This window comes from Flavobacterium sp. B114r (assembly GCF_056824125.1).
In genome coordinates, this window is the sequence record NZ_CP124858.1 from 634,385 (window position 1) to 749,727 (window position 115,343).

General features: G+C 32.9%; 101 protein-coding genes, 2 tRNA genes and 1 pseudogene (2 of these 104 running past the window's edge). 53 read left to right on the top strand and 51 right to left on the bottom strand.

Annotated features, from left to right (window positions below):
* Nucleotides 1–149: the end of a LuxE/PaaK family acyltransferase gene (locus QLQ94_RS02955; RefSeq protein ID WP_427402640.1), read on the top strand. It extends 832 nt beyond the left edge of the window; 149 of the gene's 981 nt are visible here — the last part of the coding sequence; its start codon lies beyond the left edge, outside the window; it ends in the stop codon at nt 147–149.
* 54 nt (nt 150–203) lie between these two features.
* Here QLQ94_RS02955 and QLQ94_RS02960 read toward each other — a convergent pair whose 3' ends face one another.
* Together QLQ94_RS02960 and tyrS are read right to left on the bottom strand one after the other, a co-directional pair.
* A complete protein-coding gene (locus QLQ94_RS02960) occupies nt 204–548 on the bottom strand; it encodes a hypothetical protein (protein ID WP_427402638.1) in 345 nt (114 codons plus the stop codon).
* 196 nt (nt 549–744) lie between these two features.
* Complete coding sequence (gene tyrS / locus QLQ94_RS02965; protein WP_271337253.1) at nt 745–2,040, bottom strand: tyrosine--tRNA ligase; 1,296 nt, start codon at nt 2,038–2,040, stop codon at nt 745–747.
* Between the two features lie 220 nt (nt 2,041–2,260).
* Between tyrS and QLQ94_RS02970 the strand changes: the two genes are divergently transcribed.
* Complete coding sequence (locus QLQ94_RS02970; RefSeq protein WP_271337252.1) at nt 2,261–3,262, top strand: NAD-dependent epimerase/dehydratase family protein; 1,002 nt, start codon at nt 2,261–2,263, stop codon at nt 3,260–3,262.
* Nucleotides 3,263–3,264: 2 nt separating this feature from the next.
* On the opposite strand, the gene QLQ94_RS02975 is transcribed toward QLQ94_RS02970, so the two are convergent.
* The 3 genes from QLQ94_RS02975 to QLQ94_RS02985 are packed head-to-tail and all read right to left on the bottom strand — an operon-like array spanning nt 3,265 to nt 5,833.
* Nucleotides 3,265–3,744, bottom strand: coding sequence for a DUF4296 domain-containing protein (locus QLQ94_RS02975; RefSeq protein WP_271337251.1), 480 nt, complete (start codon nt 3,742–3,744; stop codon nt 3,265–3,267).
* Between the two features lie 9 nt (nt 3,745–3,753).
* Entirely contained in the window at nt 3,754–5,094 is a 1,341-nt protein-coding gene (locus QLQ94_RS02980) for a dihydroorotase (protein WP_271337250.1), read from the bottom strand.
* Nucleotides 5,095–5,107: 13 nt separating this feature from the next.
* Nucleotides 5,108–5,833, bottom strand: coding sequence for a polyprenol monophosphomannose synthase (locus QLQ94_RS02985; protein ID WP_271337249.1), 726 nt, complete (start codon nt 5,831–5,833; stop codon nt 5,108–5,110).
* A gap of 106 nt (nt 5,834–5,939) precedes the next feature.
* On the opposite strand from QLQ94_RS02985, the gene QLQ94_RS02990 reads away from it, so the two are divergent.
* The 3 genes from QLQ94_RS02990 to QLQ94_RS03000 all read left to right on the top strand — a co-directional run bounded on the left by QLQ94_RS02990 (nt 5,940) and on the right by QLQ94_RS03000 (nt 8,261).
* Entirely contained in the window at nt 5,940–6,632 is a 693-nt protein-coding gene (locus QLQ94_RS02990; RefSeq protein WP_271337248.1) for a DUF4271 domain-containing protein, read from the top strand.
* Nucleotides 6,633–6,646: 14 nt separating this feature from the next.
* On the top strand, nt 6,647–7,396 hold the full coding sequence (locus QLQ94_RS02995; RefSeq protein WP_072964327.1) for a uroporphyrinogen-III synthase: 750 nt from the start codon (nt 6,647–6,649) through the stop codon (nt 7,394–7,396).
* Between the two features lie 394 nt (nt 7,397–7,790).
* Entirely contained in the window at nt 7,791–8,261 is a 471-nt protein-coding gene (locus QLQ94_RS03000) for an Lrp/AsnC family transcriptional regulator (protein WP_017496220.1), read from the top strand.
* Nucleotides 8,262–9,314: 1,053 nt separating this feature from the next.
* Here QLQ94_RS03000 and QLQ94_RS03005 read toward each other — a convergent pair.
* From QLQ94_RS03005 to QLQ94_RS03015, 3 genes are all read right to left on the bottom strand, one after another.
* Nucleotides 9,315–10,001 carry a zinc metallopeptidase gene (locus tag QLQ94_RS03005; RefSeq protein WP_271338401.1) on the bottom strand — a complete coding sequence of 229 codons (687 nt, stop codon included), beginning with the start codon at nt 9,999–10,001 and terminating at the stop codon, nt 9,315–9,317.
* 95 nt (nt 10,002–10,096) lie between these two features.
* Nucleotides 10,097–10,732, bottom strand: a complete 636-nt coding sequence (locus QLQ94_RS03010; protein ID WP_271338400.1) for a response regulator transcription factor — start codon at nt 10,730–10,732, stop codon at nt 10,097–10,099.
* Nucleotides 10,725–12,728, bottom strand: a complete 2,004-nt coding sequence (locus QLQ94_RS03015; protein WP_271338399.1) for an ATP-binding protein — start codon at nt 12,726–12,728, stop codon at nt 10,725–10,727. The genes QLQ94_RS03010 and QLQ94_RS03015 overlap by 8 nt, the downstream gene beginning before the upstream one ends.
* Nucleotides 12,729–12,891: 163 nt before the next feature.
* Here QLQ94_RS03015 and QLQ94_RS03020 point away from each other — a divergent pair, with 163 nt between their 5' ends.
* Nucleotides 12,892–13,290 carry a hypothetical protein gene (locus QLQ94_RS03020; RefSeq protein WP_271338398.1) on the top strand — a complete coding sequence of 133 codons (399 nt, stop codon included), beginning with the start codon at nt 12,892–12,894 and terminating at the stop codon, nt 13,288–13,290.
* A 71-nt stretch (nt 13,291–13,361) separates the two neighbouring features.
* Here QLQ94_RS03020 and QLQ94_RS03025 read toward each other — a convergent pair.
* A pseudogene (locus QLQ94_RS03025) lies at nt 13,362–14,995 on the bottom strand (IS1182 family transposase).
* 364 nt (nt 14,996–15,359) lie between these two features.
* The gene (leuS, locus tag QLQ94_RS03030) at nt 15,360–18,227 is read right to left on the bottom strand and encodes a leucine--tRNA ligase (protein WP_271338397.1); all 2,868 of its coding nucleotides are present in this window, start codon (nt 18,225–18,227) and stop codon (nt 15,360–15,362) included.
* A 596-nt stretch (nt 18,228–18,823) separates the two neighbouring features.
* Between leuS and QLQ94_RS03035 the strand changes: the two genes are divergently transcribed.
* The 5 genes from QLQ94_RS03035 (at nt 18,824) to QLQ94_RS03055 (ending at nt 22,340) form a co-directional block, all read left to right on the top strand.
* Nucleotides 18,824–19,699 (top strand): cell division protein FtsX, encoded by an 876-nt coding sequence (locus tag QLQ94_RS03035; RefSeq protein ID WP_271338396.1) that lies wholly within the window; start codon nt 18,824–18,826, stop codon nt 19,697–19,699.
* A 116-nt stretch (nt 19,700–19,815) separates the two neighbouring features.
* Nucleotides 19,816–20,070, top strand: a complete 255-nt coding sequence (locus QLQ94_RS03040) for a DUF3098 domain-containing protein (RefSeq protein WP_271338395.1) — start codon at nt 19,816–19,818, stop codon at nt 20,068–20,070.
* 105 nt (nt 20,071–20,175) lie between these two features.
* A complete protein-coding gene (locus tag QLQ94_RS03045) occupies nt 20,176–20,973 on the top strand; it encodes an undecaprenyl-diphosphate phosphatase (protein WP_271338394.1) in 798 nt (265 codons plus the stop codon).
* Nucleotides 20,973–21,662, top strand: a complete 690-nt coding sequence (gene truB, locus QLQ94_RS03050; protein WP_271338393.1) for a tRNA pseudouridine(55) synthase TruB — start codon at nt 20,973–20,975, stop codon at nt 21,660–21,662. The genes QLQ94_RS03045 and truB overlap by 1 nt, the downstream gene beginning before the upstream one ends.
* A gap of 147 nt (nt 21,663–21,809) precedes the next feature.
* Nucleotides 21,810–22,340 carry a hypothetical protein gene (locus QLQ94_RS03055; protein WP_271338392.1) on the top strand — a complete coding sequence of 177 codons (531 nt, stop codon included), beginning with the start codon at nt 21,810–21,812 and terminating at the stop codon, nt 22,338–22,340.
* A 425-nt stretch (nt 22,341–22,765) separates the two neighbouring features.
* Here the strand turns inward: QLQ94_RS03055 and QLQ94_RS03060 are convergent, their stop codons facing one another.
* Nucleotides 22,766–23,383, bottom strand: coding sequence for a thioredoxin family protein (locus QLQ94_RS03060; protein WP_271338391.1), 618 nt, complete (start codon nt 23,381–23,383; stop codon nt 22,766–22,768).
* A gap of 190 nt (nt 23,384–23,573) precedes the next feature.
* Here QLQ94_RS03060 and pyrH point away from each other — a divergent pair, with 190 nt between their 5' ends.
* The 3 genes from pyrH (at nt 23,574) to QLQ94_RS03075 (ending at nt 27,531) form a co-directional block, all read left to right on the top strand.
* The gene (gene pyrH, locus QLQ94_RS03065) at nt 23,574–24,281 is read left to right on the top strand and encodes a UMP kinase (RefSeq protein WP_072964316.1); all 708 of its coding nucleotides are present in this window, start codon (nt 23,574–23,576) and stop codon (nt 24,279–24,281) included.
* A 76-nt stretch (nt 24,282–24,357) separates the two neighbouring features.
* Nucleotides 24,358–24,921 carry a ribosome recycling factor gene (gene frr / locus QLQ94_RS03070; RefSeq protein ID WP_271338390.1) on the top strand — a complete coding sequence of 188 codons (564 nt, stop codon included), beginning with the start codon at nt 24,358–24,360 and terminating at the stop codon, nt 24,919–24,921.
* A 117-nt stretch (nt 24,922–25,038) separates the two neighbouring features.
* Complete coding sequence (locus QLQ94_RS03075; protein ID WP_271338389.1) at nt 25,039–27,531, top strand: DUF5686 family protein; 2,493 nt, start codon at nt 25,039–25,041, stop codon at nt 27,529–27,531.
* A gap of 443 nt (nt 27,532–27,974) precedes the next feature.
* On the opposite strand, the gene QLQ94_RS03080 is transcribed toward QLQ94_RS03075, so the two are convergent.
* The 4 genes from QLQ94_RS03080 to QLQ94_RS03095 form a co-directional block, all read right to left on the bottom strand.
* On the bottom strand, nt 27,975–30,245 hold the full coding sequence (locus tag QLQ94_RS03080) for a cation:proton antiporter (protein WP_271338388.1): 2,271 nt from the start codon (nt 30,243–30,245) through the stop codon (nt 27,975–27,977).
* 238 nt (nt 30,246–30,483) lie between these two features.
* Nucleotides 30,484–31,203, bottom strand: coding sequence for a LytR/AlgR family response regulator transcription factor (locus tag QLQ94_RS03085; RefSeq protein WP_271338387.1), 720 nt, complete (start codon nt 31,201–31,203; stop codon nt 30,484–30,486).
* Nucleotides 31,166–31,927, bottom strand: coding sequence for a histidine kinase (locus tag QLQ94_RS03090; protein ID WP_271338386.1), 762 nt, complete (start codon nt 31,925–31,927; stop codon nt 31,166–31,168). Before QLQ94_RS03090 ends, QLQ94_RS03085 begins: the two co-directional genes overlap by 38 nt.
* 294 nt (nt 31,928–32,221) lie before the next feature.
* Nucleotides 32,222–32,551: a DMT family transporter gene (locus QLQ94_RS03095; RefSeq protein ID WP_271338385.1), complete on the bottom strand. Its 330-nt coding sequence runs from the start codon at nt 32,549–32,551 to the stop codon at nt 32,222–32,224.
* 178 nt (nt 32,552–32,729) lie between these two features.
* On the opposite strand from QLQ94_RS03095, the gene QLQ94_RS03100 reads away from it, so the two are divergent.
* From QLQ94_RS03100 to rpoN, 3 genes are all read left to right on the top strand, one after another.
* Nucleotides 32,730–35,096, top strand: coding sequence for an efflux RND transporter permease subunit (locus QLQ94_RS03100; RefSeq protein ID WP_271338384.1), 2,367 nt, complete (start codon nt 32,730–32,732; stop codon nt 35,094–35,096).
* A 387-nt stretch (nt 35,097–35,483) separates the two neighbouring features.
* A complete protein-coding gene (asnS, locus tag QLQ94_RS03105) occupies nt 35,484–36,932 on the top strand; it encodes an asparagine--tRNA ligase (RefSeq protein WP_271338383.1) in 1,449 nt (482 codons plus the stop codon).
* 92 nt (nt 36,933–37,024) lie between these two features.
* On the top strand, nt 37,025–38,485 hold the full coding sequence (rpoN, locus tag QLQ94_RS03110; RefSeq protein WP_427403115.1) for an RNA polymerase factor sigma-54: 1,461 nt from the start codon (nt 37,025–37,027) through the stop codon (nt 38,483–38,485).
* A gap of 970 nt (nt 38,486–39,455) precedes the next feature.
* On the opposite strand, the gene QLQ94_RS03115 is transcribed toward rpoN, so the two are convergent.
* Entirely contained in the window at nt 39,456–39,884 is a 429-nt protein-coding gene (locus tag QLQ94_RS03115) for a hypothetical protein (RefSeq protein WP_271338663.1), read from the bottom strand.
* 26 nt (nt 39,885–39,910) lie between these two features.
* Nucleotides 39,911–40,501 carry a thymidine kinase gene (locus tag QLQ94_RS03120; RefSeq protein ID WP_089478978.1) on the bottom strand — a complete coding sequence of 197 codons (591 nt, stop codon included), beginning with the start codon at nt 40,499–40,501 and terminating at the stop codon, nt 39,911–39,913.
* A gap of 237 nt (nt 40,502–40,738) precedes the next feature.
* Here QLQ94_RS03120 and QLQ94_RS03125 point away from each other — a divergent pair, with 237 nt between their 5' ends.
* The 8 genes from QLQ94_RS03125 (at nt 40,739) to QLQ94_RS03160 (ending at nt 49,161) form a co-directional block, all read left to right on the top strand.
* Entirely contained in the window at nt 40,739–41,812 is a 1,074-nt protein-coding gene (locus tag QLQ94_RS03125; protein ID WP_482499170.1) for a hypothetical protein, read from the top strand.
* A 122-nt stretch (nt 41,813–41,934) separates the two neighbouring features.
* Nucleotides 41,935–42,669 carry a 16S rRNA (cytidine(1402)-2'-O)-methyltransferase gene (gene rsmI, locus QLQ94_RS03130; protein WP_427403041.1) on the top strand — a complete coding sequence of 245 codons (735 nt, stop codon included), beginning with the start codon at nt 41,935–41,937 and terminating at the stop codon, nt 42,667–42,669.
* A gap of 196 nt (nt 42,670–42,865) precedes the next feature.
* Nucleotides 42,866–43,210 (top strand): HopJ type III effector protein, encoded by a 345-nt coding sequence (locus tag QLQ94_RS03135; RefSeq protein ID WP_482499172.1) that lies wholly within the window; start codon nt 42,866–42,868, stop codon nt 43,208–43,210.
* Between the two features lie 248 nt (nt 43,211–43,458).
* Nucleotides 43,459–45,159 carry a single-stranded-DNA-specific exonuclease RecJ gene (recJ, locus tag QLQ94_RS03140; RefSeq protein WP_482499174.1) on the top strand — a complete coding sequence of 567 codons (1,701 nt, stop codon included), beginning with the start codon at nt 43,459–43,461 and terminating at the stop codon, nt 45,157–45,159.
* Entirely contained in the window at nt 45,149–46,429 is a 1,281-nt protein-coding gene (locus tag QLQ94_RS03145) for an MFS transporter (protein ID WP_271338658.1), read from the top strand. Before recJ ends, QLQ94_RS03145 begins: the two co-directional genes overlap by 11 nt.
* 4 nt (nt 46,430–46,433) lie before the next feature.
* Nucleotides 46,434–47,357, top strand: coding sequence for an alpha/beta fold hydrolase (locus tag QLQ94_RS03150; protein WP_271338657.1), 924 nt, complete (start codon nt 46,434–46,436; stop codon nt 47,355–47,357).
* Nucleotides 47,358–47,512: 155 nt separating this feature from the next.
* Nucleotides 47,513–47,869 carry a hypothetical protein gene (locus tag QLQ94_RS03155; RefSeq protein ID WP_271338656.1) on the top strand — a complete coding sequence of 119 codons (357 nt, stop codon included), beginning with the start codon at nt 47,513–47,515 and terminating at the stop codon, nt 47,867–47,869.
* Between the two features lie 83 nt (nt 47,870–47,952).
* Nucleotides 47,953–49,161, top strand: a complete 1,209-nt coding sequence (locus QLQ94_RS03160; protein ID WP_482499176.1) for a cytochrome c3 family protein — start codon at nt 47,953–47,955, stop codon at nt 49,159–49,161.
* Between the two features lie 3 nt (nt 49,162–49,164).
* Here the strand turns inward: QLQ94_RS03160 and QLQ94_RS03165 are convergent, their stop codons facing one another.
* The 4 genes from QLQ94_RS03165 to QLQ94_RS03180 form a co-directional block, all read right to left on the bottom strand.
* Nucleotides 49,165–49,908, bottom strand: coding sequence for a UDP-2,3-diacylglucosamine diphosphatase (locus QLQ94_RS03165; RefSeq protein WP_271338654.1), 744 nt, complete (start codon nt 49,906–49,908; stop codon nt 49,165–49,167).
* A 107-nt stretch (nt 49,909–50,015) separates the two neighbouring features.
* The gene (locus QLQ94_RS03170) at nt 50,016–50,468 is read right to left on the bottom strand and encodes a 6-pyruvoyl trahydropterin synthase family protein (RefSeq protein WP_065448647.1); all 453 of its coding nucleotides are present in this window, start codon (nt 50,466–50,468) and stop codon (nt 50,016–50,018) included.
* 31 nt (nt 50,469–50,499) lie between these two features.
* On the bottom strand, nt 50,500–50,676 hold the full coding sequence (locus tag QLQ94_RS03175; RefSeq protein WP_271338653.1) for a hypothetical protein: 177 nt from the start codon (nt 50,674–50,676) through the stop codon (nt 50,500–50,502).
* Nucleotides 50,677–50,788: 112 nt separating this feature from the next.
* Nucleotides 50,789–51,553, bottom strand: a complete 765-nt coding sequence (locus tag QLQ94_RS03180) for an enoyl-CoA hydratase/isomerase family protein (protein ID WP_271338652.1) — start codon at nt 51,551–51,553, stop codon at nt 50,789–50,791.
* 107 nt (nt 51,554–51,660) lie between these two features.
* Here QLQ94_RS03180 and QLQ94_RS03185 point away from each other — a divergent pair.
* Nucleotides 51,661–51,737: transfer RNA gene (locus tag QLQ94_RS03185), tRNA-Ala, on the top strand.
* Between the two features lie 141 nt (nt 51,738–51,878).
* Here the strand turns inward: QLQ94_RS03185 and QLQ94_RS03190 are convergent.
* Genes QLQ94_RS03190 through QLQ94_RS03200 form a run of 3 tightly spaced genes read right to left on the bottom strand, consistent with a single transcriptional unit; the run spans nt 51,879 to nt 54,803 of the window.
* Nucleotides 51,879–52,763 (bottom strand): PriCT-2 domain-containing protein, encoded by an 885-nt coding sequence (locus tag QLQ94_RS03190; protein WP_482499179.1) that lies wholly within the window; start codon nt 52,761–52,763, stop codon nt 51,879–51,881.
* Between the two features lie 19 nt (nt 52,764–52,782).
* Entirely contained in the window at nt 52,783–54,432 is a 1,650-nt protein-coding gene (locus QLQ94_RS03195; RefSeq protein ID WP_482499181.1) for a DNA primase family protein, read from the bottom strand.
* A gap of 2 nt (nt 54,433–54,434) precedes the next feature.
* On the bottom strand, nt 54,435–54,803 hold the full coding sequence (locus QLQ94_RS03200) for a helix-turn-helix domain-containing protein (RefSeq protein ID WP_482499183.1): 369 nt from the start codon (nt 54,801–54,803) through the stop codon (nt 54,435–54,437).
* 224 nt (nt 54,804–55,027) lie between these two features.
* Here QLQ94_RS03200 and QLQ94_RS03205 point away from each other — a divergent pair, with 224 nt between their 5' ends.
* Nucleotides 55,028–55,558, top strand: a complete 531-nt coding sequence (locus QLQ94_RS03205) for a COG3415 family protein (RefSeq protein WP_482499185.1) — start codon at nt 55,028–55,030, stop codon at nt 55,556–55,558.
* Between the two features lie 329 nt (nt 55,559–55,887).
* Here QLQ94_RS03205 and QLQ94_RS03210 read toward each other — a convergent pair whose 3' ends face one another.
* On the bottom strand, nt 55,888–57,042 hold the full coding sequence (locus QLQ94_RS03210) for a DUF3800 domain-containing protein (RefSeq protein WP_482499187.1): 1,155 nt from the start codon (nt 57,040–57,042) through the stop codon (nt 55,888–55,890).
* Nucleotides 57,043–57,122: 80 nt separating this feature from the next.
* Between QLQ94_RS03210 and QLQ94_RS03215 the strand changes: the two genes are divergently transcribed.
* Nucleotides 57,123–57,440 (top strand): hypothetical protein, encoded by a 318-nt coding sequence (locus QLQ94_RS03215; protein ID WP_482499189.1) that lies wholly within the window; start codon nt 57,123–57,125, stop codon nt 57,438–57,440.
* A 27-nt stretch (nt 57,441–57,467) separates the two neighbouring features.
* Here the strand turns inward: QLQ94_RS03215 and QLQ94_RS03220 are convergent, their stop codons facing one another.
* Entirely contained in the window at nt 57,468–58,526 is a 1,059-nt protein-coding gene (locus QLQ94_RS03220) for a BT4734/BF3469 family protein (protein ID WP_482499191.1), read from the bottom strand.
* 173 nt (nt 58,527–58,699) lie between these two features.
* Here QLQ94_RS03220 and QLQ94_RS03225 point away from each other — a divergent pair, with 173 nt between their 5' ends.
* The 8 genes from QLQ94_RS03225 to QLQ94_RS03260 all read left to right on the top strand — a co-directional run bounded on the left by QLQ94_RS03225 (nt 58,700) and on the right by QLQ94_RS03260 (nt 73,218).
* Nucleotides 58,700–60,466 (top strand): reverse transcriptase domain-containing protein, encoded by a 1,767-nt coding sequence (locus QLQ94_RS03225; RefSeq protein WP_482499193.1) that lies wholly within the window; start codon nt 58,700–58,702, stop codon nt 60,464–60,466.
* 324 nt (nt 60,467–60,790) lie between these two features.
* Complete coding sequence (locus QLQ94_RS03230) at nt 60,791–62,644, top strand: ATP-dependent nuclease (protein ID WP_482499195.1); 1,854 nt, start codon at nt 60,791–60,793, stop codon at nt 62,642–62,644.
* Between the two features lie 585 nt (nt 62,645–63,229).
* A complete protein-coding gene (gene hsdR, locus QLQ94_RS03235) occupies nt 63,230–65,671 on the top strand; it encodes an EcoAI/FtnUII family type I restriction enzme subunit R (protein WP_482499196.1) in 2,442 nt (813 codons plus the stop codon).
* Nucleotides 65,671–66,840 carry a PDDEXK-like family protein gene (locus QLQ94_RS03240; protein WP_482499198.1) on the top strand — a complete coding sequence of 390 codons (1,170 nt, stop codon included), beginning with the start codon at nt 65,671–65,673 and terminating at the stop codon, nt 66,838–66,840. The genes hsdR and QLQ94_RS03240 overlap by 1 nt, the downstream gene beginning before the upstream one ends.
* Nucleotides 66,833–68,269, top strand: coding sequence for a class I SAM-dependent DNA methyltransferase (locus QLQ94_RS03245; RefSeq protein WP_482499200.1), 1,437 nt, complete (start codon nt 66,833–66,835; stop codon nt 68,267–68,269). The genes QLQ94_RS03240 and QLQ94_RS03245 overlap by 8 nt, the downstream gene beginning before the upstream one ends.
* Nucleotides 68,266–70,215 (top strand): restriction endonuclease subunit S, encoded by a 1,950-nt coding sequence (locus QLQ94_RS03250; protein WP_482499202.1) that lies wholly within the window; start codon nt 68,266–68,268, stop codon nt 70,213–70,215. The genes QLQ94_RS03245 and QLQ94_RS03250 overlap by 4 nt, the downstream gene beginning before the upstream one ends.
* 50 nt (nt 70,216–70,265) lie before the next feature.
* A complete protein-coding gene (locus tag QLQ94_RS03255) occupies nt 70,266–72,233 on the top strand; it encodes an AAA family ATPase (protein WP_482499204.1) in 1,968 nt (655 codons plus the stop codon).
* A complete protein-coding gene (locus QLQ94_RS03260; protein WP_482499205.1) occupies nt 72,211–73,218 on the top strand; it encodes a hypothetical protein in 1,008 nt (335 codons plus the stop codon). Before QLQ94_RS03255 ends, QLQ94_RS03260 begins: the two co-directional genes overlap by 23 nt.
* A gap of 6 nt (nt 73,219–73,224) precedes the next feature.
* Here the strand turns inward: QLQ94_RS03260 and QLQ94_RS03265 are convergent, their stop codons facing one another.
* Nucleotides 73,225–73,554, bottom strand: coding sequence for a hypothetical protein (locus QLQ94_RS03265; RefSeq protein ID WP_482499206.1), 330 nt, complete (start codon nt 73,552–73,554; stop codon nt 73,225–73,227).
* A 162-nt stretch (nt 73,555–73,716) separates the two neighbouring features.
* Between QLQ94_RS03265 and QLQ94_RS03270 the strand changes: the two genes are divergently transcribed.
* Nucleotides 73,717–74,490 (top strand): hypothetical protein, encoded by a 774-nt coding sequence (locus QLQ94_RS03270; protein WP_482499207.1) that lies wholly within the window; start codon nt 73,717–73,719, stop codon nt 74,488–74,490.
* A gap of 299 nt (nt 74,491–74,789) precedes the next feature.
* Here the strand turns inward: QLQ94_RS03270 and QLQ94_RS03275 are convergent, their stop codons facing one another.
* Nucleotides 74,790–76,016 carry a tyrosine-type recombinase/integrase gene (locus QLQ94_RS03275; RefSeq protein WP_482499208.1) on the bottom strand — a complete coding sequence of 409 codons (1,227 nt, stop codon included), beginning with the start codon at nt 76,014–76,016 and terminating at the stop codon, nt 74,790–74,792.
* A 296-nt stretch (nt 76,017–76,312) separates the two neighbouring features.
* Between QLQ94_RS03275 and QLQ94_RS03280 the strand changes: the two genes are divergently transcribed.
* On the top strand, nt 76,313–77,110 hold the full coding sequence (locus QLQ94_RS03280) for a hypothetical protein (protein ID WP_271338650.1): 798 nt from the start codon (nt 76,313–76,315) through the stop codon (nt 77,108–77,110).
* Nucleotides 77,111–77,349: 239 nt separating this feature from the next.
* The gene (locus tag QLQ94_RS03285; protein ID WP_271338626.1) at nt 77,350–77,757 is read left to right on the top strand and encodes a hypothetical protein; all 408 of its coding nucleotides are present in this window, start codon (nt 77,350–77,352) and stop codon (nt 77,755–77,757) included.
* 70 nt (nt 77,758–77,827) lie between these two features.
* Here the strand turns inward: QLQ94_RS03285 and QLQ94_RS03290 are convergent, their stop codons facing one another.
* The gene (locus QLQ94_RS03290; protein WP_271338625.1) at nt 77,828–78,004 is read right to left on the bottom strand and encodes a hypothetical protein; all 177 of its coding nucleotides are present in this window, start codon (nt 78,002–78,004) and stop codon (nt 77,828–77,830) included.
* Nucleotides 78,005–78,195: 191 nt separating this feature from the next.
* Between QLQ94_RS03290 and QLQ94_RS03295 the strand changes: the two genes are divergently transcribed.
* The 3 genes from QLQ94_RS03295 (at nt 78,196) to QLQ94_RS03305 (ending at nt 79,575) form a co-directional block, all read left to right on the top strand.
* Nucleotides 78,196–78,624: a hypothetical protein gene (locus QLQ94_RS03295; RefSeq protein ID WP_271338624.1), complete on the top strand. Its 429-nt coding sequence runs from the start codon at nt 78,196–78,198 to the stop codon at nt 78,622–78,624.
* A gap of 172 nt (nt 78,625–78,796) precedes the next feature.
* A complete protein-coding gene (locus QLQ94_RS03300; RefSeq protein ID WP_271338623.1) occupies nt 78,797–79,204 on the top strand; it encodes a hypothetical protein in 408 nt (135 codons plus the stop codon).
* A gap of 17 nt (nt 79,205–79,221) precedes the next feature.
* Nucleotides 79,222–79,575, top strand: coding sequence for a hypothetical protein (locus QLQ94_RS03305; RefSeq protein WP_271338622.1), 354 nt, complete (start codon nt 79,222–79,224; stop codon nt 79,573–79,575).
* A 500-nt stretch (nt 79,576–80,075) separates the two neighbouring features.
* Here QLQ94_RS03305 and QLQ94_RS03310 read toward each other — a convergent pair whose 3' ends face one another.
* From QLQ94_RS03310 to mtgA, 4 genes are all read right to left on the bottom strand, one after another.
* Entirely contained in the window at nt 80,076–80,621 is a 546-nt protein-coding gene (locus tag QLQ94_RS03310) for a hypothetical protein (protein WP_482499209.1), read from the bottom strand.
* A gap of 93 nt (nt 80,622–80,714) precedes the next feature.
* Nucleotides 80,715–81,281: a hypothetical protein gene (locus QLQ94_RS03315; protein ID WP_482499210.1), complete on the bottom strand. Its 567-nt coding sequence runs from the start codon at nt 81,279–81,281 to the stop codon at nt 80,715–80,717.
* 630 nt (nt 81,282–81,911) lie between these two features.
* On the bottom strand, nt 81,912–82,868 hold the full coding sequence (locus QLQ94_RS03320; RefSeq protein WP_271338619.1) for a lipid A deacylase LpxR family protein: 957 nt from the start codon (nt 82,866–82,868) through the stop codon (nt 81,912–81,914).
* Nucleotides 82,858–83,655, bottom strand: coding sequence for a monofunctional biosynthetic peptidoglycan transglycosylase (gene mtgA / locus QLQ94_RS03325; protein ID WP_271338618.1), 798 nt, complete (start codon nt 83,653–83,655; stop codon nt 82,858–82,860). Before mtgA ends, QLQ94_RS03320 begins: the two co-directional genes overlap by 11 nt.
* 529 nt (nt 83,656–84,184) lie before the next feature.
* Between mtgA and QLQ94_RS03330 the strand changes: the two genes are divergently transcribed.
* Both QLQ94_RS03330 and QLQ94_RS03335 read left to right on the top strand, forming a co-directional pair.
* Nucleotides 84,185–86,086: a S9 family peptidase gene (locus QLQ94_RS03330; protein ID WP_271338617.1), complete on the top strand. Its 1,902-nt coding sequence runs from the start codon at nt 84,185–84,187 to the stop codon at nt 86,084–86,086.
* Nucleotides 86,087–86,262: 176 nt separating this feature from the next.
* The gene (locus tag QLQ94_RS03335) at nt 86,263–88,704 is read left to right on the top strand and encodes an ATP-binding protein (RefSeq protein ID WP_482499211.1); all 2,442 of its coding nucleotides are present in this window, start codon (nt 86,263–86,265) and stop codon (nt 88,702–88,704) included.
* Here the strand turns inward: QLQ94_RS03335 and QLQ94_RS03340 are convergent.
* The 12 genes from QLQ94_RS03340 to pdxA form a co-directional block, all read right to left on the bottom strand.
* A complete protein-coding gene (locus tag QLQ94_RS03340) occupies nt 88,701–90,044 on the bottom strand; it encodes a sigma-54-dependent transcriptional regulator (protein ID WP_271338615.1) in 1,344 nt (447 codons plus the stop codon). The genes QLQ94_RS03335 and QLQ94_RS03340 overlap by 4 nt on opposite strands.
* Before the next feature lie 129 nt (nt 90,045–90,173).
* Nucleotides 90,174–90,470 (bottom strand): PepSY-like domain-containing protein, encoded by a 297-nt coding sequence (locus tag QLQ94_RS03345; RefSeq protein ID WP_271338614.1) that lies wholly within the window; start codon nt 90,468–90,470, stop codon nt 90,174–90,176.
* Between the two features lie 15 nt (nt 90,471–90,485).
* Nucleotides 90,486–90,782, bottom strand: a complete 297-nt coding sequence (locus QLQ94_RS03350) for a PepSY-like domain-containing protein (RefSeq protein ID WP_271338613.1) — start codon at nt 90,780–90,782, stop codon at nt 90,486–90,488.
* A gap of 28 nt (nt 90,783–90,810) precedes the next feature.
* Nucleotides 90,811–91,104 carry a hypothetical protein gene (locus tag QLQ94_RS03355; RefSeq protein ID WP_271338612.1) on the bottom strand — a complete coding sequence of 98 codons (294 nt, stop codon included), beginning with the start codon at nt 91,102–91,104 and terminating at the stop codon, nt 90,811–90,813.
* Between the two features lie 30 nt (nt 91,105–91,134).
* The gene (locus QLQ94_RS03360) at nt 91,135–91,431 is read right to left on the bottom strand and encodes a hypothetical protein (RefSeq protein ID WP_482499212.1); all 297 of its coding nucleotides are present in this window, start codon (nt 91,429–91,431) and stop codon (nt 91,135–91,137) included.
* A 50-nt stretch (nt 91,432–91,481) separates the two neighbouring features.
* Nucleotides 91,482–91,778, bottom strand: a complete 297-nt coding sequence (locus QLQ94_RS03365; protein WP_271338610.1) for a hypothetical protein — start codon at nt 91,776–91,778, stop codon at nt 91,482–91,484.
* A gap of 1,108 nt (nt 91,779–92,886) precedes the next feature.
* Nucleotides 92,887–94,236: an acetyl-CoA carboxylase biotin carboxylase subunit gene (gene accC, locus QLQ94_RS03370; RefSeq protein ID WP_271338186.1), complete on the bottom strand. Its 1,350-nt coding sequence runs from the start codon at nt 94,234–94,236 to the stop codon at nt 92,887–92,889.
* Between the two features lie 99 nt (nt 94,237–94,335).
* Nucleotides 94,336–94,821 (bottom strand): acetyl-CoA carboxylase biotin carboxyl carrier protein, encoded by a 486-nt coding sequence (accB, locus tag QLQ94_RS03375; RefSeq protein WP_271338188.1) that lies wholly within the window; start codon nt 94,819–94,821, stop codon nt 94,336–94,338.
* Nucleotides 94,822–94,844: 23 nt separating this feature from the next.
* Complete coding sequence (locus QLQ94_RS03380) at nt 94,845–95,843, bottom strand: beta-ketoacyl-ACP synthase III (RefSeq protein WP_271338189.1); 999 nt, start codon at nt 95,841–95,843, stop codon at nt 94,845–94,847.
* Between the two features lie 172 nt (nt 95,844–96,015).
* Nucleotides 96,016–96,210: a 50S ribosomal protein L32 gene (rpmF, locus tag QLQ94_RS03385; RefSeq protein ID WP_007137315.1), complete on the bottom strand. Its 195-nt coding sequence runs from the start codon at nt 96,208–96,210 to the stop codon at nt 96,016–96,018.
* Between the two features lie 9 nt (nt 96,211–96,219).
* The gene (locus QLQ94_RS03390) at nt 96,220–96,762 is read right to left on the bottom strand and encodes a YceD family protein (protein WP_271338196.1); all 543 of its coding nucleotides are present in this window, start codon (nt 96,760–96,762) and stop codon (nt 96,220–96,222) included.
* A 106-nt stretch (nt 96,763–96,868) separates the two neighbouring features.
* A complete protein-coding gene (gene pdxA / locus QLQ94_RS03395; RefSeq protein ID WP_271338197.1) occupies nt 96,869–97,918 on the bottom strand; it encodes a 4-hydroxythreonine-4-phosphate dehydrogenase PdxA in 1,050 nt (349 codons plus the stop codon).
* A 57-nt stretch (nt 97,919–97,975) separates the two neighbouring features.
* Between pdxA and QLQ94_RS03400 the strand changes: the two genes are divergently transcribed.
* Nucleotides 97,976–98,566 (top strand): riboflavin synthase, encoded by a 591-nt coding sequence (locus tag QLQ94_RS03400; protein WP_482499213.1) that lies wholly within the window; start codon nt 97,976–97,978, stop codon nt 98,564–98,566.
* 125 nt (nt 98,567–98,691) lie between these two features.
* Here QLQ94_RS03400 and QLQ94_RS03405 read toward each other — a convergent pair whose 3' ends face one another.
* The 5 genes from QLQ94_RS03405 to QLQ94_RS03425 form a co-directional block, all read right to left on the bottom strand.
* Nucleotides 98,692–98,943 carry a hypothetical protein gene (locus QLQ94_RS03405; RefSeq protein WP_271338199.1) on the bottom strand — a complete coding sequence of 84 codons (252 nt, stop codon included), beginning with the start codon at nt 98,941–98,943 and terminating at the stop codon, nt 98,692–98,694.
* Between the two features lie 638 nt (nt 98,944–99,581).
* A tRNA-Ile gene (locus QLQ94_RS03410) sits at nt 99,582–99,655 on the bottom strand.
* A gap of 146 nt (nt 99,656–99,801) precedes the next feature.
* Nucleotides 99,802–100,206 carry a methylmalonyl-CoA epimerase gene (gene mce / locus QLQ94_RS03415; RefSeq protein WP_271338200.1) on the bottom strand — a complete coding sequence of 135 codons (405 nt, stop codon included), beginning with the start codon at nt 100,204–100,206 and terminating at the stop codon, nt 99,802–99,804.
* 12 nt (nt 100,207–100,218) lie between these two features.
* A complete protein-coding gene (locus tag QLQ94_RS03420; RefSeq protein ID WP_271338201.1) occupies nt 100,219–102,591 on the bottom strand; it encodes a hypothetical protein in 2,373 nt (790 codons plus the stop codon).
* On the bottom strand, nt 102,551–103,450 hold the full coding sequence (locus tag QLQ94_RS03425; protein ID WP_276598392.1) for a hypothetical protein: 900 nt from the start codon (nt 103,448–103,450) through the stop codon (nt 102,551–102,553). Before QLQ94_RS03425 ends, QLQ94_RS03420 begins: the two co-directional genes overlap by 41 nt.
* 276 nt (nt 103,451–103,726) lie before the next feature.
* Here QLQ94_RS03425 and QLQ94_RS03430 point away from each other — a divergent pair, with 276 nt between their 5' ends.
* Complete coding sequence (locus QLQ94_RS03430; RefSeq protein WP_271338218.1) at nt 103,727–105,424, top strand: Ig-like domain-containing domain; 1,698 nt, start codon at nt 103,727–103,729, stop codon at nt 105,422–105,424.
* On the opposite strand, the gene QLQ94_RS03435 is transcribed toward QLQ94_RS03430, so the two are convergent.
* Nucleotides 105,421–106,188: an amidohydrolase gene (locus QLQ94_RS03435; RefSeq protein WP_271338203.1), complete on the bottom strand. Its 768-nt coding sequence runs from the start codon at nt 106,186–106,188 to the stop codon at nt 105,421–105,423. The genes QLQ94_RS03430 and QLQ94_RS03435 overlap by 4 nt on opposite strands.
* A 233-nt stretch (nt 106,189–106,421) precedes the next feature.
* Between QLQ94_RS03435 and QLQ94_RS03440 the strand changes: the two genes are divergently transcribed.
* The 7 genes from QLQ94_RS03440 to QLQ94_RS03470 all read left to right on the top strand — a co-directional run.
* Nucleotides 106,422–109,577 carry a SusC/RagA family TonB-linked outer membrane protein gene (locus QLQ94_RS03440; protein WP_427402937.1) on the top strand — a complete coding sequence of 1,052 codons (3,156 nt, stop codon included), beginning with the start codon at nt 106,422–106,424 and terminating at the stop codon, nt 109,575–109,577.
* A 34-nt stretch (nt 109,578–109,611) separates the two neighbouring features.
* Complete coding sequence (locus QLQ94_RS03445) at nt 109,612–111,141, top strand: SusD/RagB family nutrient-binding outer membrane lipoprotein (protein ID WP_271338205.1); 1,530 nt, start codon at nt 109,612–109,614, stop codon at nt 111,139–111,141.
* 220 nt (nt 111,142–111,361) lie between these two features.
* Nucleotides 111,362–112,681, top strand: coding sequence for a GntP family permease (locus QLQ94_RS03450; RefSeq protein WP_271338206.1), 1,320 nt, complete (start codon nt 111,362–111,364; stop codon nt 112,679–112,681).
* Nucleotides 112,682–112,685: 4 nt separating this feature from the next.
* Entirely contained in the window at nt 112,686–113,153 is a 468-nt protein-coding gene (locus QLQ94_RS03455) for a RidA family protein (RefSeq protein WP_271338207.1), read from the top strand.
* A 332-nt stretch (nt 113,154–113,485) separates the two neighbouring features.
* A complete protein-coding gene (locus tag QLQ94_RS03460; RefSeq protein WP_271338208.1) occupies nt 113,486–114,514 on the top strand; it encodes a sugar kinase in 1,029 nt (342 codons plus the stop codon).
* A 9-nt stretch (nt 114,515–114,523) separates the two neighbouring features.
* Nucleotides 114,524–115,171 carry a beta/alpha barrel domain-containing protein gene (locus tag QLQ94_RS03465; RefSeq protein ID WP_271338209.1) on the top strand — a complete coding sequence of 216 codons (648 nt, stop codon included), beginning with the start codon at nt 114,524–114,526 and terminating at the stop codon, nt 115,169–115,171.
* A 4-nt stretch (nt 115,172–115,175) separates the two neighbouring features.
* Nucleotides 115,176–115,343: the 5' portion of a D-TA family PLP-dependent enzyme gene (locus tag QLQ94_RS03470; RefSeq protein WP_482499214.1), read on the top strand. Its footprint extends 948 nt past the window's final position; only the first 168 of its 1,116 coding nucleotides appear in the window; it begins with the start codon at nt 115,176–115,178; its stop codon lies off the right edge, out of view.

Below are 115,343 nucleotides of genomic sequence, written 5' to 3' on the forward strand. Positions count from 1 at the left end.
GAGTAAACGTTATTGATTTAGCCAATATCAACTCCTGCTCTTTTATTGCCACGCAGGATCTGGGCAAAAAATATCCCAACAACTCTTTCGAGGTATTGGGACGTTTTGATAATTCTGATATTCGTGGTTGTAATTTGATGGTTCTCTAATGTTGCATCGTTGATTTGTTTAATCGGTAAACCGAATTAACACTAAATCAAAAATTAATCTTCACTGTATACACCTATATTTTCAATGCCCTCCTTTTTATTTAATTCTCTTTCCTTTTCTGCTTTATTTTCCAGAAACTTATAAATGCCGTAACAACTTAATCCTCCAAAAAGTATATAAAATAGATTCCAAATTGGATCTACAAAATCTTCATTACCAAGAGAATCAAAACCATTGACAAGCGCTAATCCAATAGCAACAATAAATCCAGCAACAATAGTTCCCCCATAATAAGACACTAATCCAAAAAAGAAATAAGCCCACTTATTTTTACCATATTCAAGCGCCAAATTAGCGAATGCTTTCCAAATCCAATATAAAAATAAAAGTCCAATCATAAATTAGGTTTTAAGTAACAAGCAACTAATATAGGTTTTTATACGATTCTACGCACAAATAATTACTCTGTCACTAAAAAAAAGATAAAACAAAAAAAATCCCAACAACTCTTTCGAGGTATTGGGACGTTTTTATAAAAAAGGTTAATCGTCAATTTGTTTATTCGTTAAATCGCTTTTGACCTTCAACAAACGACTAAACTACTCTAATCACAAAATAATTTTTCTTTCCACTTTGCAACAACACAAACTGATTATTGATTAAATCATTTGCTGTTAATACAAAATCTTCTTTAATTTTTTCTCTGTTTACAGAAATTGAGTTTGCTGTCAAAGCTCTTCTCGCCTCTCCGTTTGATTTAAAGAAACCTGTTTTTTCGTTTAAAACAGTAACAATATCCAATCCATTTTCTAAATCAGCTTTGGTGATTTCAGCTTGTGGAACTCCATCAAAAACTTCTAAAAAAGTAGTTTCATCTAATTTTTTCAAATCATCTGCAGTAGAGTTTCCAAACAAGATATTCGAAGCCTGTATTGCTTTCTCTAATTCTTCTTCAGAATGAACAAAAATGGTGATTTCCTCAGCCAGTTTCTTTTGTAAAACTCTTAAATGTGGCGCTGCTTTATGCTCTTCGATTAAAACATCAATCGTTTCCTTATCCAAAAAAGTAAAGATTTTAATGTATTTCTCAGCATCAACATCTGTTGCATTTACCCAAAACTGGTAAAATTTATATACCGAAGTTTTATCAGCATCCAACCAAACATTTCCACCTTCAGATTTCCCAAATTTAGAACCGTCTGCTTTTGTGATTAATGGCGTTGTCAATGCAAAAGCTTTCGCACCTTCTCCACCCATTCTGCGAACTAATTCTGTTCCGGTAGTAATATTACCCCATTGATCAGAACCACCCATTTGCAAAACGCAATTGTTGTTTTTATATAAATGATAAAAATCGTAACCCTGAATCAATTGATAAGTAAACTCTGTAAAAGACATTCCTTCGCCTTCTCCGGCCAATCTCTTTTTTACTGAATCCTTCGCCATCATATAATTTACCGTGATACGTTTTCCAACTTCACGTGCAAAATCAATAAACGAGAATTCTTTCATCCAGTCATAGTTATTCACCATAACGGGAGCATTTGCTTCTTTTGAATTAAAGTCTAAGAAACGGGATAAAACACTTTTTATTCCTGCAACGTTTTTAGCCAAAGTCTCTTCGTTCAACAAATTTCTTTCGTCAGATTTCCCAGACGGATCACCAATCATTCCGGTCGCACCTCCAACCAAAGCGATTGCTTTATGCCCCGTTCTGTTTAAGTGAACCAATAAAATAATCTGAACCATACTACCAATATGTAGTGAATCTGCCGTTGGATCAAAGCCTATATATGCCGTTGTTACTTCTTTAAGCAATTGTTCTTCCGTTCCTGGCATGCTATCATGATATAACCCTCGCCACTTTAATTCTTCAACTAGATTCTTCATTTTTAAAATAATTTGTGCAAATGTAATCAATGTCAATATCAAAATCAAAAAGCAATGCTACAAAGACACTAAGACTCAAAGGAAATAAATAAGAAAACTGATCGCACTGCCTTTCTATTAAAACAAATAACAATTATGACCTTTTTGTCTTTGCAGCAAAAAAACGAACAAAAAACTTTGTGTCTTTGTGCCTTTGTGGCAAAATCGGTATATTTACAAAATGGTATTAGTAACTGGAGGAACAGGTTTAGTTGGTGCGCATTTATTACTTCATTTAATTGAAAATGGAGAAAGTGTTCGGGCTACATACCGAAACCAAAAAAACATTCAAAAGACAAAAGCCGTTTTTGACTTATATAAAAAAGGGGATTTGTTCGAAAAAATCAATTGGCTTGAAGCCGATATTTTAGATGTTCCTTCTTTAGAAATTGCTTTTATCGATATTGATTACGTCTACCATTGTGCTGCTTTTATCTCTTTCGATCCCAAAGATGAAGAACTACTTCGAAAAACTAATATTGAGGGAACTGCCAATATGGTTAATTTTTCTATTGCTAAAGGAATAAAGAAATTCTGTTTTATAAGTTCTATTGCAGCTTTAGGCGATATTGCTCCTCACGAAACTTATATTACCGAAGAAACAGACTGGAATCCGGAGAAACCCCATAGTGATTATGCTATTTCTAAATATGGTGCAGAAATGGAAGTCTGGCGCGGACTTCAGGAAGGACTTGATGTGATGATCATAAATCCAGGCGTGATTTTAGGACCAATATCCACAACAAAAATTTTCGATGAGGGAAGCAGCGAATTGTACCGAAAAGTGGCTAATGGACTTTCTTTTTACACGCTGGGAAACACCGGTTTTATAGCAATTGATGACGTAGTAAGAATTTCGCACGAACTAATGAAAAGCGACATCAAAAACGAACGCTTTACTTTAATTGCCGACAATATTGTTTTTCGCGATATCCTCAATACAATTGCTGATACTCTAAAAGTAAAAAAACCAAGTACTCATGCTAAACCATTGCTTATGAATTTTCTTTGGATGGCAGATTTGGGATTTTCAACTTTATTTCTTCAAAAAAGACGTCTCACTAAAGCAACTGCAAAAGCTTCTTATTCTAAAAATTTGTATTCGAATGAAAAAATAAAAACCGCTCTGAGAACGGTTTTTTTAGATGTACATCAATATATAAAGGATACTTCGAAATTATAAAATTATCTCTTCTTTCTTGATTGTATTAATTGTTTTATAGAATCTATATTGACTTGTTCTTTCATAGGTTTCTTAACAAGATCTTTAATCGTATCCTTGGCTTTGTTTTTCTTTTCTTTCGCTGCCTTTTTATCTTCAATTTTCACTATTGAATCTGTAGCTCTTTGATCAACAGCAAGTCTTTTGCCAATTTCATCAAACATTTCCTTGTAAGTCTCATAATCTGTCGCGTAGTACATATTACTCTGAGCAAACTGCAAACTGTCTACTTTATATTTTTGCAAAATAAACTTAACCGGATTAGTATCAATAGAATCTAATGACAATGGATTTTGATATCTCATAGCATCCAGAAGAGACAGATCATACATAATATCAATCATCTTTTCTTTCTCAATAAGTTTTGCAGGTTGTTTGACCAACTCTTTTTTACAACTTACAGAAAGAAACACAACCAATATTATTACTATACAATTCTTCATCTCAGCTTTTTATCTATCAAACAATAATCTTTTTCCAGCGCGGATATCTTTTACTTTAAAGTTATTATACACCATCTGACCATTTACAAAAGTGTGTGTAATCCTTGATTTAAAAGTATAATTCTCAAAAGGCGACCAACCGCATTTTGCCAGGATATTTTCCGGTTTTACGCTCCATGGCAAACTTGGGTTTACAATTACCAAATCAGCAAAATAACCTTCTTTAACAAATCCTCTTTTTTCTATTTTGAAAATTTTAGCCGGATTGTGGCACATTTTCTCCACGATTTTCTCCACGCTAATTTTTCCCTGATGATGCGCTTCAAACATTGCCACTACAGCATGTTGCACAAGCGGACCTCCTGACGGCGCATTAAGATAAGATTGCATTTTTTCTTCTTTTGTATGAGGCGCATGGTCTGTAGCAATTACATCAATACGTCCGTCATTCAAAGCTTTCCAAAGTTCTGCTCTGTCTTCAGCCGTTTTAACAGCAGGGTTCCATTTAATAAAGTTTCCTTTTGTTTTATAATCTTCATCAGTGAACCAAAGGTGATGTACGCAAACCTCAGCAGTAATCTTTTTATCTTCTAACGGAATTTTATTCGTAAACAATTCCATTTCTTTCGCAGTCGAAAGATGAAAGATATGCAAACGCGCTCCTGTTTTTTTCGCCAGAGCAACAGCTTTTGATGACGAAATATAACAAGCCTCTGCACTACGAATCAAATGGTGCGCCGTAACCGGAACATCATCACCATATTGCTCTTTGAATGCAGCAAGATTATTTTGAATTGTAGTTTCATCTTCACAATGTACAGCAATTAACATTGGTGTACTTGAGAATATTTTTTCTAAAGTCGCTTCATTATCGACCAACATATTTCCTGTCGAAGATCCTAGAAAAATCTTGATTCCTGCAACATTTTTAGGGTTTGTTTTTAAAACTTCTTCAAGATTATCATTGGTTGCCCCCATCATAAACGAATAATTCGCAAATGATTTTACGGCTGCAATTTGATATTTATCTTCTAAGATTTCCTGAGTAACAGCGTTGGGAACTGTATTGGGCTGTTCGATAAAAGAAGTAATTCCCCCAGCAACTGCCGCTCTTGATTCTGATTCGATATCGCCTTTATGTGTTAATCCAGGCTCTCTAAAATGTACCTGGTCATCGATTGCACCCGGCATTAAGTAACTTCCTTCAGCATCGATCACTTTACAATCTGATGTTTTTAAGCTAATGCTGTCTGCAACCTCAACGATCAAATCGTTTTCGATCAAAACATCACCTTCAAAAATAGATCCTTCGTTTACAATTTTAGCATTCTTTATTAAAATCCTGTTCATCGCCATAGTGGTATTATAAGGTATTGACTAATTTTTTTAATCTTAATGAAATTACACCCAGAATAGCTTCTTTGATAATGGCATTGCTCATTTTTGAAACTCCCTTGGTTCTGTCCGTAAAAATAATTGGCACCTCGGTAATTTCAAATTTAGCACAGTAAGTCCTGTATTTCATTTCGATCTGAAAGGCATAGCCCACAAATTTAATTTTATTAAGATTGATTTTTTCCAGAACTTCTCTTTTGTAACAAACAAATCCGGCTGTAGCATCATGAATTTTCATTCCGGTAATAAACTTCACGTAAACAGATGCAAAATAAGACATTAAAACACGGCTCAAGGGCCAGTTTACAACGTTTACACCGGTTACATAACGAGAACCAATAGCTAAGTCTGCTCCGCCAAAATGACAAGCATCAAACAATTTTTCAAGATCATTGGGGTTGTGAGAAAAATCAGCGTCCATTTCAAAAATGAAATCATATTGGCGTTCAAGAGCCCATTTAAAACCGTGAACATAAGCGGTTCCTAAACCTGCTTTTTTAGCTCTTTTCTCTAAAAATAACCTGTCCGGAAATTCTTCCTGCAACGCAATAACCTTATCAGCCGTATGATCCGGCGAATTATCATCGATAATTAAAAGATGAAAAGGCTTATGTTGTGAAAGAACAGCTCTAACTATACTTTCAATATTTTCGATTTCGTTGTAAGTGGGAATTATGACAATACAATCATTCATTTTTCTGCGTAAATTTCATCGCAAAAGTAAACTTTTTATAGCATTTGATTCATAATAAATATATAATAAAAGTATTGAGACAAAAAATTACTAATTTTGTGGCGTTATGATTGAACAACTTCACCCTCGAATTATCGAAAACAAAGACTGGGCAACACTTTTATTTGTGTTGACCTTTGCTGTAGTTGCTATGACTAAATCTGCATATGAAACCAGATTTAGTGAATTTAGCAGGCTTATTTTTTCAGACAAATACGCAAAAATATATCGTGATAACAACCATTTAAAAAGCAGCTTTACGGTAGGCTTGTTTTTCGTGCAAGTTGTTTCGTATGCTTTTTTCATTCAGTTAACGATGCACATCTTTTCACAGGATGATAAAACCGGAACTTACAGCATCTTAAAAACAGATTGGATTTTATTCATTCAGATCGCAACTTTTTTGCTTTATTTTATTCTGGCAAAGTTTTTAATCGAGAAAATTGTTGCAACTTCATTCAACATCGATGAGTTTGCTGATCTTTTTAACTTACAAAAAGTTACCTATAGAACTTATATTGGCGTTTTAATCCTTCCTATTAATGCTATTTTGTTTTATTATGACAATATTCCTAAAATTATACCGCTTGCAATCATAGGTATTTCGCTATGTATCAGCCTATACTCATATTTTATTTCAATAAAAACATATCAAAACGTAATAATCAGCAAGTTATTTTATTTTATTTTATATCTTTGCGCTCTTGAAATAGCACCTTATTATTTTCTCTATTATTGGATTACAAAAGGGAGTGCTTAGAAAATGTTTATAATATGAAAGTGAAAACAATTTTGGTGTCACAGCCTGAACCTAAAGTGGAAAATTCTCCTTACTTTGAGCTCCAACAAAAACACAAAATAAAAATTGATTTCAGACCATTTATTCATGTGGAAGGGGTTAATGCTAAAGAGATTCGATTGCAAAAAATCGATCTTAATCACTATACTGCGATAATTTTGACAAGCCGTAATGCGGTGGATCATTTTTTTAGAGTAGCAGATGAAATGCGTTATAAAGTTCCTGAAGGATTGAAATATTTCTGCCAATCTGAAGCTGTTGCATTTTACCTGCAAAAGTATGTTGTGTATAGAAAACGTAAGATTTACGTTGGTGCAAAAGATTTTGCAGATTTATCACCTCTTATCAAAAAGTACAAAGACGAAAAATTTCTGCTTCCGGCATCTGATCAATTGAATGCGGATGCTCCTATAACATTAAACAATCTCAAAGTAGACTGGACACAAGCTGTTTTTTACAAAACTGTAATGAGCGACTTATCTGATCTTGCTGATGTTTATTATGATGTTTTAGCATTTTTTAGTCCAACCGGAATAAAATCTTTGTTTAAAAACTTTCCTGATTTTAAACAAAACGAAACACGAATTGCTGTCTTTGGAAGCACAACTCAAAAAGAAGCTTTAGACTACGGACTAAGAATCGATATTCTTGCTCCAACTCCTGAAACTCCTTCTATGACAATGGCTCTGGAAAAATATATAAGCGAAGCAAACAAAGGGAAATAATCCCTTCAAAATATTCAATTTTTAAAATTCCAAATTCCAACTTTAATGCTGGGATTTGGAATTTTTCTTTTTTAATCAAATTCCATGTTTATTTTTATTTAAAAATTTAAACATTGTACATATTGACATGGCCAACGTTTTTTAACCGTGGAGTGTAATTTATCATTTTTCATTCATTATCCCAATCCGTCTCCCAAGGCTAAAACCTTGGGCTATGTTTTAAATACGTTGAAAATTTTACAAATAAGAAAATTGGAATTTATTTCTTTGAACTTAAAGTGAAGAAAATTGGAATTTGGAATTTGAATATTGGAATTTTCTATTTCACAGCATTTTCATTACATTTGATTTCTATTCTAAAGCAAATCATCTAAATAAGTTTCAAACTACAACTATGAAAATCAACTCCCTTATAATTGAAATTGACGGCATCGACAAGGAAATCCTGCGCTACTTAATGGATGATGCCCGAAAACCAATTTTGCAAATCGCCAATAAAATAGGTATTTCCGGAGCTGCAATTCATCAGCGTTTGAAAAAACTGGAACAATCAGGTGTTATTTCAGGCTCTAAATTTACTGTAAACCCAAAAGTTTTAGGATATAATACAATGGCATTTGTTGGTGTTTATCTTGACAAAGCTTCAAGAAACTCGGAAGCTGTAAAGGATTTAAAAAAGATTCCCGAAGTTTTGGAATGCCATTACACAACAGGAAACTGGTCTGTTTTAATCAAAATCATTTGTCGCGACAATGAACACCTAATGCAACTTTTAAATACTAAAATCCAAGCCATAGAAGGGGTTTCAAGAACAGAAACGTTTATTTCCCTGGATCAGCAGATTGACAGACAGATTCAGTTGTAATTAGAAAATGAGATAATGTGTCAATTAGATAATATTTTAAAACCTTTATGGCAAAAATTAGACCCGAGATTAAAACCATATTATTTTTTATCTTTTACTTTACAATCGCATTAATAGGAGAGAAAAGAAGTCTAAGTGGAGTCTGCGCTCCAGGCCCAGGGTTTTTATTATTTCTACTTTCAATTCCGGTGAGTATAATTTATTCTCTAATTCTTTATTTCAGATATCATAAATCAGAAAACAAACAATACCTAAACTCTATTTATATTATATCAGGAATTTGGGTTTTGCTTTTTATCTTTTTAAGCTTCAGCAATAAATAAAATCGGATAGGAGCCTAGGGATTAATTCCCTAGGCGACCTTCCACACCACCCGGCATACGGATCCGTACCAAGGCGGTTCTTAATTTACGATACATTTTAAGATAGATACCTAACCTAAAGTACTTCCGTGAGGTTATTTTCAGTTATCCCAATAAAGGTCTGCACTCCTTGGTAGCTGTCGGATTCCGTCCTATCCTTCCCAAGGTAGTTATCAAATTACTTGATATTTTCTGCATTCGTGCTTTCATAGGTAACATTCATTTACTACTCACTTAATTAAGTTCAGTCCTTCGGTACTCATTTACAGTACCTACTATGACCTCTGCTGACTTCTTATAGCAATTGTTATCCATAAGTGCTTTTCTTAAAAAAAAACTCCCCCTATGTCTATAAGACCTCCCCAGGTAAGAACGACAACTTTCCTCTCATATACCTGCTATATTTACCATCACGTTTCCGTACAGTTTTGGACTTCAGTTTGTGTTGCAACCTTATCCAACATCTTTGGCCTTTTATATAGTTTCTGTTCGTCAGGTCAAGAGTTTGCCTACTGCTTCCGTCAGATTCCACTAACGCAATGGACACCCTTGCATTCAGCTAACACTTCCCACTGTAAAGGCGTTTTCGGGACTTACACCCTAGAGTTACCGCCCATGCTGGGCACACAACAATAAACCCAACAGGTTTTTCAACCTGTCGGGTTTGCTTATAAATTATCTAATTAAAAAATTAATTCCTTCTGCTTCCTGAATAAATCGAGATATAGTACAACAACGTTGCAATCGATCCTATAGCAGCTACCAAATAGGTTCTTGCTGCCCATTTTAGCGCATCTTTTGCTCCTGCCTGCTCTTCTTGTGTCAGCATATGTTTGTTCTCTAACCAGGCCAGCGCTCTGTTACTCGCATCATATTCTACAGGCAAAGTCACTATCGAGAATAATGTCGTCACTGCAAAAATGATAATTCCTATTAGTAACAAACCCGGAAAAACTCTAATCATAAGAATCCCTGCCAATAAAATCCACTGCATATAATTTGATGCAATATCTACGATTGGCACTAATTTAGAACGCATTGTCAGCCATTCATATCCTATCGCGTGCTGCACAGCATGACCACATTCGTGCGCTGCAACAGCTGCCGCTGCAGCATTACGATGATTATAAACTGCTTCGCTTAAATTGACTGTTTTATCTGTAGGGTTATAATGATCTGTTAGCTGCCCCGGAGTCGAGATAACACGAACATCAGTAATCCCGTTATCAGCCAACATTTTCTTAGCGATTTCAGCACCACTCATTCCGTTTCTTAATTGTATTCTCGAGTATAATTCAAATTTACTTTTGAGCTTTGAACTCACCATCCAGCTGAAAAGCATAATTGCTCCGGCCAGAATTAAATATCCACTTCCCATATTTTTATTTTTATTTGATTGATTATTAAAGTTACAAAACAAATTGCAAATTCTGAACCAATTTCAAAAAATGTCATTTTGGCACACCCTTCTTCTCAACTTAACAGATTGTTCTTCAATAGAAAAGCCATCAATTCAGCTACATTTTTGGTTTTATACTTTTGCAGGATGTTGCGCCTGTGTGTTTGAACAGTTAGAAAACTCAAAAACAATTCATCGGCTATTTCCTGGGTCGATTTACCTTTTGACAGCAATAAAGTAATATCTTTTTCTCTCCTACTAAGACTCGGGATATGATCTAAACCATCAGATGAGGGCTGGCTAATGATAGTTTTGACTTCATCGCTAAATACAATTTCCCCCTCAATGGCTTTATTAATACATCTTTTAAACTCATCAAACGAAGCGCTCTTTAGAACATATCCATTTCCGCCATTTTGAATAAATTGCATCACCAGACTCCGTTCAGACTGACTACTCATTCCGATAATAATTATTCGGGGATATTTCTGCTTAACTGTCTTGCAAAGATCAACCCCATTTATCACAGGTAAAAAGATATCCATCAAAATCAAGTCAACCTGATTCTCCTCGATATAATCAACTAGTTTAACCCCGGATTCTAATTTACCGACAATTTCAACTGTCTCCAGATCCGACAATAATCCTGAAATTCCTGAAATCACAATTGGGTGATCATCTACAATTACTGTTTTATATACCTTATCCATTTAATGTTTCATTTTTTACTTTTAATTCAATGTATGTAGACGTTCCTTTATGCAGAACACTTTCTATTTCTAATTTTCCTTTAAGAATCTCAACACGGTTCTTAATATTTCTTAAACCCATTCCGTTACTTTTTACAAAAACATCAAACCCAATTCCATTATCTTCAACTGTAATAAAAAAAGTATCTTTATTTTGAGAACAAGAAACTAAAATTTGTGATGCATCGGCATATTTCAAAGCATTAATCAATAATTCCTGAATAATTCTATAAATCACAATTTCATAATTTTTGGGTAAATTTGGTTTTTGCACCAAATATTGAAATTCAATTTCTGTTTTTGCATTTGAATTTGCCATACACAAATCTCTCAATGCATGTTCTAAACTTAATTTCAACAAACTCTCCGGCATTAAATTTTGCGAAATATTTCTCAATTCCTTAATCGAATTATCCAACAAAGTATTAATTTCTGCAGGACTGAGCGCATTTTCTTTCTCCGCGAGTTTTAAATGAATTTTTAAACCGGAAAGCATACTCCCAAGTCCGTCATGTAAATCTCTGGCGATTCTTTTCCTTTCCACCTCTTCTCCTTCAATCAGAGCATTAGAAACCGATAATTTTTGCTGGTTCTCCAGTGCACTCAATTCCTGCTCATGATTAATTTCTTTCTGAATACTTAGTTTTTTCTGATTTTTATTTAATATCCATAAAAACAAAACAATAAGAAACAAGAGTACCGATAACACCGCAAAAAGAATAGAATTCAACCGATTATTATTGACCAGCAGTGCTGTTTTTTCGTTTTGTGATTGTAGCAATGTTATTTTTTTTTCATTTTCAGCCTTTTTATACTTTGCTTCGAGTTCTACAATTTCACTTTTAAATTTCGTATCATTTAAACTGTCATTGATTACATTGTATTTATGAGAATAAAAATAAGCTTTATCATAATTTTTAGTAGCATTATAAACTTTCGACAACTCATTATAATAATTTTTTTGATCTACAATAAAAGGAGTTTTCTCAAGAAGATATTCCAGATTAGCTTTGGCTTTATCAAAGTTTTTTAATTTAAAAAGCACTTCGTATTCCGCAAATTTCAATCTGTTTAAAGCAATTTGATTCTGATGCTTTACTGCTGACTTTATACCTTTTTCAAAACTCTCTAAAGCTTTATCGTTTTTATTTTGTTTTCCATAATACAAACCTTCAGAATAAAAATAAGAATCATTTAAATTCGACTCCGGATGATTTTGTAATTTATCATATGCTTTATCCAGAACCTTTTTCGCATCATAGAATCTTTTTAACTCTACTAAATTTTCAGCATTAATAATGTACGTTTCCATCTTAGACTCAATAAGAGTGGGTGACTTTTTAGTAGTAACTTCGATATAATATTGAGCATCACGCAAATATTCACTTGCTTTTTCGCGATCGTTATTATTCATAAAAATTATAGCAACCGCTTTGTACAAACCACTTATTAACTCAGAATCACCACTTTTTTTAGCAGCAGGAATTGCTTCATGAACTAATATTTTCATATAGCCTTTTTCATTATTCTTTCTTTGCTGCATGACACCGTAATTTTGAAGCGCAACAGCACGTATTTTGTAAGCTTCGGTATGAGTGTATTTCTTTAGTTTATTATTTGCTTCAAGCAAAGCATTCTCGAATCCGTCAACATCACCTTTTTCTAAAAAACTATATGAATTATAGAAAATTGCTACATCATTTAAAAAAGGAAATTTAGTTTTTAACCTATTCCCTTGCTGTAAATATTCTTTTGATTTCTGAACATCCTGTATCATCAAATACAATTTTGACAATTTAAAGCTATAAATACTTTTTACACTATCAGAATGAGCATTTTTAGTAATCGCAGCAATACTATCTATATAAGTTCTATCATCATCTAACGAAAGGATCACTTGTGAATATGAAGTGGCAGAAAAAAGCAGAAAAATCAGAAAGAGGTAAATTTTCTTCATAAAGTGGTATTTTCTCAAATTTATTAAAATTTAAAATATTCCAAAAAAAACCACCTCTTTTTACCTGATATCAGGTAATACAAAATACACTTTATCAGGTATTGCCCTTTCATTTTCAAGCATCTAATTTTGTTAGACACTATTATTAATATTAAAAAAAATTATGAAATCTATTTTAAAAACTTTAGCGATTGTACTGACTCTTGCTTTTACAGTAGCTTCTTGCAGCAGCGATAACGATAACAATTCAGGATCAGGCTCAAGAGACATTAAATATGAAGTAACCGGAAATTATACCGGAAAACTTAGTACAGTTTATACCGAATCTGGTAATGGCGGACAAAACGCTGATATCAATTCATTACCATGGACTAAGGAATTTACAGCTGGCGCAGACACTTATGGAGCGGGAATAACAGTAAGTGGTTTTGGCGGTGTTGTTGACCAAACAATAACTGTAAAAATCATTGTTGGCGGAAAAGTAGAAAAAGAAACAACTGCAAAGGCAACAAGCGACGGGATTATTGTAGCAGCTCCGGGTTCTTTTGTATTTGTGAAATAATACTCAATAAGAATAAAAAAAAGGGAGGTTGTCTGAAAAGACGACCTCTTTCTTTTATTATACTAGTAGATTTACAGAGTGTTTCTTGAAAAATGTAAATTTGGGCTAAAATGGTCTTCTATAAACTTTTCTAAAGCTTCTACGAGATCAAAAATGAGGTTAAAATTGCCCAAACGGATTTTAGCGATCCATTTAGAAAAGTTGTGAGCAATAGCAATCAGGCCAAATTCAGTATTTACTTTGGCTGTTTTGGTAAGTGTAAATCTTTTAAATCCTTTGTTTTGCTTGATGTTACCAAAACCGGCTCTGGTTCAATACATCTTTTACTATAAATTTCCCTGCCCAATTCACTTTCTAAATTCTCTCTTGCCTTGAATTTCAGTCTTTGAAGATTGTGATTAATTTCTATCCGTCTGTTCCCCTTAGCTTTAAAGCATTGCCCCCGCAGAGGACATCCTGCGCAATTTAAAGCCTCATATACCGAATGATACTGTTCAAAACCAGTTGTAGTTTTTGATTTCTTAGTAAAGATACGAGGCATTTGCTGCCCCATTGGACAAACCAAAAAGTCTTGCTCATTATTATGAAACAGGTTTTGTGCGTGGAATAAATTGTTTTTATGCTTACGGGTCTCTTCGATACGGTACATGTTGTAGGGAACAAAAAAATCAATTTCTTTGTCTTCAAGGAGTTGATAATTTTCCTCACTTCCATAGCCCGCATCGGCTATAACTTTTGCAGATTGTTTGCCGTAGTTGCTTTTGAATCCTTCTAAGTGAGTCTTTAATGTGGTAAAATCAGTAGAAGTCTGGTGGGTGGAGTAATGTGTAATAATTTGATTTTCTGTAGAAATCTGAATATTATAACCCGCTTTTAATTGTCCGTTGCCCATATGATCTTCTTTCATGCGCATAAAAGTAGCATCGGTATCGGTTTTCGAATAACTGTTTCTATCCCCCAGAATTTCGAGATGTTTCTCATATTCTTTAAGTTTTACAAGCTGTTCTTTCTCGAGTTTTTGAAGTGATTTGTTCTGCTGTTTACTCAGCTTCTGCTTTTTTTCACTTTGGTTGATCTCGTGTATTTTTTCTTCTAATTTCTTACTGTCTACCTTGGTATCAGTTTGGTTATCAGTATGCATAATGTCTGACTCGATAGCCTGACCAATATCTGCCAGAACAGCATCGATTTTTCCCTGAAGCCTGTCTTTATGTTTTTCAACTGCTTTCTTCCACACAAAGCTGTATTTATGTGCGTTGGCTTCTATTTTAGTACCATCAATAAATTGTCTCTCCAGGCTAATGAGCTCTAAATCTACCATCATCAGAACGACCTGGCTGAAAAGTTTTTCGATATTCCCTTTTAATTTTTTTCCTCTAAAGTCATTGATAGTTCTAAAATCCGGCTGAAGTCCTCCCGAGAGCCACATAAAATATATATTCTCCTTCACGGCTCTAGCCAGCTTTCGGCTGGAATAGGTATTATTGAGATATCCGTAAAACAATATTTTCAATAACATCTTAGGATGGTAGCTGGATCTTCCACCGCCTTTAAACTGTGATATAATCTCGGAAATTTCCAACTGTTCAACAACACTGTCTATTAATCGGGCAGAATGATTCTCTGGGATCAGATCATTTAAATTCAATGGAAAAAGATCTTGCTGGTGAACCGAATGAGGCTTAAAAACTGGCTGCATAATCATTGATTTTAGTACTTAAATATAAGAAAAATCAATGTGTAAAACAAAAAAAAACTGCCCGAAATTACTTTTCGGACAGCCTCTTTTACATCTAATTATCACTACAAATTAACACGAATCTTATTTGTGTTAACTTCGGGTAATTTGCGGCAAAAAAGCCAACGAAGTTTCACAATATTATCTTCCTGAATAACGAAGGATTGCACGCTTAGTTCAACAAAGACTTTCGATTTTACTTGTTGAATTTCTTATGTGATCCTTCGTTCCTCATGATGACAAAATAGACGCAAAAAAAAATCCCAAACCCCAACAAAGTTGGAATTTGGAATTTTAATCCCGATAGCTATCGGGATGGAATTTATTTTGGTTAACCAACCAAATTAATAATTTTCCCCGGAACAATAATTACTTTATTTGGTGTTTTACCATCTAGCTGTTTCAATGTTCTTTCGTCTTTCATGATGATTTCTTCGATTTGTTCTTTGGTTAAATCCAAAGGCAATTCGATTGTGAAACGCATTTTTCCGTTAAAAGAAACCGGATATTCTTTGTTTGTCTCCACTAAATATTTTGCTTCAAAAACAGGAAAAGCAACTTCAGAAATTGAAGTTGTATGACCCAATTGCGACCATAATTCCTCAGCAATATGTGGCGCATAAGGCGAAACTAAAATCGCTAACGGTTCTAAGATTGCTCTTGAATGACAATTTTGTGTCGACAATTCGTTCACACAAATCATAAACTGAGAAACTGAAGTATTAAAAGAGAAACTCTCAATATCTTCTGCTACTTTTTTGATCGTTTTATGCAACGATTTTAAATTGTCTTTTGTTGGTTCGTCGTTATTTACAACCAAACCATTATGCTCATCAAAATACAATTTCCATAATTTTTTCAGGAAACCAAAAACTCCTGAGATTCCGGCAGTATTCCACGGTTTAGCTTGCTCTAAAGGACCTAAAAACATTTCGTACAAACGCAATGTATCAGCACCATATTCATTACAAATATCATCCGGAGTCACTACATTATAATATGATTTCGACATTTTTTCGACTTCACGACCAACAATGTATTTTCCGTTTTCATCAAAAATAAATTCGGCAGTTTTAAAATCCTCTCTCCAATTTTTGAACTTTTCGATATTTAATTCATCAGAAGAATTTACGAAATTCACGTCGACACGAATTGGCTGAACATTTTGATCTGTAATTTTATTTTTAGACACAAAAGTATTTGTTCCTTCCAATCTGTAAACATATGCAGTGGTTCCTAAAATCATTCCCTGATTGATCAGTTTTTTGAATGGTTCTTCGGTTGGAGCAAAACCTTTGTCTTTTAAGAATTTGTTCCAGAAACGAGAATATAGTAAATGTCCGGTTGCATGCTCGCTTCCTCCAATATATAAATCTACACTTTCCCAATATGCCAATGCTTCTTTGCTGGCAAATTCAGTTTCGTTATGAGCATCCATATAACGCATCCAATACCATGAACTTCCTGCCCAACCTGGCATAGTATTCAATTCTAATGGAAAAATCGTTGCATGATCTACTAAATCTGTATTGACAACTTTATTATTTTTAGTATCCCAAGCCCAAACAGCTGCATTTCCTAACGGAGGCAAACCATCTTCGGTTGGCAAATATTTTTCTACTTCCGGCAAGATAATTGGCAAATGCTGCGCATCGATCATCTTTGGTAAACCATTTACATAATACACCGGGAAAGGTTCTCCCCAATAACGCTGACGAGAGAAAACAGCATCACGCAAACGGTAATTTGTTTTTCCTGTTCCTTGTCCTATTTTTTCTAATTCAGCAATTGCTTTTTGAGTTGCTGCTTTATAATTTAATCCGTTTAAGAAATCAGAATTGGCAATTTCAACATTGTCTTTAGAACCGTAAGCCTCTTTAGAGATATCAACATTCGCAAAGATATTCTTGATTTCCTGCATACCGTTTTGACCTTTAAAGAAATTAGCAAAAGCATAATCTCTTTCGTCTCCACAAGGAACCGCCATTACAGCACCAGTTCCGTAACCTGCCAATACATAATCTCCTATCCAAACCGGAATTGCTTCTTTTGTAAAAGGATGCTCTGCATAAGCTCCTGTAAATACACCTGAAATTGTTTTTACATCGGCCATACGCTCACGCTCTGAACGTTTAGCTGTTTTTTCGATATAAGCCTCAATTTCTCCTCTTTGTTCTTCAGTAACTATTTTAGAAACTAAAGGATGTTCTGGCGCCAAAGTCATAAAAGTAACCCCGAAAATTGTATCAGGTCTTGTAGTGAATACATCAATAACTTCGTCATGATTTTTTACATGGAACGAAACCATCGCACCTACAGATTTCCCTATCCAGTTTCTTTGTGATTCTTTGATAGATTCACTCCAGTCAATATCATTTAAACCTTGCAACAAACGTTCTGCATAAGCCGAAATTCGCATGCTCCATTGTGTCATTTTTTTACGAATAACAGGATATCCCCCACGTTCCGAAACTCCGTTTATAATTTCATCATTTGCTAAAACAGTTCCTAAACCAGGACACCAGTTTACTTCGGTTTCAGCTAAATAAGTCATTCTGTATTGCAACAAGATTTTTTCTTTCTGATCATCAGAATACGAATTCCATTCTGTTGCTGTAAAAATTGCAACATTATCATCGCAAACTGCCTCAACCAAAACATTACCCTCCTCTTCAAAAACTTTTACAAGCTCTGAAATATCAAATGCCTTACCTTGTTTTTTGCAATACCATGAATTAAACAACTGGATAAAAATCCATTGTGTATGTTTATAGTAATCAGGATTCGAAGTACGCACTTCACGACTCCAGTCAAACGAAAATCCTATTTTATCTAATTGTTTTCTATATCCGGCAATTTGTTTTCCTTCTTTATCTACTCCACCGTCAATATTTACGCGTGTTGTATCTTCCGGACGTTGTCCCGTTTGTATTGCATATTGTTCTGCAGGCAATCCAAAACTATCGTATCCCATTGGGTGCAAAACATTGAAACCCTGATGTCTTTTAAAACGAGAATAAACATCTGAAGCGATATAACCCAGCGGATGCCCAACGTGTAATCCCGCTCCTGAAGGATAAGGAAACATGTCCAAAACATAATGCTTCGGTTTGTCAGAATTGTTTTTTGCTGCAAAAGTTTGGTTTTCTGCCCAAAATTTTTGCCATTTAGCGTCTATTTCGATCGGATTGTATTTCATCTTAAAAGGTTCAAAGGTTCAGAATGATAAAGATTAAAGCTTTATCACTTTAATGAATTAAGGCGCAAATTTACATTTATTACAGATTGTACCAAAGCTATTTCACTGACAAACAAATAAAATAATAAAATACTTATTTTTAATTAAGTAAAAACACCTGTGTTTGTGTTTTTACTACGTAGTTATTATTCTTTTTTTACTTTAATTTTAAACTATTAAGAGAATCGACTTACGTAAAACAGTCCCTTTTACAAATAACTAAGAACCAGATGAGCACCGATAAAAAACATTCAGTTGAAGTCCTGCTTTGGATTGAGGAAACTGATGAACCTTTTTAGGAATGGGCAAAATCCGGCTTTTAGAAAATATTCGAAAAACAAGTTCAATTACAAATGCTGCTAAATGAGTTCTTAAGAAAAGAAAAAAACTAAAAACTAAAGGTTATTATTGTAAATTGAAGAAGTCTTACGGTTTTCCTGCAATTAATTAATAAGTTGGTATATTTACATTTATTGTACGAAAGTTAAAACTTTGGTCGTTATTAACTTCAAATAAAGAAATACTTTATTATTTTTACCACATAATTTAAGCAAACTATGAGTTCTAACTTTGATAAATTTCAAAAGCGCAGGTTAATTTCCTCTTATTTTTCGGTTGTACTAAGTGTATTTCTGGTTTTATTCCTTTTAGGAGTACTGGGATTATTCATTATCAATTCTAAAAAACTGGCTAATGATTTTAAAGAAAAAATCGCCATGACGGTTTTCTTTAAAAATGAAGCTAATGATAGTGTAATAAAAGCATTCGATACTGAATTAAAAAGGGCTCCTTTCGCAAGATCATATGTTTATGTTACTAAAGATAAAGCGGCAAAAGAACATACCGATATTATTGGAGAAGATTTCCTTACATTTTTGGGCGAAAATCCTTTATTGAATTCATACGACATTCACCTGAAAGCAGACTATGTAGAAAGAGACAGTATCTTAAAAATCGAAAGTAAATTGCGTAAAAACGCAATGATCGAAGATATAGTTTACGACAAACAATTGGTAAACCTGGTTAATGACAACATCAAAAAAGTGAGTATGTGGATTTTGATTATCAGTGGTTTCCTTGCGATTATCGCTGTTTTATTAATCAATAGTTCACTACGTTTATCCATACATTCAAACCGTTTTATCATTAAGACCATGCAAATGGTTGGTGCAACAAAATCGTTTATCCGTAAACCATTTGTAATGCGTAGTGTAAAACTAGGAATGCTTGGTGCAGGATTGGCTATTATTGCATTGATTGGGGTTTTATTGTATGTAGAAACTAATTTCCCGGGATTAGGGATTTTAGAAGACAAAGTATTAATTGGATTCGTATTATTGGCCGTTTTCGGATTAGGTGTTTTAATTACTTGGGTAAGTACACATTTTGCAACACAACGATTCTTAAACTTAAGAACTGACGATCTGTACTAAGAAAGTATTCGGTCACGGTTTTTAGTTTACAAAAAAACAAACAGTCTTCGACTTGACTCAGGTTGACAAATAAATAAAATACTCTAAACTTTGATTAGGGTTACAAAAAAACAAAAATGAAAAATATAAACAATACAGAACAACAGCCACAAAAACAAGAATTCCTTTTTGATGGTATTAACTATAAAATTTTATTAATAGGAATTGGTGTTATTGCATTAGGTTTTATCTTAATGTCAGGCGGAGGAAGCAAGGATCCAAATATCTTTAATGAAGATGTTTTTAACTTTAGACGTATTCGTTTAGCTCCAACAACTGTTTTAATTGGTTTTGGTATCACGATTTATTCTATTTTCAAAAAATCTAAGTAGACTTTTTTTAGACCGCTTAGACAACTTAGATCTTTAGGTTATTAGATTAATCTTTTAAAAAAATCTGACATCTGAGAAGTCTGACAATCTAACAATTAAAATTCAATGAATACATTACAAGCTATTGTTCTTGCCATAATTGAAGGAATTACAGAATTTTTACCTGTTTCTTCAACTGGCCACATGATTATTGCCTCTTCTTTTTTTGGAATTGCTCACGAAGATTTTACCAAACTTTTTACAATTGTTATTCAGCTTGGAGCTATACTTTCTGTAGTAGTTTTATATTTCAAACGTTTCTTTCAGACACTTGATTTTTATTTTAAACTTTTAGTTGCGTTTATTCCTGCCGTTGTTTTAGGATTATTATTAAGTGATTTTATCGACGGATTATTAGAAAACCCAATTACGGTTGCCGTTTCACTTTTGATAGGAGGAATCATCTTACTGAAAGTCGACGACTGGTTCAACAATCCAAATACTGCCGAAACATCTCAGGAAATAACCTATCTGCAAGCTTTTAAAATTGGAATGTTTCAATGTTTGGCAATGATTCCGGGAGTTTCACGAAGCGGAGCGAGTATTGTGGGAGGTATGTCCCAAAAACTGTCCAGAACAACAGCTGCTGAGTTTTCATTCTTTTTAGCGGTGCCCACTATGTTAGGTGCAACTGCAAAAAAATGTTACGATTACTACAAAGCCGGATTCGAATTATCTCATGATCAAATCAATTTATTAGTTATTGGTAATGTTGTCGCATTTATTGTAGCACTTTTGGCTATTAAAACTTTCATTGGATTTTTGACTAAAAATGGCTTTAAAGTTTTTGGTTATTACCGCATCATCGCAGGAATCACTTTACTATTGATTCACTTTTTATTTCATCCTCTTACCATACTATAATGACGCCTGAAGATTATTTAAACGGACAAATTTTATTGATAGACAAACCTTTAAAATGGAGTTCGTTTCAAGCTGTCAATAAACTAAAATACCTATTGATCAATAAAGTTGGACTTCCTAAAAAGTTCAAAATTGGTCATGCCGGAACATTAGATCCTCTGGCAACCGGATTATTATTGATTTGTACAGGAAAATTCACCAAAAGAATTACTGAATTACAAGGTCAGGCTAAAGAATATACAGGGACTTTTTATATTGGGGCCACTACTCCATCGTATGATCTGGAAACAGAAATTGACGAAACTTTTCCAACTTCACATATTGACGAAGCTTTGATTCATGAAACAGTAAAACAGTTTTTGGGCGAAATCGATCAAAAACCACCTATTTTCTCTGCGATCAAAAAAGATGGTGTTCGCTTATACGAACACGCACGTGCCGGAGAAACTGTAGAAATTGCAAGTAGAAAAACTACCATTCACGAATTTGAGATTATACGAATTGCTTTGCCGAAAATCGATTTTAGAGTCGTTTGCAGTAAAGGAACTTATATCCGTTCACTGGCTTTTGATTTTGGGAAAGCAATGAATTCAGGTTCTCATTTAACTGCTTTACGCCGAACAAAAATTGGCGATTACGATGTTACAAATGCCATCGATGTTACATTATTCGAGGAAAGTTTACAGTAAAAAAAACTTTTTATCTATCAAAATTTATCTTTTATACCCTATACTAATTATCTCGATTTTTTAAATATCTTTCACAAAATAATTTTGCTAATTCTAAGCTTTTTGAAATAAAATATTTCAGAGCAAAGACAGGCCTAAATCAATTTTATGAAATATTGTTTATTAACGATTTTTACTTTTTTCTACATCACCACGACGATTTACGCACAGGAAAGAAAATTTACTTACATTCAATTTGAAGTTAATGCTTCAATAACAGGAAATCCTGATTACGGTGACGCTCCTAAATATGAAGGCGACAAACAACCTTGGCTCATGCCAGATGGCTTGGGTTCAAAACTAGGTTACGGCATTCATTATAATCAATGGGTAACTCTGGGGATTCATAGTGGCCTTGACTGGAAATGGAATGAAAAGTTAGTAGCTGTTCCGGTTTATCTTAATTTTGGATTAAGCCCTAAAATTGCAGAAAGCACCAGAATTACCATGCAAGTAGGTTACGGGAAAAGTTTTGCTCTGGGCCGGGGTGATCTGAGCGGCACATACAAAAAAGCCAGAATTGGCCTTACAGGAGATGATAAAACATTATTTATAGAACTAGCCGATTTTGGTTACCCTCTTTATGACTATAAAACTGTAGGCAGTTTCAGTTTTGGTATTTCTGTAATTAGCTTTTAAGATTCCCTGAGCGGTTTTTAAAGAGCAACTATTCAAGTCTGATAATAAAAAAAGCACATTACAATTAAACAATAGTAATGTGCCAACTTCTAAAATAAAGTAGTTTTATTGCATAACGTGTCTTTTTTTTTCGGAGCAGTTAATAATGAGATACATTTTTCCCTCCAAACAACAAACCTGAAATAAAATCATAAAACCTTTCGAATAACTTTTTCATAATAGTGTGTTTTAAATTGTTAGACATTCAATAAACACCAATAAAAAGAGCAAATCGGAAAGTAAATAATAGAAGTGGGATTATATTACTAAGTTACAAAAATATTTAAGGTAAAAAAAATATTCAATACATTTTTAGAACATACCATATTTACAACCAACACATTACCACAAAACAAACAGATCGTATTATTTTTTTATTACAAAAACTATAATCGACCGTATTGAATGTTTTCGACTATTTCCGTGAGTTCTTCCTGAACTGATATTCCTTTATCTGCTAAATACCACAATTGCAAATCAGTTTTGATTTTTTCATCAAGTACACCAAATTCTTTTTTATAATTTGCGATTAATTCAGATGCTCCTCTTGGTCTTGGTCCCCAATCTGCACGAACAATCCCGGCCTCTTTACAAATAATTATCACCTTAGGGATTGCTCTTGCACCGTTTGTTAGATATTCATTCATTAACCCTTCATTTTCATCTCGCAGTACAATTCGAAGATCTATTTTTTTATGCGATGCCAAAGCCATTTTATTAATAACCGGAAGGATCTGAGCCGCATCTCCGCACCAGCCTTCAGAAATTACAAGCCAAATATATTTGTGCTCCAGTTTTTCTATTCTCGAAATAATAGCATCGGTAATTTTTACCGTTTTGTCCAGCCTATTCATTCTGGCGTCATTTAACTTACTATAATTGGTTAAACTTTCAGATTGTTCGTTCCCGGTTGATTTTCCATCCAATAATAAATCAGCTACTAATTTTCGATATTCCGGATACGTATGACTCCTAAATAATGCTTTGGCGATACTACTTTTCATATTTGTTTGATTTTTGAATTGCATAAAAATACGAATTTCAAGGAGACTCAAAGAATGACTTTTATCACATTCAAAAAATCCTTTAAAAAATCACTATAAATTTATAACTAAAAGAACAATTAATTTTTTGAAAACATTATTTTTAAAAATCAGAATATGTCTATATTTGCACAAATTAACGCAACAACACATGAAATATAAAAGAATTCTTCTTAAACTGAGTGGAGAAGCCTTGATGGGTGATTTACAATACGGAATTGACCCTAAAAGATTAGCCGAATATGCTGAAGAAATTAAGCAAATTCACAGCAAAGGAGTCGAAATTGCTATTGTTATTGGAGGAGGAAATATTTTTAGAGGCGTTGCTGGTGCAAGTGCCGGTATGGATAGAGTACAAGGTGATTATATGGGAATGCTTGCTACGGTTATAAACGGAATGGCATTGCAAGGGGCTCTTGAAGAAAACGGAATGAAAACCCGTTTGCAGACTGCCTTAAAAATGGAATCTATTGCAGAGCCTTATATTAAAAGAAGAGCAGATCGTCATCTTGAGAAAGGAAGAATTGTAATTTTTGGTGCAGGAACAGGAAATCCATATTTTACAACTGATACTGCTGCCGTTTTAAGAGGTATTGAGATTAATGCAGATGTAATTTTAAAAGGAACCCGCGTTGATGGTGTTTACGATTCTGATCCTGAAAAAAATGCATCAGCAGTAAAATTCGATTTTATTTCGTTTGAAGATGTCCTTAAAAAAGGATTAAACGTAATGGATACAACCGCGTTTACATTAAGTCAGGAAAACAAATTGCCAATCGTTGTTTTTGATATGAACAAAATTGGAAATTTATTGAAAATTTGTGAAGGCGATAACATAGGAACCGTAGTTAATATATAGTCATCAGTAACTGTTTACTGTCGCAATTGCCGACATGAAATGAAAACTGAGAATGAAAACTGAAAACTTAAAGATAATGACTGAAGAAATAGAATTTATATTAGATAGTACTGAAGAATCAATGAATGGTTCGATTGCGCATTTAGAGAAAGAATTTCTTAACATTCGTGCAGGAAAAGCTTCTCCGGCAATGCTGGGAAGTGTTTTTGTAGATTATTACGGATCAGCAACACCGCTTTCGCAAGTAGCAAAAATAAGTGTTCCGGATGCCCGAACAATTACTTTGCAGCCTTTCGAGAAAAACATGCTGCAAACTATCGAAAAAGCAATTATGGTGGCTAATATTGGTTTTAACCCAATGAATAATGGTGACCTAATTATCATCAGCGTTCCGCCTTTGACAGAGGAGCGTCGTAGAGATTTAGCAAAACAAGCAAAAACAGAGGCCGAAGATGCAAAAATTGGTGTGCGTAATGTACGTAAAGATGCTAATTCAGACATTAAAAAATTAGAAAAAGAGGGAACTTCTGAAGACATTTGTAAATCTGCAGAAGAGCAGGTACAGACCCTAACGAATACTTATATCAAAAAAATAGATGAATTATTGGCAACAAAAGAAGCCGAAATCATGAAAGTGTAATCGTTCGAACACAAAACAAAATCCGTTTAGTTAAATTATTACTAAGCGGATTTTTTTATTCCTATTTTTGCATACCAAAATCATATTCTTTTCGTTTTCGAAACTATAACATTCTGTATGAAGCTATTTTGTTTATTGTCTTTGTTTTTCACGCTATCTATTCAAGCGCAATTTCAAATAAACGGAATTGTAACTGATTCCAACAATAAACCGCTTCCTTTTGCTACGATCACAACATCAGACAACATCAATACAATTACAGATGTCGACGGAAAATTTATTTTTAAACCTTCTGCTAACGCAAGTAGTTTTTCTGTATCTTATATTGGTTTTCAAACAAAAAATATTGCCATTACCAACAAAAGGTATTATTCGATTCTGCTTTCTCAAAAAACAGATGATCTAAAAGAAGTCGTTATTTCTAATGAAAATCCTGCCTTAACGATTATAAAAAAAGTAATCGAAAATAAAAACAAAAACAATCCACAAAAAAGGCTCAGCAGTTTTGAATACAAAAGCTACAACAAACTTATCGTAACGGCTAATCCGGATTCTATCGATGGCAGAATTGATTCTACAGCAGCTTATAAAGATTTCGATAAAAAACGTGTTAATGTAGACTCTTCAGATTATAAATTTAAAGAGATCATTATCAAGCAGCATTTGTTTCAAACCGAAAAAGTATCCCAATATCAGTTTGGAAACAACAAGCTTAAGGAAACCATCCTGGGAACAAAAATGGCCGGATTCAAAAATCCCATCTATGAGGTTATTGCTTTCAATCTGCAGTCAATATCTATTTATGATAATAAATACGAACTGTTTGAAACCAAATATGAAAATCCCATTTCGAACGGTGCCCCAACAAATTACAACTATAAAATACTTGACACTGTAAACATAAAAGGCCGCGAAACTTATATGATTTACTTTAAAAACAAGCAAAAAAGGAAATCATCCGGCTTAGAAGGTGTCTTATATATAGATCAGGAAAATTTTGCTGTAGCGAAAGCCGTAATGCGCATAAAAGGGGTTCTGGACATTAGCGGAATTCACGAATTTGAATATGTACCAAGCGAAAAAGTATGGTTTCAGAGCAATACGACATTCAAAATTGTAAAAGGAAAGAATGACGATGATATTAAAATTCTGGGCGGAACAATTCAGTTTGATGGTGATGTCGAAGACAATTTTGAGCCTAGAAAAAAATCAGCATCAGATTTTACCTATCTGCTATCAGAAAGTAATAATTTCGACATTCACTACAACACAAATACACCTATAAAGAATCCGGCACTTTATATGGAAATTAAGGACGATGCCAATAAAAAACCGGAAGAATTCTGGAATCAATACCGAAAAGAAAGCCTGGACTTAAAAAGCCAGAAAACATATCAATTGATCGATAGTCTTTCGATGAAGAAAAGAATCGAAAGCCGTTTAGGATTTGGACGAAAAATAATCAATGGTTATATCCCGATTGGCCCTATTGATCTTGATCTGAAAAAAATTGTAAGTTACAATAACTACGAAGGTTTTAGACTGGGACTTGGCGGCATCACAAATGATCGTTTTTCTAAAAATTTCAGAATCGAAGGATATTCTGCTTACGGAACAAAAGATGGCGAAGTCAAATACAGTTTAGGAACGGGAGTTTTACTGGATAAAAGCAGCAATACCTGGGTAAACGGATATTACACAGATGATGTCAGGGAAATTGCAAGTACTGTTTTTGCAGTTGATAAACGTGTTTTCAAAATTTATGATCCGCGCCCAATCAACATTAGTACTTTTTATAAATATGTCGCATGGAAAGCAAATGTTCAGTCTAAAATTATTCCAAAAACCGAAGCTGTTTTCGAATTAGCCAGAACTTATGTCGAACCTCAATTTGACTATCTTTTTAATTACGACGGAAAATTGTATTCTGATTACGTAATGACAACGGCAATGGTTTCGATTGTATGGGCGCCATTTAGCGATTTTATGCAAACTCCAACCGGAAGAACCGAGTCAGACAAAAGATTTCCAAGATTTACCTTTCAGTACACACAATCCTTACCTAATGTTTTAGGAAATGATTTTACATTTGGCAAAGTGGATTTTAAAACCGAATATGAAAAGAAATACTTAAACGGTCAAAAAACAAGTTTGCTGTTGCAAGGAGGATATGCAATGGGCGACGTACCACTTACCCATTTATACAACACGATGCCAAATAACCTAACAAAAGAAACCGTGGTTCAGCGTATTACTTTTGCAGGCAGAAACAGTTTTGAAACCATGTATTTTAATGAGTTTTTCTCGAGTCAATATATCTTTTTCCAGATCAAACATGGATTTGACCGAATCAGAATCCTCAAAAAAGTCCGCCCTTCATTAGTATTAGTAACCAGAATGGCCTGGGGAAATATGAAAAATCCTGAGCAGCATGTTGGACCAACTTACAAAACTCTTGACAGGGGCTTCTTTGAATCCGGAATCGAACTAAACAAAATCTACAAAGGTTTTGGTTTAGGAGGTTTCTATCGATACGGACCAAATCAGCTATTGAAATTGGAAGACAATATTGCCGTTAAGATTTCTTATGTATTAGATTTGGGACTTTAGGTTTGAAATTTCAATATTTTAAGTTTATTTAGAATCTTCAGGAGCTATTCCTGCTATACACTTGTATCTTTTCCTTTAAAGAAGCAAGTAAAAGAATACCGCTTCTATCAGGGCCAGGATATTCTTTTTCAGAATATCGGCAATCTTTGTCGATCTGCGAGTGTGATCTCTCCCTCCGGTCGAGATGACAAAAAACACGAATAACACAACAGAAGAAATCCGCGTAAATCCGTGCTTTCGTATTAGCAAATCCGTATCATCCGCGTGCCATCTCGCAATCCAAATGACAATATTTAATATCAAACAACCTTGTCAAAGTTTTGAACTTTGACAAGGTTTCTACAATATCACGTTATACCAGCAAAAAACCGCAACAAAAAAAATCCCAAACCCCAATCATAAAATTGGAATTTGGAATTTTAAAATATTGTAATTTAAAACCTTTATGGTTTCAAAATCAAAACCGAAGGTGTATTATTCAACCATGTACTTTGAGATTCTATTAGTTTTTTCCAACTGTCTAAACTAATAATCATCAAATTCTGATTTTCCAAAAACTCTTTCTTAATTGTTCTGTCGTGCATAATCATGATATGATTGGGTGCAATTTGCTCGATCGAACGAATCGTTTCCTGAATATCCCTGGTGTTTTTTACTTCGCCACTTGCATCCAGAACCGTAATCTGAGAACCATTATTATTGATTAGTTTTTTAGCATATTCAATAAGAAAAGAATCTTCTTTACTAAAAATCGGCATAAAAACCTGATTCACTTCTTCTAAATCCTTATCGATAAAAATACCAACCGGCATTTTGCTTTTTGCAATGATATGACGTGTTCTTTCATCAAAAGGAGAATTCTCGAACAAACCTTCTTTTCCGGTAAACTTATCGATCAAACGGTCCGGATTTACGATTCGGGTTGTAAAACCAAGAATCTTTCCAAGCAACGTTCCGTCAAAAATAGATTGTCCCAGACTCACTAACAATAAATCATATTCGCCTTGGTTCGCAGTATCTATAATATCAGTATCAATATCATTTGTCACCTTAAAAACACTCACCATGTTTTGATTTAAACGCTCTGATTCTTCTATTATAGGAACTAACATTTTACGTTCATGATCTTTTATATCAAATGAATGTATCTCTGTACTTAATGACAAATGCATTGCTGTTATAATCGAATTATCACCTTGTTTCTTAACCAGACTATTAGCGATTTTCAATAATACTTTACCTTTTTCAGGAGTTGCAAACGAAAGCAAAATCTTGTATTTGCTTTTATTCCCAATTTCTTCCGGAACCGCAGGTATTTTATCCTTAAAAATAAAACCTATAAAATCTAAAGCCGGACCAGTCATAAATGTCGTCACTAAAGCCATAATTACCATCATGGTAAAAATCTCTGTAGAAAGAACTCCCAAATCATAACCAATATTCAAAACCACCAGTTCCATTAAACCACGGGTATTCATTAAAGCTCCAATCGCCAAACTATCTTTCCAGCTTTGCCCCACGAATTTCGCAGCAAAAGCACTTCCTAAGAATTTCCCTGCTACTGCAACAGCAATAATTACAGCAGTAACTTTCCATAAATAAGGATCATTTAGCAAACCTATTTGCGTACGTAAACCTGTAAACACAAAGAACAATGGTAATAGAACAATGATAGCAACATCTTCAACCTTTTCGATAAAAATATTTCTGAATTTGTTGTTTTCCGGCATAATTGCTCCTGCAAGGAAAGCGCCAAATAAAGCATGAATTCCAATTAATTCTGATGCATAAGAAGAGAACAGAAGTGTTATAAAGAAAATAGCAACTACGGGTTTATTCAGACTTTCGCGAGTTGAATTTAAATCTCCAACTCGTTTCAGGAACGGGCGAACTATTTTTAGCATGACAATTACATACAAAATAGCCAAACCTATTACATACAAAGAACTTGTAAATGAACCTGCTTTTACAATTGCAATTACCACTGCCAAAATACACCAAGCCGTAATATCATCTGCCGCAGCACAAGTTATGGCAATGGTTCCCAGTTTTGTTTTTTGCATGCCCCGCTCCTGCACGATTCTCGCTAACACCGGAAATGCAGTAATACTCATGGCAATCCCCATAAACAAACCAAACGATGCAAACTCAACTCCAACCGGAGCAAAAGTATGATAGATGAAATAAGCTAATGACAGACCCAGGGCAAAAGGGATTACAATACTTGCGTGACTTATAACTACAGCATCGTGTGCTTTGTTTTTTAATACTTTCAAATCCAATTCCATTCCAATCACGAACATGAAAAGGATTAAACCAATTTGGCTTAAGAATTGTAAATTCCCTAAAGATTCTTTTGGAAACAATGCCGCTGAAAATTCCGGAAAATACATTCCAACTAAAGAGGGCCCTAAAACAATACCTGCAATCATTTCTCCAATTACAGATGGCTGTCCTATTTTTCTAAAAACCCATCCAAACAAACGCGCTACCAAAATAATAGTCACAATTTGCGCCAATAAAATAGCCAGAGGATGCTGCAGATTCTCTACCATCGAATTTAAAAAATCATTCCAATGATTGCCTACTATTTTTTTCTGAACGATTCCTCGCCCCACTTCAAGTGCAGCACCTTTTGAGATTACCCAATATATCAAAGCGGTAAAACCACCAATAACAGTAACGTAAAATAAGGAGTTTTTAATGTTATTCATAACTCGTTTTTTTGATTTTAATGGTGCAAATATCAGAAGTGAGAATTAAGTGAAAAAGAAATTTTAAATCTAATTTTCAATGTATGTAACAAGTGGGAAAAACTTTGTAATAAGTTATAATAATTGGCAATAAACTACTGTCATTCTGAGTAAAATCAAAGGTTTTTATCGCAAAAAGGGCTTCGACTCCGCTCAGCCTGACATCAATGTTCTCAAAATATCGTTTAAAAAAAACAATTTACAATTTCACCTTCTTCAAAAAGTCAGAACGATAGGTTTCGCTTAGAATTAAGGTAGTATTCTTGTCATTTTTCTCTACATGATGCAAGACAATTTCGTTATGATTAAAAAACTTGATGGCTTTTACTGCTACAATTTCTTTTTTGTTTACACGACAGAAATCAGCATCAGGCAATTCGCTTAAAAGAGTATCGAATTTCACATTTTTTAAATTCAGAAAACTTCCATCGGCCAAAAGAACCGTTTTATCACGACTATCACTAACTGCAGTTTTGATATACTGAATCTGATTAAAATACAATAACGTCTTTCCCTTATCTGTATTTAACTGAATGAACTTTTTTGTCGCATCCGGTTTATGAAAACGTTCGAAAGCTTTTGAGATCGCTTTTTGCAGACGTTCCAGTTTTACCGGTTTTGTAATATAATCTACCGCATCAATATTAAAAGCATCGGCAGCATATTCTTTATAGGCCGTACAAAAAATCACCAATTTATTGTCCAGCATTTCTGCCAGATGCAAACCATCAATTCCGGGCATTTCGATATCTGATATTAGCAAATCAAAATCGAGATTGGGAATATCAGCAAGGAGTTTTTCAGGATTATTAAACGTTTTTACGATTTCTACTTCAGGAATTTGTTCGCAAAGCATTTTCAGGTACGTTAATCCCGGCAACTCATCGTCCAGCAGCAAGCATTTCAGTTTTGTATTCAAGTAAATCTATTTTAAGATGAGCAATATAAACGTCATTTTCTACAAACTTATCGAGTTTGAAGTTATTTTTATAAATAATACGCAATCGGTGCTCCAGTGTTGTATGACCAAAACCGCCGCGTTCTTTTTTCAATACTTTTTTATCTGATATCTTATTTGAAACTGTCATAAAAAAAGCATTGTCCCTAAACTCAAAAACAACCGAAATAAAGGCATCGGCGCTTTGCAAATCAGCATGTTTAAAAGCATTTTCGATTAAATCTATCGAAATCAAAGGCGCTAATAAAGGCTGATCGTATAGTTTATCTTCTTTATTAATATTAGTCTTGATCTTCAACTCAAAAAGAGGACTGATTTTGATTTTATTGATTTCAATCAAGTTCAGAGCAAAATCAATTTCTTCTTTTGCCGTGACAAATTTCTTTTTGCTTTCGTATAAGATATAATCCAGAACATTCGCCAGTTTATCTAATGCAAAATAGGTTTGATACGCGTGCGACTGAATCGAATTCAAAATATTCTTAAACAAATGCGGATTAAGCTTTGATTCTAACGTTTCTAACTGCAAATCGTTCACTTTGATTTCGAGTGCATAAAAACTTTTCTCAGCATTGTCTTTTGCTTTTTTGAATTGCGTTAATTGATAGATCAAAAAGCAAATGAGAACAATTAGCAATAGAAGAATCGCCAGAAATATAAAAGTGATGGTATTGTTTTCCTGCATAGTTATGTAAAGTTAAAAAGTTTTTTTTGCCCACGGGTTTTACGGATGAAACGGGTTGACGCGGGTTTTCTTTTTTATCGTATTTACTCTATTTGTATTTCATTAAATAAAAGTATCTGATGAAATTTGCTTCTTGTTTTTTTGCCACAGATTAAAAGATTAAAAAGATTTTTTCTAAGAATCAAAAAGATAATCTGTGAGAATCTGTGTAATCTGTGGCATATTTTTTCCAGTATTCAGTAAAAAAATCCGTACAAACCCGTTTAATCCGTAAAATCTGTGGTCCAATATTCTTTAATGACTAGAAACAAACTTCAACCCAATGATCGAAGCAATTAGAGTCGAAAGGAAAAATATTCTCCAGAAAGTTGCCGGTTCTTTAAAAACTAAAATCCCTACCAAAACAGTTCCTACGGCTCCAATTCCTGTCCAAACAGCATATGCGGTTCCTATTGGCAAAACTTGAGTGGCTTTATACAACAATAACATACTGATCGAAAGACAAACAAAAAAACCAGCCATCCAGTAGGTTGAAATTATGCCTGTGGTTTCCTTTGCTTTGCCTAAGCAAGATGCAAATCCAACTTCAAAAAGTCCTGCTATTACTAATAAAATCCAATTCATATTCTTTTCGCTTTTAAATTAAGTACAAATATGAGAAAAGCTAACGTAGAATTGTACAAAACAGCTAATTTTTCCTAAATATTGTAATATCATTTATGTTAACAAACAGTAAAAACCGAACTGATTATTTATGATTTAGAGCACTTTTCACTACATTTGCATCCATTTTAAAGAATTTATGAAAAACGCAGTACAAGTTGGATTTTGGGAAAAACTAGCCCGAATCATACTTAAGAACAGAATAGTAATACTAGTAATCCTATCTGCTTTAACGATTTTCCTTGGCTACCAATGGAAAAACCTTTCTATGACTTATACCGAAGCCAACTTGCTTCCTAAAGATCATATCGTAAACAGACAGTACCAACAGTTTTTGGATAAATTTGGCGAAGAAGGAAATCTAGTGGTAATTGGGTTTCAGGATCCTAAATTTTTTACGCCAAAAAACTACGCTGCCTGGAATGAATTGATGACGGGTTTAAAAAATTCTAAAGAAGTAGATTTAGTAGTTTCATTAAATGATTTAAAGAAATTAGAGAAAGATACGGTTAACGAAAAATTTATTCTGACTCCTTTTATCGATCAAAAGAAAGCACTTGATCCTGAATATTTAAAAAAGGTACAATATGATTTGTTTCACAATTTGCCTTTTTACGAAGGTTTATTGTTCAACAAGCAAAGCGGCAGCATTCGATCAGCGATTTACATCAACAAGGCACTTGTAAACACGCCGGAAAGAAAGACATTTATCCTTGAAAATCTGGTTCCGAAAATTGACAAATTCGAAAAAACAACTGGAGTTGATTTGAAAGTTTCCGGAATGCCATACATCAGAACGATCAACGCCGATAATATGAAAGGTGAAATCGGGCTCTTTATTGGTGCGGCTTTATTTACGGTTTCCCTTATTTTCTTTTTCTTTTTCCGTTCGTTCAGAGCTACTTTTATCTCGATTTGTATTTTGATCATTGGTGTAATCTGGTCTTTTGGAACACTTGGATTATTTCATTATAAAATCACGATCCTTACCGCTATTATCCCGCCATTAATTATCGTTATCGGGATTACCAATTGCATTTTCCTTATCAATAAATACCAGCAGGAAATTAAACTGCACAACAATCAGGCAAAAGCTTTGCAGCGTATTATTTCTAAAATTGGAGTTTCGACTCTGATGACGAATTTAACTACGGCAATAGGTTTTGCAACATTTATGATTACAGGCAATGATTTGCTTTTCGAATTTGGTTTGGTTACTTCAATCAATGTGATTTCAGTTTATTTATTGACGCTTTTAATTGTGCCAATTGTATACAGTTTCATGTCGATTCCTGGAGAAAGACATTTATACCATTTGAATAAAACTTACATTTCTACTTTATTGGATTTTGTTGAAAATGTGGTAAAAAACAAACGAAAAGTTATTTACACCATTTATGGTTTGCTTTTGGTTTTTAGCGTTATTGGACTTACCCAAATGAAAGTTTCGGGAAGTTTGATTGGAGAAATGCCTAAAAGCGCGTCATTTTATAAAGACATTTTATTCTACGAAAAAGAATTCAACGGTGTTATGCCCCTTGAAATAATGATTAACACCAAACATAAAAAAGGTGTTATGAAATTATCAACGATGAAAAAAATGGATGAATTGCAAAATACAATTGCAGAACTTCCTGAATTATCGAAACCGGTTTCTATCGTGAATTTGGTTAAATATTCGAAACAGGCTTTCTATAACGGAAATCCGGAATATTACCAATTGCCGACCTCACAGGAACAGACTTTTATTTTATCTTATGCTAAGAATGCAACGAAAAACAGCAAAGACAACTTAATGAAATCGTACGTAGATTCGACGGGACAATATGCGCGAATCACGACTTTCATGAAAGATATTGGAACGCAAGAAATGGCAAGAGTAGAGAAAAAATTACGCTCAAAAATTGCTGAAATTTTCCCTGCAGACCGTTACGAAGTGACTTTGACCGGAAAAGCATTGGTTTTCCAGAAAGGAACATCCTATTTGGTTGACAACTTAATAGAATCATTGATTTTCGCTATTTTAGTAATCGCAGGATTGATGTTGTATTTGTTCAGATCGTTTAAAATGGTAATGGCGTCTGTAATTACAAATGTTTTACCGCTTTGTATCACATCCGGATTAATGGGGTATTTTGGGATTCCGTTAAAACCATCGACAATTTTAGTATTTAGTATTGCGTTTGGAATTTCGGTCGATAACGCGATTCAGTTTATGGCGAAGTACAAACATGATTTAATTCAAAGCAACGGAAAGGTTAAAAAATCTGTTTTTAGCGCTTTGAGAGAAACAGGAATCAGTACTTTTTATACTTCGGTAGTTTTGATTTTAGGGTTTGCTACTTTCACACTTTCAAGTTTCAGCGGAACAATCGCTCTTGGTGGATTAATTTCATGTACATTGGCATTTGCTATGTTTGCGAATTTATTGGTTTTACCGGCTTTGGTTTTGACTTTTGAGAAGAAGAAAGCTAAGAAAGAGGATTTGGAGAATTTGGAGGGGTAGATTTTTTTTGCCACAAATTTCACTAATTAGCACGAATTAACGACTTGGACCTTTGTCAAAGTTTTGAACTTTGACAAAGGTTGACGCATAAACTTGTCATTTCGACGAAGGAGAAATCACACACGTAACTCCACAAAAATTAATTGCTTTTGTTTGCGTAATCTCTTGTGTGATTTCTCCCTTCGGTCGAAATGACAAAAATGAGATGTAATAACATCTTTTAAAAACCGGAGCCCTAGCCCCGATCGCAGCGACATCCTTTGTGTTTTTTCTTTAAAAACATAAAGATACAGCGGAGAGCGGGAAACAGCTTCTAATTTTAATAATTATCGTTTATATTTGCAGTTATTACACAACAAATAATTTAATTTCAATATTATATATAAAATGAAACACACAAAAGTTAAAGACTTATTAAACAGTACGACGACGCTTCAGGAGGTTAATGCAAAAGGATGGGTGAGAACTTTTAGAAATAATCAGTTCATCGCTCTTAATGACGGTTCTACCATTAATAATATACAATGTGTTGTTGATTTTGAAAATACACCTGATGAAACTTTAAAAAGAGTTACAACTGGAGCTGCAATATCAGTAACGGGAACTTTGATTGAAAGTAAAGGTGCGGGTCAGAAATATGAAATTCAGGTGAACAAACTTGAAATCTTAGGTGATTCTGATGCTGAGAAATTCCCAATACAGCCAAAGAACAGACCTAGTTTAGATTTCTTGCGTGAAAATGCGCATTTACGTGTTCGTACCAATATGTTTGGAGCCATTATGCGTGTGCGTTCTGTATTGTCATTTGCAGTTCACAACTATTTTCAACAAAAAGGTTTTGTGTATGTAAATACGCCAATTATTACAGGTTCTGATGCTGAAGGTGCAGGAGAAATGTTTAAAGTTACAGCTTTACCTTTTGACAACACGCCAAGAACTGAAGACGGAAAAGTAAATTATAAAGAAGATTTCTTCGAAAAAGAAACCAACTTAACGGTTTCAGGACAATTAGAAGGAGAAACTTATGCAATGGCTTTGGGGCAGATTTATACTTTTGGACCAACTTTTAGAGCAGAAAACTCTAATACTTCCCGTCACCTTGCAGAGTTTTGGATGATTGAGCCAGAAGTTGCTTTCAACGATCTGGATGATAACATGGATTTGGCTGAAGATTTTATTCAGTACGTAATCAAATATGCTTTAGACAATTGTCAGGATGATTTGAAATTTTTAGAAGGAAGACTTTTAGATGAAGAAAAATCAAAACCTCAGGCAGAAAGAAGCGAAATGGCTTTGTTAGAGAAATTGAACTTCGTTTTGGAGAACAACTTCAAACGTGTTTCTTATACTGAAGCAATTGACATTTTGAGAGATTCAACTCCAAACAAAAAGAAAAAATTTCAATATATCATCAACGAATGGGGAGCTGATTTACAATCAGAACACGAGCGTTATTTGGTTGAAAAACACTTTAAATGTCCGGTAATCTTGTTTGATTACCCGGCAAATATTAAAGCGTTTTACATGCGTTTGAATGATAATACTGAACCAGGAAGAGAAACGGTTCGTGCAATGGATATCCTTTTCCCTGGAATTGGAGAAATCGTTGGTGGTTCTGAAAGAGAAGAGCGTTACGATGTTTTGATCGAAAAGATGAAGGCCTTAGAAATCGATGAAGAAGAATTATCATGGTATTTAGATACCAGAAGATTTGGTTCTGCAACTCACGCAGGTTTCGGACTTGGATTTGAGCGTTTGGTATTGTTTGTTACAGGAATGACAAACATTAGAGACGTAATTCCTTTCCCGAGAACTCCTGGAAATGCGGAATTCTAAAAAATAATTAAATTTGTTTCAAGTTTCAAGTTTCAGGTTGTTGATCGTTCTTCAACCTGAAACTTGAAACTTGAAACTTTTAACAAATATCAATGCTAAAGCAATTTTTAAATTTAAAATTATCCCAAAAATTATCTCCACAGCAAATTCAGCTGATGAAGTTAATTCAATTGCCTACGCAAGCTTTTGAACAACGTTTATTAGAAGAAATGAACGAAAATCCGGCTCTGGAAGCTGGAAAAGAAGACGAATACGAAGCGGATGAATTCGCAAATGAAGACTACGACGATTATGATGATGCTGAAGGCGACAGAATCGAAGCGGATGATATTAACATAGACGAATATTTAAGCGACGACGATACTCCGGACTATAAAACTCAGGTGAACAATTATAGTGAAGACGAAGAAAGAGAAACACCTTTTGCTTCGCCAATTAGTTTTCATCAGGATTTAATCAATCAGTTGAATACTTTTATTCTAAATGATGAAGAACGCGAAATCGCTGAATTCCTTGTTGGAAGTATTGATGATATGGGTTACATCAGAAGAAGCGTTGCAGATATTGTAGATGACATGGCTTTTACTCAGGGTATTTATACCGATGAAGCAATGGTCGAGAAAATGCTTCAGGTTATTCACGAACTAGAACCTTCAGGTGTTGGAGCGCGAGATTTACAGGAATGTTTATTACTACAACTAAAGCACAAAACACCAACTGAATCTGTTGATTTAGCGATTGACATTATCGAAAATCAGTTTGATGCTTTTACCAAAAAACATTACGATAAACTGCTTCAAAAATATGGCGTTTCTAATGAACAGCTTAAAAAAGCAATTCACGAAATCGAAAGACTGAATCCAAAACCGGGAGGATCCTACACAGGAAACAATAAAGTAACTGAGAATGTAGTTCCTGATTTCGCAATCAGAATCGTTGACGGAGAACTTGAACTGACCTTAAACGGAAGAAATGCTCCTTCCCTGCATGTTTCTAAGGATTATCAGGAAATGATGCAAACGTATAAAGATTCTCGTGATAAATCATCTGCTCAAAAAGATGCAGTTCAATTTATCAAACAGAAACTGGATTCGGCCAAATGGTTTATTGATGCGATCAGACAACGTCAGGAAACTCTTTTTGTAACGATGAATGCCATTATGCATTATCAGGAAGAATATTTCTTAGATGGCGACGAAACCAAACTAAAACCAATGATCCTAAAAGACATTGCAGATATGGTTGGCTTGGATATTTCGACAATTTCGCGTGTTGCCAACAGTAAATATGTTGAAACTCCATACGGAACAAAACTGATTAAAGAATTTTTCTCTGAAGCAATGAAAAATGATCAGGGAGAAGATGTTTCGACTTTAGAAATCAAAAAAATCCTTAAGAATACAATTGAAGAAGAAGACAAAAAGAAACCTTTACCAGACGATCAATTAGCTGAAATTCTAAAAGAAAAAGGCTACCCGATTGCACGTAGAACAATTGCAAAATATCGTGAACAACTTGATATTCCGGTGGCAAGAATGAGAAAGAAAATATAAATTCCAAACATTTAAATTTATTTTTTTACCATTAAGAGATTAAAAAAAATTAAGCTTTACACATACAGCAAACCCGACAGGTTGAAAAAAACCTGTCGGGTTTATTTTTTACATATCATAACGGATTAAACTCCGGTCCTACAATATACATCCGAGCCAAAGTCTCTAATAATTCCGAAGGAACAAAATATATTGGAGAGCTGGACTTTAGTCCAGTTTAAACAAAGGAATATCATTTTACGCAATCGGATAGGAGCCTAGGGATTAATTCCCTAGGCGACCTTCCACACCACCCGGCATACGGATCCGTACCAAGGCGGTTCTTAATTTACGATACATTTTAAGATAGATACCTAACCTAAAGTACTTCCGTGAGGTTGTTTTCAGTTATCCCAATAAAGGTCTGCACTCCCTGGTAGCTGTCGGATTCCGTCCTATCCTTTCCAAGGTAGTTATCAAATTACTTGATATTTTCTGCATTCGTGCCTTCATAGGTAACATTCATTTACTACTCACTTAATTAAGTTCAGTCCTTCGGTACTCATTTACAGTACCTACTATGACCTCTGCTGACTTCTTATAGCAATTGTTATCCATAAGTGCTTTTCTTAAAAAAAAAACTCCCCCTATGTCTATAAGACCTCCCCAGGTAAGAACGACAACTTTCCTCTCATATACCTGCTATATTTACCATGATGTTTCCGTACAGTTTTGGACTTCAGTTTGTGTTGCAACCTTATCCAACATCTTTGGCCTTTTATATAGTTTCTGTTCGTCAGGTCAAGAGTTTGCCTACTGCTTCCTTCAGATTCCACCTCGCGATGGACACCCTTGCATTCAGCTAACACTTCCCACTGTAAAGGCGTGTTCGGGACTTACACCCTAGAGTTATCGCCCATGCTGGGCACACAACAAAAAACCCGACAAATTCAAAATCTGTCGGGTTTTATTTTATATTGAAATAATTAAATTATTTATATTGATCCGGCGTTATCGTAATCTCAAACAAATAATCTTCTTTTTTATCATCATAATTATAAATCAAAGTAAAATTATTATCACGAAATGCTTTAAGTCCGGAATTTACTTTAACCGTACTCAGAAGACTTTCTTCAATATTTTGTTTTATTACCTCAATTTCTGCAGTTGCTTTCTCAACATTTAACAACGTCAAATTATACTGAACTACTTTATCTTTTGGCAAAGTCACGTTATCTAAACGAATTCCTTGCTGAATTACCAAAGGACAATTATCATTGTACTTCGCCACTAATTCAATCATTTCTTTATCTGCAGCAGGTTCTTTAAAAGAAAAATAAAGAATTAGAGCCAATGAAAATGCTACAATTGCACTTACTATTAAAACAGTTGATTTTTTACTCTTAGCGGTTTGCTGCATCTTTATAGTTTGTTTTGATGAAAATCTTATTTATCCTGAATCTTTTTCATTGCGTTATAATAAGCCGCACGACTTAGTGGTTCGTATTCTTCTGTTTCACCAAGCATTACCAATTTGTCATTATCAGTTTTACGGAAACTGTAGTTGGCAAGATTTCCTGTTCGGGTACAAACAGCGTGAACTTTAGTCACATATTCAGCTGTTGCCATAAGTGCCGGCATCGGACCGAAAGGATTTCCTTTAAAATCCATATCAAGTCCTGCAACTATCACACGAATTCCCTGATTGGCAAGATCATTACAAACTGTAACAATCTCATCATCAAAAAACTGCGCCTCATCAATACCAATAACATCGCAGCCTTGTGCTAAAATAGCAATGTTTGCAGCAGCGGGAACCGGTGTTGATCTAATTTCGTTGGCATCATGAGATACGACCATTTCATCATGATAACGGGTATCAATGGCAGGTTTAAAGATTTCGACTTTTTGTTTGGCAAATTGAGCGCGTTTTAGTCTGCGGATTAACTCCTCGGTTTTACCCGAAAACATTGATCCACAAATAACTTCAATCCAACCAAATTGTTCTTTGTGATTTACTGTATTTTCGAGAAACATTTTGTATTTTTCTACCTTTAAAAATGAATAGTTTTTATTACTTTGTACTGGTAATAAATCGACGTGAAAAATTGCTGATTTTTCACTTTTTCAAAAGTAGAAAATTTTTATCAAATCGAAGATTCGCAAGCTCGTATTAACAGAAATAAAAAAAAATCTTTCAGATTTCTACCAGGAATAAAGACATTCAAATACAAAATATACTAAAATACCCTATTCACTATAATTTCAACAGTTATGAAAAAAAAATTGGAAGCCGATTTAATCAGCATTGCACATCGAATTTTAAAGCTTAAAAACAAATCCGATATCAATCAGTTGTATCTTGAGACGCAGAAATTATACGAGAAACTAGCGGTTTTAAAGTTTGTAGACGAGAATTTTGATACTTTGAAACCAACAATTGGTCACAGCGAAATTACTTCTGAGATTGAATCTATTTTTGATAAAGAAAAAACAATTTCGGCAGAAGCAGAAATTGAAACCCCAGTTTTAGCAGAAGAAACTCCTATTGAAACAATCGACGAACCAGAAACTTTAGAAGAAATTAAATCTGAAGAAATTCCTGAAGAAATCTTTGCCGAAGAAATCGTTGCAGAAATCGTCGTTGAAGAAATCGTCGTTGAAGAAATTGTTACTGAAGAAATCGTTGCAGAAATAAGGGAGGAAATAATTCCGGAACCAGTTGCTGAAGTTGTTGAAGAACCAATTATTAAAACAATAGAACAACTGATTATTGAAACTAAAGAAGATATCAATAACATTGAAGAACTTTCGTTTACCACAATCAGCGATTTAAAACCTATCCCCGACTTTGTTCCTCTTTTTGAATTAGAAGAAGAAGAAAAGGAAGAACCAATAATCGAAATTCCGGTAAAAAACTCTCCTATTACGATCTCTTTTGAGGATTTTGGAGTTAATTATGCCGATGCTCAATTTGTAAAAGTAGATAGTTATGAAAACGTTACTTCTACTCCAACTCCGGTTATAAACGAAGTTAAAGAGAAAAAAGAAACAGCTGAAACTGTTGTTATAGAAAAACCAGCTGAAACAAAAGCAGCCACTTTAAACGAAAAACTGGCTAAAGGTTTTCATATCGATCTAAACGACAGAATAGCTTTTACCAAAAACCTTTTCGGAAACAGTTCAGAAGATTACAGCCGTGTTTTAAATCAGCTGCTGACTTTTGACAATTATAGCGAAGCTCAGGAATTTATAGAAAATATGGTAAAACCGGATTATAACAACTGGGAAGGGAAAGACGATTATGCAGAACGTTTTCTTGGAATTGTAGAGAAGAAATTCTCATAAAGATTAAATACAAATTACACGAATTAACACGAATCTTTTCTCTGTAAATTTTTTAAAGACACTTATAATTAGTGTCACTTTGTAAAATTCGCGTTATAATTAAAATAGAATTCAGAAAAATTATGTCTAAATTATATATCGTTCCAACGCCAATTGGCAATCTCGAAGACATGACTTTTCGTGCCATCAGGATTCTGAAAGAAGTCGATTTGATCTTGGCAGAAGACACCAGAACAAGTGGCAAGTTGTTGAAGCATTTTGAAATTGGCACACACATGCACAGCCATCATATGCACAACGAGCACAAAACTACTGAGAATTTAATTGCGCGTTTGAAAGCCGGCGAAACTATCGCTTTGATTTCTGATGCTGGAACTCCGGCAATTTCAGACCCTGGTTTTTTATTGACACGCGCTTGTGTCGAAAATAAAATCGAAGTTGAATGTTTACCTGGCGCAACGGCTTTTGTCCCTGCTTTAGTAAACAGCGGATTACCAAATGATAAATTTGTTTTTGAAGGTTTCCTACCTGATAAAAAAGGACGTCAGACTCGTTTTTTGGCTTTAGCCGAAGAAACAAGAACGATGATTTTATACGTTTCGCCACACAAACTCGTTAAGACTTTAGCAGAATTTATTCAGTATTTTGGAGAAGACAGACAAGTTTGCGTTTCACGTGAATTATCAAAACTGCACGAAGAAAATGTTCGCGGAACTGCAAGGGAAGTATTAACCCACTTCGAAAAAACTGCGCCACGCGGCGAAATTGTTGTTGTTGTTGCAGGAAAAACAATAATAAAAGAACCTAAGAAAAGTAAATTTTCTAAGGATGAAACAGAAGAAGACGAAGAAGATTAAAAAATATTTATGCCACAGATTAAAATGATTTCTCACAGATTAATAAAAAGTTTCATCACAAATTACACCAGTTATCACGAATCTAATTAGTGGCAATTTGTGTAATTCGTGGCAAAAAAAACATACTAGAAAAATCTTTTAATCATTTTATCGCGATAGCTACCGGGAGTGGCAAGAAACTTAAAAAATATAATTAATGAGCATTCAAACCTTTTTAGAAAAAGTAAAACAAACTCCGAACGAAATAACATTCCCCGAAACTATTGCAGTAATTGAGGAAAACTACAATTTTACTCCAACCACTTTCCAAAACGGAACACAACATAATGCAGCCGGAGAGAATTCTGGTTCCTGCAAATTGTTTTCTTTTGCAAAATTGCAAAACTTAAGCAAAGATGAAACTTTAGCTTGCTTTGGAGCTTTTTATTTCGACGACGTTCTAGGAGATCCAAACGGAACGAATCACCAGAACATTAGAAATTTCATCAACTTAGGTTGGGATGGAATTAAGTTTGAAGGAAACGCTTTGGAGCTAAAATAAATTATTGATTGTCAGGCTGAGGCTGAGCGAAGTCGAAGCCACCGCAAAGAATCTCGACTCCGCTCGATTTGACAAAGTTAAAACAAAATATTTCTGCCAAGATTAAAAGGATTAACACACATTAAAAAATCCTTTTAAATAATTTATCCCGATAGCTATCGGGAGTGGCAATAAAAAAATACATTTCTGATTAAACGATTTTCGATTTCTTAAATCTAAAATTAACACTTTAAAATCTAAAATCAACAATGCGTTGGACATTAAAACAAAAACCTTCTCAAGATAAAGTCAGTCATTTGGCGCAAGCCTTAAATGTAGAAGATTTTGTAGCAACACTTTTGATTCAGCGTGGTATCGAAACTTTTGAAGATGCCAAAAATTTCTTTCGCCCTAAGTTAGAACATCTTCACGATCCTTTCTTAATGAAAGATATGGACAAAGCGGTTTCCCGAATAGAACTCGCGATCAAAAATCAGGAAAATATCCTGGTTTTTGGTGATTATGATGTTGACGGAACAACGGCTGTTTCTTTGGTTTCGGCGTATTTAAAATCACATTATCCAAATATTGCCACTTATATTCCGGATCGTTACGCGGAGGGTTACGGAATTTCTTTTAAAGGAATTGATTTTGCTGATGATAACGGATTCTCACTAATTATTGCACTCGACTGCGGAATCAAGTCTATTGAGCACATCGCATACGCCAAGGAAAAAAACATCGATTTTATTATTTGCGATCACCACAGACCCGGAGAATTTCTTCCGGATGCGGTTGCAGTTCTCGATCCTAAAAGAGATGATTGTTTTTATCCGTATGATGAATTGTGCGGTTGCGGAGTTGGTTTTAAACTGATTCAGGCTTTAGGTACAAATCGAGGAGAGACTATCGACGATTTGGTGCAATATCTGGATTTGGTAGCTACAGCAATTGCGGCAGACATTGTACCGATAACGGGAGAAAACAGGGTTTTGGCTTATTTTGGATTACAGGTAATCAATTCAGATCCGAGACCTGGAATTAAAGCTTTAGTACATCAGGTAAAAAAGAAAACACTGGATATTACCGATGTAGTTTTTATCGTTGCACCGCGAATAAATGCTGCCGGAAGGATCAAACACGGAAATCATGCGGTTGAATTGCTAACAGAATTCAACTTTGAACAAGCACAACAATTTGCATCTGAAATTGAGCAATACAATTCAGACAGAAAAGATCTGGACAAACAAATTACCAAAGAAGCTTTTCAGCAAATCCTGACAAATAACGAACAAGATCGATTCTCGACTGTTGTTTTTCAGGAGGACTGGCACAAAGGCGTAATCGGGATTGTAGCTTCAAGATTAATCGAAACTTATTACCGCCCTACTTTAGTTTTTACCAAAAGTGGCGATAAATATGCAGCATCTGCAAGATCTGTAAAAGGGTTTGATGTTTACAACGCCCTGGATGCTTGCTCGCAACACTTAGAGCAATTTGGAGGGCATATGTATGCTGCAGGAATGACATTGAAAGCAGAGAATTATAAAACGTTCAAACAAGCTTTTGAAAAACAAGTCGAGGAAACCATTTTACCTGAAATGAGAACTCCCGAAATCGAAGTTGATGCCGAAATTAATTTCAGCGATATTACTCCAAAACTAATCCGGATCTTAAAGCAATTTGAACCTTTTGGACCTTTGAATATGACACCCGTTTTTATGACGAAAGACGCAAAAGATACGGGTTACGCTAAAACTCTGGGAGCAGAAGAAGAACATTTGAGACTTTTTGTAAAACAGAATAACTCAGAAGGAATTGCAGCAATAGGTTTTGGTCTTGGTAAAAAAATAGACATTGTAAAAAATCAAAAACCTTTTCAGCTCGCCTATTCATTAGCTGAAAACGAGTGGAACGGGACTGTATCTACTCAACTTATGCTTAAAGACATTAGAACAAATGAAAACTAAAACAAACAAGCAAGATCCTTATCAAGCACTGCGTTACAGAGAATTTAATGTATTTTTAATATTGCGTTTTGCTATGGTTTTTGCCTGGTCAATGCAATTTATTGTTATTGAATGGGAAGTTTATAGTTTAACCAAAAATCCGCTTTCGTTAGGGTTAATTGGTTTAATGGAAGTAATTCCTGCTGTTTCAATGGCATTATTCGCCGGACACATGGTTGATCAGCGTGAGAAAAAAGGATTATTAGTTAAATGTATTCTGGGATTTTCGGTAATCAGTTTTGGATTATTTTTATTAACCTGGCCAAAAATAGTTGGTGGCTGGTCTACTGATGCTATTTTATATTCTATTTACTTTTTAGTTTTTCTTGGCGGATTGGTGCGTGCATTTCTTGGCCCGACTATTTTCTCGCTTTTATCTTTGATCGTGCCTAAAAAAGTATACCCGAATGCAGCAACCTGGAGCAGTTCGGTTTGGCAAATCGGAGCAGTTTTAGGACCTGCAATTGCAGGTTTTTCTATTAACTTTATTGGTGTTCACTGGTCAATGTGTTCTGTTTTTGCGTGTTCTCTTTTTGCATTAATTGCTTTATCTCAAATTAGTAAAAAACCAATATTAAATCCTAAAATTGGTGAACCTATAATGGAAAGCCTTAAAGAAGGAATAAAATTTGTTTTCAATAATAAAACTATTTTAGGAGTACTTTCTCTTGATATGGTTGCCGTTCTTTTTGGTGGAGCGGTTGCTTTATTACCTATTTTTGCTCAGGATATTTTAAAGGTAGGACCTGAAGGTTTTGGAGTTTTAAGAGCTGCTCCGGCAGTTGGCGCATTTATAACTATGATGATATCTGCTTATGTTCCTTTATACAAAAAAGCGGGAATGAAGCTTTTAGGTGCCATTTTTGTTTTTGGATTATCCATAATCCTATTTGGTGTTTCGACTATTTTTTGGGTTTCTGTGGTAGCTTTATTTTTAAGTGGTCTCGCAGATGGGATTTCTGTTGTTATTCGACAAACGATTTTGCAACTTAAAACTCCTGATCATATGCGTGGCCGTGTTGCTGCTGTGAACTCTATGTTTGTAGGATCTTCAAACGAATTAGGGGCTTTTGAAAGCGGCTTAACAGCAAAACTAATGACGCCTGTTATTTCTGTTGTCTTCGGAGGAAGCATGACTCTTTTAACGGTTTTGGGCTTTGGTTTAAAATCACCAACATTTAGAAACTTAGATCTCCGTAAAGACATGGAAGATCATCAGAACATGGAATAACTACATGAAAAATATATTTTTATTATTACTTCTTTCCCTAACATTCTTCGTTAACGGACAAAAACTTTATATAAAAACTTACGGAAACAAAAATGACAAACCCATTATTTTTGTTCATGGCGGCCCAAGCGGTAATGCAACACTTTTTGAAGGCACTCATACTGCCGAAGAACTTTCGAAAAAGGGCTTTTTTGTAATTGCTTATGACCGACGAGGCGAAGGAAGATCTGCAGACCCTAGTGCAACATTTACTTATCATGAAGCTTTTCAGGATTTAAATACTATTTATAAAACTTATAATCTAAAAAAAGCAACAATACTTGCTCATAGTTTTGGCGGATTAGTTGCTACGCTTTACTCTGAGAAATATCCTCAAAATGTCAGCGCGCTTGTATTGGCAGGAGCTTTGTTTTCGCAACAGGAAACATACAACCATATACTGGATTCCGTGAAAAAGATATACACTAAAAAAAATGATTCTGTTATGCTCGCCAAAGTAGCGAATGTAGAAAATCTTAATAAAAACTCTGCCGAATACAGAAAGGGATGTTTCGAACTTGCCAGTGAAAATAATTTCTTTAAGATTCCAAATCCTACTGAAGAATCTAAAAAACTATATGTCGATTACGACGCAAGTGAATTTTTCAAAACCAATATCCGAAATAAAAATGCGCCTTTACTTTTCTATAAAAATGAAAAACAAAATAACATTGACAGCAGGCCTATTTTAAATAAAATAAAAAGTAAAGGCATTCCTATTTATGCAATTTATGGTAAACAAGATGGCATTTTTTCTACTAAACAAATCAATTCGATCAAAAATTTAGTCGGAGAGAATCACTTTTCCTTACTTGATAATTGCTCCCATTATCTGTTTGTAGACCAACAAAATGAATTTCTGTTCCAGATTAAAAAATGGCTTAAATAAAACTCTTAAATCATATAAATGTGAGAAATTTAAGATACGTTTTTTAAAATGAACTTACATTACTTGTATGGTGAACAAATTCTCAAAATTTATGAGTTTTTTATTTAGAATTAATATAAATAATATTTATATTTGTTGGAATAAAAGATTTTGCAATGAGAGAAATAGAACAATTATACCATAATAATTTCGGAATTGCCTTTTACTGGAAAAAGGAAAACGAAACTATCACTGATAAAATACAATTAGTTTTTAAGGAAACCGGTTTTTATTTTACGGTTCAGGAATTGAATTATTTTTGCGATTTAATCGAAGACAGTATGATCGAAAATGCTTGTTGCGAAGCTTGCGAATTAAAAAACTCATGTCACAAATTCTTACTTAAAACTCCATGTGCAGCAATAGATTTAGCTGTTTCTGTAAAAGAGCTTAAATCAATCAAGGATTTAGTCGAAGGTTCTTTGTTCAGAATCGAACTTGACGAATATGTTTATGGAGTTGGCTTAAACTAAGAAGCATTCTAAATATTTTAACATCATCTTTTCATTATTGAAATATATTTTAATTTTCTTCAAAAAAAAGTATATTTACAGCAATGAAAAAAAACTGTATTCTTTTTGCTGTTGTTATTTTGTTGGCTTTTTTAACGAGCTGCAAAAACGAATCTGATAATTATATTGACCCTCGAGGAACCGATTATGCAGGTTCTAAAAGCTGTATTCAATGTCATAAGACACAATATGAAACGGCTTTTCATAGTTCGCATTTCAAAGCTACATCTCCCGCTACCAAAGAAAATATTTTAGGTCATTTTACTAATGGTCACAATACTTTTGTTTATGATAAAGACACAAAACTGGTTATGGAAGAGCGCAATGACACTTTTTATCAGATTCTTTATAAAAAGGGTAAAGAAGTTGAAGCTCATTCATTTGATGTTCTTTTTGGCACTAAACACGCTCAAACAAGTGCTTTCTGGAAAGATCATTATACCTATGAACTTCCTGTATCCTATTATAAATCCCTGAACAGCTGGGCAACGAGTCCAGGATATTCACCTACAGTTGCAAATTTCGGAAGAAAAATAGGAAAAGAATGTTATGCTTGCCATAGTTCGAATATTGCCAGCAGATACATTACCACAAGCTCAGACAGTATTAACTTTACGAATATGGAAGTTGAGGATTTTATGGATCCTAATACTATCGTTTACGGTATTGATTGTGAACGTTGCCACGGACCGGCCAAACAACATGTCCGAAAACATCTGAAATTTCCCGATCTTAAGGTTGCTCAAGACATAACTTCGTTTAAAAACCTCAACCGTCAACAAAAAATTGATGCATGTGCAATTTGTCATTCCGGAAATGATAAACTAAAAGTAAAATCACGTTTTCAATTCAAACCCGGTGATGATTTATTAGATTATTTTAGAGGAGTACCGGGATCAGAAGAAAATGCTCATTTTGATGTACACGGAAATCAGTTAGGATTGTTGGCGCAAAGTAAATGTTTCAAAAAAAGCGAAACCATGGATTGTATGACTTGCCATAATCCGCACGCGAATGCTTCAGAAAATCTGGCAAGCTATTCTAAAATTTGCATGAGTTGCCATCAGGGAATTCAGCATAATGCGGCAACATCAAAAACGACCTCAGCAAGTGTACTTGCCAACAATTGTGTCGAATGTCATATGCCAAAGACAATGTCGAATGCTATTAAATTTCAAGCTTCAAACAATAAAGAAATGTCTAATTATATTTTGAGAACGCACAAAATTGGAATTTATTCAGCGAACAAATAATAATTATTGTTCGAATTTTTGAAGTTCAAAAGTTACTCCGTCAAAAACACCGTACGTAAAATAACCAATCCAGTCGCCCAGATTTACATATTTGGCATCTTGCCCAACCTCTATAATCATAGGTAAATGCCGATGACCAAAAATAAAGTAATTGTAATGTTTGGTTTCCAGTTTACGTTTTGCGTATAAAACCAGCCATTCATTTTCTTCTCCTAAAAATTTTACATCTTCATCTCCTGAAATCAATTTGTTTTTAACAGATAGATATTGTGCTAAACTTACCCCAACATCAGGATGCAGCCAACGGAAAAGCCATTTAGAAAACGGATTTGTAAATACCTTTTTCATTCGCTTATATCCTTTATCACCAGGACCTTTTCCGTCACCGTGACCAATTAAGAAAGTTTTTCCGTTAAAAGTAAATTCCTTATTATCATGATAAACAGGAATGTTCAATTCGGTTTCAAAATAATCATTCATCCATAAATCGTGGTTTCCTACGAAAAAATAAATCGGAATTCCACTATCGCGAATTTCAGCTAATTTCCCTAAAACACGCACAAATCCTTTAGGCACAACCGTTTTATATTCGAACCAAAAATCGAACAAATCTCCCAGTAAAAAGATAGCTTCGGCATCTTGTTTTACAACATCCAGCCACGCTACAAATTTTTGTTCGCGCGGTAAACTCAACTCAGGAGTTGGAGCCCCAAAATGCTGATCAGAAGCGAAATATACTTTTTTCATTCGATTATTTAGATTGTTAGACTACTTAGATTATTAGACTTTATTCTACTGTCATTATAAGTCAAGTCGAAGAATTGGAATTTGGAATTTAAAAAATTGGAATTTCTCTAGATATTATCAGATGCGTACCATTCTGCAAACGAAGATTCTGTTTCCTGAAGTTTAAGCGAGAAAAGAGAAATATCTTTAGGTAAACGTGCAATAATTCTATCTGCAAAATCAACGACCATATTTTCGCTTGTTGGCTGATAATCTACCAAAATTACGTGATGACCACGATTTTTAAGTTCATTTGCCAATTCGATATGTGGAGTCGTTTCGTTAAAAACTGTCGCATGATCAAACTGATCAACGATTTCTTCTTTTACAATTTTCTTTAGATCAGAAAAATCGATCACCATTCCGAATTTCACATTCGATCGGTCTGTGATTGGCGAACCAATAACCGTTACCGATAATTTATAACTGTGCCCGTGAACGTTTTTACATTTTCCGTCGTAACCGTACAAAGCATGTCCGGTTTCGAAACTAAATTGTTTTGTAATTCTGATATTACTCATCGATTTGATTTTTAGGTTGCAAATTTACAAATTAATAACCGTTTTTATCTCTTTTTTTAGCGCTGTTATACATCCAGTATGCAAGTACTATTAAAACCACAAAAGGAATAAACGATCCAATAACAACTCCCATCTGATAACTGCTATCAGGAGCCGTTTTAATTTTCTCCGCAACATCTACTTTCTGAAACAATGAAATGATATACATATTATATAATTTTACTTTAACACTTAGGCAAACAATCATTTACCACATCCTAAACTTTGTCAAAGTTTAAAACTTTTACAAAGTTATCGCAACGGAACTGTGACTAAAAACTTTATTTTTTAAACTGTGTCAATGCCTTTCTCGAAAAATCAGACAGAACCAATTTTCCTGTAATAGCTGCACGCTCAATCAGCAACGATTCCCAATGTTCAGTTCCTTCCCATATAATTTTTTTCATTTCCAGTAATGCTTCGGGATTGTATGCGCTTAATTTTTGAGCAAAATTTATTACAGCATTATCCAGATTTTCCGCATTATGAATCTCAGAGAACAATTTATTCTCCAAAGCCCACTGTGCCGACTTCCATTCATGTGCTGCCAAAGTCATTTCGGTCATTGCGGTTTTTCCTATTTTACGAGAAACGGCAGGTTCAATCACAAACGGACCAATACCAATCGCTAACTCAGATAATTTTACAGCACTTTCAGGAGTTGCCAGAACATAATCGCAAGCCGAAATAATACCAACACCTCCGCCAACAGCTTTTCCTTGTACGCGGCCTATAATTAGCTTAGCGCAATTTCGCATTGCGTTTAGTAAATGTGCAAAACCAGAGAAAAATTCTGTTCCTTGTTGCTCATTTTCAACCTGCAAAAGCTCATCAAACGAGGCACCAGAACAAAAAGTCTTCACTCCCTCACTTTGCAGCACAATTACCGAAACGTCATCATTATAACTTAAAGAATTAATTTCAGCCGTTAAGCGATCTAATAATTGACGTGGAAAAGAATTACTTGCCGGATGGCCAAATTGTACCGTAACGACTGCATTAGTAAAAGTAGTTTGTAAAGAACCGTTTTGATTTTCTGAACTCATAAAAATATATTTGATCGTAAAGTTACGGTTTTGAAAAATAATTTTGCCCGAACGCGATTTGAAATTTGTTTTTTGAAAATTAATTGACTTTATTTGCTATCGCATTTGGGGGATTAGCTCATTTGGCTAGAGTGCTTGCCTGGCAGGCAAGAGGTGATCGGTTCGAATCCGATATTCTCCACCATTAATTATCAAGCACTTATACTGAAAAGCGTAAGTGCTTTTTTTATGCCTGTTGCACACAATTTGCACACAACTCTTGAAAAGACATAAAAAAAGCCATAATTGAATTAAATCAATTATGGCTTAAAAACAATGAAATACTTTATACAATTTCTGAATGCTCTGCCCAATAGAAAAAGGTTCCGATTCCATAATTATATCTTCCGTCGAGACAATTTGTAAAAAGACTATCACATTCATCTGAACTATACGCAGGGTGATTTTGAGAAACTAAATGAAAAATATCCCGCCCTTCTTCACCGAACTCATTAGCTAACGCACATCCTATTTCAAACCACTGTTGGTAATTTTTAGTTATATCAGTTGATGAATTATTTAATTTATGAACAACCCTCATGACTTTAGTATGTGTTTTTTTTTCATTAATTCGACTTCCTCTTATTGTAGCACTATTTATTTTCGGAACTTTTTCAGATTTATATTCGACAAAATGTTCAAAAACAATCGCATTTTCATTGAAGTGGGCATTTTCATCGTAAGAATACCCCCTCAATCTGCTAACATCTCCACATGATTTATCAATAGTAATTCCAATATTTAAAAATTGAATTTTTAGAGCTTCAAAATGTTCTTTATGTTTCTCAGGAAATTTAATTGGGATTAAACAAAAAACTCCCTTACCACTGACTGATAAAGCAACATAAGATATATTTTTTATCTTTTTCAGCTCATCTCTCACTTTTGCGAAATCGTTTAAATGACGATTATCACCACCGTCTATATCTATGCAAATAAATCCACTATGCAGAATTAAGGCATTTGCATTTCTAAACATAAATTTTCCGCTAGGTGTAATACAAGGAAGTTGTGATTTTAACTTCTTTATTTCGTCTTTATCTGATAATGTCCTTATGTAATAAACTAATTCTTTGTGTTTATCATCACAAAACCAGTCATACAGATTACTACTCCCTAATGGGCTTGTTGACATATAGTTTGAAAATTTTGATATTGTTACATTTCTCATTTTAAATTTTTTAAGTAAATTAAGCTTGATTTTTAGGACGGAATAGGTCAAACAGATTTAAATAATCTGCATCCTTATCATCGCACTTGTCATTATCAAATTTTCTCTTCCCATAAAAGAAATAATATAATCCCCCTGTACTTCTACTAATTTCATATCCAGCATCCCTCAATTGGTCATTAAATTTCGCTAATGAAAAAGGCTGATAATTATTTTGGACACAGTAATTATTGTAAGTCTGAAAGAAATCACTAATTTTTACTTTCTCAGTTTTTAATGGAATATAATTTTCATCATCTAAAAATGTTAGTACACTATTTGAATCATTTCTGTATTTTCTTAACTCTTCTTCGACAATCGCAGAATATGTAAAATTATTTTGCTCAACAAGTCTTTTCATTCCCTCTATAACCATATTAAAAATACCTGGTAATTCATTCGAAATAATTTTGTTTGCCAAATCTATATCTATCTCCTCTTCAAGAATTTTCACTTTGAATGGCAAGATTATAAGACGACGATAAAAAGCATCTTTATTCTCTGTAACTCTAGGAAGCGTATTACAATTAGACATAATACGACCATAATTTTCAATCAAATAAGGATTCTGATACAACTTTTTCGCTTCCATTTTTTGGTTACTAACTAATGTCTTAAAAATATCTAAATCAAACTTACCAGATCCAAATTCTTGGGAGCAATTAAGAATATTATTTTCAAGTAATGGTCGTGTTTGGCTTTTCGAATCACACAAACTAGTAACAGAAAAACTTGTAACATTTTCCTTTCCTAGAAGATTATGTATTACCTCATTTAATACACTTTTCCCATTTCTACCACTACCAAAGAGTAACAACATTTTTTCAAGTTTCATTTTCTTAACAAAACAGTAGCCTATAAATTCCACTAGAATGTACTGAAGCTCTTTGTTCGGCAATACCTCGTCTAAAAACTTTTGAAAAATTGGCGCTGTAGCTTCAGGATTATAAGCAAAAGATAATTGGTATGTCGAGAAGTGCTCCATTTTAAAACCTGTCTCTTCAACTTTTCCATTTTTAAAAATTAGCGTAACATTTTTTAGAGGTATTATTACCTCATCTGATTTTTTATTAAAGTTTGGGATTTCAGCATCTGACTGAAATTGCTTCAACAAATCTACTTTTACTTTAGATTGTTGTGCCTCCAATTCTTCAAGTCCAGATTTTTGAGCAAAGTCTCCAAGAAAACTGTTCAAAAAACTTATATCTTTCTGCTTCCAATAAACCCTATTATAATAATAGAAGAGGTTATTAGAAATTCCTAAACCGATTCCTATTTTTGGTGCTAATTCTAATAGTTTACGAGTTATTATCACATATTTCTGAAGATTACTGGGAGCCATTTTCTGGATTTGCTTTTGTATAAGTTCAATCTCCTTATGAGTCTTAGCACTTTCTAACTCTTCTCTTAATGATAAAATTATATCACCATTAGCCTCTAAATCAAAATCTATTGCTTGTGCTTCTTCAAGCAAATCATTAAGAGCGCCTTCTTTTTTTACAACTAATTGCATCATAGTTTTAAAGCCTTCATTTGTTTTTGAACTTGTATTTTCATCTTTGTTAACTGAATTTAATGGAACATCATTAAAATCAAGTTCTTCTTTTATATAAAATTGATCCCTTTCCATAATTAATTACTTGATTGTTTTTTTCTTGCAGAATTTGCAAGAATCATTACGTACTCCGAGTTTGGTTTCTTTGATATATTCATTTCATTTGCAATCCAAGCAACGAGGTTATCTTGTTTAAATAAAACACGCATGCCGAATTTTTCATGAGGTATTTTCCCTTCAGATGTTAACTTGTAAAGTTTAGATTTACTGATTGGAAAGCCTTGTTGCACAATAAACTTAATTGCTTCATTAGTAGACATCCTTTTAGTGTCGGGCTGACTGCTTAGTTTATTGTGGAGTAACATTCTTTTTATTTCTTCAACTTCTTTTAAGATTAAGCCTACTGCTACAGGAAGCTTTTCAAAATTTAATTCTTGCAAATTCATTATATGTAAATTTTATTAATGGCTTTAGACTATCTAAAACTTATAGTACATATCATGACTGGTTAAAAAAATTAGCAGTATTTCCCACACGAAAAAACACACGAAACCTAACAATCTAAAAAACAGCGCAAAACAACTATTTAATTAAGTTTTTTTTAACATAGAAATTATAAAAATTAACAATTATTTTGTCTTTATTTTACCGTTATAAAATATATGTAACAGTGCCAAAAAAAATAGCTGTAGAAATTAAAGAGAGTATTGAATTTTTAAGAAAGAAACTCAGACAGTCAAAAGGAAAAGCAAACCGTGATAGGATCAAAACCTTACTTTATATTAAAGAGAGAAAATTTGATTTCCAAAGTGAAATTGGAAAGGCTTTAGGAAGAACTGAAAAAACTATTCGTACATGGATACTTGAATATCTTGAAAATGGGTATACAGGAATTTTAGAAATAAAAAATGGCGGAAATAATGCTCGCACTATATCAAATAAAGCTATAAAATTAATATCTAAAATAGTTAAGCATCCGAATAATTTTTCATTTTCATCTTTTATGGAATTAAAAAATTTATTGGAAAAAGAACTTGATGAAATAATAGACTACCAAGCTTTGTATTCCCATTGTAGAAGAAATCATAAAAAGGAGTTTGATTCATTAAGAGAAGTGATGAAGTCGAAACGAGGCATAAAGCTTATTTCTCCCAGACTGAATAAACAGATATCAAAGATTATTGTTGAAATAGAAATATAACTTCTACATTTATTGACCTTTTTCAAGATAAATCTGCATTATTCTTACAATAGTCTTTTTATATTTTTATATAAAAAAAAATCTTCTAAAAGTGACTAAAGAGTAAATTAGAAAGTGAAGTAAGTGAACTAATATTTTTTAAAATAGAACAGAAAAAGAATTTTATAAATTATTAAATATAAAAACAAAACTTTTGTTTAAAACTAGTTCCCTTTCTTCACTTATAATACTCTATAATCTTCATCGTGAAACTTCCTAGAAATTAAAATTTAAAAAACATAAACATCTGAACACATAACAGTTGCGCAACAACTATTACTAAGATTGTTCTATTTAGTCATTTTTATAATTTCTTTTAATGAATCATATTCTGGGTATTCTAAAATATCAATATTATTCATGCTTCCTAATAAAATTGAATCTCGGCATTTTTTCATTCTTGAAAGCATAGGTTGTAAGATACTATTGTATCGATTTACAAATTCAATTAAGTCAGATTTATTAACAGGTAATTTATATCCTCCACTATTTGAGCTAACAATAATTATATTGTTGTCTCTTAAATTTCCAATAATATTTTTCCTGAATAGTCTTGTCGAAATATCAATACCTATTTCAAACTTTAGTTTATCCATTAATTCATAGGTTTGAATAAAATAGTGAGGGCTAATTTTTTGGATGAGCATCAAATATTTCAGTAAGTATATCTGAGCTTTTGTTTCAGTATCGTTTTTCCCTTCATTTCTTAAAATATAATCATTTGCTAATGTTAATGATAGCTCGGCTATTACAGGATCAAAATCTTTAGATTCATTTTCCTGCTTTAAATAATTAGTAGATTTATTTGGCCAAAAGCGGATGTTTAATTTATCTTTTAATAGATTAAGATAATCTGTTGATTCTTCTGTATAATGTTTTTTGTCAAAACATTTCGCCAAAGTTCCAACTATAAAATCAGTTAACTGAACTAAATTATTCTGCTTACTATCACTAAATTCAAATAATTTGCTTTCATTAAAAAGATCGTATTGCGTTACCTCATTTTCAATATATTTTTGAAAGCTATTCTGAAATTCTGACGAACCAACTTGGTCGGCAATAAAAGTTATTTTATTATTTAACCTGTTTATATCAGTTACTAAAAGTTTGTTGAAGTATTTATAAAATGATTGTTTAATGCTTAATCCTTCGGAGTTTATTTCACTTTTATCAACCACGATTAAATAGATTGTAAAATCAATTTTATTTAATTCGTTTAGTATAGTTAATCTTCTTCCGTGATTTTTCCGTTTAACATTTGAGGATTTAATCTCACTTCCTTGAAAATGATTATTTCTAATATCTTCAATTATCTTATTCCCCTTAATTAAATCTTTTTCTTCAATCAATGTAGCACATAATAAAAAATGCGTAGAAACTCCAAGCTTTTCAGTTTTGATTGAGTTAGTCCCAAATTCATCTATATGTGCTAAAATTTTCGTCAAACTCGTTTTAATATTTTTATAAATAAATCACTAAATTTAATCATAAATTTGAAACAAATCAGCATTAATAAACAATATATATGGAAGTAAAATTTGATTTAGTTAGATTTGGAAGTATCCGAAAAAATTCAATTGCTGAAAAAATCATCAAAGAAAATCTGGATTTATTAAGAAATAAAATTCGATCGTTGCTGAAAGATCAAAACATGAACAATAATCGCATTAGCGTGGTATTAATTATTCCTAAAAAGGGTTATACTATCAAAATTGTGTTACATGATATTAGAGATGAATCTATAAGAAAAAAATTAAAACTTCATTTTCCAAAATCTATACATCAAGGGGATTATTCAATTATAATGAATAATTTAGACAATAAGGTCTTTGGCGGGTATTGAAATATATAATTACATTTATACATCAAACTAAACTCTCTTAATAGAAAAACCTTTCTGCTTAGCAAAATAAATTATAGTTGACAACAAAATTGGACTGGATATATTATACTGTCGTTTATTATAACAATATTTTAAAAGTGAAATTGATTTATTCTCAGAATGTTTATCTTTATCCAAAGCACATATTTGCAAAAAATATTTTTCTCCTACGTCATAACTAAAAGTATAAGAAATACCTAAAGCAACTTTTACCCAAGTATCATACGTTTCAGTTATTGATACGTCATTTTTTATCAAAAATTTAATTATATGCTTAATAGTTTTTGTATCTCCTAGTTTATTGAATCCTTCCGTCGCAAAAGCATTTTTATTGATTACAGCTGTTTTTTGAATTTTTTTTTCTCTTATTATTACAGTGGAATTATCTTCATCTATTTCTAGGAAGTCATTAAAAACAATTGAATCCTTATTAAAAAACAAATTTTCATCCCAAGAAGAAAAACACAATCTTGAAACATCACTACCACTTCTATCAAGATCAATTTTGTAGTTCTCTAAAAAATAAATACGTAGAGCATTAAAAACGTATTTATGCTTATCCACTCCACCATCTATTTTTACAATTCCTTTTAGTCCGAGACCTGATGGCGACAACCATAGTGCCATAATAAATTTATCTTTGTGCAAAGAAGCAGTCACAGCTTGTAACAGATTAGACTCCAAATTATCAATGTCAATAATCATTAGATTATTATACTCAATAATATCATTCGCTTTTCGGCCAGAACTAAATATCCCACAAAATGTTACCGCAGGCAACCGTGACTTTAATAATGAATATAAATCTTTATTACCATTTGAAATAGCCTTTCGACAGTTAATTATCAAGTCTTTATACTTACCTCTTTTTATATTTCCTAATTCTTGAAATAACGGAATAGTAATCGATTTTGACGATTTCATATTATCGAAACTTGTAATCTGTATTTCTGATAGTTCTTTCATAGTTATAACAAAAATACATATATTTGCTAAAAAGGTGTAGTAAGAGTGTGCAAACAAATTTATTTGTTTGATGGCATTCATGAATCAGGTGACATTTTTGTCTAGGGAAACTATTAATGTAAAAGTTAATAGCTACCGAATAATCTAATAACCTAAAGTCCTGAGATATTTTTGGTTCAATGTATTTTAAAGCTTATTGGATACATTTTTATTTCTATCTTCACAATATTATTAAAACTGCTACGCCTTTTTTTATGACATTAAATAGTTATTTTGAAGATGATAAAATAGTACAAATTTTATGTAAATATCGTGCAAAGCAAGCCAGTAAAAGGCATGATTTACATATGATTAGAAACATCAGCCTTCATAAAAGAAATGATGTTATTTTTTCTTCTCAACAAAAAAAACAGTTTATAGAAATTTCTGAAATGTTTCCTTCACGACGAAAATGGAAAAAACTCTATCGTGAAGAAAGAAAATCTTGCAAAGACAGCCTTAAATCAAACCAGTTAAGACTTTTTAATTCATATAAAAAAACAAAAGATCAAGTTGAGAAGAATATAATTCAAGCTCCTGTCTGGTACAATAAACTTATTTCATTTGTTAAAGAAATTCAAAATGAAATTTTTGATATCGAAAATCAAAATTTTCATTTAAATCCCCCAAAGATCACAGGCATAAAAAAAGATGATGAAAAAGGCCTAATTACATATCGACCAATTGCAGTTTATGATTTAAAATCTAAAATAATATGCTCTTTAACTGCAAAGTATCTTATTAATTTTTTTGACAAACACTTTTTTGATTGTTCGTTTGCTTTCAGATCTTATAATTTACGTAAAAAAAAGATCCCCTCCCATCATGATTGCATTGATGAAATAAATCAGAAAAGAAAAAAAAGTAAAGGCTTATGGGTGGCAGAATGCGACATTCAAAAATTTTTTGATATTGTTAACCATACGCACTTATTAAATGTTTTTACTAATTTATCAAAAAAGATACATGATAATAGTGGTAAAACTATTGATCCTAAATCCGTAATTTTATTTAAATCTTTTTTAGAATCTTATTCATTTCAAAAAAATATTCTAGCACTTAATGGTAATAAGGAATGGTTTGAACAAAACAATCTACCAGTGGGTGTATTTGGATGGGCTGAAAAAAAGTTGAACGATGCTTTTGGTGATACTTATACTAAAGATAATTTAATCGGAATTCCTCAAGGAAATGCAATCTCTTGTTTTGTAGCAAATTTGATTTTACATGATGTAGATGAAAAAGTTTTACGTTCTGTAGAAGATATATTTTATATACGGTACTGCGACGATATGATTTTAATGCATAGTGACAAATCAAAATGTCAACATGCCCTTAATACTTTTACAGATGGTCTCAAAAAAAATCTTCTTCTATATCACCCCCCTATAGAAAATCTTAATTACAAAATGGAAAGTGATATTTTTTGGAATGGAAAAGAATCTAAATCCAAGTTACCTTACTACTGGGCTGACAAAAATATTAATTGCACGAATATTCCCTGGTTGTCATTTGTTGGTTATCAAATAAATTTTGATGGAAAAATCAGAGTCCGAAAAAAAACTATAATAAAGGAAACTAAAAAACAGATTTCGGAAACAGAAAAAATAATAATCAATTTAGGTAAGCTAAAGCATTATCAAAAAGTTAAAGATCATCATTCAAGAAAGTCCAAAAGACAAATTATAGCTAGTTTGGAACATCGATTAATATCAATGTCAGTTGGCAGAATAAAAATCTATAATCATAAATCTCCTCTTGAACAAGGGTTATGTTGGACAAATGGTTTTAAGGCTCTTAAAAGAAATAAAATAGTATCAAGACAATTAAGGTATTTAGATAGAAAGCGAAATCATCAAATAATTAGACTTAAAACTGTTTTAAAAAAAATTAAAAAAAAATCAACTATCAAAGATTTCAAAGAGAGAAAAAATCAAAATGGTTCGGCATTTAGTTATTATAACTTCTTAAAAAACAAATAACAAGATAAAAAAAACATAACTAATCTAATTAAAATTTAGCATCAAAACTATTAAATTTTTAATTATATCCTTCTTTCGAAAATTCTCCTCATCATTTTTATTTAATTCATAATCTGTAATTATTCACTTCCTATTTTAAGCTACATAATTGATAGAAAATATTATGATAATATACGTATAGATGGCGTTCGAAAGTAGTAAGGGTTTCATTCTTATATGTTTTCATTGAAGAATCCGAATGAAAATTAATTTATTTCTACGCTAATATTTTAGACAATAAACATTCTTCTAATCACAAATAATTGTAGGAAAAAATGAATATATTTGGAAACGAAAATATATTCTATATCCAATAAGACAATGATAATAATAAGTTCAATTGAAATTAACAATTTTCGATCTATTGTTAAACTTGACAAAGGTCTAACTCCTAATCAACTTAATATAATAGTTGGACAAAATGATATTGGTAAATCAAATTTTTTAAAAGCATTAAATCTTTTTTTTAATGGGGAAACAGAAATTGGTAGTCCATTTCGATTTAGTGATGATTTTTCGAAATATGCAATTACTCCAAACAAAAAAGCAGAGGAGGTAAAAATTAAAATTACTTTTCAAAGACCTACTAGATTTAAAGACAAAGAAAATATGGTATGGACAAAAATTTGGAGAAAAGAAGGTCTTTCCATAAATGAAATAAAAACTCAAAGCGGAAAAGAGCCTTCAGGAAGAAGTGGGACATTGCAATGGGTTAAGAAAATTAAATTTAAATATGTACCTGCAATAAGAGGATCAGAATATTTCAATTATTTAATGGGCGACTTACATGATGCTCTCAGCGAAATAAATCCAAGTGCATTTAATGATGCTTCAGAAAAATTTGTAGACGGATTAAAAACACAAGTGGAATTATTAGTAGAGAACATTACCACAGAGCTTGGTTATTCAAGCCAAATTGGAATGCCTTCAGACTTTAAACTTTTATTTTCTACTCTTGATTTTTCATTAAACAAAGGTGGAGCAATGATTTCATTAAATAAAAGAGGAGACGGAATAAAAGCTCAACACATTCCAATTATCTTAAAGTTTATTGCAAATCACTACAAATCAATTGCCGGGAGGGCTGTAATAAATCCTGATACAATATGGGGGTTTGAAGAACCTGAGAACAATATGGAAATGGGGAATGCATTTAAGCTCTCAAAAATTTTTGCTAATTTTTCAGATGACTTACAAATTTTTATAAATACTCATTCTCCTGCATTCTATTCTTTGGCAAAAGAGTTTACAGATAAAACAAATCTATATTTAGTAAAATCAGAAAGTGAAAAAGTAGGTACAAAATTAAATTTTGTTGATTTGGACGATATCCAAATATTTGATAAAGAGGTCGGTTTACTCCCTATTATTACTGAATACATCTCAAAAGAGGTAGAATTAAGACAATCAGCAGAAAAAAAAACTGAGGAATTAAGCAAGTTAAAAAGCAATACTAAAATATTAGTTTTATCTGAAGATAAAGATTTATCATATATTAAGAAAATTTGTGAAATTCAAAATTATGATATGACTACAACCGAATTTATATCATATGAAAGTCGCTCAAACCTTTTAGCGGCTATGCAATCTTGTAAAATAAAACTAACTGACAAACCAGAATTAACAGATATAATTTTTCATCGAGATAGTGACATTTATGATAACGACGAATTTGACAAAGATAGAGTAAAAGAGAGGTTAACAAATTTAAATAAATCAGGCAAAATAAAACACCATTTATTTCAAACTTCTGGATATGATTTAGAAAATTATTTTATTAATACTCAACATATTTTTAGCTTGTATCCAAATTTTACTATTGAGACAATTGATCAATTAATAATTGAATCCACACTTGAAACAAAAGATAAATCAATGGATAAACTATACAATAAAATAGAGCAAAAAAGAAAAGAATATGAGAATAGAGGCGAATTATTCAAGTTTAGCAATTCAAACGCAATTAAAGAGTTACAGGAATTATACGACAGCAACAACGAAAGATATAGATATGGAAAAACTGTTTTAGGAGTTTTAACAGGAAAGCTTTCGAAGGGATATGGTAAAATTGATTTACTACAAAAAACTGACGAAATTAATATTCCTTTTTTAAGAGAAATAATTGAAAAGCAAGCATAACTTTGGTTATCTACATGTCTGTATATTTTCAATAAATAATAATCATTAGTTTTAGTTGAGAAACATATTTACTTGAATTTTTGAAAATTTCTATTTTAAGTTCTGATCTCTTAGCTTCTTTTAAGTCTTATTTTGAGGTCGATTTTTTTTGTTCAGGGTTTAATCTCAAGTGACCGTTTCCTTTCTGTTCCATATTTAAGATGCTTCCTTCGCCATTTCGTCATTAGTGGAGGTGCTATGTCAAGTTCTTTTGAAGTTTTCATCTAACCCATCTCATACCCTAATTGTACAAGCCTTCTATTTGAAATTGCGGTCGTAAATTTCTACATTTTTTCATTTATGAAAGTTCAGATTCTGTTTTTGTGTGAATTTAAAAAATATAATCATATAAATAAAAATGTTCCTGTTGCAGGTCATGGAAGTTAACTTAAATTATTAAGTAAATTTTAAAATCATTAAAGTAGATAAAAAAACATACCGGAATTAAATTACAACAAGTATGTATTCTTATTTTAACCTTACTTATTCGAAAAGATCTTTTTTTCAATACCTTAGCAAAAATTCTATTTACGTAATATAAATCTTATGAGTAAAAAAGATCTTTCAGAAAGGGATATTTGTACAAAATTTATCACTCCCGCTTTACTAAAAGCAGGTTGGGATTTGCAAAAACAAATTTTAGAAGAAGTCTTTTTTACAGATGGTAAAATATATGTAAGAGGAAAACTTACTGCAAGAGGCGAAAGAAAAAGAGCTGATTATATTCTTTATTATCAAGACAATCCAATTGCAATAATTGAAGCAAAAGACAACAAACATTCTATTCGTTCAGGAATTCAGCAAGCTTTAGGATATGCAACTATTTTAGATATTCCTTGTGTTTTTAGCAGTAATGGTGATGGGTTCTTATTTCACGATAAAACTGTAAATGATTCCAATATTGAAACTGAATTATCTCTTGACGAATTTCCATCACCTGAAGTCTTATGGAATAAATATAAAAAGTATAAAGGAATTGTCAATGCTGAAGGTGAAAAAATAGCTTTACAAAAATATTTTTCTGATGGCTCTGGAAGAAAACCTCGCTATTACCAACAAAATGCTATCAATAGAACTGTTGAAGCGATCGCCAATGGTCAGAATAGAATTTTATTGGTTATGGCAACTGGTACAGGAAAAACCTATACTGCTTTTCAAATTATATATCGTTTATGGAAGTCAAGAAGTAAAAAGAGAATCTTATTTTTAGCCGACAGAACTGCTTTGATTGATCAAACTAGAAAAGGTGACTTTAAGCACTTTAAGGATAAAATGACCATTATTAAAAAGAAAGTCTTAGAAAGTAGTGACGGAAAAGAAGAATTAATAAGTAATAAAAAAAGAGGAATTGATACTTCTGATAAAGCTTATGAGGTATTTTTAGGCCTTTATCAAGGTTTAACCAACAATGAACCAGGGATTGAAGATGCTTACAAAGATTTTTCTCCAGATTTTTTCGACTTAATTATAATTGATGAGTGTCATCGCGGAAGCGCAAATGAAGACAGTTCTTGGCGTGAAATTTTACGTTACTTTAAGACAGCTACTCATGTTGGTCTAACTGCAACACCAAGAGAAACTAAAGAAACCAGCAATACAGAATATTTTGGTGATCCGGTTTATACTTATTCTTTAAAACAAGGGATTGATGATGGATTTCTAGCTCCATACAAAGTAATTCGTGTTTCACTAAATGTTGATACCGAAGGTTATCGACCGCAACGAGGAAAAACCGATAAAGAAGGGAATCTTATTGAAGATAGAATTTATAATCGAAGAGATTTTGATAAAAAACTCGTTATTGATGAACGTACAGATATTGTTGCACAAAAAGTAACTGAATATTTAAAAGGTTTAGATCGTTTTGCTAAAACTATTATTTTTTGTGTGGATATTGACCATGCTGAAAGAATGCGTAATGCAATTGCCAAACACAATGCTGATTTAGTTTCTGAAAATTATAAATATGTAATGCAAATTACAGGCGATAATGACGAAGGAAAGCGGGAACTTGATAATTTCATAAACCCTGAAGAAGTTTATCCTGTTATAGCAACTACTTCTGAATTAATGACAACTGGTGTCGATGCGCAAACCTGCAAAGTAATTGTTTTAGATGCTAATATCAATTCGATGACTAAATTTAAGCAAATTGTTGGTCGCGGAACAAGAATTAATGAAGAGTTTGATAAACTTTATTTTACCATTTTGGATTTTAGAAATGCAACAGATAACTTTGCTGATCCAACTTTTGACGGTGATCCTTTGAGAGTTAAACCAATTACGGAAGAAGCTAATTTAACTCATATTATTGATGAAGAACAAAACGATTATTCTCCAATAATTGATGATATAAGTGGTGAAGAAATTGTAATGGAATCAAAAATTCGAAATCCGTTAAATGAAACTGAATATAAAAAAAGAGAAAAACAATACATAAATGGTATTGATGTATCTGTTTTAATAAGTCGTGAATTGTATTTTGATTCTAATGGAAAGCCAATAACTGTTAGTTTACAAGATCACACGAAAGGAATTATTAAAGGAAAATATGCTTCTTTAAATGATTTTTTACTGATATGGAATCAAGCTGATCGAAAAGAAGCCATTATTAAAGAACTACAAGAACAAGGTATTTTAGTTGAGGCTTTATATGCAGCTGTTGACAAAGATGTTGATTTATTTGATTTAATTTGTCACGTCGCATATGACCAGAAACCTTTGACAAGACAAGAGCGGGCAGATAATGTAAAGAAGCGAAATTATTTTACTAAATATGAAGCTAATGCACGTAAAGTATTAGAAACACTATTAGACAAATATGCTGATGAAGGTGTTGAAAACATCGAGAGTATTGAAGTACTTCGAGTAAAACCTTTTGATAATTTCGGTTCTACACTAGAAATTGTCAATGGTATTTTTGGTGGTAAAAATAGTTATATGGAAGCGGTGAAAGAATTGGAACTGGAATTATATAAAAAAGCATAATGGAAGAAATTGATATTCAAAACAGTTATGCAGAATTTCTCAAAGACTCTAACTTTCAAAAACTTGAAATTCTCTCTGATAATCCAAATATTTTTGAAATATTAAAAGTAGAAAAATATGAAATTAGACATTCTAATTTTCTTGCTTGGCTTCTAAACCCTAAAGGAAATCATGGACTTGGAAGCAGATTTTTAAAAATGTTTCTTTTTGATCTGGCTCTAGACGAAAAAAGTAATGGTTTCAGTGTTTTAAATGTCCAAAATTTAGATTATTCAAATGTTGAAATATTCCGAGAATGGAAAAACATAGACATAGTTCTAATTATTAATGATATTGTCATTGCCATAGAAAACAAAATAAATCATTTTGAGACTGAAGGTCAGTTAAGTAAATATAGAACTGCAATTGAAAATACTTTTCATTTAAATAATTCTATTTTTGTTTTTCTTAACCCATACGGTCATGAAGCTTCATGTGCTAGATATATTAACTTCTCATACCAAACAATAGCTAACAATTTAGATCAAATTTTAGAATTAAATAAATCTATTTTGTCAAGGACAAAAATATACATTGAAGATTACTTAGATAATTTAAAAAATATCATATTGGATAATGGAGAAAAAAATATGCTTGTAAATCAAATATATTTACAACATAAATATTTTATTGACTATATCATACAAAACAAATCAAGCGAATTACAAAAAATCAGGATTCCCTTAGAAAATTTAATCAAGCAAAAAGGTTGGATTCTAGGCTCTTCAAGTAAAAAGTACCTACGTTTTCTAACTTCTGATCTAGATAAAATTATACCCAAAAAAGTATTAGATAGAGATTGGAAAGAAGGGGAAGCTTTCCTATTCCAAGTTGATTTCGTGGATAATAGAAGTGAGATTATTACTTGTTGTGCAATTAGTCCATGCGAAAAAAATATTAGACAAAGTTTACTTGAAATCTTAGGTAATAAGAACAAGTCTAGAAATTGGTTGATATATAATAATAAAAGCCATAACATAAAAAATAAATTGAAAGCTATAGATTGTGACTACGAATCAATTGCCAAAGAGATAATGAAATCTTTAGAAGAAATGGTTAATGAAATTGAACCTAAACTTTTAGATAATAAAAATAAATTTATACAAAGCATAACAATACCAAATGAGTAACATTTCATCAATACTAAAAAGCATACAAACTATAATGTGGCAAGACACTGGTCTAAACGGTGACGCCCAAAGAATCGAACAATTGGGTTGGATGCTTTTTCTTAAAATATTTTCAGATAAAGACAAAGAATTAGAATTATTAGATGATAATTACACCTCACCTATTCCCGATTTATTTCATTGGGTAAATGAAAAAGGAAATTGGGCAGGTGATTCTGAAGGAATGACTGGTGATGAATTGTTAGAATTTGTTGACAGACAGTTATTTCCTTCTCTTCGTGATATCGACGTAAGCACAGGAAATCGTCGTGCATTGATTGTACGTGAAGTGTTTGATGGTAACAATAATTATATGAAAAGTGGCACCAATATTCGTAAAGTCTTGAATAAACTAAACGAAATGGACTTTAACGTTGCCAAAGATCGTCACGCATTTGGAGAATTATACGAAACGATTTTAAAAGGATTACAAAGTGCTGGTAAGAGTGGTGAATTCTATACACCTCGAGCTATTACTTCTTTTATTACTGAAATGATTAACCCGCAATTGGGTGAAAAAATACTAGATCCAGCATGCGGAACAGCTGGTTACTTGACTTGTGCAATAGAACATTTAAAAAAACAAGCCAATAGTGTTGAAGAACTTCAAAGCATTGGCGAAAATGTAATTGGTTGGGAATATAAACCTCTTCCCTATTTGTTAGCTACTACCAACTTGATTCTACATGATATAGAAGTTCCTAATATTCGTTTTGGTGATGCATTAGATCAGCCTTTAAGTAATTTCACAGAAAAACATCGAGTAAATGCGATTTTGGCAAATCCGCCTTTCGGTGGTATTGTTGCCAATAATAACGAAACCAACTTTCCGCAAAACTTTAGAACCAAAGAAAGTGCCGATTTGTTTTTGATCTTGATGATTCATTTATTAAAAAAAGATGGTCGTGCTGGAATTGTTTTACCTGACGGTTCATTGACTGGCGATGGCGTAAAACAACGCGTGCGACAAAAACTGCTTGAAGATTGCAACCTGCACACCATTATTCGTTTGCCTAACTCCGTGTTCCAGCCTTATGCAACCGTAGCCACCAATTTATTGTTTTTTACCAAAGGAACGCCTACCAAAGAAGTTTGGTATTACGAGCATATATTACCCGAGGGACAAAAAGCCTACAACAAAACCAAACCGATACAAGCCAAGGAATTTAACCCGATAAAAACCTGGTGGAGTGACCGCAAAGAAAGTGACATTAGTTGGAAAGTGGATATAAAAACCATAATAGACCGAAATTATGATTTGGACATAAAAAACCCAACCAAACAGGAAGAAGCTCATGAATACAATAGTGTAGAGTTGATGGAGTTATTACATGGTTCTTTTGACAAAAGCAATGTATTATTGGAACAATTAAAAAATGCGGTAAAATGAAATTAACTAAAATTGGTGATTTTTTAAAGCGTAGCAGAATTCCAATAGATATTTTGGATAATGAAGAATATACTCGTGTTACAATAAGAATTAATCACAACGGTGTTTCATTAAGAGACACCGAATTGGGTAAAAAAATAGGAACAAAAAAGCAGTTTATCCTTAAAGCTGGTCAGTTTATTGTTTCAAAGATTGATGCACGATATGGTGCGTTTGGTATTGCACCAAATGAAGTTCATAACGCAATAATTACAGGGAATTTTTGGGCGTATGATGTGGATTTTAGTAGACTGAATATTGAATGGTTTAATCAATTTACCAATTCGCCTCATTTTTATGAATTATGTGAAAGGGCTAGTACAGGCATTACACATAGAAAATACTTGAATGAGAGTTTCTTTTTAAATTATGAAATAATGCTTCCTTCAGTTGAAGAACAATTAATTCAAATAGACAAAATAAAAATTCAAAAGATTTCATTTGGGGAATTAACAACTGAACTCACTCACCAACTCGACCTAATCAAGCAACTGCGTCAGGCATTTTTGCGTGAAGCAATGCAAGGAAAATTGATTAAAAGTACCAGTACAAATGAAACTGGACAACAACTCTTAACCAAAATTAAAGGTGAGAAAGCACAATTAATTGCCGAAAAGAAACTAAAAAAAGAAAAAGAATTACCTGCAATATCCACTGATCAAATTCCTTTTGAAATTCCTGAACATTGGACTTGGTGTAGATTGGGAGAATTATCACTGTTTTCAGAAGCTGGGAAAAGTTTTAGATGTAATGAAGTCATTATTTCCGGTGATGAATGGGGAGTAATTAAACTTAGCGCTATTTCATGGGATGTTTTCCAAGAAAATGAAAATAAGTTTTATTCAAAAATAAAACCTTTAGATACATCTGCACAAATTATGAAAGGAGATTTTATAATTTCGAGAGCAAATACATCAGAATTAGTTGGGAAAAGTGTAGTGGTAAATAGCATTTCAAAAAATCTGCTTTTAAGTGATAAAACAATTAGATTCAAATTTTCAGAGTTAATTTCAACAACTTTTGTAAATCTATATAACAATACAAAGCTAACAAGAGCTTATTATATTTTAAAAGGTACAGGTTCTAGTCCTTCAATGAAGAATATTAAAAGAGAACATATGAATGAACTCTTAATCCCACTTCCACCGCTTCATGAACAAGAAGAAATTGTTGCCAAACTAAAAGAATTAATGACATTTTGTGATGATTTAGAGAAAAGCATAAAAGAAAGTCAAGCATATAATGATATGCTATTGCAACAGGTTTTAAGAGAAGCTTTGCAATCACAGGAAAACGTAAAAACTATTTCTATTGAAAGTAGAAAAATAGAAAATCCTTTAAAAACAATTCTAGCTGGCCATATCATAAACCTAAATAATACTAGTGATTTTGGTAGAGTTAAGTTTCAAAAATTATTATTCTTAACTGAATATATATGCAAAATTAATTTCGACTCAAATTATATTAAAAAAGTAGCCGGGCCATATGATGATGTTTTGATTAAAAGTATTGAATCTGACTTTAATCGTATGCGTTTTTTTAATGTTGTTCAGGATAAAACGGATAATAAAAGAGTACGATATACTGCACTTTCAGGAGCAAGCGAATTGGAAAGTTTATTTCTGGAAAACTTTACTAATGAATCACTAAGAATCAACAATACCCTTTTAAAATTTAGGCCATTAAGTTGGGGAGAATGTGAACTAATTGCTACACTTTATGCCGTTTGGAATAATCGAATCATCAAAAATGAGTTAATTACTGATGAATTACTTTATAGTGATTTTATGGCTTGGGATAAACAAAAAATTAAATACCAAAGTGTATTTCATAAATGGTTATTCTGGATGAAAGATGAACGTATAATTCCTGATGGATGGGGGAAATATATTGATAAACCACAGTAATATAAATAAGCTTCACTTTTTTAATAGATATCTAAAATGCTTTAGTAAATATGGAATTAAAATTTATTTGGATTGAGGATTATAAAAACATAAAAAAAACAGGTTTTAACTTTAATCATAGTATTGCACAAGAATTTGAGTATACTAATGATAAAATAGAGATTACTACTGACAAAATTAAGACTCCAAATTTTTTCTTTGCAAAGAATATTTCAAGCGTTACTGCAATTGTCGGTAAAAATGGATCCGGTAAAACAAATTTAGGAGAGTTCTTGAACTTTAATTTAGCTCACGTTACAAATGGAGGTTTAGCAGTAAATATTGTTGGTGATAAAGGAATTTTAATAATTGATAATTTTATTTTTTACCAAGAAAGCATTAAGATCAAAAATGTTGAAGATCTTAAAATTCTTGGTTACGAGCTTTTTGATTACGAAAACGCACCACTAGATAAACAAGGGGGCGGAAAATGGGCGGAAATGAGTATAAATAAGTATATATATTACTCGCCAGCTTTTGAATTTAGATATATAAATATAAGAGAAAACTTGACCAATATTTCAACAAGCTACTTAGCTTTCAATGATGTTTATAATACAACGAAACATTACAATCTTAGCTATGAATATATTTATTCTCAAAACTATGAAAAAACAGACTCTTTAACAGCTCATTACTTTAATGAAATGGTTAGACAATCTGACTTTATCTTGAACTATAATTCAAAAGAATTTATAGGTGAATCCCCAACTAATTTAAAAATATCCATTGATTTAGTTGAAGAAAATAGATTACTACAAACTCGTTCATTCTACAAAAAAGAAGATCTGAAAGAGATTCATGAAAATAAACTGTGGGGAGAATTAAATGATTTAGAGTATAACATTTGGAAAGGTGGTTTCGCCGAACTAGGTAATTATAAATTAGCTAAAGATGATGAGCAGGATCGATATGAAAATTACTTAATTCCTGTTGAAAACCAAAAAATTATTTTTAGAAAATTATTTTTAATTAATCTTTTTAAAACTCTTTTAAAAGTAGAGAATAACGATTTCCAAATTGGTTTTTTTAAAAAATTTATATTGCAACCAGAAATAATAAATTCTACAAAAATCACTAAAAAATTATTAGTCATAAATAGTAAAATCACTTTATTTCTTAATGCTTGTAAATGGGAAGAAGGAATAAAACAGATGAGAACAAATTCTTCTTACGACTCAAGAGAAAAAGCATACTTTGAATTAATTCGTAATGCACAATTAGACACAAGTATTTATAAAAATAAAAAGATTTTTATGGAACTTTTAGAGCTAGTAAAAGGAATAACTCAAAACAGACTTTTTTTCCACTACCAGTTTTCAAATAATTATAGTTCTGGTCAACAGCATTTATTAAACTTTTATTCTAGATTTTACTGGGCAAAAAACGATCTTATAGAATCTGAACAAAATGTAGCATATGAAATGTTTAGAGAAAGAATTATTATATTTATTGATGAAGGCGAAGTTGCTCTGCATCCTGAATGGCAAAGATTATTCTTCAATAAAACTATAAAATTTTTGAGTGAATTATTTCATGATAGACAAATACAACTAATTCTAACTACTCATAGTCCATTTGTGCTATCAGATATTCCAAAAAATAATGTTTTATTTTTAGACAGAAACAACGATGGTAATACCGCAATTTCCGACATAGAGAGAGATAACACATTTGGAGCAAATATTTATTCATTACTTTCAGATTCGTTCTTTATGGAAAATACTATCGGTTCGTTTGCAGAAGCAAAAATGAAAGAAGCATTAGAAATGCTTAAAACTAGCCACAATGGATACAGTCCGCAAAAAATAGAAGAACTAAAATATATAATTGATTCAATTGGCGAACCTATTATTAAAGAACAATTTGAATACTTATTTAATAAAAAATTTGGTTATGATGAAGTGTCAGAATTAAAGAAAAGAATCATTGAACTTGAAAATAAAAATAATCCCAATGATTCCAATGATTCCAATTAAATTTAGCAATTCTAAAGTAAAAAAATACTACAAAAAAATAGATACCACAGATGGTAATTATAAATCTATTTCAAGTAAACTTCAAAAATGGATAAATGCTAATCCTGGCGATCCTGACATCGATATTCCAAGAGACATTAAAAGTAAATTAAAATCAATTATAATTAGTCCCCCTAAAGGATTAGAAGTACTAATTAATGATTATACTGCGAATGGTTTTCAGTTAAGAATTTTTGATCCTGCACTAGGAAAAAATGGAGAATTGACTAATATCGGAAAGATAATAAGAGATATTTTTAATTACAAATCTTTTAGACAAAGTAAAAAAGCTATATGGTTTGCAGATTCACTTAGTATTAAATCATGCACAACTTGTAATAGCCAATACACTTTGAAAACCAATCAAGTTAGCAAAATAAAACTGTTGTTTCATCTTGATCATTATTTCCCTAAAAGTGTTTATCCATACTTAAGTCTATCTTATTATAATTTGATTCCGTGTTGTGCAAGCTGTAATATGAGTAAATCAAATAAACCATTTACATTAACAGAAAATATTCATCCATATATTGAAAGCTTTCATGATATTGCAAAATTTAAACTAGAGAAAACAAGCCTTGTGGATTTTCTTATTGATCCAAATAAAAATGAAGATAAAATAAATTACAGTGTTGAAAGTAGAGCAAAATACTTTGGAGACACTATATTTGAAACAAAACTTGAAAATTATTTAAGAGAATTTAGGATAAATGAGCAATACGAACAATTTAAAGATGTAGCTGCAGAAACTTATCTAAGATCCCGATATTATCATAAAAAAAGAAGAAATGAAGTTAGAGATTTTTTTCATGGTAGCGGTATTAACATTGATGACGAACTATTTAGAAGATTTATTTTGGGAAATTACCACCAAGATAAAGACCTGTTAAAAAGACCATTAGCCAAATTCATGAAGGATATAGGAGAAGATTTAAATATGTTTTAATATACTCTAGTCAATCCTTTTTTTTAAAAGTTCATTATACTCTTCCAACAATTTTAAATACTTATTCTTCCAATATTCTGAATTTGCTTCATCATTTTGGTAATCAAAAGCAGATTCATTTATAGCATTTTCGTATAAATTAAATTCTTTGATTTCATCTTTAAAATCATAATGAATAATTTTTCCTACTTGTAATACCATATCTAATGAAATATTAGCATTTTCAAACATAAGATAAATCCATCTTCTACTTTTTGATAATCTCTTGGCTAATTCCGTAATAGGATAACCGCTTTTATAAACTGCTTTTTTTACAATCTCTCCTCTGTGTTCCATAATTCAAAGATTGACAGTTTAGCGAGAAATTATTTTTACAATAAATGCACACATATGCGCATTTATACTTATTTTTACGCTTTTAAAGCAAAAAAATATTCACATGTGTAAAATTTGTGTGTAATAATATAGCTTCACTAATTAAAAATCTAAAATATTACTATGGAAAAAACATTACTGTTAATTGCAATAATTTTCAATTTATCACAACAAACTCAAGCTCAAACAATACAAAAAAATATCAAATGGAACTATGCTGATATAACTCCATACACTTTCACTTTCAATAAAACTATAGTTGGTTATTTTTTGGAAGAAAATATGGATTCCCCTAGAATCGCTATGGACATTTTTTCTGATTCTACTGCTACAACAAAAGTTGGTTCGGTAAAATTAAATGAAATATTAGCCACAGAAGTTTTTGATGTATTAGCTTATAACTATAACAATAAGCTCTATTTGATAAAATCAAATAAACAAAATAAAATTTGTGCAATACATGAGGATGTCATGTATTATCAAAATTGGGGTAAGGGAAATGGCACTACATTAACTAAAAAATATACAAACCCGCAAGTAATTGCACAAGAAAAGTTAATCTTAGATAATTACCGTTTAAAATTGAAAAATGCATTGCTAACTGTTAGTAAACTGGAAGCAATCAATAACAAACACTTGGTAAATATAGTTAATGCTTTTGGAGTAGTTGTTGAACAAAAATATGATATAAATAAATTCACCAAAGAAGAAAAAGTTACTTACAAACAATTAATACAAAAATTAAAACTACAACGTGACGAAATAAACTTAGAGTTGGAGAAAAAAATTGGTACAAAAAAAACAATAACTGAATTAATTGCTATAACTGACATAAATAAGCAATTGCAAATAGAGCATGCTTACAACGACTATTCATATCATACATTAAATTGGTAAAATAAAATACCCCATATAGAAATGTATGGGGTGTTTTATTTTTTTCTGAATCAATAAAATTTCAAGTACATAACTTAAATAAACACCAACTACCATTATTCCATTCATTAATTAGGCCTTTCAAACATTGCAATAAAATAAAAACGAGTTCACTTCTTTTTATTGATTCATATGACATTCCTAAGTATTTTTATAACTTATATTATTTCCTATAAAGTTGAGGTAAAAACATCACTTCCCTACGAATTGACTCGTTTTTTACTATACTTGAAAAAAAATGTAGAAATAATATAATTTAACTATCCAAAATTAGTCAATAATCCTGCATTTTTTTGGCGTTCTTCTTTTTCAAAACTTGCTAAATAACTTTCTGTAGTTTTTAAATCATTATGACCTAGACTTTCACTAATAGAAGCGATGTTTGCACCACTTCGTTTTAGTACTGTAGCAAAACTATGTCGAGCTGTATATGTAGTTATGTCACCAATATTTAATTCTTCCCCTATTTTTTTCATCCGTAAATTTATGCGCTTAGTAAGATCTTTTGTAGTAGCTTGTTTCTTTTCTGCATTCTCTTTTCCGTTCAAATAAGGGAATATATAATTCTCAGCAAGTGGCTTGTTACCCCATTTATCAATAATATTCTGTACATTAGCAGTTAGTGATGCTCGAATTTCTTTTCTTTTCTTAGATGTATTCTCCGTTTTTTGTCTTACAAAACAAATATCTCCATCTTTAATATCTTTGAATTTTAATTTTATCAAATCAGCAATATTAATTCCATTACATAAATAACTAAAAATCCAAAGATCTCTATATCGTTCTGTAGTTTCATTACCGTCAGTAAAATAAAATATTTGCTTAATTTGATCTAATGTCAAAGCTTTCTTAACACTTACACCTTCTTTAATTTCATATTTATCTTTACCAAACGGATATTGAGTTTCTTTAATGATACCATCCCTTTTGGCTTGATTCATTAATGTACGAATGATCCTCATTTGCATAGAAATAGTAGTGTAACTTTTTTCGCCACTTAAAAGATGTCTTTCATATTTCTTTAACCAATCAACCGTTATAGCTTCAAAATCAATATCTCTGCTAGAAAATATTTGTAATGATTTTAAAAGATACTCACTAAGTTGCATTGTACTTATTTTTTCTTCACTTTTAAGATTTGCAATCCTAGCTTTAAGCGGACTATTAACAGTGTCGCCAGTACCTCTTCCCAATCTGACATTAAGTGTGTCAAATGAAAAACCACCTTTATCCGCAATTGTTTCAACATTAGATCTCACCAATGAAAAACTATTCTCAATACTTTCTCTGGTTTCTTTTAATACTCTACTTTTACCTGTGGGTAATATTTTCCATTCTCCTACCGTTAAATGTATGCCAGTAGAATAATACTTTCGGATTCTTTTATAGGTTACTCGAATCTTTACCGGAAAACTTCCTTTCTTGTTAACCTTTCTATCATCTAACATTGTAGCTATAGTAATACCATCTTTTGAATAACTAAACATAGGGTTTTATTTAAATAAATACTGTCGCACACATATTGCACACAAATATAACATTTAAAAGAAAAAAAAGGAAAAGGAATGCAAAGTAAATATTATCTTTACCCTTATATTACAAGGATTTATAGAGATGTTAAAAACGGAAGAAAAACAAAGAAAAAGGATAGATTATGCCTGGCAGGCAAGAGGTGACCGGTTCGAATCCGGTATTCTCCACAAAAAACCGTATTACTTAATTGGAATACGGTTTTTTTTAATTAAAATTCCCTAACCAAAAACACTAAATACCAATTAATCAAATGAAAAACATTTTTTTCTCAGTTTTACTGGTTCTTGTAAGCATTACCACTTTTGCACAAGAATTTAAAATTAAAAAAGGAGAAGTCCTTTTAGACGGCAAGCCAATTGCCAAAATGTCGACCAAAGTACTTAGAGAATACAAAATCTCTAATCTGGACGGCACAAATACCATTACAGCCTACATGAGAGTTTGTACTGCTACAACTCCGGGAAAAAGTTACATTGAAGTTTATAATGAAACTGACAAAACATCTAATGATCTTGATTTTGCAAAATATTCGCCTTTCAATATCGACAGAAGTATTATCCAGACTTTGTTTGCAAAAGAAATGATTACTGAAAATGGCGTTCAATTAGAAAAAGTAAATGCTTTTTTAAATGATACTCCAACTGGTTTAGGAGAAAAATATGGCTGTAAACAACAAAGCGCTGAAAAAGAAATTACAGATGCATTAGCTTTGACAATAGATGACAGCGGAAATATCCTTAGCAAAAACCAAAAAATTGGTTATATCTCAATGATCACAAGCACAGGAAATGCTTCAGGAGCGGTTGAAAAATATGAAGTAACAAATTTAGATCATAAACTAATTGGTACCTGGTATGCAAAATTCGGGATGGTTAAAGGATATGACAAACCATTAAACCAGGAGATTTTTACTGTTGACCAAAAAGTTTTTAAAGTAGAATTTAATAATGGAGGAAATTTTATTGGTTATAAAATGAGCCAGGATGTTACCGCAATTAATATTGTAAAAAAATTAGTTGGAAACGGATATTCTTTAGGTCATCAATAAACTCACCTAAAACAAGGTTCCAAAAAAGGAGTTAGTATTTGAAATACTAACTCCTTTTTTTTATCCCGTTAATTACTTTTCATTTCCAGAATTCTCAAAATCTATTTCATCTTCATTGGGTTTTGTTTTCTTATATATCTCTATTATTCCTGTAAGTTGTCTTAAAGTATTACAATCAAAACTTATAGGGTCTACTTTATAGCCTTTCTCTTCATTTATTTGTTTAAAATAAATAAGCCATGAAAAAACTAATTTTATTATTTGCTTTGATCCTCATTACTTCTTGTTCAAAAGATGATACAAATTATGAGCAAGATATATTTAATGATGATAATTATATGTATTTTGATCCCCCTGCTTGGTTATGGGGAACCTGGACAAATATTCAGGGTGATAAAATAACATTTACACGAAATAATCTAATTTTCAGTGAATATGGAAATCCCATTAATTCTGCTAATGAAGAAATTGCGTATTATGAGAAGAGTTTTGTAAACCCCAATATTCAGGAAACTGCCTATGCGAATTATTACAGCTTAAAATATAATTACGACAATGATTACCGAATGAGGTTTAATATCATTCAGGTATCCGAAAGAATGATTGACATAAGTGGCTTGTTTACAGGAACATTTACTAAAAATTAATCCTTTCTATTCTAAAGTAAAAACCCTTGCAGATGCAATCCTGCAAGGGTTTTTATTTTTATCTCAATCCTTACTTTTCATTAGCAGAATCCTCGAAATCTATTTCATCCTCTTCCGGTTTTTTAAAATCGTTATTCAATAAATCCGTAAGTTTCTTTTTCTCTTTCTGGTTCTTTTTTGTAATAAATGCAATCAAAAAAATTACTACCACAACTAAAACTCCTATTATAACCCAATTGATTTCCATAGTCTTTAATTTTAACTAAATATAAGCTTTTTGAGTATTCAAAATATTACCAAAACGTTAAAAATGAACACTATAAAAAACAATAAGCAAAAAAAAGAGACAATTCGTGTCGCGGCCAGATAAGAGTATTTATTTTTTGTCAGAAATCTTTTTTATATTTAAAACTTCTAAAAGACTATTCCAAAAAACAAATGATTAAAAATTTAAAGAGAAGCCTCTCCATTGGTTTATTAATTTTCATCACTACTATTTTACAAATTTATTGGTCTGTAGGACAATTTTCACAAAGGATATCAAGCGGCAATCCTGACGCTTCATTTTTTGATGATGCTTATCTTATGTCATTATTTACAACTGTTTTCTTAATATTTTTATTTCTTTTGCTTTACCTTATTCAAAACATTTATCTAAAATTTACCAGCCAATTCGTTCTTTTAATTTCAACATGGTTTTTCTGGAATTACACCGTTTTTGTAGATAGGGAATCATCCTGGAGCACATATACTTTTAAAGAAGAACTTTTTTATACTGTTTCGGTTTCTATTCTGCCAATTTTAGTTTTATCTATTCCTACTTTGTTTGCTTTAAATTATATCTTAAAAAACCGTGAATCCAAATAGAAAACCCATCCTGCTAAGAGTATATTTAATACTAAGCTCACTTCTCATTATAGATTGTTTGCTGTATTACTATCAATTTATTAGTTTAAGGGGTTATTATAGCGATGTTGCTTTATTTTGGTTTTGGATTGTTACAACTTTTGCAGTAATTGTACTATTTTGGAAAAAAATAATGGCAAAACTGCTTCTGGCAGGAATGTTATTAGCTCTAATCGCTAGCATTTTGCCAATGATGATCCCTTTTTTCGCATTATTATTTGCCACAACTCCATTAGGATTAATCACAGATAAAGACTTAAATAAAAAATATCGGGCTCAGACTGTTGGTTATAGTGTAATGACACAACCATGGCTTGAAGTAATAGAAAAACATGGTCTTTTTGAAAAAAGAGTAATTACAAGTACCGATTATCAACTTATGGATGATAGAAGAAATGTAAAAGTTAGCTACGCAAAAGATATCATTTTTAATCACGAAACTGACAGTACTTTAACCCTTACCTTATTTTACGGCGGGGCAAATAAAACCATAACTTTCGACAAAAACACAGGAAATATTTTGGCAGTAAAATTGAATTGAACTAAAGACCAAACAACATGACACTATTACTCCGTTGGTTACTCATACCCATAATCGCATTGATTATATTGCTGTTCTGGAAAGGCAGCCCAATCATGATAAAATCAGTATTATTAATTATTCCCCTAATCCTGATTGTTGGCTGGTTTGGTCATGAAGGCGCATTTACAGGAAGTGGCGGATTAGCAAAAGCATACGGTTTGTTATCCTTGGCAGTATTTTTATTTTGTTATGAAATTGGTTTGCTCTTTCATCGTTATTATTTGGCAAAAAAAGACGCAAATACTATAGAAGATGATGTATTGCTAATTATAGGTTTGGTATTATTAATGGCATCATTTGTTTATTTTTTAATTGTAATTTCAAAATAACGAAACATATTATCTTATTATTTTTAATTTTCAGGAGCAGAATTCCCTTTTAAAAAAGACCAATTGTCCCGCTTTCATCTCTATCTTTTTCCTGCTAAAAGAAGCAGTAAAAAAGATACCGCTTCCATCGGAGGTAGATTAGAAGTTTTAGTTTTTACAAAAACTTTTTAGCTAAATTATTTATATGAAAAATTGTATTTTTGTTTACGCCAAAACAATACAAAATAGTAACGTACACAAACAAACCCGTTTTTTACCAAAAATTATTTTGTAAAAGAATTTTAAATACTTTTGAAATATAAAACCATTTGGGCAAGCTGGACGAAGTACGACCGCTGCCCTGAAATATATGTAAACCCGAAACTAACTTTTGTAGTTGTAGACGGTTATATAGTAAAACACAAAAGAAAATAAAAAGATGTGATAGTGCGAATTTACAATCCTTGCCCACAAAGAAAAACACGTTTTCACTACCCAAACTTAATCGATCTTCCAGAAAATTATCTACCCAAAACAGTAGGTTTCTTTGACTTTGTATAAACACGATCTGGCTTGTTGTCCCAGGAAATTACAAGACGGTCTTTTGTTACTTTTTTTATTTTTGCCAAATACCATTTATAACGAGAATAATGTACCCAAAGAGAATCGTTTGTATAATTACAGTCGTAAACTTTGCCATTGCTATCGTCTACAAAATAATCAGAATTGATTTCCATTTTACTAAAATCGCCTTTCCCACGAGATTCCCATTTACCGTATGCGTCAGCAATATTTAAAGGTTCTTTTTTCTTTCCAAAAGTTAGATTGAACGCATCTCTTCTGGAGAATTCATTTAATCCTTTGTTTTGTATTGTACTAAAAAATGCTTTTTTGTCATAGATTTTTAGTGGCTTCCAATCAGTATCTAAAATTGCAATTTTAAAATCTTTAGGAAAACCTACCAATGTATCATTAGAGTGTAAAGGCAATACAACATATTGTTCAGTTCCTTTATCTAACACAAGCGGATCTGTAACATTATTTTTTTTTTCGCAATTGCCATTCATCACTTATTTCTTTTACAATTCGTACTGAATCTAATGGATCATAAACCAATTTATATTCTTCTTCGTGTTCACTAATAAATTTTTTGTGACTCGTTAAAGCAGTTTTAATTTCCTGATTTTTATAAAAAGTAATTCTTCTTCAGAAAATTTACAATCTATATCAATCACTATTTTTTGATCAGAGTCATTTTTCAAATTCAGATATAAAAACCCATTTTCAAATTTATAAGGCTCAGGTTCCCTTGTAGTAGCAATAAAAGAGAAAGAAGAAAGAAGAAAAATAAATTTCAGAAAGACTGGCTGAACTTTATATACAATTGGATCTTTCTTTAATAACTGAAAAGAAACAAGAACACTAACTAAAGCTATAGTATCTGAAAAATCGACGATACGGTAGAAACCAAATAGATCTACAAAACTTTCTGAAAAATGACTTTTCCAGAAACAAAAAAATAAAACAGTAGCAATATGAATTTCTTTGATTCTTTTAGGAAAAAGAACACTCCAGAAAAAAGGAAAAACAACTAACCCTGCAAAATCAGATAACTTTCCGGTGAGATAATTATGAAAGACCGTTTTTAAGAACAAGTCATTTAAAAGAAGAATCAATAACGAAATAAGAAAAACAGGATGTGCTAATCTATTTAAATTTTTTATCATATTTGATTTGACATTATTGAGTAATGGGCATATGAAAAATCAAATTTCAAGCCAAAGAATGCTGTACTTAGCTTTCAATCAATTCGATAATGATATTTGCAATTCGTTCCATAAAAAAATAAAGAATTTTAATCTATTGAAGATTTTCCTCCCCTTTTATATACTTCTTATAATATTTTAAAAAATACAACGGAAAAAACGCTAACGCAATGGGAATATATATAGCGCCAAAAGCTTCATTATATCTTATGACTGAAGCCTCTAATACTAATACAAAAATGTACATTAAAATTGTGAATACATAATACATTCTTTTTTCGTTGTCTTTATCAAAATAGATAAATAGTGATGAAATGAATAAGATAACGTACAGAAACAGATTAAAGAAATATATTGGAATTTCTCCTTTGGATCTTAAATCTCCCTGAAAATAAAAGTTTGTAAAAAACATCAGTAAAATAAAACCCGTAACAAAATCAGATACTAAATGCGACCCTACTTTGTAGGATATAAAACAAATAACGAATAAAAAAGCAAACTCAAAGAAATAATCCGACATATTCAATTCATTAAATGTTTTTATAATTTCAAGACACAAAATTTTTGCGCCTTAGAACTTTCGTAGCAAACCTAATTCAATAAATACCCAAACCTAATCGATCCAAAAAAATAACCTGAATTGGTATTCGTCTCCGGATCTTTTAGTTCTCGTCCTCTATATATAAAGGAATACGACATATTGAAGTTGTTGTGACGATACTTTAAACCAAACTCAGCATTAAAACGAAGCGGCTCAAGCTCGAAAGTAAGCGGACTTGTATTGCTAAACATGCTTCCCTGAATCGTCGCATCATAAAACTGATAGTTGACACTGGGCATCGCATAAAAATAAAATTCCCTGATATTGTATTGCGGCTGAGAACTTATCGAAGCGTCGTGCAAATTCGAATCATAAATTGGGAGTAATTTCTTAAAACCTATTCGGGTCAGGAATCCTGTAGAAACCCCGTCAAAGATGGTTCCCAGATTAGCTTCGGACTGAAAATGAAGATCGATAAAATCATTGTGTTTGGTTGGAAACATTTTCTTCGAATACATTACATGTGCCTGAACAGCAAAAGCATTATGCAATTGGTTTTCCCAACCAAAAACTTCTTTATACCCAATAATATGATGAAAACTTTCCTGAGTTTCTTTCCCTAGCGCATTTGGTCCCATGAAGCCCAACTGAAAATCAGTTTTCAGGACAGCTTCACTTTGGTAAAAAAAGCTTCTTCCGGCTTCGGCAAAAAGATAACCGGTAAAAGGGCGATCATTTATAGTTACCGCCGCTTCATTAATAAATCTCGGATTATAAATATATTGCCCGATACGAAATTCAGTAATTTTTTTATTGATTTTCGGATTCTCATTCTTCGATAAAAAACGATAAAATAGCTCTATACCGTTCGTATAATACATATCATTTTTAGATGATGTATATAAGTCATTATCCGTAATTAAACCAATTTCGGCAGTTTTCGCCTGTCCAAAAGACAAAGCCGATGTCAATGCCAGAAGCGCAATAAAAGATTTTTTATTTCGCATGGTAATTTATTTTTCCAACAGAACGCATTTCACGAACAATTCTTTCTTTTCTTCTGTTGATATAACTTGAAGATCCTGTTGCCTTAAACTTTCTTGGGTTGGGTAAAATTGCTGCAATTCCAGCAGCCTGCATAGGCGTTAAACTTGATGCATCACGACGGTACCAATGTTCTGTTGCGGCATAAGCTCCATAAACACCATCTCCCATTTCTATACTATTCAGATAAACTTCCATGATACGTTCTTTACCCCAGATTAGTTCAATTAAAACCGTAAAATAAGCTTCTAAGCCTTTACGGAGATAACTTTTGCCTTGCCATAAAAACACGTTTTTCGCAGTTTGCTGCGAGATTGTACTTCCACCACGAATTCGACGTCCGCGTTCATTGCTTTTATAGGCTTTCTGAAGAGCTTTAAAATCGAAACCGTTATGCTTTAAAAAAGTTCCATCTTCACTGGCAATAACTGCTTTTTGTAAATTCATTGAGATTTTCTCGATTGGCTCCCAATCGTGATCAAAGAAAACTTCCTTGCCATCTAATTTATTTTCGATAGCACGAATTATCATTAACGGTGTAAAAGGTACCGGAATATATTTGAAGAATACAACAGACGCAATTGAAATCCCGAAGAACCACAAACATAATTTAATAAAAAACCATTTTACTTTTTCGCCAAAAGAGCGATTGCCTTTTTTGGATGTTGTTTTAGATTTCGGTTTGTTAACCGTTGATTTTGGCGCTGGTTTTGCTGCCGGTTTTGGTATCGGTCTTTTGGTTACTCCCATTATATTAAATCTGCTAATTCTGTTTTTATTATATTTCAGGTTACTATATTAATTCCGCTCAAACGTATTCTACAAAACACGTTTTCAAACAGTTGAACAGCAACAGGATTTTACTATTTCCTATTTCAAAGATTCCGCTCCAACGAGGAGCAATCCGGAAATCCTGATTCGGTAAAATTACATTTTTAAGTAAATCTTACAATTTATTTTCTACAATTTTCGTCAGGACAAATTCTGCGGTCAAATTTTTATAAAAATACTGCTTTTTGGTTCACCATATAAGTAATATAAGTTCATTTAAAAGTTTTCTTGTCACGTATAAAAACAACTTTTAAAACATTTTATTTTTAAATTAAGCGTTATAGAGATTAAGAAAAATCAAGCATTACTTATTAATATGACTTAATCCCGTAATAGTAAAAAGCAAACCTTAAAATGAACTTATATTACTTATATGGTTTAATACTTTTTAACATTTACTGCTAAAATATATTTGTACTTTTAGCCTCACGAATATTAGAATTTTATTATGAAAAAAGTATTATTTACAACCTTAATAATGATGAGTTTAAACGCTATCGGACAGAATGTAATGTCTCCGGAATTGTTATGGAAATTAGGAAGAGTGAGTGCTCTTGGACTTTCAAAAGATGCGAAGAATGTTGTTTTTAAGGTTTCGACTCCTTCTATCGAAGAAAACAAATCGTCTTCTAAATTTTACATTATCCCTGTAAATGGCGGAAATGCAACTGAAATCAAAGACACAAAAGAGGTTATAGCTGATAAAAATGTTTCTCCTGATGGAAAATTTTTAGTTTACAACGAAGAAGTAAAAATCGACAAGGTTTTAGGTAAAGATTTTTATCCAAAACTGGACAAATCAGATGCTCAAATTTATGATGGTTTAGATTATCGTCATTGGGACACCTGGAACGAAGGTAAATTTAACCACGTTTTTTATAAAGAAAACAAAGACGGTGCAAAAGGAATTGACATCCTGAAAGGCGAAAACTTTGATTCTCCTCAAAAACCTTTTGGTGGCGACGAAGATTATATCTGGTCTCCTGACGGAAAAAGCATTTTGTATGTATGCAAGAAAAAAGCAGGAACGCAATATGCAATTTCTACCAATACCGATATCTACGAGTACAATTTAGATACTCAGAAAACGATCAATAGAACTGAAGAGAATTTAGGTTACGATATGGCACCTCAATTTTCTCCAACAGGAAATTTGACCTGGTTACAAATGAAACGCGACGGTTATGAAGCGGATAAAAACGATATTATTGTCGAGTTTAAAGGAATCAAAACAAACTTAACGGCAAATTGGGACGGAACGGTTGATAATTTCATCTGGAGTAAAGATGGTAAAAACGTATTTTTTGTAGCCGCTGTCGATGGTACAAAACAATTATTTACTGTAAACTTCCCGGGATTAACCAGAATTGCGATTACTGTTCGTCAGTTGACAAATGGAGATTTTGATGTAAATGATTTAGTTGGTCTTGCAGGCGATGATATTATCGTAACAAGAAACGATATGAACCACGCTCCGGAAATTTATTCTTTTAACTTAAAGAAAAACACCTGGAAACAATTAACCAATGTTAACACAGAAACATATAAAACATTAGCACTTAGCAAAACAGAGAAACGTTACGTTACGACTACTGATGGTAAAAAAATGTTGGTTTGGGTAATTTTACCTCCAAATTTTGATGCTTCTAAAAAATATCCAACTTTATTATTCTGTCAGGGAGGACCTCAATCTCCGTTGACACAATCGTATTCTTTCCGTTGGAATTTTCAATTAATGGCTGCTAAAGGTTATGTAGTTGTTGCACCAAACCGTCGCGGAATGCCGGGACATGGTGTTGAATGGAACGAACAAATTAGTAAAGACTGGGGCGGACAGGTTATGGACGATTACCTTTCTGCAATCGATGATGTTTCTAAAGAAAAATATGTAGACAAATCGCGTTTGGGTTGTATTGGTGCAAGCTACGGAGGATATTCAGTATTTTATTTAGCTGGAATTCACAAAAACCGTTTCAAAACTTTTATCGCGCACGATGGAGTGTTCAATACGGTAAGTATGTTAGGAACTACTGAGGAAGTTTTCTTTAACAACTGGGATTTTGGTGGTCCTTACTGGGAAAAAGATAATGCTGTAGCTCAAAAAGCATATACTGTTTTTAACCCTGCAACTTTAGTTCAAAACTGGAATAAACCAATTTTGATTTTCCAGGGAGGAAAAGATTTCCGTGTACCAATCGGGCAAGGACAAGAAGCTTTTCAGGCTGCACAATTAAGAGGAATCAAATCTAGATTTGTGTACTTCCCTGACGAAAATCACTGGGTTTTACATCCTCAAAACGCTCAGGTTTGGCAAGGTGAATTTTTTAAATGGTTAGACGAGACGCTTTAATCATTTCATACAAACATGCAATAGCCGTAGATTTTATATAATCTACGGCTATTTTGTTTTTTTAACCTTTTAATTATGTAAAAGATTAGCATTAATTTGTATTTCTAAGAGAGAAATTTTGAATAAATTGCAGCAATTTCCCATCACAAAACGTCCCAATCCCACAACAACAATCTATGGAGAGCAAAAAAAGTTACACAGCACTTAAAGTTTTATTCAGTTATGTTGCTTTACTGGCTTTGGTTGTTACTGTTGGATGGTTTTTATATTCTGAAAATGTAGTTTATAATAAATTAGAAGATAAAATTGCGTTTGAAAAAACGAAGATTCTTAGGGTTAGTAAACTATTTTCGAATGTATACAAAACAGAAAGCTTAGCAAGGAAAACAATCCAGACCAACTCTGAGGAAGACTTTAGAAATTACATTATAGAAACGGATTCTCTAAAAAACAGAATCGATACTTTAAAAAAAATTGTTACTACCCAATATCAAAAGACATTACTGGATAGTGTAACTTATCTATTGTCTGAAAAAACAAAAAATATTCAACAATTAAAAACCATAAAAAATAAAGCCGAAGACGAAGTTTCGGTCAATACTGCTATTGATGAAATTACTAAAATGGAGTTCAAACTCCGAAAATTAGAACTTCAGGATTTCAACAAAAACCCAAATCAATTAGGAACCTACCAACGTAATGTATTGCAAAAATATGTTGATTACCTCAATCAAAACATTCCCGACGACAGCACCAATACGCTGAGCAAACAAGCCTCTGACTCAATTTTGGCCAATTCTAAAAAACTGCTGAGCAATGTAAAAATAAAGGCCGAAAAGAAAAAAGAATCGCTGAATTTTGAAGAAAACAAATTGCTGAAAAATGAAATTGCAATTTCGGACCAACTTCGAAAAGTACTGCGCATTATCGAACGAGAAATCATCATTAACTCCATAAAGAACAACTCATTAAAAGAAAAATCCCTTAAAAAAGTCAACGAGATTGTAACCGTTTCGGCTATTATTGGTCTGGTATTAACCTTATTCTTTTCGTTTTTGATTGTGAGCGATTACTCTAAATCTCAATTGTATAAAAAACAGCTTGAGATTGCGAATTTTAAAACGAAGAACTTACTTAAAAGCCGTGAACAACTCATCTCGACCGTTAGTCACGATTTAAAAACTCCTTTGAGTACTATTGTGGGGTATTCTGAACTTTTAGGAAACTCAGATGTCAATACAAAACAATCGTATTTTATTAAAAACATCAAAAATTCATCTGAATATATTACACAATTAGTTCAGGATTTATTGGACTTTTCTAAAATTGAAGCCGGAAAAATCAGCATTGAAAAGGTTCCGTTTTTATTACCTGATGTTATCGACGAAGTAGCTAAAAGCATTCAGACCGTCTACAAACAAAAAGACATTGACCTTATTATTAATGTTGATGAAAAACTCAATACAAGAATTGTTGGAGATCCATTCAGACTAAAACAAATCCTGAGCAATCTAATAGGAAATGCCTATAAATTTACTGAGGAAGGTTTTATAAAAATCAGCGCTTACACAACGGATCATGACGAAAAATTTGTCATTAGAATTCAGGATTCAGGAATTGGAATCGAGAAAGGAAACCAGAAATTAGTTTTTGAGGAATTTGCACAAGCGAATGAAAACATTGAGAAAAAATATGGCGGGACTGGTTTAGGATTGTCGATCTGTCAAAAAATCATAGCTATTTTAGGAGGAGATTTAAAACTGGAAAGCACTTTTGGAAAAGGAAGTACTTTTGAAGTTCAGCTTCCCCTGCAGTTTGACAATAGTCAGAACTCAATTCCTGAGATTAAGAAACCTGTTATTCAAAATACCAGAAAACAAACGTTTATTGTCTTAGACGATGACATTAATCTTCTAAATTTAACGAGCGGCGTTTTACGACAAGAACAACATCAGGTATTGTCTTTTAGCAGTGCTGCAAAAGCATTGGAAGCGATCCAGAACACCAATTTTGATTTTGTGATCACTGATATCCAAATGCCGGAAATGGATGGTTTTATGTTCCTGAAAAAATTAAAAACTTCGGGATATTCGACCTATAAAAACCAACCTATAATTGCATTAACCGGAAGAACAGATCTGGATCCTGCTGTTTACAGCGAGGCCGGTTTTACAACTGTAATACAAAAACCATATTCGCCAAAAATACTGTTAGAAACAATTCATCTTATTTTAGAAAATGATACATTACCCAATGTCAGCATTAATAAAGGAGAAGAAAAAACCAGTTCTAAACTGTATTCAGTCGAAACTTTAAACGAGTTTTTAGGCAATGACGAAAAGGCATTACGAGAAGTTTTGAAATCATTTATAGAAAGCAGCAGTGAGAACTTAAGTTTATTAGAAGTCGCAATTGCAGAAAAAAATATAACCGAAATAAACTCTATTGCTCACAGAATCGCACCTATGTTCAAACAAATCCAGGCGCGTGAAATTGGCGAAATTTTAAAAGTTTTAGAAAATAAAAACCTTGAAACTTCTGATCTAAATGATCTTTTTAAAGTGTTGAAATCAAAAACAGACTTACTTTTTACAGCTTTAAATAAAGAAATAGCTTAATCTATATTGTATTGCTTTAATTTATTATAAAGTGTTTTACGGGTAATTTTAAGCAATTTTGCAGCCTCAGATTTATTGTTCTGTGCTTTTGACAAAGCATGAATAATGGCTTCTTTTTCATTTTCAGATAATGAAAAATTACCGTTTGTGGTTTGTTGTTTCTGTATCTGGAAGAATTCAGCTGGTAAAACTTCGCTTTCGATAAAATCTCCCTGAGATAAAAGGGTTGCACGTTTAACACAATTTTGCAATTCACGTAAATTTCCGGGCCAGTTGTAATTTTGAAAAATAGCAACAACTTCCGGCGAAAATCCTATAATATCTTTATTCAACTGTTCATTGGCTTTTTCCAGAAAATAATCTGCAAAAACCATCAAATCTTCATCCCTGTCTTTTAGCGATGGCGACTGAATAGAGAATTCGTTGATTCTATGGTATAAATCTTCTCTGAAATCACCGTTTTTTACTGCTTCACGTAAATCTTCGTTTGTAGCGGTAATGATTCGGATATCGACGTTAATTTCTTTATTGCTCCCTACTGGTTTAATTTTTCGCTCCTGAAGCGCTCTTAACAACTGTATTTGATTTTCGTATGAAAGATTACCAATTTCATCTAAAAAAAGAGTTCCGCCGTTAGCAGCTTCAAAATACCCCATTTTGTCATTGATTGCCCCGGTAAAAGATCCTTTTAAATGTCCGAAGAATTCACTTGCAGCCAATTCCTTTGGAATAGCTCCGCAATCAACGGCAATAAAATTATTATTCTTTCGCAAACTTTGCTGATGAATACTTTTAGCGATGATTTCTTTTCCTGTTCCGCTTTCTCCAATAATCAAAACCGACATATCTGTTGGACTTACCAAATGAATGTGATCCAATAATTTTTTTGAAGCAACAGAAATTCCTTTTACAAACTCGTTTTCAGTATTGGTTTGTTTCTTTACAGATTTCTTTTCCTTTACAGGAACTTCTTCTATTTCTGAAGTTTTTAAGGCATTTGTAATAACCAATAAAACCTCATCCGGATTAAAAGGTTTCGAGATATAATCTGCTGCACCATTTTTAATAGCTTTAACCGCAGTATTTACATCAGAATATCCTGTCATAAGTATAACAGGCACTTCAGGATATGATGCTTTAATTTCCGTCATCAATCCAATACCGTCAGAATCTGGCAAACGAAGATCTGTCAAAATCAAATCGAAGGATTCTTTTTTGATTGCTAGTCTCGCTTCCGCAGCAGAGAAAGCAATTGTTACATCGTATGATTTTTTTACTAGAAATTTCTCTAATAATTTACAAAACGAAATATCATCTTCTATCAGTAATATCTTTGGCATTTGTTTTTAGGGACTTTTTTGCTAAAATAAGATTATTAAAATTGTCTTTTCACAAAATTATGCAAAAAAAAAGAGATTGCATATTGCAATCTCTTTTTCACCAAAAACATAAATCTAAATTCACCTAATTTATATCTTCAACCAGTTGCCATTGACATCTGAAAAAACAGTAGCCCTTTGGTCACCAACCGATATTTCGAGTTTATACTCTTTTTTTTCATTCACAAATGCCTTGTCCAGTTTTGCTCCCGGATAAGCAGTTTGCAGTGCGGTTTTTATAGCAGCCGGTACAGCATCTGCACTCACTTCTGTATATTCTGCCTGAGCAGAAACAACCGCCTTAGTTTGTGTTGGACTTGTCTCATTACTTGCGTAAGTAGACAAACTTCCTAATACTATTATTGCTGATACGATTAACTTTTTCATAATGCTATCCTTAAATTATTTTTTAATGATGTTTCCTGAAGCATCTGTAAATACAGTATACTTTTTGTCACCATTAGAGATCTCTAACTTGTACTCATTCTTTTCGTTTTTATACGCTTTTTCAAGTTTCGTATTTGGAAAAGATTTTTCGACTGTAGATTTTACAGCTGCCGGAACGGCATCTGCACCAATTTCAGTAAATTCATCCTGAACGGTCACTGACTGGGTCATTGACGTTTTTACTACAGGATTAGCTGCCTGAACTGACAAACCTCCTAAAATGATTGCTGCTGATAAGATTAACTTTTTCATAATAATAGTTTTTATGGGTTACTTATAATTACTTTTTAATAATGTTACCAGAAGCATCTGTATAAACAGTAGATTTTTCACCTCTTACGGTAATCTCTATTTTATACTCTTTCTTCTCGTTTACATATGCTTTATCCAATTTCACACCTGGATAAGCATTGTCTAAAGCTGTTTTAATAGCTGCCGGAACAGCATCAACTTCTTTATATTCGTCCTGACTTACATTTACTGATTGTACCATTGAACTTGTCACGGCTACATTTCCTGCTTGCATTGACAAACCTCCTAATAGGATGGCTGCCGATAAGATTAACTTTTTCATAGTGATAGTTTTTATAGTTTAATTTCTAAATTATTTTTTGATCCAAGATCCATCTGCATTAGCAAAAAGAGACCCTACTTTGTCACCAACGGTAACATCAAGTTTATACTCTGATTTAGCATTTTTGTATGCTTTTGAAAGTACTGCATCCGGATACGCTTTTTTAAGAGTATCTGTAATTGCAGCTGGTACTTCTTCCACTTTAATTTCAGTGTACTCGTCCTGAATTGTAATTGTTTTTACGATTGTATTTGTAATTGTAGAAGTTGAAGCAAATGAAGTTAAACTTCCCAAAACTATTGCGGCTGATAAAAATAGATTTTTCATAATATATATTTTAAATGTAAAGTTAATTAATTGATTTTAAGTAGTTTTTATTATTTTTTAATCCAAGATCCATCTGCGTTAGCAAAAAGATTCCCTACTTTGTCACCAACGGTAACATCAAGTTTATATTCTGCTTTTTCGTTTTTGTATGCTTTAGTAATTACTGCATCAGGATATGCTTTTTTCAAAGACTCTGAAATAGCTGCTGGCAATTCTTCTAATTTGATTTCTGTGTATTCATCTTCAATAGAAATCGTTTTTACGATATTATTTGTAATAGGAGAAGTTGAAGCGAATGAAGTTAAACTTCCTAAAACAATTGCGGCTGATAAAAATAGATTTTTCATAATGTGTATATTTTAATTATTTAATAGTTGTTTACGCTTTAGATAATGAAATTATTATGCCGCAACTCAAACATCCTCTCCATACCTGCATAAAACCCTATATTTAAAGACTTTATCACTAATGTGCCAAAAAATTAATTTACAAAAAAGTGTATAATTCCTCTAAACGGTGTGTAAAAAGTATACACAAATAATGTTTACTTAGTTGTTTTCTTGAATAAAAGTACCCGACAGGTTTTAGAAATCTGTCGGGTTTAACAAGATCAATTATAACACAAAAAGACTGATTCAACTGAAAGCCTTCGACTTTGCTCAGGATGACATTGCTTTTCAAAATAAATACACCATCACCCTGATCGGATAGGAGCCTAGGGATTAATTCCCTAGGCGACCTTCCACACCACCCGGCATACGGATCCGTACCAAGGCGGTTCTTAATTTACGATACATTTTAAGATAGATACCTAACCTAAAGTACTTCCGTGAGGTTGTTTTCAGTTATCCCAATAAAGGTCTGCACTCCCTGGTAGCTGTCGGATTCCGTCCTATCCTTTCCAAGGTAGTTATCAAATTACTTGATATTTTCTGCATTCGTGCCTTCATAGGTAACATTCATTTACTACTCACTTAATTAAGTTCAGTCCTTCGGTACTCATTTACAGTACCTACTATGACCTCCTGACTTCTTATAGCAATTGTTATCCATAAGTGCTTTTCTTAAAAAAAAACTCCCCCTATGTCTATAAGACCTCCCCAGGTAAGAACGACAACTTTCCTCTCATATACCTGCTATATTTACCATGATGTTTCCGTACAGTTTTGGACTTCAGTTTGTGTTGCAACCTTATCCAACATCTTTGGCCTTTTATATAGTTTCTGTTCGTCAGGTCAAGAGTTTGCCTACTGCTTCCTTCAGATTCCACCTCGCGATGGACACCCTTGCATTCAGCTAACACTTCCCACTGTAAAGGCGTGTTCGGGACTTACACCCTAGAGTTATCGCCCATGCTGGGCACACAACAGCAAACCCGACAGGTTTTAGAAACCTGTCGGGCTTAACAAGATGAGTTAAAACAAAAAAGGCTGTCAAAAATTGACAGCCTTTATATTATTCTTCTATAGGTTTCATTTTAAATGTATCCATAAATGCAGTTGTATAATCTCCTGCGATATATCTTGGATCATCCATTAATTGTCTATGGAAAGGAATTGTAGTTTTTACGCCTTCGATGACAAATTCATCTAAAGCTCTTCGCATTTTACTAATCGCTTCATCACGGGATTGTGCAGTTGTAATCAACTTAGCAATCATTGAATCGTAATTTGGCGGAATAGTATAACCAGAATAAACGTGAGTATCTAAACGAACTCCGTGACCTCCCGGCATATGAAGCGTAGTAATTTTTCCTGGTGAAGGACGAAAATCATTATAAGGATCTTCGGCATTAATACGACATTCTATAGCGTGTAATTCCGGCAAATAGTTTTTTCCTGAAATCGGAATTCCAGCTGCAACCATAATTTGCTCACGAATTAAATCGTAATCAATAACTTGTTCCGTAATTGGGTGCTCTACCTGAATACGGGTATTCATTTCCATGAAATAGAAATTTCTATGCTTGTCAACTAAAAACTCTACCGTTCCGGCTCCCTCATACTTAATGAATTCTGCAGCTTTTACAGCAGCTTCTCCCATTGCAGCACGCAATTCATCTGTCATGAATGGCGAAGGCGTTTCTTCAGTTAATTTTTGGTGACGACGCTGTACTGAGCAATCTCTTTCAGAAAGGTGACATGCTTTTCCATAAGAATCTCCAACAACCTGAATTTCGATATGACGTGGTTCCTCAATAAGTTTCTCCATGTACATCCCGTCATTTCCAAATGCAGCAGCAGCTTCCTGACGTGCACTTTCCCATGCTTTCAATAATTCATCTTCTTTCCAAACGGCACGCATTCCTTTTCCACCACCACCAGCAGTTGCTTTAAGCATTACTGGGTAACCAAATTCTTTTGCCAATTGTTGTGTCTGCTCGAAAGATTCTAACAATCCGTCAGAACCTGGCACACATGGAACTCCTGCTGCTTTCATTGTAGCTTTTGCAGAAGCTTTATCTCCCATTTTATCAATCATTTCAGGTGCAGCACCAATAAATTTGATTCCGTGTTCCTGACATATTTTTGAGAACTTAGCATTCTCAGAAAGAAATCCATATCCTGGATGGATTGCATCTGCATTTGTAATTTCTGCAGCGGCAATAATATTTGACATTTTCAAATACGATAAGTTACTTGGAGGAGGACCAATACAAACCGCTTCGTCAGCAAACTTAACATGTAGACTTTCTGCATCGGCTGTAGAGTAAACTGCTACAGTTTTGATTCCCATTTCTTTACATGTACGAATTACACGAAGTGCAATTTCTCCTCTATTCGCAATTAATATTTTTTTAAACATCTTTTTAAAATTAGATAATTAGATAATTAGATAATTGGATAATTAGATTTTAAGCACTTTCGAAAAAGTCTAAAAATCTAAAAATCTAACGATCTAAAATTAAGATGGATCAACTAAGAATAAAGGTTGGTCAAATTCTACAGGAGACATATCGTCTACAAGAATTTTTACAATTTTACCTGAAACTTCTGATTCGATTTCGTTAAATAATTTCATTGCTTCAATTACACAAAGAACATCACCTTTAGAAATAACACTTCCAACTTCAGTAAATACTGGTTTGTCCGGAGATGGTTTTCTGTAGAAAGTTCCAATAATTGGAGATTTAATAGTAATGAATTTAGAATCTTCTGCCGGAACAGATGCCTCACTAGTTACGCTTACAACAGCTGGAGCATGTTGAGGAGCGACTGCTTGTGGCAATGCAGCCTGAGCAGGCAATTGTTGTACATAAGTAGTTTCAGTTACATTTCCTTCTAAAGTTGTTCTGATGGTGATTTTTACATCATCCATTTCTAACTTTACCTCTGCAACTCCCGAATTTGCTACAAATTTAATTAGGTTTTGAATTTCTTTTAAATCCATAATGATTTGTTTTTAGTTTTAATTTATTTCTTATCGTAAGCCCATTTTAGGTAAATAGATCCCCAAGTGAATCCACCACCAAAAGCGGCAAAAATAATATTATCTCCTTTTTTGAATTGGTGTTCAAAATCGTTTAATACCAATGGTAAAGTAGCTGACGTCGTATTACCATATTTTTCAATGTTCATTAACACTTTTGAATCCTCAAGATTCATTCTGCTTGCAGTAGCATCAATAATACGTTTGTTTGCCTGATGTGGCACTAACCAGTTAACATCTTCATTAGTCAAATTGTTTCTTTTCAGAATCAATTCGCTTGCATCAGCCATATTGGTTACAGCATATTTAAAAACGGTTTTTCCGTCCTGAATAATATTGTGTTGATTGTTTTGAACGGTTTCTAAAGTAGTTGGTATTAGAGAACCTCCGGCAGGAATTTTAAGAAAATCGCGTCCTACACCATCGCTTCGCAAGTATTCATCTTGCAGACCTAAGCCTTCATAATTTGGTTCGAATAAAACGGCACCCGCTCCATCTCCAAAAATAATACAAGTTGCTCTGTCTTTATAATCTACAATCGATGACATTTTATCAGCACCAATTAATAATACTTTTTTGTATCGCCCTGACTGCACATAAGCTGCAGCAGTTGACATTCCGTATAAAAAACTTGAGCACGCAGCCTGCAAATCGTATGCAAATGCATTTGTAGCTCCAATTTCTGTTGCAACATAAACTCCTGTTGAGGCTACCGGCATATCTGCTGTAGCTGTTGCCATTATAATCATATCAATCTCTAAAGGATCAATATTTGCTTTCGCAATTAAATCCTGTGCTGCTTTTATAGCAAGAAACGACGTTCCTTTATCAGCATCTTTTAAAATCCTTCTTTCTTTAATTCCAGTACGAGTAGTAATCCATTCGTCATTGGTATCAACCATTGTTTCTAATACTTTGTTCGAAAGAACGAAGTCAGGAACATAAGCTCCAACAGCGGTAATTGCGGCTGTGATTGTATTCATTATATTCTATTATTTCGTCTCAAATACTGTGATTTGAAAAATTTTTAAAAGACTTGAAAATTACAAAAAAAAACAAAGCGAATTTGTATCTATTTTCTTAAAAACAGAAAATTATAACCAACAAAAAAAACTCTCACTATGTGAGAGTTCTAGTATAATTTACAAAAACGTATTAAGCAACCGCTACAGATTTATCGATAACAACTTGCCCTCTGTAATACATTTTACCTTCATGCCAGTAAGCTCTGTGGTATAAATGTGCTTCTCCAGTAATAGGACATGTAGCGATTTGAGCTACAGTAGCTTTATAATGTGTTCTTCTCTTATCTCTTCTTGTTTTCGAGATTTTTCTCTTAGGATGTGCCATTTTACTATATTATTTATCCGTTAATAGTTTCTTTAATTTGTCCCAACGCGGGTCAATATCTTCTTCTTGTTTACTCTCTTCTTTTGTTTCTTTGACTGTTAGTTCATTTAGTTTTTTCAAGGCTTCAGTTTGCAAACTTCCGTCTTTTACTCCTGGATGAACTCGTTTTAAAGGTACCGACAGTGCAATCATTTCATAAATGTATTGTGCTACATCTATTTCATGCTCTCCATGCGGCAGAATCAACAACTCTTCGTTATCGTTATTAAATTCATCTCCAAAGCGAACAATTAATTTCATTTTTCCTTTTAAAGGCAAATCGAAATCTTCGCTTGTCAGATCACAAGGTACATTTACAGTTCCTTTGTGTTTGAATTCCAACTCTAACATGCTGCTCTTCTTATCTAAAACTAAACCTACTTTGATATCCGAACTTTGAAATTCGTCGTAATCAAAGTTCTCAAAGAACATGTTACTTATTTGATACTCAAAATGGTGTTTTCCTAGCTTTAACCCTATGAAAGGAATTAAAAATTCTTTTGTTTTGCTCATTTCAACATCAATTTCACCAACTCTTATCTAAAAATCAGATACCTGAATTGGGGTGCAAAGATATAAAATTATTATAAAACTAATAATCTTATTCACCTTTTTTTGTTTATAACTGTTTTTCTTTTATTTTAAGTGGTTTTTGACTTATCTCTTCGTACTGATTACGGGAGTGAAAAATATCTATTGCAAGATAAACCGCTTCTCTAAACGAATTGAAATCTGCCATGTCTTTCCCAGCAATATCATAGGCTGTACCGTGATCCGGCGAAGTTCTGATCTTATTTAAACCAGCTGTATAATTAACTCCTTTTCCAAAAGACAATGTCTTAAAAGGAATTAATCCCTGATCGTGATAAGTTGCCACAACAGCATCATATTTTTCATATTGACCGCTTCCAAAAAATCCATCAGCAGGAAAAGGTCCAAAAACCATTGTTCCGGCGTCAAATATTTTCTTTAAAGCGGGCTTTAAAACCAAATCATCTTCTTTACCAATTACACCGCCATCGCCAGCATGTGGATTTAATCCTAAAACGGCAATTTTAGGTCTTACGATACTAAAATCCTGAATCAAAGATTTTCTTATTGTTTCTATTTTTCTTGTAATTAATTCTTCTGTCAAATGCGAAGAAACTTCACTTAAGGGAACATGATCTGTTAATAAACCAACTCTCAAATTATCCTGCACCATCATCATTAGTGCATTTCCTTCTAATTCCTGATCTAAATAATCTGTATGTCCGGGAAATTTAAAATCTTCTGACTGGATATTGTATTTATTAATTGGAGCTGTAACTAAAACATCTATCAAATCCTCTTTTAAAGCCTTTGTAGCCGCAACAAAAGATTTTATGGCATATTCTCCTATCTTCTCATCATTTACGCCCAGATTAATATCAACACCTTCTTTCCAAAGATTATAAACATTTACTTTTCCGGGCACAACCTGATCTAGTTTATCAACTCCATGAAATTGAACTGTAGAAGTGAAACTTTTTTTAACGAAAGAAAGTATTTTGGCATTGGCAAAAATAACCGGTGTACACATTTCTAACATACGGGAATCCTCGAATGTTTTTAGTATAACTTCGCTTCCAATACCGTTTAAATCTCCAATTGAAATTCCAACTATTATATTTTCTGCTTTTTTATTCATGAGCTCAGGTTATTTATTACTAATTTTGATGTGCAAATTTAGTAAAATAAAACAACAATGTTTACAGGAATTATAGAAACCCTTGGAAGGATTCACGAAATACAAAAAGATCAAAATAATCTTCACGTTACAGTCGATGCTTCAATTACGAATGAATTAAAAATAGATCAAAGTGTTTCGCACAACGGAATATGCCTTACTATTGTCGCAATAAAAGATTCACTTTATACTGTAACTGCTATTGCAGAAACCATTTCGAAGACCAATATTGGAGACTGGAAGGTTGGCGATATTGTAAATCTGGAAAGAGGAATGAAGCTTGGCGACCGCCTTGACGGTCATATTGTACAAGGTCACGTAGATCAAACCGGAACCTGCAGCAAGATCGAAGAAGCAAACGGAAGCTGGAACTACACTTTTGAATACAACAAAAACCTCAGCAATATTACAATCGAAAAAGGATCAATAACGGTAAACGGGGTAAGCCTTACGGTAGTAAACTCTAAGACAAACGAATTTAGCGTTTCGATTATTCCGTATACTTTTGAAAACACTAATTTCAAAAATTTCGAAGTTGGAACAAAAATCAACTTAGAATTTGACGTTGTCGGAAAATACATTTCAAGACTTTATTCGATAAACAAATAAGTCTAAACCGCTTACAAAAGAAAGAAGCTGTCTCAAAACTGAGTCAGCTTCTTTTTTTTAGTTTGCATTTTTATAAGCAATTTTGTAAATTTAATCAGTGTTAAGTAACTGATTACACACGAGATTCAAAGATTATAACCAACAACAAACAGTACTTTTACCTTATTCATTTGATGACTTAATTCCACAGAAACATCCTGTTCGAATAGTTGACCATGTGGTTGAGTCAATAAATATTCAGCCTCTTTTAAAGGCTTACAGCAAAGAAGGCAATCCCGGCTATCAAATTTCATTATGCGCTTAGATTTCTCATCATCAAGCTTCATCAATCTATTGATAAACTTATAATATTGGCCGTTCACATCTGTCTTATCCAAATTTGATGATTTTTTACACTACATTATAAATTCTATTAAACAATTCTCGAAAATTATTTAAGCACACAGGCTCAATATGCAAAATTACGATGTAAAAAATAACATTTTAAGTCAAGTCCGTCAACTAATTTATATACACCTCAGTTAATACAACGGAAAATGGCAAGCATTCTGTAGACAGTTTTCTCAGCAGAACAGTTATTTTAATCAGATTTTGCAACACACAAATTCACTTCAAATTCGGCGAATCACACAAAATTCAACGGTGCCCAAATATCAGAGATTAAAGGGATTTACTTTCTTATAATTTGCAACTTTCTATAGTGCACTTAGAGGTTGTACTGACCAAAGATGTTTTTCTTTAACAACATCTTTACAGACAAATCATCATCATTTGATATTTTATGTTTTTTTCGATATACTCAATACCGATAAGATCTATATAAAATTGTTAGTTCTTTTTTGTTTCAAAAAAATTAAAAAAGATAATGAGATTGCAAAATTCCGACTTAAAAAAATCGCAATAGCACACTAGAAGTTTTTAAAGTATCAAAAAAAGACATTTGAAGAAATTCGGAAGAAAAATACAGTGCATAAAAAAAGCCTTTACATTGCTATAAAGGCTTAATTTCTAGTAGTGGTCCCACCTGGGCTCGAACCAGGGACCACCTGATTATGAGTCAGGTGCTCTAACCAGCTGAGCTATAGGACCGGTTTGAGGATGCAATATTACTATTATTTTTCATTCACTCCAAATATTTTGGGATATGATTTCTATTTAATTTCAAATAATACCTCATATTTTTTAGACATTATTGATTTTCAATAGCTTATTTCAGATCACCAGAACTCATTTTTTTATTTAATTTCCTGACAAAGCTCCACCAAAACACCATTTGTGTTTTTTGGATGCAGAAAAACTACTAATTTATTGTCGGCTCCTTTCTTCGGAACCTCATTAATCAGCACAAAACCTTCGTTTTTTAAACGGGTCACTTCGGCATGAATGTCATCAACATCAAAAGCAATGTGATGAATTCCTTCTCCCTTTTTTTCTAAAAACTTCGCAATTGGACTTTCCGGGTTTGTCGCTACTAAAAGTTCAATCTTATTGGTTCCGGTTTGAAAAAAAGAAGTCAAAACGCCTTCGCTTTCCACAGATTCCATTTTACAGGACGGAACGCCCAATAATTTCTCAAACAATACATTCGCATCGTCCATGTTTTTTACTGCAATCCCGATATGCTCTATTTTATTTACCATTTTAAATACAATTTACTGATTAATATAAGTATTAAAATAACCGCATTCAGCAATTACATCCTGATAGTATTTCGTATCTGAATAGTCTTTTTTCAACGTTTTAAAATTACTCCAGGCAAGAAAATTGATTTTATCATCGTCAGCTTCCCACCAATTCTTTAAATTGTTGTACTTATTATTATAGTATTCGTTACGTTCACATTTTGCCAGCATATAAGTACATTTTGCCTTTTGCTCTTTTGTTGTCGCCGCCTCTAAGGCTTTTTGATAATACATTCTGGAAACATCACAATCCGTAATCATCTTTTTCATTGAACCCCTGAATGAGTAAGGACTTGAACCATAACCTACAATACTTATTTCGTAGAAAGTTCTGCCGTTTCCAAAATGAGTAATATTATAGAACGCATTTCCTAACAACAAACTATTCGTATATACATCTTCTTTCTGATCAAGCTTATCCTGCATTGCTTTTACGGTATTTAAGAAATCCAGCTGTGTATATTTCTTTTTTTGATAGGCTGAATGATCACAATCATGACAATCTTTGATATTCCCATTAAACGGATTTCCTAAAAAAGTATAATACTGAACTGAATCTGCTTGTTGAATAAATGCAATTGCTTCGGGAATTTCATTTTTGAATGTCGCCTGAACTGCCTGAAAATTATTAATATCTTTTAATTTCAGATAATAAATTCCTGCTCCAATTTTCTCGATTTCAGTTTTATTTGGCTTAGCCAAAAATGATTTCATGTCTAATAAATTCTTCTCATTATCATAAAATGCATTTCCTCCGCCCCAATAATAAGAATTCGAATGAGCATCTCCGCCAAACAATTCTACCATTACAGGATTTGATTTCGCTCTGTACAAAGCAGCCAAATAATTCTTGCTCCATTGCACGGCATTTTGATAACGGAATTCCTGACTTTTATACGTTTTAGGAAGTTCCTGATACAACCAATTCAAATCGGCTAAAACTGTTTTTTCGTTTTTATCCGTCAGTTTGTCAATTTTACTCATATTATTCACAAAACGAAGCAAGCGCAATTGATAACCCGCCAACTCTGTTTTTGGCAATGTCGTTTCGGCTTTATTCAGATTGATATCAGCAGCAGCATAATCCCCTTTTAAGGTTTGCAAATACCCTAATGAAATATCCCATAAATATGGTTTTGCAGTATTTCCTGCGGCGGCAATTTTAGCTACTAAATCAAAAGCTTTAAGATTAATCTTCGCTTTATTCTCTAATCTGTTTTCAACAACAGTCTGTTTTACAACTGGTGAACTATAATCATCAGACTTTATTTTTACTTCAAATGAATTATTAATTGCCTGTTCCTGATTATTCACTAGTCGGGTTAACAAATAATCCAGATGTTCACTTTTAGGGTCTAATTCATAAATTTTCCCTATTGCCTGCGCTTCATCTTTATAAAAACCATGCACTGCCCAAAGTGCCGCTTTTTCTTTGTTACTTTTAGCCATTGCCAAAGATTTATTCCAATCTGCCTCATTTTGCGGATGAAAACTATACGCAGTAACAATTCTCAATTCAGGACATTTATCAAATACCTGCGCATATAAATAATTAGAAGCCGAATACTTTTTGTGTTTATAGTTTATTCCCGCAACATAAGAAAGAGCACGATAATACAAGGTGTTTTTTGGTACAGAAGCTTCTGTTTTATTAAAAAATTCAATTGTTTTTTTCTTATTACTGCTATAGAAATAAGCTTTCGCGGTAAGAAACCAATATCTGTTTTTCAGGAATGAATCTGAAGTTGTATTATAAACATTTTCGATAGACTGAATCATTTTCAGATCATCAAACGTTTTTGCCACCACAGGATCATAACTCCAATAATCATCACCAATAGAAACCGTTTCTATTTTTTGTGCCAAATACAAAAACTCGATAAAGCTTTTAACCTTATCATCTTTCAAATTGATTTTCTTACCCCATTTTAGCGAAACCTGATTGTCTTTTTTACTCTTAAAAAAAACATGCAGCTGTTCAATATCCGTTTTATTCTGAGGTACTTTTTTATCCGAAGAATATCTTGGCGTTTCCTCACCAATTAAAAAATAAGTTATTGTCGCGGCATCTGCTTTACCCTTTAGATAATTTCCCCAATCTGATTTTATGTCGTCATTAAATCTGGAGTTGTGTTCTGTATCAAAGCCAATTCCGTAAAAAATATCCCCTGATAAAAAAAGTGGCGAATACGACTTATCTGCAAATGTTTCAGGTGTAAAGTTTGAATTATAACTAAAAAAATCCCAGTCGTCACCACCACCACAAGCATAAATTATTCCGTATACAGAAAATAAAGCCGCACTAGAAACAAGAAATAACTTGCTTAAAAATATTCTTTTCATAGTTTTTAATATTGAATTCGTCTAAATCGTAAAATATAATTTCTCTTGGAGGCTGAACTAAATTTTCATTCAGATCCTCTGCCATTTCTTTTAAATCCTCTGAAGAAATTGCCTCAATTTTAAGCAAATCATTCTCTTCATAAAAGATTCCGTTTTTATAATTGGATTTTTTCACCTTAAAAAAGATTGTTCCGATTTTCTCGAAGTTAGCATCTTTTTTAAGTTCACTCACATTCAGTTTCGAACGCAAACCTATCACTTTCTGATCTCTGATATGAACTGCCCAGGAATATATTGGCAATGCAAAATCAAGATGCAAAGGATATTTCTTTAAACTTTTAAGATATCTTTCAGCGATTTTTTGGCTGTAAATAGAATTTAGGGAATCATTTGCTATAGTTCCCATATTATAATACATCAATACTCCGGAATCGACATTTGGGATTTTCGTTTTCCTGAAATATTTTACCTGATGCAAACGAATCGTTGCTGAAAGTTTTTTCTTCGAAAGCTGTTTAAAGCGCTCAATAAACTTAAGATAATTGTTTTTACTCGTCAAAGTCCAGTCGCAATCTATCTGAATCTCCTGAACAACAATTTTATTCTTCGTGTTCATTTCCTCTACTAAACGAGTTGTCTTTTGTGCCAAATCATCTATATCAAGATTAGGGAGCGACATGACTTTGTTTTGAATAAAAATTACGGGAACAATATCAAACTGATCTACATTTTCCTTAAACCGGATGGGACTTATTGGGATTGGCTCTTGTGTTTTGGGCTGCAAACCAATATCAAAATATCTAATATAAAGTTTACTTACATTATTATCCTGTAACACCTCTTTCTCTGTTTGAGACAATTTAAAAATAGTTTTCCAATAATAAAAAGCTACAATGGGCTTTTCATTTTTACCACAGGAAATCAGTAAAAAAAAGAGTATGCCAACTAAAAATCTTCTTATCAAAACCAGGAAAAATTATATTTAAAATCAAAAGTAAGAAATTATATCGTGTTGATGATTTCAAATTCAAAAAAATAGTCAGAGGCGAAAGCTTTAAATCCTAATAAATGGATAAAAAATTTCAATTAAAGCAAATATAATCGTTATTTTGTGCAATCAAATTTAGAAACCGTTATGTTGAAAAACAACTTCAGATATATTGCCTTTTTACTTGTATTTTTAATGTTGAGCTGCGCTAAACGAGGCAGCATTACCGGCGGACTTAAGGACACTCTTGCTCCGGTTTTAAAATATAGTTCTCCAAAAAACATGAGTACTAATTTTGAAGGAAATGAAATCATTCTGGGTTTTGATGAATATGTAAAACTTAAAAACATAAACAAACAGCTTATTATTTCACCTCCTATGAAACATGAGCCGGTGATTTTACCAACAACTGCAAGTAAAGTTATCACCATAAAAATAAAAGATACTTTACAACCTAATACTACCTATAGTTTTAACTTTGGTCAAAGTATTGCTGACAATAATGAAGGGAACGCAATTAATCAATTCAAATATATTTTCTCTACGGGATCTTATATTGATTCACTTTCAATTAGCGGACAAATTAAGGATGCATACGAAAAAAATGTAGACAATTTTGTATCTGTAATGCTTTATGAAGTAAATGACACTTATAAGGATTCTATGATTTATAAGCAAACTCCGCGATATATCACGAATACTTTAGACAGTTTGAGAACTTTTAAACTGGAAAATTTAAAGGCGGGAAAATACTTGCTGATGGCCTTAAAAGACAAAGGCGCAAATAACAGATACAATCCTAAAGATGATAAAATTGGATTCCTTAAACATTATATCACTGTACCAAATGATACTGTATTCGAATTAGAATTATTTAGAGAAACGCTTCCGCTAAAAGCTTTTAAACCAATTCAGGCATCCGGAAACAGAGCATATCTTCCATATGAAGGAAAACAAAACTTTAAACTTTCTAAACCCAAAATTGTTCTTAAACACAATAACGAGGTTTTAGAAACTATCGTCACGGCATTCCCTAAAAAAGACTCTTTGCAAGTTTGGTACAAACCAATAAAAGTAGAGAAAATAGATTCCCTATCCATGGAAATCAGCAGGGACAATTACAACAAAAAATTTACTTTTAAGATTAAAGATCAAAAGAAAGACACCTTAAACATTACGGCACTACAAAATGGTGTCCTGAATTTTAGGGATCGATTTACTTTAGAATCAGCAACACCACTGGTTAAATTTGATAAATCGAAAATTAAATTAGTTAACAAAGACTCTGTTGCTGTAGATTTTACAACAGAATACAACGAGTTTGAACAAAAATTATATGTTGATTTCAAAAAAGAACCAGTCGACAAATACAATATTACCTTTTTTCCAGGTGCTTTGACTGATTTTTATGAAAAGGCAAACGATACGCTTGCTTATAAATTAACGACAAAAGAATATGCTGATTACGGGAATCTTGTATTGAATCTGAGAAACGTAAAACGCTTCCCGATAATTATTGAGGTTACAAATAAAAAGGGTGACGTTGTACTGGCTAGTGCATATTCTGAGGGAGAAACAAAAATAAGTTTCGACTTATTACAGCCAGAGGCCTTTACGTTGAGAATAATCTACGACGACAACAAAAACAAAATGTATGACGCGGGAAATTTCCTCAACAAAACCTATTCTGAAGAGGTGTTTTATTACCAAAAAGAAATTGATGTAAGAACAAATTGGGATGTTGATGAAACGATTGATTTAAGCGTACCTTTTAATCCTGAAGTCGAGAAAAAACAAATTGATAAAAAGAAAAAAGACGACGAAAAGAAGCGAAAAGCGTTCTAGTTTTTAATCTCAAAAACATCTTTATCACTTAAGAAATCGAGTTTTTTTCGAGTTTCTAACATTGCATTTTTATCTAATTCTACTATAAAAGCTGCTTCGGTTTCCTGAGGTTCCAGAATAAAATTTCCTAAGAAATCAATCACTTGCGAATGCCCTGTGTGTTCGTAATTGTTTGCATCGAGCCCTACTCTGTTTACACCAACGACATAAGTTAAATTCTCGATTGCTCGTGCCTTTAGCAAAGCATCCCAGGCATTGGTTCTAACTTTTGGCCAGTTGGCAACATATAACAATAGGTCATAATTTTCGACATTTCTTGCAAAAACAGGAAATCGCAAGTCGTAACAAATCTGGAGGCAAATCTTCCAATCAAGATATTCTACAATAACCTTTTCGTCTCCGTTGGTATAAAATTTATCTTCGCCGGCAAGCGAGAATAAATGGCGCTTGTCATAATATTGAATTTCGCCTGACGGAAAAACAAACAACATTCTATTATAATATTTCTCGTTTTCGACAATAATTAAACTTCCCGTTATGGCGAAGTTTTTTTGTTTTGCTAAAGATTGTAACCACAGAACGGTTTCGCCTTGCATAGTTTCAGCAACAACAGGCGCATTCATGGTAAATCCCGTTGAAAACATTTCCGGAAGTACTACCAAATTAACCGTAGAATCGACCTGATTGATCTTCGATTCGAAGTTTTTTCGGTTTTTAGAAGCGTCTTCCCAGTAAAGATCGGATTGAATAAGTGCTATTTTCATATCTCAAAAATACGAATTTTAAGATTAAAATGAATTTTCTCAGAAAAAGCATTATCTGCAAAATTTTCTCAAAACACGGCTAAAAACAACACATATTTTGGATATTAAAAATGCTTCACGAAAAAATATTGCAAAAAATATGCGCTTTGTGCAAAAAAAATGCAAATGTGAAAAATAAATTTTTATATTTGATCGCCAATAAAAAACCAAAAAAACATGAAAACCACAGAATTATGAAAAAAAAGCTAATTTCATTAGTATTTATTGGGGGGATGATCTTCTCAGCAAATGCAAAAGAGGCTGCAATTAAAAAGCACCTTTTTGAACAAAAAAGCAATCAGACAGAAATTTCGGGCCAAGTACTGGGTCAGGATGACGGAATGCCAATTGCCGGCGCAACGATTTATGCAAAAGGCAATAGTAAAATAGCAACTATAACTGACGAAACCGGGAAATTCAAACTAAACGTTCCGGAAAATGAAACTCACATCATCGTTAGTTATATGGGTTACGCAACTTTAGAATACAAATTAAACAACACTCAGGATTTAATAATAAACTTAAAACCAGCTGAAAATGTTTTAGATCAGGTTTTGGTAACTGCATTAGGAGTTAAAAAAAGCAGCAAATCTGTTGCTTATGCAGTAACTGAATTAAAAGGAACTGAATTCACGAAAGCGAAAGAAACCAATATCGCCAACGCCTTAGTAGGTAAAATTGCCGGTGTAAACGTAAGCAGTACTGCAACCGGACCAAATGGTTCAAGCAGAGTTGTCATTAGAGGAAATGGTTCGCTAAACGGAAATAACCAGCCTATGTATGTGGTAAATGATTTACCAATTGACAATACGCAATTGAACTTACCGGGAATTGGGAACGGACCAGGTTCTACAAGAATCAATGTTGACCGTGGTGACGGAACCTCTGTTATAAATGCTGATGATATTAAAACAATCACTGTTTTGAAAGGTGGAACTGCCGCTGCATTATACGGGGCAAACGCTGCAAACGGGGTTATCTTGATTCAGACTAAGAGAGGATCTGCCCAAAAAGGGATTGGAGTAGATTATAATACTTCATTTACTTTCGAAACACCATCGATCAAACCAGACTGGCAATACGAATACGGTTCAGGGGCAAATGGAAAAAAACCAACCAATCAGGCTGAAGCTATCGCTGACGGTCGCTGGTCGTGGGGAGCTAAAATCGACGGAACAGATGTTGTTCAGTTCGATGGTGTAGCAAGACCTTATGTAGCCCAAAAAGACAATATTAAAAACTTCTACAATACCGGAACAACTTTTATCAATTCCCTTGCTTTATCTGGAGGAAATGAAAAAGCAACCGGACGTCTTTCATTTTCAAATATGGAGAACAAAGGTGTTGTACCCAATTCTGATTTTAATCGTAAAAGTATCAATATTGCCAGCAATGTGAACTTAACAAACTGGTTAAAATTTGATGTTGTTGCGCAATACAATTTAGAAAAATCAAACAACAGAACGACAGTATCTGATGCTGAAGCAAACCCTAACTGGGGAACTTACATGATTGCCAATACGGTTGACATTAGAAATCTTGCTCCCGGATATGATGCAAATGGTATCGAAGAAGCATGGAATCCTGTTGCCGTAGCTACAAACCCTTATTTTGTGGTTAATAAAATTAAAAACAACGATACTAAAAATCGTTTTATCGGAATGCTGAATGTTAAATTAAACTTCACTCCTGAATTATTCCTTCAGGGTAGAATTGGTCAGGATTTTACAGATTATAACTTCTTTGGATACATCCCAAAAACGACTTTGAACAATCCTGTTGGATACGCACAAGGTTCAAGGGTTAAAATATCCAACCTGAATTCTGAAGCAATTCTTAATTATACCAAGAAAAATATCGTTGATGATTTCTCTTTAAATGCTTTAATTGGAGTAAACTCACGCACCAATTTAAGAGATGAAACCAGATTTGAAGGCTCTAACTTTGTGTTAGATGATTTTTATGCCATAAGCAACTTATCTACGCTAACTTACAGCTATCCTTACGGAAAAACAAAAACAAATTCAGTTTATGGTGCCGCGGATTTTGACTATAAAAACATTGTATTTTTAAATGTTACAGGTCGTCAGGATTGGTTCTCTACACTTTCTAAAGAAAACAATACAGTATTTTATCCTTCGGTTGGAACAGCTGTTATCTTATCCGATATTGTAACAATGCCAGATTTTGTTTCATTTGCAAAACTAAGAAGTTCATGGGCCCAAGTGGGTGGCGCAACACCGGATCCTTATGCATTGAACCAATCCTACTCTATGGTTCAGGGCGGACACAACGGTCAGCAATTGCAAGGACCAACAAGTTCAAGAGTACCAAACCCAACTTTAAGTCCGTTGACTTCTACAACATTTGAAATTGGTACTGACTTAGGATTTTTCCGCAATCGCTTAAATCTTGATTTAGCATTTTACAACCGTGCTACAACAAATGATATTGTCGAAACTACAATTTCTAACGCTTCGGGATCAAGCACAGCTTTACTGAATCTAGGAAAAATGAGAAATAAAGGGGTTGAATTTTTATTAAGTGGAAAAATCATTAATTCTGAAAATTTCTCCTGGGATGCAAGTTTCAACGGATCTTATAATCAAAACACAGTTGAAGCACTTACAGATCAGTTAAACTCTATTACAATGGCAACTGCTGTAAACGGATATGTTACGATAACAAGTGATGTTGGCCGACCATATAGCATCATAAAAGGATATAAACCTCGTCTAGATGCAAACGGAAATACTGTTTATAATGTAAGCGGCGGATCTGCAACTATCGCACAAGGGCCACTTCAGGAATTAGGTCAGGGAGTTCATCCTTGGGCGGCAGGTCTTAGCAACGAATTTAAATACAAAAACATCTCATTCAGCTTTTTGATCGATGGTAAATTTGGAGGAAGTTTATATTCCGGAACTGACTTATACGGAACTCGTATGGGATTAACAAAACTAACTCTTGAAGGTCGTGAAAACGGTTTACCAATAAAAGGTGTTGACACAAACGGAAATCCGGTTGATATGGTTATTGCTCCTGAAAACCTAAGAACATATTATGATGGTTTAAGAAACATTTCATCCACTTTTATCTATGATGCAAGTTTTGTAAAACTAAGACAAGTAATTCTTGGTTATGATTTACCAATTCAAAGAATAAAAGGATTATCAAAACTTCAGGGAGCTTCTGTTTCATTTGTAGCAAGAAACTTATTCATTCTTTACAAGAAAACACCAAACGTAGATCCGGAATCTGTATTTAGTGCAGGAAATGCGCAAGGTGTAGAACAATTTGGAGTGCCAAAAACCAGAAGTTTCGGTTTAAGTTTAAATGTCAAATTTTAAACTCACCTAATTGCTAATTTTTAAATTAAAAGACATGAAAAAGATAACCATATTATATATCGCAGGAATACTTTTAGGAAGTATATCATCCTGTACCAAAGATTTTGAAGAAATCAATACCAACCCAAATGTGGTTGATAAACCAAATCCGAATTACATTTTCAGCAAAGCTCAACTTGACGGCTTAAACAATAATTATTTTTTCACTGACATTCTTGAATGTGGCGGAATGATTCAGCATTATGCAACTTACAAAGAAGCCTCAGGTGTGGGAGATAAATATTTAAGCAATGAAGTATATTTTTCAGCTTATTTCAATCAGCTATATCCAACAGCTTTAAATGAAATCGAAATTGTAATTAATGCTTTAAAAGCAAATCCAAACGATACTAACAAGTTGAATATTGCCAGAATCTGGAAAGCGTATTTGTATCACAGAACTACAGATTTATATGGAGACATTCCGTATTCAGATGCGGCAAAAGCAATCACCTCACAACTTTTCCTTCCAAAATATGACACTCAGGAATTTATCTACAAAGATTTACTGAAAGAACTGGATGAAGCCGCCACTGCATTAGATCCTGCTAAAGCAAGTTTCGGCAAAGCCGATTTTATCTATGACGGAGATGTCGCAAAATGGAAAAAATTTTCTTATTCTTTAATGCTTCGTTTAGGATTAAGATTAAGCAAAGTTGATCCCGCTTTATCAAAAACGTGGGTAACGAAAGCAATCGCTGGTGGAGTAATCCTTAATGGAAGTGATAATGCAATCATGAAATATACAGACGGACCAAATGATTTTAATAAAAACCCTGTTGGTTTTGATGCCAGAAGACAAGATTTTACAGCGGGATCTTATGGGCAAAAAAATGTTGAAGGAGGAAAACTAGCCAAAACATTCATTGATTTATTAAAATCTACTGCAGATCCAAGAATTAGTGTTTACTCCGGCGTTTGGCAGGGAACAACGCAAAATACATCTCTTGCCATACAAAAGGGTTTCCCTAACGGAACAAAAACAGCACCAACAGCAGCGGAACAAGGTACGTATTCCGAGCCTAATCAAAGTACGGTTTTTAAATTTGATGCCCCTCTTGTTCTTTTAAGTAATGCAGAAACAAATCTATATTTAGCCGAAGCTGCAGCAAGAGGATGGTACACCAACGAAAGCGATAAAGACTTATACGAAAAAGGAGTAAAAGCTTCTTTCCTAAACATGGGAATTTACGGCGCGACTTATGCAATTACAGATGCAACTGCTTATCTAACACTTAATCCGTACAACGCGGCAGGATCTTTTGAAGCTAAAATGAATCAGATTCATACTCAGATCTATGTTGCTTTATTTGTAGACGAAGAAGAGGTTTATGCCAACTGGAGAAGAACGGGATATCCTGTTTTAGTTCCCGTAAACTTTCCGGGCAATGTTACAAACGGCACAATCCCAAGACGTTTGAAATACTCTACCAGCGAATATTCAGTGAATTCAGCTAACTTAGCTGAAGCAGTGAAACGCCAGGGCGAAGATAGTTTTACAACCAGAATGTGGTGGGATAAATAATAATTAAGAGTTAAAATGTGCCTTTAGACACTAAATATTGGTAGAGAATATGAATCAGAATATCTAGCGTGCCGTAGGTACGCAATAATTAACATTTTGTTGCGTACCTACGGCACGCCAACGAACTTCAAATCTAATTACTACCAATATTTAGTGCCTAAAGGCACAAATTAAAACCATCAATTGTTAACTGGCATAAATAATAATAACAAAAAGATAAATGAGCATATTAATTCTTACGGCATGCATTGCGTTTTTAATCATTCAGATAGCCTGGCTTAAAATCAATCCGTTTATTGCCTTTATCATAACAGCTTTATTAGCAGGTCTTTTTTTAGGCCTGCCAATAGCTATTTTGTCTCAAACTGTTCAAAAAGGTTTGGGCGAAATGTTAGGATCTATTACTTTGATTATCGTTTTCGGGACCTGTATTGGTAAACTTACCGTTTCATCAGGCGCCGCCAATGTCATCGCAAAAACTGTTATGGGATGGACGGGCAAAAAATACGTTCGCCTTGGCTTAATGATTACCGGATTTATTGTTGGGATACCACTATTTTATAGTGTTGGATTTGTTTTGTTAGTTCCATTAATCTTCTCAGTAGCCCATCAATTTAAACTTTCAAAAGTATATCTCGGTATTCCAATGCTGGCGTCGCTTTCAGTAGCACACGGTTTCTTGCCACCACATCCGTCTCCAATGGCTTTAAGCAGTATTTTAAATGCTGATATCGGACTTGTTTTAGTCTACGGAATCATCATTGCGATTCCAACCATTTTTATTGCAGGTTTGTTGTTTTCGAATTTACTGAAAAACATCAAAACCGAATCAGATCACGAAATCCTGAATGTTGAAGAAGTGGTTAACGCAGGAAAGCAGCCTAGTTTTTCCCTAAGTTTATTCTCAGCCTTATTTCCTGTCTTCGGATTAACGCTGACTTCGATATTACCTATGATTTCACAAAATGAAACATTAGTAAATATCTGTAAAACGGTAGGAGAACCAAGTATGATTATGCTGATTTCTTTATTGATTTGTACCTATACTTTAGGAATCAGAATGAACAGAAGCATCACATCAGTAATGGATGATTATGCCGTTGCAATAAAAGATGTCGCTTTGATTGTTCTAATTGTTGGTGGAGCCGGAGGTTTAAAAGAAGTAATGATCGTAAGCGGCGTAAACGAAACTATAGTAGCCGCTTTAACACAAATAAACATTCATCCATATTTATTGGCCTGGATGATGGCGGCAATCATACGCGTTTGTGTGGGTTCTGCTACAGCAGCCGGATTAATGACTGCCAGCGTTTTATTACCTTTACTACAAACCACCGGTCTCGACCCTAACTTATTGGTTTTGTCCGTAGGAGCAGGAAGTTTAATGTGTTCTCACGTAAACGACCCAAGTTTCTGGATGTTCAAAGAATATTTTAATATCAGCCTGAAAGATACTTTCAAATCATGGACCGTCATGGAATCTCTAGTATCTGTTTTAGGAATCATTTTCGTTTTTATTTTAAACTCTATAATACATTAATATCATGAATTTATTACCACAAGAAAAATTTGAAACATTAGGCTTATCATTACCACCAGCACCACAACCTCTTGGTATTTATAAACCTTATTTAGTTGATGGTAAATATTTATACCTTTCAGGTCATGGACCTGTTAATGATGACAAGTCCTTAATCATTGGCCGAATTGGCGATGATATGGATATCGAACAAGGAAAATTAGCAGCAAGACAAGTTGGCTTAACCATGCTTTCTACAATTGTAACCAATTTTGGAAGCCTGAACAAAGTAAAACGAGTTATAAAAGTTTTAGGAATGGTGAATTGCAATGGCGATTTCCTAAGACATCCATACGTGATAAACGGTTGCAGCGAATTGTTTGCAGAAGTTTGGGGACAAGAAAACGGAATTGGCGTAAGAAGCGCAGTAGGAATGGGTTCTTTACCGGACAATATTCCCGTTGAAGTTGAAGCTGTTTTTGAATTATATTAAAAAATATGCCACAGATTAAATGATTAAAAATGTTTTTTTTTCGCCACGAATTTCACAAATTTTCACGAATTAATTTTCACATACTGATTTGTGTAAATTCGTGAAATTCGTGGCAGAAGAATTAAACACAACGTTTAAAATCATTTTAATCTGTGTCAAAAAATTAAACACATAGAAACATAGATTTATTTTTGCAATAGTTACAAGGATATTCAAAAAAGCTCGCTTTCTCACATAGCTATGTTTGTTAATGCAAGTGAAACGCCTTTATTCGGTTTTAAAAACTATGTTTCTATGTGTTTAAAAAAATAACACCAAGCTTATAAATTATTATGAATACAACACCACAAACCAGAATTGCAACGTTTGGAGAATTATTACTCCGAATGAGTGTTGCAGATGGAAACAGATTCACGCAGGCCAATGAAATAAAAATACATGTTGGCGGTGCCGAAGCAAATGTTTGTGTTTTACTTTCTCAACTCGGCATTCAAACCGATTATCTTACCCGATTACCAGAAAATGATCTGGCACAATTGGCCTTAAACGAACTTCAGAAATACAAAGTCAATACTTCAAAATGTGTGTATGGCGGAGAACGTTTAGGATTGTATTTTGTTGAAGCTGGAAATCAAATCAGGCAATCGCAGGTTATTTATGACCGAAGCAATTCGTCTTTCGCTACTATTGAAAAAGATCAAATTAATTGGGATTTGGCTTTCGCCGATGTTACTCATTTTCATTGGTCAGGAATCAGTCCGGGAGTTTCTAAAGAAGCAGGTTTAGCTTGCAAGGAAGCAATTCTGACAGCGCATAAAAAAGGAATTCCAATTTCTTCTGATTTTAACTTTCGATCAAAATTATGGCAATACGGAAAACATCCGTCTGAGATTATGCCGGATTTGCTTCAATACAGCACAATCACAGTTGCTGATTTAGATGCGATTGAAATTTATTTCGGAATTAAAACAGATAATACTGAATCCGACGAAGATCGTTTTCAGAAAACATTCGAATTATTAAAAGCAAAAATGCCTTTTCTAAAAACACTGGCAATGAGTTTTAGAAAATCAGACGGACCGGCACATTTATACAAAGGATTACTAATTCATGAAGGCAATTTCTATCAGACACAAGAACATAAAATACACGTTGTAACAGATCAGATTGGTTCCGGAGACGCTTTCAATGCAGGATTATTATACGGATTATCCAATAAATTTTCCGGACAGGAATCTATCGAATGGGCGACAGCTTGTGGTGTAATCAAACAAAGTATTCACGGAGATTTTGCCATAACGAACCTTAACGAGATCAGTCATTTTATTAAAAATGGCTCAAGTAACAGAATTAATAGATAAATAAAGAATATGTACAGCATTTTAAAAGCACAAGGCGTACTTCCGTTAGTTACACAAATCAATATAGAAACAGCCCAAATAGTATTGCAATCGGCGGCTGATGCTGGCATAAAAATTATCGAGTTTGCAGCTCGCGCAGATAATGCTAAAGAAGTTTTTACTCAAATGATCGCCTTTAAAAAAGCGAATAATCTGGATGTAAAAATAGCCGTTGGATCTATTTTAAGTGTTGATGATGCTGAGACATTTCATCAATTAGGAGCAGATTGCATTGTTTGTCCTCATACTGATCTGGAAATTGGCAATTATTGTTTCAAAAATAATATTTACTGGATTCCAGGCGCAGCGACTTTAAACGAAATTCTTCATGCGAATAAATTAGGTGCAGAAATTGTAAAACTTTTTCCTGCCGATAAAATTGGCGGTCCAGGATATGTAAAAGCAATAAGAGCACCGTTCCCAAATTTGAAAATAATGCCAACCGGAGGCGTAACTCTTGAAGAAAGCAATTTGAAATCATGGTTCAAATCCGGTGTTGTTTGTGTTGGAATTGGTTCTAATTTATTTTCGAAAGAAATTCTTTTGGATTTAAAATACGAGCAATCGTTACAAGCATTTCAAAATTTAATTGAAGTTGTAGAAAAAACCAGAAACTAAAATTATGCAAGACAATTGGTGGAAAATTAATTCCGAAATCCGCATTGACACTCCGTTTCTGGCTGTTTACGAAGATCGTATCCAGTCGAATATTGAGCGTTTGATTGAATCAGTAAATGGCGAAACTCAAAAATTAAGGCCCCATATAAAGACGCATAAAATTGGCGAGATT

What these genes read in the sequence shown, in the direction of transcription:
- QLQ94_RS02960 (WP_427402638.1), bottom strand. Translation starts at nt 548, where the DNA reads ATGATTGGACTTTTATTTTTATATTGGATTTGGAAAGCATTCGCTAAT.
- tyrS (WP_271337253.1), bottom strand. Translation starts at nt 2,040, where the DNA reads ATGAAGAATCTAGTTGAAGAATTAAAGTGGCGAGGGTTATATCATGAT.
- QLQ94_RS02970 (WP_271337252.1), top strand. Translation starts at nt 2,261, where the DNA reads ATGGTATTAGTAACTGGAGGAACAGGTTTAGTTGGTGCGCATTTATTA.
- QLQ94_RS02975 (WP_271337251.1), bottom strand. Translation starts at nt 3,744, where the DNA reads ATGAAGAATTGTATAGTAATAATATTGGTTGTGTTTCTTTCTGTAAGT.
- QLQ94_RS02980 (WP_271337250.1), bottom strand. Translation starts at nt 5,094, where the DNA reads ATGAACAGGATTTTAATAAAGAATGCTAAAATTGTAAACGAAGGATCT.
- QLQ94_RS02985 (WP_271337249.1), bottom strand. Translation starts at nt 5,833, where the DNA reads ATGAATGATTGTATTGTCATAATTCCCACTTACAACGAAATCGAAAAT.
- QLQ94_RS02990 (WP_271337248.1), top strand. Translation starts at nt 5,940, where the DNA reads ATGATTGAACAACTTCACCCTCGAATTATCGAAAACAAAGACTGGGCA.
- QLQ94_RS02995 (WP_072964327.1), top strand. Translation starts at nt 6,647, where the DNA reads ATGAAAGTGAAAACAATTTTGGTGTCACAGCCTGAACCTAAAGTGGAA.
- QLQ94_RS03000 (WP_017496220.1), top strand. Translation starts at nt 7,791, where the DNA reads ATGAAAATCAACTCCCTTATAATTGAAATTGACGGCATCGACAAGGAA.
- QLQ94_RS03005 (WP_271338401.1), bottom strand. Translation starts at nt 10,001, where the DNA reads ATGGGAAGTGGATATTTAATTCTGGCCGGAGCAATTATGCTTTTCAGC.
- QLQ94_RS03010 (WP_271338400.1), bottom strand. Translation starts at nt 10,732, where the DNA reads ATGGATAAGGTATATAAAACAGTAATTGTAGATGATCACCCAATTGTG.
- QLQ94_RS03015 (WP_271338399.1), bottom strand. Translation starts at nt 12,728, where the DNA reads ATGAAGAAAATTTACCTCTTTCTGATTTTTCTGCTTTTTTCTGCCACT.
- QLQ94_RS03020 (WP_271338398.1), top strand. Translation starts at nt 12,892, where the DNA reads ATGAAATCTATTTTAAAAACTTTAGCGATTGTACTGACTCTTGCTTTT.
- leuS (WP_271338397.1), bottom strand. Translation starts at nt 18,227, where the DNA reads ATGAAATACAATCCGATCGAAATAGACGCTAAATGGCAAAAATTTTGG.
- QLQ94_RS03035 (WP_271338396.1), top strand. Translation starts at nt 18,824, where the DNA reads ATGAGTTCTAACTTTGATAAATTTCAAAAGCGCAGGTTAATTTCCTCT.
- QLQ94_RS03040 (WP_271338395.1), top strand. Translation starts at nt 19,816, where the DNA reads ATGAAAAATATAAACAATACAGAACAACAGCCACAAAAACAAGAATTC.
- QLQ94_RS03045 (WP_271338394.1), top strand. Translation starts at nt 20,176, where the DNA reads ATGAATACATTACAAGCTATTGTTCTTGCCATAATTGAAGGAATTACA.
- truB (WP_271338393.1), top strand. Translation starts at nt 20,973, where the DNA reads ATGACGCCTGAAGATTATTTAAACGGACAAATTTTATTGATAGACAAA.
- QLQ94_RS03055 (WP_271338392.1), top strand. Translation starts at nt 21,810, where the DNA reads ATGAAATATTGTTTATTAACGATTTTTACTTTTTTCTACATCACCACG.
- QLQ94_RS03060 (WP_271338391.1), bottom strand. Translation starts at nt 23,383, where the DNA reads ATGAAAAGTAGTATCGCCAAAGCATTATTTAGGAGTCATACGTATCCG.
- pyrH (WP_072964316.1), top strand. Translation starts at nt 23,574, where the DNA reads ATGAAATATAAAAGAATTCTTCTTAAACTGAGTGGAGAAGCCTTGATG.
- frr (WP_271338390.1), top strand. Translation starts at nt 24,358, where the DNA reads ATGACTGAAGAAATAGAATTTATATTAGATAGTACTGAAGAATCAATG.
- QLQ94_RS03075 (WP_271338389.1), top strand. Translation starts at nt 25,039, where the DNA reads ATGAAGCTATTTTGTTTATTGTCTTTGTTTTTCACGCTATCTATTCAA.
- QLQ94_RS03080 (WP_271338388.1), bottom strand. Translation starts at nt 30,245, where the DNA reads ATGAATAACATTAAAAACTCCTTATTTTACGTTACTGTTATTGGTGGT.
- QLQ94_RS03090 (WP_271338386.1), bottom strand. Translation starts at nt 31,927, where the DNA reads ATGCAGGAAAACAATACCATCACTTTTATATTTCTGGCGATTCTTCTA.
- QLQ94_RS03095 (WP_271338385.1), bottom strand. Translation starts at nt 32,551, where the DNA reads ATGAATTGGATTTTATTAGTAATAGCAGGACTTTTTGAAGTTGGATTT.
- QLQ94_RS03100 (WP_271338384.1), top strand. Translation starts at nt 32,730, where the DNA reads ATGAAAAACGCAGTACAAGTTGGATTTTGGGAAAAACTAGCCCGAATC.
- asnS (WP_271338383.1), top strand. Translation starts at nt 35,484, where the DNA reads ATGAAACACACAAAAGTTAAAGACTTATTAAACAGTACGACGACGCTT.
- rpoN (WP_427403115.1), top strand. Translation starts at nt 37,025, where the DNA reads ATGCTAAAGCAATTTTTAAATTTAAAATTATCCCAAAAATTATCTCCA.
- QLQ94_RS03115 (WP_271338663.1), bottom strand. Translation starts at nt 39,884, where the DNA reads ATGCAGCAAACCGCTAAGAGTAAAAAATCAACTGTTTTAATAGTAAGT.
- QLQ94_RS03120 (WP_089478978.1), bottom strand. Translation starts at nt 40,501, where the DNA reads ATGTTTCTCGAAAATACAGTAAATCACAAAGAACAATTTGGTTGGATT.
- QLQ94_RS03125 (WP_482499170.1), top strand. Translation starts at nt 40,739, where the DNA reads ATGAAAAAAAAATTGGAAGCCGATTTAATCAGCATTGCACATCGAATT.
- rsmI (WP_427403041.1), top strand. Translation starts at nt 41,935, where the DNA reads ATGTCTAAATTATATATCGTTCCAACGCCAATTGGCAATCTCGAAGAC.
- QLQ94_RS03135 (WP_482499172.1), top strand. Translation starts at nt 42,866, where the DNA reads ATGAGCATTCAAACCTTTTTAGAAAAAGTAAAACAAACTCCGAACGAA.
- recJ (WP_482499174.1), top strand. Translation starts at nt 43,459, where the DNA reads ATGCGTTGGACATTAAAACAAAAACCTTCTCAAGATAAAGTCAGTCAT.
- QLQ94_RS03145 (WP_271338658.1), top strand. Translation starts at nt 45,149, where the DNA reads ATGAAAACTAAAACAAACAAGCAAGATCCTTATCAAGCACTGCGTTAC.
- QLQ94_RS03150 (WP_271338657.1), top strand. Translation starts at nt 46,434, where the DNA reads ATGAAAAATATATTTTTATTATTACTTCTTTCCCTAACATTCTTCGTT.
- QLQ94_RS03155 (WP_271338656.1), top strand. Translation starts at nt 47,513, where the DNA reads ATGAGAGAAATAGAACAATTATACCATAATAATTTCGGAATTGCCTTT.
- QLQ94_RS03160 (WP_482499176.1), top strand. Translation starts at nt 47,953, where the DNA reads ATGAAAAAAAACTGTATTCTTTTTGCTGTTGTTATTTTGTTGGCTTTT.
- QLQ94_RS03165 (WP_271338654.1), bottom strand. Translation starts at nt 49,908, where the DNA reads ATGAAAAAAGTATATTTCGCTTCTGATCAGCATTTTGGGGCTCCAACT.
- QLQ94_RS03170 (WP_065448647.1), bottom strand. Translation starts at nt 50,468, where the DNA reads ATGAGTAATATCAGAATTACAAAACAATTTAGTTTCGAAACCGGACAT.
- QLQ94_RS03175 (WP_271338653.1), bottom strand. Translation starts at nt 50,676, where the DNA reads ATGTATATCATTTCATTGTTTCAGAAAGTAGATGTTGCGGAGAAAATT.
- QLQ94_RS03180 (WP_271338652.1), bottom strand. Translation starts at nt 51,553, where the DNA reads ATGAGTTCAGAAAATCAAAACGGTTCTTTACAAACTACTTTTACTAAT.
- QLQ94_RS03190 (WP_482499179.1), bottom strand. Translation starts at nt 52,763, where the DNA reads ATGAGAAATGTAACAATATCAAAATTTTCAAACTATATGTCAACAAGC.
- QLQ94_RS03195 (WP_482499181.1), bottom strand. Translation starts at nt 54,432, where the DNA reads ATGGAAAGGGATCAATTTTATATAAAAGAAGAACTTGATTTTAATGAT.
- QLQ94_RS03200 (WP_482499183.1), bottom strand. Translation starts at nt 54,803, where the DNA reads ATGAATTTGCAAGAATTAAATTTTGAAAAGCTTCCTGTAGCAGTAGGC.
- QLQ94_RS03215 (WP_482499189.1), top strand. Translation starts at nt 57,123, where the DNA reads ATGGAAGTAAAATTTGATTTAGTTAGATTTGGAAGTATCCGAAAAAAT.
- QLQ94_RS03220 (WP_482499191.1), bottom strand. Translation starts at nt 58,526, where the DNA reads ATGAATGCCATCAAACAAATAAATTTGTTTGCACACTCTTACTACACC.
- QLQ94_RS03225 (WP_482499193.1), top strand. Translation starts at nt 58,700, where the DNA reads ATGACATTAAATAGTTATTTTGAAGATGATAAAATAGTACAAATTTTA.
- hsdR (WP_482499196.1), top strand. Translation starts at nt 63,230, where the DNA reads ATGAGTAAAAAAGATCTTTCAGAAAGGGATATTTGTACAAAATTTATC.
- QLQ94_RS03240 (WP_482499198.1), top strand. Translation starts at nt 65,671, where the DNA reads ATGGAAGAAATTGATATTCAAAACAGTTATGCAGAATTTCTCAAAGAC.
- QLQ94_RS03245 (WP_482499200.1), top strand. Translation starts at nt 66,833, where the DNA reads ATGAGTAACATTTCATCAATACTAAAAAGCATACAAACTATAATGTGG.
- QLQ94_RS03250 (WP_482499202.1), top strand. Translation starts at nt 68,266, where the DNA reads ATGAAATTAACTAAAATTGGTGATTTTTTAAAGCGTAGCAGAATTCCA.
- QLQ94_RS03255 (WP_482499204.1), top strand. Translation starts at nt 70,266, where the DNA reads ATGGAATTAAAATTTATTTGGATTGAGGATTATAAAAACATAAAAAAA.
- QLQ94_RS03260 (WP_482499205.1), top strand. Translation starts at nt 72,211, where the DNA reads ATGATTCCAATGATTCCAATTAAATTTAGCAATTCTAAAGTAAAAAAA.
- QLQ94_RS03265 (WP_482499206.1), bottom strand. Translation starts at nt 73,554, where the DNA reads ATGGAACACAGAGGAGAGATTGTAAAAAAAGCAGTTTATAAAAGCGGT.
- QLQ94_RS03270 (WP_482499207.1), top strand. Translation starts at nt 73,717, where the DNA reads ATGGAAAAAACATTACTGTTAATTGCAATAATTTTCAATTTATCACAA.
- QLQ94_RS03275 (WP_482499208.1), bottom strand. Translation starts at nt 76,016, where the DNA reads ATGTTTAGTTATTCAAAAGATGGTATTACTATAGCTACAATGTTAGAT.
- QLQ94_RS03280 (WP_271338650.1), top strand. Translation starts at nt 76,313, where the DNA reads ATGAAAAACATTTTTTTCTCAGTTTTACTGGTTCTTGTAAGCATTACC.
- QLQ94_RS03285 (WP_271338626.1), top strand. Translation starts at nt 77,350, where the DNA reads ATGAAAAAACTAATTTTATTATTTGCTTTGATCCTCATTACTTCTTGT.
- QLQ94_RS03290 (WP_271338625.1), bottom strand. Translation starts at nt 78,004, where the DNA reads ATGGAAATCAATTGGGTTATAATAGGAGTTTTAGTTGTGGTAGTAATT.
- QLQ94_RS03295 (WP_271338624.1), top strand. Translation starts at nt 78,196, where the DNA reads ATGATTAAAAATTTAAAGAGAAGCCTCTCCATTGGTTTATTAATTTTC.
- QLQ94_RS03300 (WP_271338623.1), top strand. Translation starts at nt 78,797, where the DNA reads ATGGCAAAACTGCTTCTGGCAGGAATGTTATTAGCTCTAATCGCTAGC.
- QLQ94_RS03305 (WP_271338622.1), top strand. Translation starts at nt 79,222, where the DNA reads ATGACACTATTACTCCGTTGGTTACTCATACCCATAATCGCATTGATT.
- QLQ94_RS03310 (WP_482499209.1), bottom strand. Translation starts at nt 80,621, where the DNA reads ATGAATGGCAATTGCGAAAAAAAAAATAATGTTACAGATCCGCTTGTG.
- QLQ94_RS03315 (WP_482499210.1), bottom strand. Translation starts at nt 81,281, where the DNA reads ATGATAAAAAATTTAAATAGATTAGCACATCCTGTTTTTCTTATTTCG.
- QLQ94_RS03320 (WP_271338619.1), bottom strand. Translation starts at nt 82,868, where the DNA reads ATGCGAAATAAAAAATCTTTTATTGCGCTTCTGGCATTGACATCGGCT.
- mtgA (WP_271338618.1), bottom strand. Translation starts at nt 83,655, where the DNA reads ATGGGAGTAACCAAAAGACCGATACCAAAACCGGCAGCAAAACCAGCG.
- QLQ94_RS03330 (WP_271338617.1), top strand. Translation starts at nt 84,185, where the DNA reads ATGAAAAAAGTATTATTTACAACCTTAATAATGATGAGTTTAAACGCT.
- QLQ94_RS03335 (WP_482499211.1), top strand. Translation starts at nt 86,263, where the DNA reads ATGGAGAGCAAAAAAAGTTACACAGCACTTAAAGTTTTATTCAGTTAT.
- QLQ94_RS03340 (WP_271338615.1), bottom strand. Translation starts at nt 90,044, where the DNA reads ATGCCAAAGATATTACTGATAGAAGATGATATTTCGTTTTGTAAATTA.
- QLQ94_RS03345 (WP_271338614.1), bottom strand. Translation starts at nt 90,470, where the DNA reads ATGAAAAAGTTAATCGTATCAGCAATAATAGTATTAGGAAGTTTGTCT.
- QLQ94_RS03350 (WP_271338613.1), bottom strand. Translation starts at nt 90,782, where the DNA reads ATGAAAAAGTTAATCTTATCAGCAGCAATCATTTTAGGAGGTTTGTCA.
- QLQ94_RS03355 (WP_271338612.1), bottom strand. Translation starts at nt 91,104, where the DNA reads ATGAAAAAGTTAATCTTATCGGCAGCCATCCTATTAGGAGGTTTGTCA.
- QLQ94_RS03360 (WP_482499212.1), bottom strand. Translation starts at nt 91,431, where the DNA reads ATGAAAAATCTATTTTTATCAGCCGCAATAGTTTTGGGAAGTTTAACT.
- QLQ94_RS03365 (WP_271338610.1), bottom strand. Translation starts at nt 91,778, where the DNA reads ATGAAAAATCTATTTTTATCAGCCGCAATTGTTTTAGGAAGTTTAACT.
- accC (WP_271338186.1), bottom strand. Translation starts at nt 94,236, where the DNA reads ATGTTTAAAAAAATATTAATTGCGAATAGAGGAGAAATTGCACTTCGT.
- accB (WP_271338188.1), bottom strand. Translation starts at nt 94,821, where the DNA reads ATGGATTTAAAAGAAATTCAAAACCTAATTAAATTTGTAGCAAATTCG.
- QLQ94_RS03380 (WP_271338189.1), bottom strand. Translation starts at nt 95,843, where the DNA reads ATGAATACAATCACAGCCGCAATTACCGCTGTTGGAGCTTATGTTCCT.
- rpmF (WP_007137315.1), bottom strand. Translation starts at nt 96,210, where the DNA reads ATGGCACATCCTAAGAGAAAAATCTCGAAAACAAGAAGAGATAAGAGA.
- QLQ94_RS03390 (WP_271338196.1), bottom strand. Translation starts at nt 96,762, where the DNA reads ATGAGCAAAACAAAAGAATTTTTAATTCCTTTCATAGGGTTAAAGCTA.
- pdxA (WP_271338197.1), bottom strand. Translation starts at nt 97,918, where the DNA reads ATGAATAAAAAAGCAGAAAATATAATAGTTGGAATTTCAATTGGAGAT.
- QLQ94_RS03400 (WP_482499213.1), top strand. Translation starts at nt 97,976, where the DNA reads ATGTTTACAGGAATTATAGAAACCCTTGGAAGGATTCACGAAATACAA.
- mce (WP_271338200.1), bottom strand. Translation starts at nt 100,206, where the DNA reads ATGGTAAATAAAATAGAGCATATCGGGATTGCAGTAAAAAACATGGAC.
- QLQ94_RS03420 (WP_271338201.1), bottom strand. Translation starts at nt 102,591, where the DNA reads ATGAAAAGAATATTTTTAAGCAAGTTATTTCTTGTTTCTAGTGCGGCT.
- QLQ94_RS03430 (WP_271338218.1), top strand. Translation starts at nt 103,727, where the DNA reads ATGTTGAAAAACAACTTCAGATATATTGCCTTTTTACTTGTATTTTTA.
- QLQ94_RS03435 (WP_271338203.1), bottom strand. Translation starts at nt 106,188, where the DNA reads ATGAAAATAGCACTTATTCAATCCGATCTTTACTGGGAAGACGCTTCT.
- QLQ94_RS03440 (WP_427402937.1), top strand. Translation starts at nt 106,422, where the DNA reads ATGAAAAAAAAGCTAATTTCATTAGTATTTATTGGGGGGATGATCTTC.
- QLQ94_RS03445 (WP_271338205.1), top strand. Translation starts at nt 109,612, where the DNA reads ATGAAAAAGATAACCATATTATATATCGCAGGAATACTTTTAGGAAGT.
- QLQ94_RS03450 (WP_271338206.1), top strand. Translation starts at nt 111,362, where the DNA reads ATGAGCATATTAATTCTTACGGCATGCATTGCGTTTTTAATCATTCAG.
- QLQ94_RS03455 (WP_271338207.1), top strand. Translation starts at nt 112,686, where the DNA reads ATGAATTTATTACCACAAGAAAAATTTGAAACATTAGGCTTATCATTA.
- QLQ94_RS03460 (WP_271338208.1), top strand. Translation starts at nt 113,486, where the DNA reads ATGAATACAACACCACAAACCAGAATTGCAACGTTTGGAGAATTATTA.
- QLQ94_RS03465 (WP_271338209.1), top strand. Translation starts at nt 114,524, where the DNA reads ATGTACAGCATTTTAAAAGCACAAGGCGTACTTCCGTTAGTTACACAA.